Genomic DNA, 101191 nt, shown 5'->3' with positions numbered 1-101191 from the left:
CCCACCCGCCACAGGCCACCCAGCCCGCCACAGGCCACCCACACCACCAACCAGCCCGCCGCCAGGCCACCCGGCCCGCCACAGGCCCGAAGGGGCCTCCCCGCCGTCGTTGCCTCCGAAATGAATCCGGCGGGGGCGGGGTCCGGAGGAGCCCCCGCCGGCGCTCCGCGCGCCGAAGGCCGTCGCGCGGTTCCGGGAGTAACGTCCTGGGAAGTGGCAGAGGCGGTGCGCGGTACCGCCGGATCGAGCGGAGCTCGATCCGGCGGCAGTGGGTGAACCCGCCGGGTGAGGCCGACCCCGGTATCAGATTGTGCGCAGACTCGGCGTTTCTGCTGGTCAGAGCGATTCGGGGTCTCGATTTGTGTCTGGAGAGGCTTACGTTACTGGTGAGTAATGCACCTTTTCCACAGACAGATCGACTTCGGAGTGTCAGGTAGCGCGACAGTTGATCATGCGATAGTGTCGCGGTAGCTGACAAATATGTCGCGGTACCTGACACTTGGTGGGCTCGGAGGGCTTCGGAGTGACAGCCGATTCGGTGTCCTCGGGAACGCCTCCGCCACCGCGTGAGTGTCGTACTGGGCCCGACACTGAGGGCTGAAAGTGCCGGATACCGCGACACATCTGTCAGCTACCGCGACATTTAGACTCCTCGCGTTACTGTCAGCACGTCCCGCCGTCGATCAGGAGGTCCACCGAGCATGGGCAGGCAATCCGAGGCGGGTCGTGGGAACCGCAAGCTCCAGGCGGTGCCGGACCTACCGGAGGAAGCACCTGCTGCTCCGAGTCGGCGGCGAGTCTTCCGCGGCCAGCGCACCAAGGCGGTCGCCAAGCTCGAACAGAGCCCGAGCCTCGACGACGTCGCCCGCGCGCACCCGGGGCGCAGCCTCACGCTCGGCAAGGAGCGGAAGGCCCTCCAGTTCTACGGAACTCCCGAGGAGCCGAACGCCTTCGCGATGGACTCGCTCGAGTTCCTCTTCGTCGTGGCGCAGTACTACCGCGGCAACACACCCCTGCGGTTGATCATGATCCTGATCGCGAACCAGAAGGCCGGTGGTCCGATCGAGCTGACTCAGGAGCGGATGGCGGAGATCCTGGACGTGCACCGCACGGAGGTGAACGAGAAGCTCGCGGAGCTGATGGAGCTCGGCATCGTGATGATGCTGGCGCGTGGTAGGTACCGGATCAACCCGGTCTACAGCTGGCGCGGCGCTCAGCTCACCCGCAACCCGGACGGCAGTACGGAGTACACCGAGGTCGACCAGGGCGATGTGCTTCGGGAGATCTGGGACAGCGGCCTACCCGATCAGGTGAAGTACCCCTCCCTCGAGTCCCTCAAGGCCGCGATCAAGCGCGACAAGGATGCCCGAGCCGCGAGGCGCCTCAAGCGCAAGGAAGAGCGCCAGGCAGCTGAGAATCGGGCGAAGGTCGGGCAGACTGAGACCCTGTTCGACGACATCGACGCGAACCAGGAGTGATGACCATGGCGGCGCAGGCAGTGCAGGCGGCGCAGGAGCCGGAAGCGCTCTTCACCCCGGTGAACCTCAACGGGCTGATCGCCGAACTCAACCTTCCGGTCCAGGCGTATCGCGTCCTTCTGATGCTGCAGGAGCACCAGGACGCTGGTGGGCAGATCGTCATCGCCCAGGAGCAGCTCGGGAAGCTGCTCGGCGTTAGCCGGTCGAGCGTGACCTCGGCCCTGGCCGCGCTGGACACGGCCTTCCTGGTCCACATGAAGTCGTACGGCGTCTACCAGCTCAACCCGATGATCGCGGGCTACCGCACCCCCGGTGACGCCTGGGACGCCATCGAGAACATGCCTGAGCACCGGCGCCTGGACGACGACGACTTCGTGAAGCTCTACCGCGAGCGCGTTGCGCAGCAGGAGGCCGCACGCGACAACAAGCGCCGGCGATCCATCCTTCGCGCAGTCGCTCTGCCCGCCTGAGTCTCCACGGCCACCTTTCCAAGATCGCCTTCCGCTGTCATGCGATGGGGGCTGGACCTGCTCAGCCAGGGTCCAGCCCCCCATCGTCGTTTGCCTTCTCGGGCCTGACAGTGTGGTACTCCGTACTACACAACTCCGTTGGTATGTCGTGGTATCTGACAAATATGTCGCGGTACCTCGCACTTGGGCGGACGGTGGCCGCTGACGCGGGTGGAGCTGCGGTTCGCTCGATCGTGTGCTGGGGCGGAGGGGGCCCAGGTCCTAGACTGTCGGGCGGCGGCTGACGGCCGCCGTGCCGGGGTGCCGCTCCCGGCCTTGTGCGGCACCGGGAAGGCAGAACCGCGCGCACGCGCACCCTGATCATCTTCAGCAGCACCACGTCCGCGGTCTCCTCCCCGACGTGCTGGCCGGGCAGTACGCGACAGGACTCCCATGACCACACGACCCTCTTCCTCGCCTGGCCGCCGTCAGCCGATCGGCCGGCTCGCCCAGGCCCGCGCGCTCGCCACCGGTGAACCGCACCAGCTCGCCCTGGCCGAGCTCGCCGCGCACGGCCCTGCGATCCCCGGCGCGCTCCACTCGGAGCAGGAGCTCTGGGAGGCGCGGGTGCTGGCCGCCCTCCTCGCCACCTACGGATCGCACCGGCCTGCCGCCACCGGCGGCCCCTTCGGCATCGGCCGCGTCACTCCGCGCCCCGGCGAGACCCTCGTCCATGTCGACCGGACCCAGCTCGACCGCTGGGCGCGGGCCCTGCTGCCCGTCCGGCGGGCCGACGGGGCGTTGACCGGGGTGGCCGGGCTGCGGTGGAGCGCCGGGGCGAAGGACGTCGTGCTCCATCCCGTCGGTGCCCCTGAGCGGCGGATCGTCCTGGCGAAGACGTTCGTCCGGGACTGGAAGCGGGCGGTGGCGGACGCGATCGACGTCGGCGACGTCCTCCTGGCCGGGGCCGCGGACTGCGCAGCCGCCCCGAAGCCCGGGGAGGAGGCGGCCGAACAGGCGCAGCGGCAGCGGGCGGTGCCGTGCGCGGGGGACCTGTCCGCGCTGCTGCGGCGCGTGGTGCTGCTGGAGCTGCTGGCCGGACTCCCTTTCCGCGACGGGGCGGTGGAGCTGGCGGTGGACTCCGGGCGGCTGGTCGACCTGTCCGGTGGCCGGGCCCGGCTCACCCTGCCGTGGGCCGTCCTCCACCTGGACCGTGGGCTGTGGCCCGTGCGGCCGGTGCGGGAGCGGGCCGGCGCGAGCAGCGCGGTGCTCCCGTTCCTGGCGAGCTATCCCCCGGCCCCCGGCGCGGGGCGGCCCCAGGCGGCGCCGGAGGGGCTGTGCGTGCTGGCCGGGATCGAGGCGACGGAGGTGGCGGTGCGGGCGGCCGGCTGGGCGCTGGAGGTCGCGGACGCCGAGCTTGCCGACCCGCGCACCGGCTACCTGGACGACGAGGGCGGCTGGAGCGCGAACCGCCGCCGGGCCGCCGAGGGCGGCTTCGGGGATGCCGGTCCGCTGGACCCGCCCGGGTGCACCCGGGCACTGGAAGGGTGCCCCGTCGACTTCGCCGAGCTGGGCCGGCTCGCCTTCCTGCCGGTGATCGACCACCCGGCGGCGAAGGACTTCCGCCCCGATCGGGAGGAGTTGGCCGAGGAGGGGCGGCAGATCCTGATCCGCCTGCTGGAGTGGGCCCTGGCCGCCGCCACCCACCAGGTCCCCACCCGCGGGCCCTGGGAGCAGGCCGATCCCGCCGAGGGCGCCGACCTGTCCGCGGGACCGGTGCCGCGGGCCCGCTGGAGCGCCGTCAAACCGCTGCCGGACAGCCCCGTCCCGCTGCAGCTGCGCGTCGACCAGCACGAGCGCGGCGGCTTCAAGTACGCCGTCCACCCCGGACCCGCAGGGGTACCGGCGTGGGTGCACCACGCAGTGCCGCCCCTGCGGTTCGGCTCCGCCGGCTCGCTGCCCGCCGCGATGGCCCTGGCCGAGCAGGCTGGGCGCGAGGTCGCCGCCGGCGCCCGGACCGTGCGCAGCTGCGACCGGCGGCTGCTCGTCCCCCGCCCCGTGCCGGCCGACGCCGACCCGCAGGTGGCCGAACTCGTCGCCGCCGCCGACCCCGAGGGGAGGGTGCTGGACCTGTACGAGCTCACCGCCGGGCTGCGGGCGCTGGCCGACCTCGAACGGGACGGCGACCCCTGGCTCTACCACCCGCCCGCCGGCGGGCACTGGCGCCGGGGCGAGCGGTGGCCCGAGGCGGGCACGGTGAGCGCGATGCTGGGCGACGACTGCGTCCTGGCCGCCACCCGGCCCGGTGAGGAGGCCAACACCGCGCCGGTCGACTTCCCCGCCTACCGCCGCCATCTGGCCGCCCACGCGATCGCCATCGACCCCTTCGCCGAGGTCTACCTCGCCGCGGCCGACGCCGTCCCTGGCCCGGCCCCGCTGAGCGAGCGCCACCGGGCCGGGGTCGCCGCCCTCCAGGCCGCCGACCTCACCAAGCTGGCCCGCCAGGACCCCCGGCCGCCCGCGCCCGGGGACGACACCGCCGAGATCGTCGTGATCACCGCGTTCGTGCGCAGCATGCCGGCCGACATCAGTGACATCGGGGAGTTCTTCGACCGCTGGTGCCCCCGGCACCAGGAGGGCGGCCACCGGTAGAGCTTCTGGGCCCGCCGGGCCCGACCGGGTCGAAGACGCTGAGCGGCTACCTCTTGCCGGCGGACGCCCGCCGGGCTCCGGCCACGTTCGCGGGGTGCTGTCAGTACGTGATGGCACCCTGCCCCCGTGCTGATACCCCTTGCCGCCGCCCGGACGACGGCCGCGTCCGTACTCACCGCCCCCGTACTGCGCTTCGCCGCCGACGGCCTCCACTCCGACTTCCTCCGCGACACCGGCCACCTGTACCTGGGCGCCACCGCGCTGCCCGGCGTCAAGCGCAGCGGGATCTGGCACGTCGACCAGGCGCTGCTCGACCGGGCGCTGCAGGACCTCGCGGCGGTGGCCGCCGCGCCGGGCCGGCTCGTCCCGCTGGGGCTGCCGTGGACGGACGTGAACCGGGACTCCCGCTTCGACGACGACTGGCGGCGGGCCGTCCAGGGCGAACTCGTCGACCGCGCCGCCCGGGCCACCCGCCGCCCGTCGGCCGCCGACCTCCTCGATGTCGGACTCGAACCCGCGGCGCAGCGCCGGGCGGTGAAGGAGCTCGGCCGCCTGCTCGGAGGTGTCCGGGAGCCCGACGGCCGTGACCCGCTGGTCGTGGCCGGCGTGGTGGTGATGGAGGTGGTGCGCCGCCGGACCGGGGCGTGGAGCATCCCCGAGCGGTGGGCGGAGGTGCTGGACCGGTGGCGTGCCGAGCACCTGGTGCTGCTGGCGCGGGCGCAGCGGTGCGCGGGGTGCGGCGCGGTGGAGGACCGTTCCCTGGAGACGGCGGCGGCCCGGGCGCGGCAGAACCTCGACTGGCGGACCTCCGGCGCGGACGGCTGGATCACCCAGTGCCCGGCCTGCGCGGGCGGCGAGCACCGCCTGTACGGCGGTTCGATGCGGGGTGTGCGCTACACCAGCGAGCGGCGGCGGGCGACGCGCGCCGACGGCTACCTCTGCGCGGTGTGCGGGCTGCGGCAGGCCGCCGTCTGGGACCACTGCCACGAGGTGGGCCACGATTTTCTTCGCGGTCCGGCCTGCGCGAGCTGCAACCAGGACGAACGCGCACAGAAGGGCATCTGGCGGGCCTTCTGGAGCCACGGGCCGGCGGTCCGGCACCTGCTGGAGTGCAACGGCTGCCGTACCACCGGCAGCCTTCCGCCCCGGCACCTGGCCGCGCTGGCCGCCGCCCGGCTCGGCGCCACCGCGCGGCACGGCCGGTGCACCGCCGAGCCCTCGGCCGTCCTTGAGCACCTGCCCAGCGGCGACTTCCTCGCCCGGCTGCACTGCACGGCCCACCCCGGCCGAGAGGTCCGCTGGGAGGAGACCGTGGACGGGGCGACGATCCTCGGGTGGGTCGCGGACCTGGCGGCCGAGCACTCCTGACCCCGGGCCGGGCCGATGCCGGCCCGCATGCGCCGATCGCCCGGCCACCGGGCGTGCCGCAGCCTGCGGCCGTCGCCGCGTCGGCGTCGAGTCCGCCGTCCTGCCCCGGCTCTCGGCCGCCGCGGGCACGGTGCTCCGCGGCACCTCGTATCCCGCTCTGCCGTGCGTGAGGATGCTTGCGGCGTGCAGGAGCCTCCGGCCGCTCCTCCAATCGGGTGACCGCGGGTGGTCTTCTGCTGCCCGACTCGTTGCACCCGGTGATCCCGATGTTCCGACCGGCGAGGTACGGCATGCCCTTGGAGCTGGTCCAGCCCTCGTTCAGGAGCGAGCTGCACGCCCGGTGGTCCGTGGTCTTCGACCTGCTCGAGATCCCCTGGGCCTACGAGCCGGCCGCCTTCACCGCCGCCGACGGCCGCACCTTCACCCCGGCCTTCTGGCTTCCCCGCCAGCGCCTGTGGCTGGACGCCGAGAGTGAAGCCGGCCTCCCCGACGGCTGGCTCGACCGGTGGTACCGGTTCGCCGAAGCCTGCTCCGAGATCGTCTACGCCGAGGATGACGGCGACCTGCGCCCGGCGGACTGGACCCCTCCGACCGAGGTCCCCGAGGAGTGGCACGGCACCGCTCTCCTTGCGCTCGGGCCCATCCCCTCGTACTCCTACAACCGCCCGGGCGACCTGTGGCACGCCCACCGCCACGGCGGCATGCTGCACGTCCACGACGACGACCCCCACCAGTGGGTGATCTGCCCCGCCTGCGCCCAGCCGAACGCCGCCGCCTTCGGCGACCCGGCCGAACTCCCCTGCGGCTGCCTCGACAGCGACGACGACAGCCACCACGCCGTCGACCACCGGCTCGGCGACGCCTACTTCGCCGCCGCCGAGGTCGAACCGCTCTACCCCACCGCCGCCGTCGCCCGCGCCGAGGGCTGGCCCGCCGGCCACCGTCTGTACCGCACCGCTCTGGCCGGCCGGAGCGGTGCCGCCCTGGCCGACCAGCGGTGCACCCGGACCTGCCGCTCCCTCACCCAGGTGCTGCGCGACGAAGCCCCCGCCGGCGCCTGGATCGAGGCCGGCCCCGGCGACACCCTCTGCGGCGGCTGCCCCGGCTTCGTGTGCGCGGCCTGCGGCGAACGCCCGGCCCCCGCCGACGGGGCGCAGTGCCGGGTCTGCGACCCGGTGGCCCTGCTGACGGACGACGGTGCCCGGCGCCGCCTCAACGACCTGGCCGCCCAGTTGGGCAAGTTGTTTCGCCAGCCGCTGCGGGTGATCCACCCGCAGATCAACCGGGCGATGGGCATCCGCCAGCGCGGGGAGGCCGCCCTGGAGGACCTGGTGGTCGGGATCAACGAGGCCGAGCGGTGGCTGGCCGATCCGTCGACCCTGGTGATTCCGGCCCCCGTGCTGCGCGAGGAGGAGATCGCCCGCCTGGACGTGAGGGAGGCCCGGGTCGAGATCGCCCTGCGGGTCGGCGTGCTGAGCAAGGCCGTCGGCGAGCCGATCCCGTTCGTCCAGGTCCGGATCAACGACGCGGCCGGCGCCCCGACCCGCGAGGACATGGACCAGGACCAGGCCCGCAACGCCCTCCGGCAGGTCCAGCAGTGGCTGAACAGCCCGGCCACCTACCACCGGCCCGTCGGCGAGCCGGTCCAGGAACCGCCCGCGGCCTGGGCTCCCGGCATCCTGCCCGCTCCCGCCGAGACCCGCCCCGCCGCCGACGCAGCCACCTGCGACCTGTGCGCCGACCCGGTGGCCCAAGGCGCTCTCCTCGGCCGGCTCCCCAAGCAGCGCACCCCGCAAGGCTTTCGGCTGGGCTGGCTCTGCGGCCACTGCCTCACCGATCGCCGGCTCAAGCCCCGCCGCCGCGACCTGGTCCTGCGGATCTTCCACGCGACGTTCCTCGGCAGCGGAATCCGCCTCAACATGTACGAGGCCGAAGCGCTGGCCGCCTGGCTGGAGGAAACCGCTGGCCAGAGCGACGCCGACCAGCCCCCGGCCTGCGCCCCGGAGGTCACCGGCACCATCGCCCGGCTGCGCGAAGTCGTGGCCGCCGAACACGGCACCATGCTCTCCCTGGACGCCGGACAGGCCATCGTGGAGCAGCTGCGCACCGTCGCCGCGCCCACCTCGGAGCAGGAGATCCTCGACGCCGTCGCCCAGCACTTCCAGGAGTGGAGCAGCGCCGGGACGACCGCAGTCGGCACCCGGTGGTCCGGACGCCGCGACATCCTGCTCCAGACGCCCCGCCCGACCCTGCTCTCCGCCCGGGGCGGACCGTTCTCCCTCTAGCCGCACGGCCGCAACACCAGGCGGGAAGGGACACCCGGCGGTCTGCCGGGACAGCAGCGAGGCCCAGGAGGCTGCAGCCGCTCCGCCCCAGCCTGAAAAGAATCATGAAAAGGTCCGTGGGGTGCCGCGAGGAGCAGCACATACAAGCCGTCACCGAACGTCGGGGCCTACAACCCGGCTGCCGGCGGTACGTCCAGCCCGGCCGTGACCTTCTTCGGCGCCTTCCCTCCGTTCGGCGCGGCCTCCGCAGATAGTCTTGCGGCGCGGCGCATCAGCCGGACTCGACCCGAAGGGGAGACCCATGCCCGGACCGAAGAAGATCGGCGTCGCGACAGCGGACCTGTCGACCGGTGAGCAGGAGTACTTCTTCGTCTACGACGAGCCCTGCGAGGCCGGCACGATCGCGGTCCGGCGCGCCGCCGCCTGGTCGCACAACCCCAACCTCCCGCCGATGCACTTCCCCCGGGCCCTCTTCAGCGCGATCACGCTTCACCCGTAGCGGGGGGATCGAGTTGACGGGATACCAGGCGCCGCTGTTCCACGCCGGAGAGCCTGCGGCGGAGCAGCAGTACCAGATCTACACGCGGTACCTGTCATGGGCACAACCGCCGTTCGCCGGTGTTGTGGACATCCTGCGCCGGCATGGGATCGCGGAGCACCTGGCCTACTCGCACAAGGGCGTGATCATCGGCGCCGTTCTGGATGACGGGCAACTCGCGGCGGTGCGGGGGGACCGGCAGGTCGAGTACGTCGACCGGGACGGCGTCGGTGGGGTCGCCAGGTTCTTCCGGCACCTGGACCCGGAGGCCGACCTGATCGAGGACCGCTACTCCGTCGTACTGGATCGGGGCGCCAGCACAGCGGCGTTCACCGCCCGCACAGGAACCGTTCCCGCTGGGCTGCTGGTCGACTTCAGCTCGTCGTTCGGCGCGGTGCTGACCCAACAGCAGATCGCCGAACTCCGCCGCCAGCCCGAGGTCCGCTACATCGAGGCGCAGGGCTGGGCCAGACCTGCCCAAGCAGCATCCGTCCCCCGCACTCGAACCTCACCTCGCCTCGCAGGCACCGACCGTCCGACACCTCTGCGGCCCCCAACCGGGGCGGGCTCCTCCGCCACCGCGTAGACGGCCAGGCGCAGCGCGGCGTCCTCCCGGGAGAGGCCGCCGCCCGTGCCGCCCCTCGGTCGTTGGCAAGACGGCACTGTAGGGTCGCAGAATGGACCACCAGCACCCCGGCGACCAGCACGAACGCCCTCTCTCCCCCATCGGCGGAGAGCCGGCCGACAACGACCGGACGCTGTGGAACGCCACGGTCGCAGCCCTCGCGGCCGTCGGCATCGAGGTCGTCCAGGCCGGAGACGGACGCTCCGGAGCGGTGCTTCAGCTCGGCCCCCGCGGTCTGGCCGTGGCCGTGGCCTGGCAGCCCACCGAGCAGCACTCGCTGCCCGGCGGCGTCCTGGCCGTCAACGTCTGCCGCACCCGCGACGGCGCGCCCAGCGCCCGCAGAGTGAACAACCTGATCCTCCAGGGCTTCCTCGCCGACGCCGGACTGCGCACCACCTTCGCCGACGGGCACCTCCTCGTCGTCGACCCAGACCTCCAACTCCCCGAGGCCCCGGCCAGGCCGGCCGCGCCCGCTGCCCGCCCTGCGCCCGCCGTCCAGGGCCGCCCGCCCCAGCGGCGCAAGCGGCGGACCGGCTGGTTCCGCCTCACCGGATCACGGCGCACCTGACCCGACCCGGCCCGGCCCGGCGCATCGACGCCGAGCAGGCAGGCCCGCTCAACGGGGCGGAACCGGAAATTGCTGTTCACCACCCCGAGGTGCGGCCACACTGGGCCCATGGCTCCCGATCTCCTCCGGCCCCGCGCGGTGCCCGGGGCACTGCCGCCGAACCCGACGGCCATCAACCCGATGGTGCTGCGCGGGCGGATGCTGCTGGCGGTGCTGGACACCAACGTCCTCCTGGTCGAGGCGTGCAGCCAGGCCAAGCGCGGACGGCCGTACCACCCGCTGGCCGCACTGGCCGGCACCCGGCGGGCCACCCCCTACATGGCGCCGCACGTGCTGGGGGAACTGGAGGAGCACCTGCCCAAGATGGCCGACGCCTTCAAGATCCCCGCCTCGGCGGCGGCTGCCGCGCTGCACGAGCACGTGCTTCCGCAGGTGCGGGTGGTGGACCTGGAGATCCGCGACCACCTGTCCCCGGGGGCGCGGCACATCCTGCACCAGGCCCCGGGGGTGCCCACGGCCAGGCGAGGCGACCCGGACGATGCCCCGACGATGGCACTGGCCGAGCTCCTGGGCCCCGCCGTACTGTTCACCAGGGACAAGGTGTTCGAACCCTTCGCGGTCATGGATTCGATGGCCACGGCGCAGACGCTGCTGCTGACGGCCGGCCTGGAGGCGCACGGCGCCAACGCGGTGATCCTCGCCGGGTGCGTGCTGGAGGCGACGATGTCGGGCGTCGGCGCGCTCGTGGACGTCGCGGCCCGCCGGCCCGGGCTGACGGCAGCCGCAGTGGCCGGAGCGCTCTGGTACCTGTGGCGGACCGGCCGGCTGACGGAGGGGTGGCGGCCTCTGCTCTCCGGACTCTGGGAGATCACCGAGGCTGTTCTGCAGGCGGTGGCCGACGCGAAGCAGCAGCACACCGACCTGAGCCGAACCCTCACCGTGGTGGAGGCCACGCCGTTCCCCGCATTGGAGCAGACGGCCGCCCGCCTCCTTGCCCGGTACGGCGCTCCCCTGACCGCCACGGAACTGCGCGACGCGCTGGCCGACCGCGACGACCTCCCGGTCTCGGCGGCACGGCTGCGCCGGGAGATGGCGGCGCACCGTGCCTTCGTGCGGCTGCCCGGCGACCGGTGGACCATCGGCCGCCCGGCACTCGAGGCGGCAGGGCTGTAGCACCACTGGCGCTGCAGCGGCCCGCCCGGCCGCCTGCCCGGCGGATACGGCCTCCTCCCTGGTGAACGCCGTGGCTGTCCTGCTGGCGAGTTCGACGAACATCGCCCAGGACGGCAGGCCCGACGGCACCGCCGGTCACACTGTGGACCGCCGCCGGGTGTCTGCGGCATAGTGCAAGATCGTCGCCATGCGTTCGATCGTCGATGCGGTGTTGCTGGGGTGGTGGTGGCCGCTCGCGGTCTCAGTGGCGGTGGTGGCCATAGAACATCGACGCTGCGGTGCCACGCCCGACCGGGCTCGCGAGTATGCCGATATGGCCAAGGCCGTCCTCGCGCTCTCCGCTCCCGCGTTCTGGCTGCTGGTCACCGGTCGACGTGACGACATGGCCGGGCAGCTCGTCATGGCGGTCGTTGTTGCGCTGCTCGGCTATGGAGGTGCTGGGTCGGTACTCGACTTCGTCCGAGGCCGGCGGCGCCCGTAATCTGCGAAGGCCCCGGCCGTGGGGGTCTCCGGTACACCGTCGAGCACGGCACAGGCACCCTTCCCTGCCCCCTGCGGGCGTTCGGACTGCGGGTGGAGTGACCGGGCGGAAGGGCGGTCGTTGGACCGGACAAGACCGTCGGTGGAGGACGCCGCAGGCCAGGAAGAAGGAGAACTGCTTTGACCGAGTATCTGGACGCCGACGAGTGGCCGGTCGTGGAGGACCCGCACCGAAAGGGCTACGTCTTTCCGCCGGCGAACATCGCCTCGTCGTACACCACGGTCTCCACCAAGGCGCTGCAGGATCTTCCCCACTACGACATCGGTGACCTCGGCCGCGTCGTACTTCTGACCGCTCTCACCGAGCCGGCCGCCGCAGGCTCGCAAGGCGACGACCTCGACCACCACGGCCTGGTGAAGCTGGACCCCGAAGACCTGGCGGGCCGCCTCGACGCAGACACCGACGAGATCGCCGCGGCAGTGCAGGAACTGTCCGATCGCTTCCTGCTGATCTCGCCCGAGGGACAGGGCGACGATGTGTGGCAGATCAACCCCATGGTCGCCTTCCGCGGCTCCGCCGCCGCTCAGCACAAGGTCATCGACCGCCTGGTCGAGCAGCGAGGCGGCGAGTTCCCCGTGCCGCCGGAGCCGGGAGCCGTTCTTGCCAACACGGCCACCGGCAAGACCTACAGGGCCTGATGCTGGTGCGTGCAGTGGTGGAGCTGCCGGCCGGGCCCCAACGCCGGCCCGGCCGTGGAACCGCGCGTCGGGCTGAGGCCGTTGCGCGGTTCTTGCCGTGAACCGGTGAACCGGGCCGAGACGACGGGGCCGGGTTCACACCGCCCGTCGGTTCCACTCGGGCTCCGGCACCCGCGTGTAGACGAACCAGCCGAGCATCGACCCGAGGACCGCCACCGCGAACCGGGTTCCGCTGCACTGCCCGGTGAACCACTGGTAGGTGATCCAGGCGAACACCCCCAGGTGGATCACGCCGAGCACGATCACCGCGATGCTGATGGCGATGACGGTCTGCGGGGCACGGCGCCAGCCGCGTCGGGCCGCCTCTCTCTGGACTACGGCCGTGGCGGGGATCAGCACCATGATGGCGACGATGTAGGCCGTGAAGAACGGATCACTCACCAGCTTGTCTCCCCGTCAGGACGGCGGCTTCAGGAGGGGCAGTCTGCGGGCTGTGCAGAGGTGAACAGCCTAGGCCGGGTTCTGCCCGCAGTGAGCACCACCCGCGAAAGAACGGGTGGCGTCGGCGGGCATTCGGGCTCCCCCACTCACACGACCGGCGGTCGGCCCGCCCGGGTGAGGCGCAGCACGGTGTTCCAGGTCATGGGTCGGCGTTCGCCGTGGCCACCGCGCAGTCCTTCGCGAAATCCGGCGAACCAGGTGGCCAGGGCCTTGCGGTCGCGGGTACGGGCGACGGTGATCAGGACCCAGGCGGTCAGGTAGACGGGGATGAGGGGGGCGGGCAGGCGGCGGTAGGCGATCCAGACACGGTTGCGGGCGACCAGGCGCAGGTAGAGGGCGTGGCGGGCGGGGTCGGTGGCGGGATGGTGGATGACGATGTCGGGTGCGTACCAGCCGGTGTGGCCGAGATCGGCCAGACGCCAGCAGAGGTCTAGACCTTCGTGGTAGAGGAAGAAGTGCCCCGGCCAGCCGCCGGCCTGCTCGTAGGCGGCGCGGCGCACGAGGACGACGCCTTCGGCCATGACGGTGACGGTGCCGGGCCGGGTCGGGTCGCCGGCGCGCAGGCGGGGCACCCAGCGGCGCACGGTGACGCCGGTGTCGGGGTCGGCGATGCGCGGCTGGATGTAGGCCGCGTCCGGACGGTGGCGGGCTTCGGCGACGAGCCGGGCGAGCACGGCGGGGTCGCTGATATGGGCGTCGTTGTCGAAGAAGAAGATGAACTCGCCGGCTTCGGGCCCGGCGAGAGCGTCGGCGCCGACGTTGCGGCCTTCGGGGATGCCGACGTTCTCCGGCAGGACGACGGTCTGGACGCCGTCCGGAACGTGGTCGGGGGTGCAGCCGTTGCCGACGATCACCACGCGCAGGTCGACGTCCTGCTGGGCGAGCAGGGAGGCCATCGCCCTGGGGAACTCGGCCGGACGGTCGTTCATGGTCAGCACCACCGCGTCGATGGTGGGCTTGTCGGTGGTCACGGGGCCTCCGGGGCCGGTCGGGTGGACGGGGAAAGCTGGTCGGTGATGAGCAGGTGGAGCTCGGTTGCGGCCTCGGCGACGGTTCGGTGGCCGCCGTTGGTGACGGTCGGCCAGGCGCGTTCGGCGGCCACCTGGCGCAGCTGGTCGGCGATGTGCTCGGTGAAGTGGCCGAACCCGTCGGGGTCGTGGCTGTCGGGGCCGGTGCGGTCGAGGTAGGGGTCGGGACAGCCGGCCGCCCGGTACCAGGCGACGCGGTCGTGCCGGGCTGCGTCGACCAGCACGGTGAGGTGTTGGTCGACGGGCAGCGGTGAGGGCGGCAGCAGGTGGCTCTGCCAGGCGGTGAGGGCACGATGCTGCTCGGAGTCGAGGTCGAGCGCGATGGTGGCTTCCAGGGACAGCCGGGCCCGGGTCTTGTCCCACCAGCTCTCGGCGATGACGATGTCCCCGGCCCGGACGGCCGGCTCGATCTGGCTGCGCAGGATGGTGGCGTACTGGGTGGCGGCGGCCAGGCTCAGGACCTCCCAGCCGGCGGCGGTGGCGGCCTCGGAGCGGAACAGCGCGTTGACGGCGCGCACCAGCTCGGCGTGCGGTCCGTCGCCGTCGGACCAGGCGCGGTCGATCCGGTGCACGGTGCGGCCGGTGGAGGCCAGCAGCGGGACGAGGTGGTCGGTGACCGCGGTCTTGCCGGAGCCGTCGGCGGCCTCGATCACGACGAACAGGCCCGTGCCGACCGGGTGTTCAGCCACCGCTCGCCTCCCGCTGCTCGTTGTGCCGGGAGACCACGGTATCGGCCCCGGGAGGGGCCGGGGACACGCTGGTGTTCGTGAGGGCGTCGAACGCGGCCGTCAGCAGCTGCTCCAGCGCGGCCGTGGTGTCCGGGGAGTCGGTGCGCGGCGTGCGGTTGACCAGGGAGTCCGCGACCGCGAACGCGGCGGCTGTCGGCAGACCTCGGTGGCGGCCGACCGCGAACAGGGCGGCGGCTTCCATCTCCACGGTGAGGATGCCGTGGCGGGCGTACAGCTGCGCCTCGGCGGCGCTCTCCCGGTAGAGGGCGTCGGTGGTCCACGACGCCCCCCGGCGCCACCGGGTGCCGCAGGCGTCCAGGGCCGCGGCGAGGGCGGCTGTCAGGTGCGGGTCGGGGTGGGCGAAGTAGCCGGGCGCGAGGTAGTGGCGGCTGGTGCCCTCGCCGCGCAGCGCCTTCTCGCACAGCACCGCCTCGCCGGCGTGCAGCTCGGGGACGAGGGCTGCGGCGGTGCCCAGGGAGATGACGGCGGGGACGCCGAGGGCGGTCAGCTGCTCGGTGACCAGCGCGGTGGCCGGCGCCCCGGCGCCGAGGCGGGAGCACAGGACCACGTCGTGCCCGCGGTGGCTGATCAGGTGGAGGTCGGCGCTCGCCCACCCGTCCAGGGCCAGCGCCTCGGGGCGGTCGGCCAGGGCCTGGCGCAGCAGGCGGCCCTGGTGGACGAGGACGGCTCCGGCGGTTGTGGCGAGGGTGGACCCGGGGTGGCGGGTGAGGACGTAGGCGGCGTGCTCGGCGGGGTCGGTGACCGCGGGCAGGGTGTGCTTGCCGGGCAGAAGGGTGCTCAGCGCGGTGCGGCGCTGGGGGCTCATTAGAGGACCATCCCTTCTGCAGCCCTCTTCGGTAGGGTTGTGACCTCTCGGTCCCGGCGGGTGCATGGCCAAGGGCGCGAGCCGTTCGACGGCCAGCGTGAGTTATGCCAGCCCCGCCGGGCCGAGGCCGTCTGATCGGCATCAGGGACACGCCCCGTAGAGGGCCGATTAATGAGCTCCCGGCAGACGACCTCACCACCGGGCAGGTGCTCCGTCAATGTCACAGGAGTACGACCTTCGTGATCATCGGATGGGACTGGGCGACCGAGACCCACGACGTCACCGTCATGGACAACTCCGGCGCCCGCGTGGACCGCTGGGAACTCGCGCACACCGAGCAGGGCATCGATTCGACGCTCAGGAGACTTCGCCGGCACGGCGACCCGGCCGATCTGCCGGTGGCGATCGAGACGACCCGCGGCCTGGTCGTGGACCGGCTGCTGGCCGCCGGCCACCCGGTGGTGCCGGTGCACCCGAACGCCTTCCACGCGATGCGCCCGCGCTGGGGCGCCTCCAAGGCCAAGACCGACGCCGGCGACAGCCACAAGCTCGCCGACTACCCGCGCACCGACGGCCACCAGCTGCGGCGCCTGACCCCGACCGACCCGAGGACCCTGGAACTGCAGGCCCTGACCCGCCAGCGCGCCGACCACATCGAGGCGAAGGTCGCCGCCGTCAACCAGCTCGACGCCCAGCTCGACCAGCTGTGGCCCGGCGGCAAGGCCGTCTTCGCCGAGCGCGACAGCGACATCGCCCTGGAGTTCCTGGACCGCTACCCGACCCCGCAGGCAGCCGCCAAACTCACCCCGGCGAAGCTGGAGGCGTGGTGCAAGCGGCGTTCCTACTCCGGCCGCCGCTCCGGCAGGGAGCTGATCGAGCGCATGCGCTCCGCCCCGGCCGCCGCGACCCGCCTCGGCGAGGCCACCGTGGCGACCCTCATCCGTGTCCAGGTCCAGCTGGTGCGCGGCATACGCGCCACGATCCGCGAGCTGGACAAGGCCATCTCCGACGCGGTCGAGACACACCCCTACGCGCCACTGCTGGCCACCATGCCCCGCATCGGCAAGGTCAACCTCGGACAGATCATCGGCGAGATCGGCCCCATCCTCGAACGCGCCGAGTCCTGCGAGCAGTTCATCGCGGAGACCGGCGTCGTCCCGGTCACCCGGGCCTCCGGCAAATCCCGCGCGGTGACCTTCCGCGTCGCCACCAACCGCCGGGCACGCATCGCCATCACCACGTTCGCCGACAACAGCCGGCACGGCAGCGACTGGGCCGCGAAGATCTACAACGACGCCCGGGCCCGCAAGAAGCGACACCCCCACGCCGTCCGCATCCTCGCCCGCGCCTGGCTCCGCGTGATCTGGGCCTGCCGACGCGACGGAACCTGCTACGACCCCGCCACCCACCAGGCCAACAGCAAGACCAACACGGTCGCCGAGACGGCTCTGGCGGCATAGAGGTTGACTCAGGAAACTCACGCCGGGACCGCCGTCGCGGTGCGGGCCCGCAGGGCGGTGGCGAGGGCGCGTTCCTGGTCGGCGGGGACGGTGTTGACGGTGTGCCAGGGCAGCAGGTGGGTGTCCATGGGCTGCAGGTGGTGGGCGAAGATGAGGCCGTGGCGGGCGAGGGCCTGGTCGAGCCGGTCCTTGGTGAGGTGGGTGAAGTCGGTGCCGGCGTCGTGGAGGGTCTCCAGGGCGTGGCCGACTCGGCGGTCGCCGCGGTCGCAGACGGCTTCGAGCAGCAGGCGGGAGTGCTCGCCCCACAGGACTCGGAACCGGTCGTGGTCGGGGCCGGCCAGTGAGGTGAGGCGCTCGCGGATCGCGGTGATCCAGTCGTCCACGAGGTCGGGGTCGGCCATCGGCAGGCGCTGGCTGACGGTGCCGGGTTTGGGCATGAACTGCTGGATCTTGACGATGACGGCGCCGTCGGGGCGGCCCAGGCGCCGGAAGACGCGCAGGGCGTAGTCGGCGATGGCCAGGCGGTCCTGTTCGCTCTCGCCCGGGGCGCCGACCATGAAGTAGAGCATCACCGTGCCGAAGTGGCTGCGGGTGCGGCACAGGTCCAGGGCGCGGTCGACCTTGGCCTCGTCCATCGTCTTGCCGAAGAGCTGCACCAGGTCCGGGGCGGCGAACTCCGGGGCGATGGTGAGCACGCCGCGGGGGGCCTCCAGGCTGAGTTCGGTGAAAAGATGGCCGGGGTCCAGGCGGGCGACGGCGTCCAGGTAGCCGGGGGTGACCTCGTCGGCGCGCACCGAGCCGATGATGACGCTCACCGGCTCCTCGGCGCGGTCGGCGTAGGCGGCGATCCGGTCGAGGAGGGCGTCGCGGTGCCGGTACTGGGTGAAGGTCGGCGAACTGATGATGATCGTGCGGATGCGGTGCTGCTCCAGCGCGTCGACGTAGGCGGTGAGCTGCTCGATCGGGGCGTTGCGAAACGGCGGGGTACCGAGCGTGCACATGTGGCAGGAGTGCTTGCAGCCAAGGTTGGCGATGACCAGCGCGCAGGAGCCGTCGCTGATCGGGGAGGCGAAGTGCGCCGCACCCAGGTCGCCGGGGGCCAGGAACTGCGGGTGCACGGAGGCCGGCACGGTGAGGGCGCGCGGGCGGATGACCGCGGTGCCGCCGCCGGGCAGCGGGGTGTGCTCGTACAGGGAGGGTACGTACAGGCCGGGGATGCGGGCGGCCTGCTCCAGCAGCACCGCCCTGGGCTCCTCCCGCATGCGGTGGACCAGGCGCAGCAGGTCGAGGAAGGAGTGCTCGGCCTCGCCGAGGGCCACGACGTCCAGGAAGTCCGCCATCGGCTCGGGGTTGGCCAGTCCGCCGCTGCCGCCGACGACCAACGGGTGCCGGCCGGCGGTGCGCTCGGCGCTGCGCCGCGGGATCTCGGCGAGGTCGAGCAGGCGCAGCACGGAGTGCAGGTCGCCGGCGTTGGTGACGCTCAGGCCGACGACGTCGGCGGCGTGGACGGGGGCGGGGTTCTCGATCGTGCGGTAGGGCTCGCCGCCGGGGGTGCGCAGCCGGTTGCCGTCGGCGCTCAGGCAGTCGTAGGCGAGGGCGCGCTCCGCGGTGGCGGGGACGTCGGGGCGGCGGTTGACGAGGTCGTGCAGGGCCATGGGGCCGGTGGCCAGCAGGCTGTAGGCGTGGCCGTACGGGGAGAGGAAGACCACGCGCAGGTCATCGGGGCGCCCGGGGCCGGGGTAGGGGCCGTGCAGGTGGATCTCGCTGCGGCGGATGCGGTCGGTCTCGGCGGTGAGCGCAGTGGTCACGGCGTGGTCCTGTCGAGTCGGAGGGCAGACGTGCCGGTGCGCGGGGCGGGAGCGAGGACGGTCCGGACGGCGTCGGCGGCCATCAGGCCGGTGGGGCGCCGCTCGCCGGCCAGGAAGGTCTCGGCGAGGTAGTCGCTGGTGAGGACCCGGCCGCCGCCCGCCGGGAGGGTGGGGGGCCAGGTGGCAAGAGGGCCGGCCAGGTGGGGTGCGGTGACTTCGTCCAGCCACCTCGTCCAGTCGTCGGGGGCGTCGGCGACGACCAGCTGGTTGGCGAACGGCTCCAGGGCGAACAGATCGGCCCGGCTCAGGGTGGCGGCGAGCCGGGCGGGGCGCAGACCGCTGTCGGACAGGACGACCGGCAGGCCGTGCTGGTGGTGCAGGTGCCGGGCGACCTCGGTCAGCAGCAGGTGCCGGTCGGGGACCGTGTTGGCCCACGGGGCGGTGATCGCGCCGAGCGGTTCGGTGAGGCGGGCGGTGAGCCGGTCGATCCGGCCGGTGATGTCGGCCAGCTCGGCGGGCACCGCGCCGCCCTGGGGCAGCAGGTGGTGGCTGGCGCTCCAGCTGCCGTCCGGCCGCAGGTCGGCCCGGGCGTAGCCGCAGGCGCGCTCGTAGCCCTTGACGACCATGGCCCGTCCCGCCGGGGCGGGACCGTGGTGGTCGCTGTGGCAGTGCCCGGCGAAGACCAGGTCGAGGTGGGGGACGGCGTCCGCCAGGGCGAGGTCGTGGGTGAAGCCGGCGTGGCTGAGCAGCACCCACTCGTCCACGTCGGGGTGCTCGGCCGCCAGGCGGTGCAGGGCGCGGGCGGGGTCGGCCAGCTGGAGGCCGGGGCGCTGGACGGTACGCACCGCGTCGAACGCCGCCTCGCCCATGACGCCGGTGACGGCGACGCGCCGGCCGCTGATGGTGGTGCGGTGCACGGCAGCGAACACCGGGCTGCCGTCGGAGCGCGTGATGTTGGCGCTCACGGTGATGGCGTGCAGGGCCTCGTCGTGCAGGTAGTTGGCGAAGCCGTGGTTGCCGGGGGCCACGACGTCGTAGAGGCGGGTGAGGATCTGGCGTTCGACGGCGCCGCCGCCGAGCTGGTGGTAGCCGGTGCCCTCGAACCAGTCCCCGGAGTCGACGACCAGGTGCCGCTCACGGGCCTGGTGGAGGTGGGCGAGGAGCGCTGGTGCGCGCTGGAGGCTGGAGTGGACGTCGGTGGTGGCGGTGATGCCGGTCAACTGCCTGGTGGCCATCGGGCTCTCCGGGGCGGTGGGGCCGGGGCCGCACACGGGCGGCCCCGGCGGGGTGAGGGGCGGTCAGGCGTGATGGGCGGCGACGGTGCGCACGGCGTCGCCGATCGCCTCGGCGATCTCCTTGTTCTCCGCGTCGCTCATCAGCGGGTGCAGGCACGGGTGCAGCGCACGGTCGGCGGTGCGCTCGGCCAGCGGCAGGTGCTGTCCGGCGGTCGCGGCGGCGATCAGCTGGTGTCCGAGGTGGGTGGGCCGCTCCCCCGCCAGCGCGCCGACGCCGTGGCGCTGGGCGAGCAGGCGGCGGACCTCGTCGCGCCCGGCCGTGCCCCACTGCTCGGGCAGCAGCAGGTTGTAGAGGTAGTGGGTGTGGGCGCGGCCGGCGGACGGGGGAAGCACCAGGCCGGGCACGTCCAGGCAGCGCAGGTGCTCGGTGCGCTTCTCGGCCAGCTGGACGCGCCGGTCATTCATCTCCGGCAGGCGGCGCAGCTGGACCAGGCCGACCGCGGCCTGCAGCTTGCTCATCTTGTAGTTGCTGCCCAGCAGGCGGCCCTTGCCGAAAGAGCGCAGGCGGCGCAGCCGAACGGCCAGGTTCTCGTCGAAGGTGGTCACCATGCCGCCCTCGCCGAGGGTCGTCATCCCCTTCTTGCTCTGGAAGGAGAAGACGCTCGCCCAGCCGGCGCGGCCGACCGGCCCGAGCTCGGTTTCGGCGCCGATGGCGCGGGCGGCGTCCACGACGATCTTCGCCGGGCCGTGCTCGGGGTGGGGGTGGCGCTCGGTCAGGTCCAGCAGGGCCTGCATGTCGGCGACCTGGCCGTTCATGTGGGTGACCAGGACCGCCCGGGTGCGGCCGGTCATCAGGGCCTCGACGTGGGCGGGGTCGAGGTTGAAGCTGCCGGGCGACGGCTCGGCCAGCAGCAGGCGGGCGCCGGTGCGCAGCACGGACAGGTGCGGGCCGGGAAAGTTCAGCGCGCCGGAGATCACCTCGTCGCCGCTCTGCAGGTCCAGGCAGGCGAGGACCTGGTCCATCGCGGTGCCGGCGCCGTTGTAGGCGACGGCGAACGGGGCGACGGCGAACGGGGCGGCGGCGTGCAGGGCGAAGGCGTCCTCGAAGGCGATCTCGCGGGCCTTCGCGCGGAATCCGGTGCGCCAGTCCGTGGACTCGGCCAGGGCCTGCGCGACGGCGTCCGTCTCGTCCTGGGTATACCAGCCGCCGAGGGCCGGCTGGTCGGGCCACCGCAGCGCGGGGGCGGGCCCGGCGGGACCGGTGCCGGGGGCGGTCACCGCCCGCCCCCGGTGGGGGCGTGGCCGGCGCGCTCCAGGACCGCGAACGCGGCGCGGTAGGCGGTGCGGGCGGCGTCCTCGGGGGGCATGGCGTGCAGGTCGGGGTGCTTGACCTCCACGCTCACCGGCCCGGTCCAGCCCCAGGCGTCCAGCTCGGTGAGCAGGCGGGGCAGGTCGATGACGCCTTCGCCCGGCAGCACCCGGTCCTCGTCGCGCAGCTTCCCCGCCTCGATGCCGGCCGGGGCGTCGTTGAAGTGCACCCACAGCGGCATCGTCGGCGGGACCGCAGCCAGGCTCGGCGACCCGGACAGGTGCCAGTGGTAGGAGTCGACCAGCAGCCCGGCGTTGTGCCGCCCGACCCGGGCCAGCACCTCCAGCGTGCCGGGCAGCGTCCGCACCCCGTTCTCCGGCGGGTCGGCGGGGCGCAGCCCCATGTACTCCACGCACACGTTCAGGCCGCGGGCCGCGGCGAGGTCGGCGACGGCGCCGATGCGGTCCTCGGTCTCCGCCGACCCGGGGATCGGGGCGCCGGTGTCGTCGACGTGCGGCAGCACCAGGGTGCCGCTGCGCGCGCCGAGGCTCGCGGTGAGGTCCATCGCGGCGGGGGTGCCGGCCAGGGCGCGGGCGAAGCGGTCGGTGTTCCAGTTCAGTCGCAGGTTCCAGCCGGCGTGCCAGGGCCGGATGCCGCCTTCGCGGAGCAGGCCGCGCAGCGCGGGGTCCTGGTCGAGCGCGGCCTGCCACTTCTCGGCGGACAGCTCGACGTAGGGGAAGCCGGCCGCGTGAGCGGCACGGACCATCCGCGCGTACGGGATTCGCTTGTTGAGGGTGGAGCGGGTGATGGACAGCTTCATGCCCGGGTGGTCCTTCCAGGGGAGGGCGGTCCGGGGCCGGGGCGGCCCCGGGACGGGGGAGGTCAGGCGGGGTCCGGGCTGCCGGACTGCTCGTAGGCGGTGATCAGAGCGAGCTTCGCCGCGGCGCCGGCGGCGGGGTCGAACCGCAGGGCGAGCCAGAGGCCGAGGAGTTCGCGGGCGCGCTCCAGCGGAACGATCGCCTGTCCCAGGCACAGGATTTGGGCGTTCGTGTACCGGATGGCGTGCTCGACGCTGTAGGGGTCGTGGGCGGTGACGGCGCGCACGCCGCGGACCTTGTTCGCGGCGACGGCCACCCCCAGTCCGGTGTGGCACACCAGTAGGGCCCGGTCCGCCCGGCCGTCGGCGACCAGGCGGGCAGCGGCGAACGCGGCCTCGGGGTAGGCGGGCGGCGTGCCGGGCGTCAGGTCGATCACCGCCTCGACCAGCGGGTGCGCGGCGAGGTGCTCGGCCAGCGCCCGCCGGTGATCCGCGCCGGCCGCATCGGAGGCCACCGCGATCCGCAGCCGCTCCGGGGAGATGTCAGCCACCTGCGGCCGTCCTCTCCCCCGCCAGCCCGGCGCTGGTGAGCACCAGGTGGGCCATGGCGTCCGGGGTGTGGCGGCCGGAGTCCAGGACCAGGACGGCGCCGTGGCGCCGGCCGAGGTGATGCAGCAGTGCCGCGTCGAAGCGGCGGGCGAAGTCCTCGTCCTCGACGGTGTGCCGGTCGCCGTCGTCGACGTCGGCCGGGTCACGGGACTCCAGGCGGGCGCGGCGTACCGCGACGTCGGCGTGCAGGTAGACCGCGAGGTCGAAGCTCGGGAAGAACCGCGCGGCCCACAGCGCGAGCACGGCGGGAAGGTAGGGGCCCATCGCCAGGCCGGCCGCCACCGTCCGGTCGACGTAGCTCTCCTGGATCACCACGGCCGCCCCGGCGTCACCGCGGCCGTGGGAGTGCCGGGCCAGGACCGCGTCCAGCGCGAACCCACCGACCAGGTGCGCGGCGGTGACCGGGCTGGAACGGTGCCAGGGAACGGGCAGGCGGTCCAGCGCCTGCTCAAGCGGGTGGCGGGCGGCGAGCATGCCGCAGTGGCGGCGGGCGGCGACGCCCTGCTCCGCGAGGTGGGCGAGCAGGGCGTCCACCAGGGTGGTCTTGCCGGTCAGGTCCAGACCGTCAACCAGGAGCCGCAGCGGGCGGGACCCGGGCGGCAGGGCGGTCCGGGGGGCGGTGAGCACGGTGGGCATGGTGACCTCCGGGGAAGTCGCCGGCGGGGCCGCGGTTCGCGGCGGGCCGGGCGGGCCGTCCGCATCGGGCCGGACGGCGGCCCGGCGATACCGGCCGGGCGTCACCCCAGGTAAGCGGCACTCCTGTCGCTGAGGCGATGTCAGAACACCGGAAAATCCGGTGAAGAACTGCCCGCCTGAAATTTCCGACGCACCGTCACTGTCGCGGTGCGTGCCCAGTTCGCTACCGTCAGGTCAAACGACGGAGCAGGGCGCTGTCGGGGGGCGGCTGTATGGGAAGACCGAACACCACGTTCCGCCGGCTGCGCGAGGACGAGTGGGAGAAGAGCCGCACCGAGGCCGCCGAGTACCTGGTCGCCGAGGGCCTCGAACACGGGCTCACCGTCTACCTGGTCGCCCGCACGATCGCGAACTGGGAGAACGGCAAGACCGGCTGGCCCCAGGCCCGCTACCGGCGCCTCCTGCACGCGGTCACCGGCCGCACCGCCAAGGATCTGGGCTTCACACCCCCGGCGCTGCGGGTAAGACGGGCAGCAGAGCCAGCGAGCAGCGATCCGCAGGGAGGAGAGGACGACATGCACCGACGCGACCTGCTCCTGGGCGCGGGGGCCTTCGCTCTGAGCACCGTCGCCCCGGGCTCCGGCCCCGCCCGCCCCGCGATCGGACTGCCGCATCTGTACGCCATCACCACCGCGGAGCAGGAGCTGTACGCGCAGGACCGGGACCACGGCTCCGCCGACCTCGGCCGCCAGGCCGCCACCGCCCTGCACACTGCCCACACCTGGCTCGCCGAAGGCCGCTACGGCGAGGAACTCGGCCGCCAGCTCCACACGGCCACCGGCATGCTGTCGGTGGCCGCCGGCTGGCTCGCCCTCGACGCCCGCCGTACTGCCGACGCCCGCTCCCTCTACACCGAGGCCCTCGCCAGCGCCCGCCAGGCCGACGACCTCGGATTGGAGGCCCACGCCTTCGCGTGCCTGTCCCTGCTCGCCCACGCCACCGGCCGCCCCCGCGAAGCCGTGACCAACGCCCGGGTCGCCCAGCGCGCCGCCGCCCAACTCGGCTCGCCGCGCTGGCTGTCGCTGCTGGCGATGCGCGAAGCCCGCGGGTGGGCCCTGCAGCAGGACTCCGCCCGCACCGAGCAGGCCCTCGTGCGCGCCTACACCCTCTACGCCCAGGGCCCCAGCGACGCCGACCCTGCCTGGCTCGACTTCTACGTCCCCGGCGAACTCGCCGGACTGGAGTCGCTGTGCCGGGCCGACCTGGGACAGCACCAGCGCGCCGTGGCCGGTGCCGAGCACGCGGTGATGCTCTTCTCCGACGGCCACCCCCGCAACCGGGCCCTCTACACCGCCGACATCGCCCTCCACCACGCCCGCAGCCCTCGGCCCGACCTCGACGCCGTCACCGAGGCGGGCCGCCGCGCGCTCGCCCACCTGCCCGACGTCCGCTCGCAGCGGCTGGTGCGCTCCCTCAACGACATCGCTGACGCCCTGCGCGCGCACCGCACCGTGCCCTGCGTCGCCGACTACCTGGACCGCGACCACGCCGCCGTCCTCCCACCCGCTGCCTGAAGGACACCATGAACCCCGCCCTCGCCCTGCAGCGCTACGGCGCCGGTGACACCACCGACCTGCTCGACACCCTGGCCGACGTCTGGGCCGAGGCGCACACCGGCCACGACGACGTGGCCGCCGCCGGGTTCACCCCCGACACCCTGCGCGACCAGATCGCCGGCCACGCCCGCCGCGACGGCTTCGTCCTCATCGCCGCCTACGCCGAGGGCCAGCTCGTCGGCTTCGGCTACGGCTTCCGCTGCTCTCCCGCCTACTGGTACGGCGAGCAGCTACGGCCGGCCATCACCCCCGAGGCCCGCGACACCGACAGCCTGGCCGGGATCTGCGAACTCGCGGTCCGCACCGGCTGGCAGGGCCGCGGCGTCGGTACCGGCGTCCACACCGCGCTTCTGGAGGCGCTGCGCACCGAGTGGGTGTCGCTGCTCGCGATGCCGGGCGACGGGCCCGCCCGGCGGCTCTACGATCGCCTGGGGTACCGGTACGCCGGGCCCTACAGCGCCGGACCGGACGGACCGGTGCTCGACCTCCTCCTGCTCCGTACGCCTCTCTGACCGGCGCAGCGCACCGGGCCCGGCCGGGGTGGCGGCGGCCCGACCTCCCGGAGCGCCATGTCCTCCGCCACCGCCCGGTTCACGCCCGGCAGCACCGCTGTTCGCCGTGACGTCCACAACGGGCGTGTCTGGTCCGCCCAGCCCTACCGCACCCTGGCCGACGACGGCGACGTCCTCGAACTCCTCTACTGGCCGGGCCTCACCAGCCTCGGCCCGACCACGTGGGCCGACGCGATGCGCACCGGTGATCACGCCCTGCGCCAGTCCGGCCTGGAGGACCTCGCCGCCGGCAACTGGCAACTCGGCCCCTGGGCATGGGAGAAGACCACACTTCGCTCCCGCTTCGAAGCCGGCGTGTACTTCAGTGTCCACACCTTCCAGGACGCCGCCACCGGCGAGCCGCTGCGCTGGTACGTCAACTTCGAACTCCCCTACACCCGTACCCCGATCGGGTTGGACACCTTCGACCTCTTTGTCGACCTGGTTGTCGAACCCGACCTGAGCTCGTACCGGTGGAAGGACGTCGATGAATACCAGCAGGGCCGCCGCCTCGGCCTGATCGACGACGACCTGCACCTGCGGGTCGAGGCAGCCCGTGAGCAGGCCCTCGGGCTGCTCCAAGACCGCCGAGGACCCTTTGCCGACACCTGGCCGGCCTGGGCACCTGACCCCGGCTGGCCGAACCCGCAGCTCCCCCGCGAGGCGGGCGACTACGAAGCCGGCCGTGCGAGGTGAGGCCCGCCGTCGAGCTGTTCGACGCCCGGCAGCTGGAGCTGGTCGAAACCGCGGCGCCCGCTCTCTCAGTCGAGGAACGGGTCACCATGGACCGGATCTGGGCGCGAGAGACCGCCGAGAACCCGGCCCTGTTCGACGGGCCAGCCATCGCCTGCGTCTCGCTGCTGGTCGGCGCCTCCGGGCGGCCGGTCCTGTCCTGGGCACCGGTCACCTACCGGTACCGCGCGCTGCGCCGGACGGCAAGCACCTGGAAGCCGTCGTCGGTCTTCGTCACCGTCCTGCAGCCGGTGACCGGCGGCGGCCTGCTGGTGGGGCGCGAGGCCAGCTGGACAGCGCACCCGGGCCGATGGCAGCTCCCGGGAGGAAGCGCCGAACCCCCACCAACCGGCCAGCCGCTCGACCTGGACTTCCTGCGCCGACACGCCGCCCGCGAACTCGCGGAAGAGGTCGGCCTTCAGACCGACCCCGACGGCCTGCAAGCGTGGACCCTGACCCAGGGCGAGCACGGCAACATCGGAATCCACTTCGCGGCTCCGCCCGTGCCCGAAGCCCTCGTGCGCCGGCACCACCAGCAACTGCTCACCGCCCTGCCCTCCGATGCCGAACCGGAGCTGGAGCGGATCGAGGTCGTGAACTCCGTGGCGCAGCTGTCCGCCCTGAGCCCCACCGTGGACTACCTGCCACCGCTCCTCGCCCGTTGGAGCTCCGTCCGACCGCAGGCGTCGACCGACGAGCCGCCGCCGTGGCAACCGGTTCAGTGGCCGGCGGCGCTGACCACCGACCGGTTGCGGCTGCGCCCCGTTGAAACAGGCGACCACCCTCTGCTGCGGACCCTGTGGTCAGATCCGGCCGTCCGGCGCTACTTGGGCGGGCCCGTTGACCCGGACCGGATCGCCCGGCGTCTGGCGGAAGCCCCCGGGCAACCCGGTCACTTCACCGTCACCCGCAGTGGGGCGCCTATCGGCCGGGTCACCGTCGACCAGGACCACCGTGCCGTGGGTCGGATCGAAGTCTCCTACGAGTTCCTGCCGAGCGCCGGCGGCTGCGGGCTGGCGGGCGAGGCCGTCGCCGAGGCCCTGCGCTGGGTGCGGGCCGCCGAACCAGAGCGGGAGATCGTGGCGGTGACCCAGGCCGCCAACCACCGCTCCCGGCGCCTCCTGGAGAAGCTGGGGCTGAGCACGACGGGACACCTCGTCGAGTACGGAGCAGAGCAGGTGGAGTATGTCCTGGCACCCGCCCAACCGGCACAGGAACGCTGATGCCGATTCGGTGAGTCGGAATGGAGCGGAAACTCACTGGTCAGCGTGTGTGGGGCTTCGTAGGCTCAGGCGATGATCAACGACAACGACGCGCCACCGCAGGATCTCGTCGACGCCGGGAACGAGCTCTGCGCCGTACTGGAGCGCTACCTTGCCAGTCCGGACAACTCCGACGCCCGCACCGACATCCCGGAGATGATCGATGCACCTCGTAGCTGTCGGCCTCGGCCACCCCGCGCTCTCCTTCTTCTTCGATGCCGTCTGTCTCCGCCGCGCTCGACCGCAGCCAGTCTGGTAGCCGTCCGGATGCGGGGGCGCCGCTGTGGAGACGCCCCTGCACCTGGTCGACCCTTCTTACACGCCGAACCCGACCGCGCTGACGAAGGTGTAGCTGTCGTAGTCGCTGTCCAGCTCGTTGAGCACCTCGTCCCAGCAGATGTCGAGGGCGTTCTCGTCGCCCTCGACCCAGGCGTCCACGACGGCGTTCCACAGGGTGCCGCGGATGTTCTTCCGCCGGATCTGAATGTCCCGTTTGTACTTCTGCTCGACCTGGCTCTGGTCCACCGGGAAGATCTCGATCTCGGTGCCGCGGCCGTCGTCGTTCAGGCGGGCCTTGAACTCCTTGGCGAGGTTGCGGCGCCGGTAGTCCCAGTACGCTGCGTCGATCTTCTCCAGGTTGCCGCGACGCGGGACCGTCTTCTTCGCGATCCAGTTGTCGACCGTATCCGGCCTGACCGTGATCCCCGCGCGGGCCATCGCCTCCCGGCCGCCCTCGCTCTGGGTGAGGTACCTCAATCGGGCGGCGAGCCCTCGGGCAGTGGTGACCGGGGATTTGATGCCGGTGACCGCCTGCTCCAGGGTGATGGCCATGGCGATACCGCCGGGAATTCCCCGGGCCTTGTACCTGCCGAGGTCCGTCCACCTACCTGCCACTATTCACCCCCTACCGCGAAGTCGGATTCCTTCAGCTTCACTTCGGTAAGCTTCCTTCCTTCGGTGAACACCGATCGCCAGTCACCGATGACATGAATTTCATCGGTGCCCTTCATGGCCACCAGTTGCACTCCTGCCAGATGCAGCTTGTGCGCCTTGAGCCACAGGTTGGAGAACGCCTGCGCCCGGATGATGTGCATCCAGTCGGGGCGGTGGATTTTGCGCTGCTTCGCACTCTCACCCATGGTCGAAACGAATTTCGAATACATGTCCTTGACGTATTCGTAAGTCAGGTCGTCACCCGAGTCGAGCGCCTCCTGGCGGGCCCTGCCCAGGACGACCCGGAATTCTTCGAGGAGGTTCTCGCTGGCGTAGGCGGTGTACGACTCGTGGATGACCGGCTTCTCGCAGAGCCTGCCCATCCTGGGCCCCGCGAGGCGCAGCAGCAGGCGCAGCGTGGAGCTGGTGATCCAGAGGGGGCCCGGCTCGTCGCGGCGGCCGAGGGGGTTGGGCAGCTGCGGGTGGTTCCAGGCCGGCGGGGTGATGAGGTAGAGCCCGGCGTGCTTGGGGTCGTACTGGCCGTCGGGGTTGTGGTGGAGCTGGCCGATCGGCAGGTGGGCCTTGAGGGCCGACAGGTAGGCGCCGTTGATGTCGAGTCGTTCGACGAGTCGGCGCTCCCCGGAGCGGAGTTCGGCGATGAGGGCCTCGTTGCGCCAGTTCGGGCGGGCCTCCCAGATCTGGTCGGGCTTGTTCTGGGCGGGCTTGCGCAGGATCTCCAGGCTCGGGGGGTGCGCGGTGTGCTCGTAGCGCGCACCGACCCGCGAGCGCAGGAACAGCGCCGTCGCGTCGATGAGCGCGTCCTTGGTCAGCGCGGCCAGCACGGGCTTCACGTCGCCCTCGTGGCGGCGCGCTTCCTCGTCCACCCGCCGGTGGATCATGGCGAGCAGTTCGGTCTGCGACGCGGGCAGTTCGATGGTCTCGGGCTTCGCCGGCCGGTCGCCCTCGGTGGCTGCAGCGGCGGCCGTCGGGGAGCACATCCCGCCGAGATGGCGGGGCTCACCGCTGATCCGATGCCGGGTGGGCTTCCCGCAGCGCAGGCAGGGCGCCTCGTCGGCCTGCACCGGCTTCCCGTCCGGACCGAGGTCCAGCGCCAGGTAGCGCTCGTCCGGGAACACACCGACGGACACCTGGTCGGGCACCGGCGCTGCGACCGGGGCGGGATCGGGGTCCGACGCGGTCGGGGCCGGCGGAACGGGGGCGACCTCGCCCGGCGCCGGGCGGGCGGGGGCGTCCTCGTCCCGGGTCGGCTCGGCTGCGGCCGGAGCCTGCTGTGCGGCCGGTGCCGGCGGCGCCTCGGCGGGTTCGGGCTGCGCGGGCGCTTCCGCGGCGGCCCGTTCCGAGGCGGCGGCGAAGCGGGGCGGCAGGTAGGTGGCGACGAAGTCGGTGAGCGGGATGCCGTAGTGCTGGATCAGGAAGCGCTCGGAGACGGTCGGCGGTCGGCGGCGCGCTTCGGGCAGCAGCTGGTACGCGGCGAACGGACCCGCGAACAGGACGATGGCGGGCACCTCGTAGTGAACGGCGACCCGCTCGCAGTCGCTCAGGGTCCAGCCGGTTTTGCCGTCGAGGCGACGACTCGTCTTCGGACGGTCGAGGCCGATCGCCTCGGCGAGCCTCGTGATGGACTCGCCTGTCCCGTCCAGCAACGCCTTGATGGCCAGCCGCACGGATTCGTCCAGCCCGGCCGGCTCCTCCGAGTCCGGCACGCAGGCGGCGATCTCCGGCAGGCCCGCGGCGGCTGCGGCGAGCGCACTCACCGTGCCCATGGGTGAAGTCATGGCATCATTATCTCACAGACGTGCATTAAATGCAACTCCGTGTAAGTTCATAAAGTCCGTGTGATTTACGTACGGGCTTGCGATGGTCTCGGTTCACTCGAAAGGGTCAACACGGCCAGGACAGCGGGAGTCGGCGGCCGATAGCCTGCTGCCCACGCTGGCCGCGCGACGCCGGCCCGAGGATGTGGGTGCGCAGCATGCTGGAGCGGTGGGACAGGGGAAGCGAGCGGCGGCTGCTGCGGGCGGTCGACGCCGCCACCGCGCTGCTCTGCGAGGGAATGGGCCCGGTGGGTCTGACGGTCCTCCAGCGGCTCCTGGCCACCGCGTTCGAAGCCGGTGCGGGCACCGCGGACGCGGCCCGGGAGCTCCAGGTGGCCGGCGACATCGTCAACTCCCTCTGCTACGACGAGCCGTGGGAGGAATCGCAGGCCCGCGCCTGGCTGGCCGACGCGCACCTGCAGCGCGCGGCACTGCGGGCGACGGCCGCCGGCGCGGACCCGGTCCAGGCCCGTGCCGAGCTGGAGAGCCACCGCTGCTGGGAGATTCACCAGCTCGACGCGCTGGCGCGCCGACTGCGCCTGCTGCACACCGCGTCCGGCCAGAGCGCGAAGTGGCTGGCGGACAGCGCTCGGGTGGAGTACCACCACATCGCCCGATGGACCGCGGGGCGCACCCGCCCGGACGCCCGGCAGCGCACCGCCCTCGCCCGCACGCTGGGCGTCGCCTCCGGCTGGTTCGGGGTGCAGCGCGACGCGGTGCCGGACATCGACCTGTACCGCTCGCTCGGAGGGTGTCCCTGCGGGGCCGGAGCCGACCGCTTCGCGCTGGGCGCGGTGAACGGCCAGGACCTCAAGACGTCCTGGACCAGCCAGGGCTGGTACTGCGTCGGCTGCGGCACCCCGTGGATGGCCGAGCACGACGGCCGGCTCTACGCCGCCCCCGTCCTGAGCCCGGCCGGCGGAGAGCTGAAGTTCCTGGCCGTCCTCGACACGGTCAAGGGCCCAGCCGCCTGCGGGCCCGAACTCACCCTCCCCTGGCCGCCGGCCCACTGGAGCACCCCCGCAGGACTCCACCGCCGCGGAGCCGCGCAGGTCCCCGCCCTCTACCGTGCGGCTCCCCCACGCCCGTAGCGCACCGGCCGCACCGGCCGCTCCGGCCGACGCGGTGACACCCCGGGGACCACGGCAGGACCTGCTAACATCCGCATTTTCAGAGGAAGTTGAGGTCTCCGTGGCGAAGTCTCCCGGCGTCGGCATACACCCTGACCTGCCCGACACCCTCGTCCATTTCACCGGCCGGCCCAGGGGCCCGTACGGAGCGCAGCCTCCGGCCTTCGCGGAGGGGACGGCTCAGGAGCGGATGGTGAGCATCCTCCTGGAGGGGAGGCTGCGAGGGGCGCAGGTGCCGGGCTCGGACCTTCCGGTGATGATCAACGATGCAGACGACATGACGGCACCCCCGCAGGACCTCGTGGATGCCGGGACCGAGCTCTACGCCGCCCTGGAACGCTACCTCGCCAGCGCTGACGACCCCGACGCCCGCACCGACATCTTCTACGCCCAGGAGAAGCTGGGGTTGGCCGTCACCGGCTGGCCGTACTGGGGCGAGTCGGAGCAGGGACAGGCACTGCACACCGCCGTCCGCGACCTGGCCGGCTCTATCCAGTACGGCCACGGCGCCACCCTCCCCGAGCTGCGCCAGGCGCTCGACCGTCTCAACGCCCTGTAGGGCACGCGATGGTGGAGGCGGCGTCCTGGCGGCCGCCGCCTCCACCTGAGCGGCCGGGTCAGCGCTCCTCGGTGAAGAGCATGCCCTCCACACCGAGCCGCGCCGGTTCAGCGCCTGGTTGAGCAGTTCCTCCCCCTCATGCAGGTGGTTGATGACCTGCTGGGCGTGCTGCTCTTCCTCCGCCTGGTCGTCTGCGTCCGGCCTCGACCGGAACCGGATCGCCTCGTCGGCGGCTTCCAGCAGCTTGGCGGCTGCCGCGGCGAAGCCTTCCTCGACCTTGCCGCCGGTGGTAAGCGCCACTGCGCCGGGCGGGGAGAAGTCCTCGGCGAGGACGGCCAGGCCCATGGTGGCGCCGAAGGCGGCCGGCCCGGCTAGGCCGAGCAGAACCAGCCGGGCGGCGCCGGGTGGATCGGCTGCGGGCATCCGCTGGAGGTCCGAGGTTCCGGTCGGCTGCCCGGAGGCGGCCGACCGGGATCAGCAGGCGAGGAGGCCGCGGTAGTCCCAGCGCTCCGGGTCGTCGGGGCGCGGCTCGTAGTCCGCCCGCCGGCCCTCCGGGTCGCGCGGGACGATGAGGTAGGCGCCGCCGCACAGCTGTTCGTCGGTCCAGCCCTCGACGTCCAGCAGTAGACCGTCGAGAGGTCCGCCGCAGAGCTCGCGGTAGGCGTGGCCGGGCTCGGGGCTCGGGTCGTCGTCCCACTCCGCGCCGTAGACCCGGCGGCCGGTGTGGTCGGTGGTCGGGTGGCCGTCGTCCTCGGCGTCCGGCGGGATCATGCGGCTTCTCCTTCGCTGCTGGCGGGGTGCGGCGGCTGGCCCCGAGCTTGGTCAGTTCTGCTGGGCAGTACGGGCGCGCACGGCGCCGTACGCGAGGATGAGCAGGGTGGAGCACTGCTCGACGGGGTCGCTCTCGGTGTCGTCGAGGTAGGTGGTGGCGATGAGCGCCGCGGGGTGCCGGAGCGGTTCGCCGGGCATCGGCAGGAAGGTCCCCGGAGCGTTGCCGGGGTGCTGGCGGGCGAACTCGTGCAGGGCCTCGGCGGTGGCGCGGGGGTCGGGCCAGGCGCCGGGGGTAGGCGGCAGCTCCGGCAGGGTTCGGGCGGCCCAGGCAGCCCCGAGCAGCGCGTCCCGGCGGGACAGCGGGTCCGCTTCCGCCCACACGTCGTAGGTGGTCTCGCCGTCGTCGGGGCTGCGCCCGGTGCGGGCGGCCTCGGCACGGTAGAAGTCGATCTTGCTGGCGAAGGGCTGGCCCTGGACAAGGTCACGGGCGTCGCGGGCGGCGAAGCGGCTCAGGTCGGTGGTGAGGCGGGCCAGGTCGTTCAGGCGCATCATGTCGCTGGCCTGCGCGGCGGTGACGCCCATGTGCTCGGCGACCACGTGGGGCAGGAACTCGGCGGGGACGTTGCGGGCGACCGGGACGCCGCCCACCAGGAAGGTGGTGCGGGGGCTGTCGTGGTTCACGGCGGGATACCTCTCTACGGGTTCTCGTCTGCGGGTTCCCACGGGGTCGCGTTGGCCTCCCAGGCCTGCGAGTAGTCGCGGTCGGTGAACTGCTCGGCGAGGCCGGTCTGCTGGACGTACTTGAGCACCGCGTCGGGCTCCAGGCCGAGCTCCTTCTTGAACCAGTCGTAGCCCTTCCCGGACCGGCTCAGCTCCAGCACCATGTCGGACAGGCCTTCGATGGTGTCGACGCCGCGGGCGTTGTTGTGGCGCAGGGTTGCCGCCTGTCGGGCCGTGCGGCCCTTGCGGCGCAGGCGGATGGTGGTCACCGGGAGCCTGCCGCGGACGGCCTCGCGGATTCCGGGGTCGGTCTTGCCCACCAGGTGCCGGTGGAAGCCGTCCACGACCTCCCGCAGCGGGCTGCCGTCCTCCCGGGGCTGCTCGGGGGCGGTGACGATCGGCTGGGTGTACCCGTCGGTGGTGATCGAGTGGCGCAGCAGGTCGAGCTGCTGGGGCGCGACGTGGTTGGGGTTGTAGTCGTTGCCCTCGACCTGTTCGCTGCGCACCCACAGGACCAGGTCGACGGGCTGGTCCTTCATCGGCGAGTACTGGTGGAGCTCGGCGCGGAGATCGTTGATGACGTCCATCCGGTCGTCCTCGGAGAGCTCCTGGAGGCGCTGGAAGAGGACTCGGGCAGCGGCGGTGATCTCGGCTGCGGTGGTCTCGGCGAGGAGGCTGTCGAAGCCGGGCTGCTCGGTGGCGGTCACGGGGTGGCCTCCCTGGTGAACTTGTCGAACTTCTCGGTGAAGGGGATGTGGGTGAAGCCGGCGGCGAGGAAGTGGTCCCGGCGAGCCCGGGCGGCGGTCGCGTGCAGGGCCCGCCCGTCGGCGGCCCTGACGGCGGCGCGCAGCAGCAGGGTGTAGAGGGCGGCCCGTTCGCCGGGGGCGACGTAGAGGGACTCCACGTGCAGGTCCTTGGTGGTGGCGCGCGGGGTGAGGCCGACGAAGCCGAGTGTCCGGCCGGCCGGGTCGCGGGCGACGATCCAGGTTTTCCCGTCGTCGTCGAACGGCGCGTAGCCGCCGAGGGCCTTGTGGACGGTGCGGCGGGCGAGGAGGGGGCCGAGCAGCGGGTAGAAGCGCTCGTCCTCGTTGGTCAGGGTGAGCAGCTCGGGGTCAGACGGTGCCACGGTAGCCCCACTCCCTGCGCTGGATCTCCATGCGCTTCTTGTACGCCGCGTACGAGTTCTTGTTCGCCGGCGGGGCCATGCTGAGCCCGCGGCAGTGGTAGTCGTGCGAGAGCAGGACCTTGACGATGCGCTTCCAGCTCGGGTGCACACGGTCGAGAGGTCCGTCGTCGGGGATCACGCCGCCCATGTCGCCGTTCTCGGGCCTGGCGAACCAGTTGATGAAGACGGCGATCTTGGTGCGGTAGTGCTCCGCGGTGACCGGCGGCATGCTCTCCAGCAGCCGCTGCGCGTACTCGTACCAGGTGATGTCGTCCGGCTTGGTGATGCTGATCCGGCCGGAGATGTTCCCGGTCTCCCGGGCGGTGCGCGCGCCGAAGGTCGCGCCCTGCACGCGGGCGGCGACCATGCCCCAGGTGTGCGGCTCGATCAGCTGGTAGAGCCACAGGCCCCGCTTCTGGTCGTCGCCGTACGGCTGGCACAGGCGCTGCTGGTGGAGCGTCAGCCCGGCCTGGTGCATCCGGTCGTACACCCTGTTGTAGGGGACGCGCTCGCGGCCGTTGAAGGTCCAGATGTCCTCGACCTGCCAGTCGTAGATCGGGTACGCGTTGTAGAGGGAGCGGCCGATCCAGGTGGTCCATTGCAGGTTGTCGTGGCGCTTCTTCGTCCGGCTGGCGATGGTGCGCCACCGGTTGAGGCTCTCCTGGGTGCGGATGCCGACCAGGCATGCCGTCATCTTGCCGCCGTGCTGCTCGCTGAGCCAGTGGCCGAACTCGGGGGTGAAGTCCTCGAATTCCATGCCGCGGTGGAAGAAGTCGAAGTAGTCCTCGTCGCCGATCGCCTCTTCCGGGCGCTCGCGCACCCAGACGTCCTCCAGTCCCGGCTCCCAGCACATCCACTCCGGCTGGAACTGGGAGACCGCGTTCCTCAGGTTCAGCGGGAGGGCGACCCAGTAGACGTCGAGAACGTCTTCGTGGCGGCGCAGCATGGTGCGCAGGAAGTCGACGGTGTGCTGGTACTGGGCTTCGAGGTCGACGATGAGGACGCCGAGCCGGCGGCCGCGGGTGCGGGCCTCGCGGGCGGCGAGCTCGACCATCACCCCGCTGTCCTTGCCGCCGGAGAAGGCGCAGTAGACGACGGCGAAGTCGTCGAAGACCCTGCTGATGCGGCGGCGGGCGGCGGTGAGCACGTCCGTGCCGAGCGGCTTCTTGTTCGGGCTGGTCGTCATCGGCGGGCCGCGCTCGGCTCGCGCGGGGGCAGGAGGTCGCGGTTGGCGTCCTGGAGGGCCTGTGCCTGGGAGGCAACGCCGTCGAGGATCGCGCGCCCGGCGGCGACCAGGCTGCCGTACTCGGGGCTGTAGTCGAAGTCGAGGAGGGCGAAGGCTTGGACGAGCGCGGCGTAGCGGGGCCGTGTGGTGTGCGCGAGAACGTCGCCGTCCTCGTGGTCGACCACCCAGAGGTTGGTCCCGTCGCCGTAGACGTCGATACCGCACATCCCGTCGGCGTCGAGGGTCTGCGTCAGGATGCCCGCGCCCAGGTGCTCGGTGTTGAGGCCGTGGCCTCGGTCCGGGGCCGGGCAGTCGAGGCCGCGTTCGATGAGCTCGCGCAGGACGGCTGCGCGGTCGCGCTGGCCACGGCCCCGGCGACGGACGACGTGGTCGACCGTACCCAGCTGCTCGTCGGTGAGGCGGACCTCGACCTTCGTGCCGACGTCCGGGCGTCCCCGGCCCCAGGGGTCGGTTTTGGTGGTGCTCATCTGCACTCCAGCGGAAGGGGCGTCATTCTCGGAATGTAATTTAGTTGAGGTTTGACGCATGCGTCAAACTGATCAGTTTCTGATTTATCCAATCCATTCCGGTCGGTGGCTCAGCCACGCCTCCGCCTGCTGCCTGGTCAACTGGACCACGTCCCCGGCTTCGTCCACCTGGAGGAACGCACGCCGTTCCTCGGTGACGCGGCCCGCGAAGTTCAGGGCGCGCAGCCTCTTCCACTGCGCCACAGGCGGGTCGAGGGGCCAGCTCGCCTCGTACAGACGGCCGGTGCGCAGGGTCCAGCAGAACAGCACTCCGCGCCACCCGCGGTCGTCGAGGGCGCCCTCGTAGTCCCGCTCCTCGCGCAGGAAGGCGCGGCGCAGGCCGAACTTCACGTCGCGGCCCGTGATCTCGGCGACCCAGGGCCGGTCGCCGCAGATCCGCTCCCGGATCCACCGGGCCCGGAAGCGGGTGTCCAGCGGGCGGGTGTCCAGCGCCTGGGCGAGGTCGGCGGCGAGCAGCGGTTCGGCCTCGGGCCAGGTGGCGGGCCGGACCTGCACGGTGGTGCGCCGGCCGGGACGCTGCGCGTGGTCGAGGACGACGGCGATCAGCTCGGTGAAGCCCTTCTCGTCCAGCACCCGCACGCCGGGGGCGTCGGCGGGCACCGGCGGCTGCTCAGGGCGGGGCACGAACCGCACCGTGAGGAGCTGGCCGTCCGGGACAGGGCCGCGGGTGGTGTGGCGCAGCGTCCACCACGGGCCGGAAACCGGCGGGCCGTCGGGGCAGGGGCCGGTGTGGTGGGCGCCGGCGGCCCAGTGGCCGGCGCCGGGCTCGATCCGGTGCCCGCACCCCGTGCACCAGGTGGTGCCCGTGGTCGGCGGTCCGGGCGGGGCGTCCGGCGGGCAGGTGTCTCGGTGGGCGGCGGCGTAGCGGGCCGGGCGGCGGCCGCGAGCGGTAAGGGCACGGGCGTACCGGTCGGGCTCGGAGCGGTTGACGAGCAGGGCTTGGCCGGTGCCGGCCGGAACCCAGCCGGAGCAGATCGCGCAGGGCCCGGCGAACCGGTTGGCCTCCAGGACCTCGGGCCGGGGCGGGCAGATGTCCTCGCGGTGCACCAGCACCCAGGCGCCCTTGCCGCCGCTGAGCGTGCCGGCACCGGGCGGGACCTGCTGTCCGCAGCGCCGGCACGGGCCCGCCAGCGTGTTGGGCCGCTCCTTGCCCTGGGCACGGTGCCAGGCGGCGCCCGGGGCGAGACGGCGGCGGACGAACGCGATCTCGCGGGCGCCGATCGGGCTGCGGCGTATCCAGGTCTTCACCACGGCCATGCCGCCCGGAGCGGCCGGGTCGACGCGGTGCAGGGCGACCTCGTACTCCTCGCCCGCGCAGTCCACCCCGACCACCAGGGCTCCGGCGGGCAGCGAGCAGCGGTAGCCGGCGTCCAGCCATTCGCCCTCCAGGGTGCGGGCGCTGGCCGCACCCTCGGGGCAGGCGGTGACCAGCCGCCTCCAGCCGGTGCGCCCCTCGGGCACCGTGGGGACCAGCACCGGGACGAGGGTGCGCGGCGCGAACGTAGCTGTCCCTCCTGCGGTCGCGGCCGGGCGGACTCCCCCGCCGGCGGGGCTCCTGCTGCCGTCCAACTCGTCTCCCCCTCCTCAACGGGCCACGGGCCCAGTCGAATTGTCAGTGGGTCAGGTCATCCTGGAATCAGATGGTTCGCGGTGCTTTGTGCCGTCCTGCCATCACTGTGCGCCATGGGTCTGACACTGCTGGTCCCGGCGCCGCCCCCGCTTACTCCCCGGGCCCCCAACGCGGTTCCGGGCCAGCTGCTCCTGCCGACCGACGGAGGACTACCGTGCTGCTCTCCCACCACCCCTTCCAGCGCTCCGGCGCCTGGGCCGCCGCCTTGCTGGCTGGCCTCCCCCACCCGGGCCTGGTCGGTGACGACGACCTCGACCGGGTGGCCGCGCGGATCGCCGCCGACTGCGAGCGGGCCGGGCGCCTGGCCAAGGGCGCATCCGGCTGGGCCTGGCTCGTGCGGCTGGCCGGCATGTATCCGCAGTCGCCGCCCGTGCACCCCTCCCGGGCCAAGAATCCGCAGCCGATCGGCGCCCGCGTCCTGGACTTCCTCGGCCCCGACCCCGACCCCGTGCATGTGGTCGAGCAGGGCGGCCGGGTGTGGCCGTGCTGGATGTGCCAGGTCCCCGGGGCCTCGATCCGCTGGGGCAAGGACAAGCTGCCGCTGAGCGACTCGGCGCAGCACCTCAACAACTCAACCGTCTACGGCGGCGGGTACCCGCTGTGCCGCTCCTGCCGGGTCGCCGTCTGGGCGCTGCCCTACACCACCGCCACCAGCGCCACCGGGCTGAACGTCACGGTTGGCTGCTGGGACGAGCGGACCGAGCGCACGATCGCCACCACGTTCCTCGCCGTCAACCAGCAGGCCCGGGCTGAGGGCTGGACCAGCTGGCGCCAGGGCCCCAGCGCCGAGGACGTCCTGTGGCAGCTGCTGGCCGACCACCGCGAGAACCGCGTGCAGCTGGACCTCCAGCGCTGGTCCAACGACAACCGCACCCCCCGGCTCGACATCCGCCACCTCTCCCCCCAGGCCGCCCTTCGGCTCGCCGACCTCCACCACGACGCCGACCCGGCCGAGCTGCGCCGCGCCGCGCGTACCACCGGCCATCACCCGCTCGATCTCGCCCTCAGCCCGGACCTGCTCGACCAGGCGCTCACCACCGCGCCGCGATGGGCCGCCCACGTCCTGACGGCCCTCGACCCCGACCAGCCGCCGACCGCCGCACCCACCACCAACACCATCCACGCGACCACCCGCTGAACGAGGAGCACCCCGTGAACACCGACACCACCCGCACCGCCTCGTACAACCTGCTGACCGAGCCCTGGATCCCCGTCACGGACGCCGACTACGGCAACACCCACGTCGGAATCGCCACCGCCCTGCTGGAGGCCCACCGGCTGCGGCTCGGCTCCCCCGGCTTCGACCAGCAGGTCCTGCTGCGCCTGCTGCTCGCCGTCCTGGACGCGGCCGCCGGACCGACCAGCGAAGCCGAGTGGGACACCGCCTGGTCCGCCCCGACGCTGCCCGCCGACCGCATCCGCGCCTACCTCGACCGCTGGGCCCCGCGGTTCGACCTCTTCGGGGAGCAGCCGTTCGGGCAGTGCGCCGCGCTCACGGAGGCGAACAGGGACACCCACCTCCTCAAGCCCTCCCGGTGGGGCGGCCACGGCCGGGAGTTCCTCGACCACTCCCTGCTGGAGGAGCCGCGCCCGTTCGAGCCGGCCGAGGCGGCGCTGGCGCTGCTGCGCTTGCAGGCGTTCCACCCCGGCGGGATCCAGGGCGCGCACCCGCAGGACCCCCGGGGCAAGGGCGGTCGGATCTACGGCTCCAAGCCGGGGCACGCGAGCGTGGTGGCCAACCTCGTCGTCAACAGCATGGGCGCCACGCTCAAGGATCTGCTGCTGCTCAACCTCCCGCCGCGGCCACGCGCCGCGGGCGACCGGCCGGTCTGGGAGCGGGAGGCCGCCGGCGCCGCCGGAGAAGCGCGGGAGCCGCAGGGCCGGCTGGACCTGTGGACCTGGCAGACCCGGCGCACCCGGCTTTTCGTCGACGAAAGCTCCCAGGTGGTGGGCCTGGCTCTGCACGACGGCGACCGGATGGCCGACCCCAAGGCCTGCATGCACGCCCTCGACCCGCTGACCGCCCGCACCACGAAGGGCTCGCCACTGCCGGTCACCGACGCGGCCAGCTTCGAGGTCGTCTGGTCGGCCGGCCTCCTACTCGACCCCGCCGGGGCCGCCACCGCCACCAGCCCCGTCGTCGAGCACGTCCTGCTCGCCGCCGAGCGCGGCACCCTCGACCCCGGCCTGCGCCTGGCCGCCGAGCTGCTTCAGGTCCAGCACTCCAACCAGCACCGCGCCAGCATCTTCGGCATCCGAGAGGTCACCTCCTCGCTGGGCACGGCCGCTTCCCTGGCCACCGTCGGCGGCCGGGCCTCCCTGGCCGCCGCCGCCCGGCTCGCGCACGACGTGCAGCGCGCGCTGTACGGCGCGGGCGCGGACGCCTTCCGCCAGCAGATCAAGGACATCGCGCCCCGCCAGAGCGCCTCCCTCGCCCGCCTCATGTCCAACAACCACGCCTGGGAGGACATCGCCCGGGAGCCCGAGCCCGGCCTCGACCGCTGGACCGCCGCCCTGCGCCGCGCCCTGGACGGCGTCGCCCAGGAAATGGCCACCACCGACCTCATGGCCACCGCCCGCTTCCAGGTTGAGGCCGAGAACATCCTCTTCCGGTACTCCCGGCGCGCCAAGAAGACGGCCGCGCAGGCCGCAGTCCGGACCGTGGTGCCCGCCGCCCGCGCCGCCGCGTGAACCACGCCGGTGGTGCAACCCCTCGGACCGGGGTTGCACCACCGGCTTCGCCGGCCTCCTGCCGATGGGGCGCTCGCTCTAACACTCCCGAAGTGGACCGTAGGTGATCGTCCGCGCACGGCGGGTGTTGACGGCCCCCCATAAAAGGTGTCACGCTGTCCGTGACACCTTTTATGGGAGGCGCAGACATGAGCGTGCTGGCGGGCGTGACGGCGGAAGACCTGTCCTCGTGGGACAGGCCCGACTCCTCATGGGTGACCTACTGGGCCCACGAGGGACGCTGGTCGCAGTACGAGACGCAGGGGCTTCCGAACGACAGCCGGCTCATGCTGCCCACCGGCGCGGTGCCCGTTCCGGGGCTGCTGGCCGATGGACTGCTGCGGGTGTGGGTCGACACGGCGGAGGGCTGGCTGTGGGCGGCGCTCCCGAAGGACGCGGCGCGATGGGCCTCAGGCGAGGTGCCGAGCTGGGTTCGGTGGACGGGGTCGGACAGCCGCTACCCGCACAAGGCCGAGGCGACGATCCACGAGCCGGTGATGGTCCGCCGCCGCCTCGCCGACGGTGAAGCAGTCGTACTGCTGGACCAGGTCATGCCGCCGGTCGGCGACTACCAGCTGCCCCCGGAGTGGGCGCAGGTGCTGCGCCTGGGCGGCTGGTACCCGCGGGACCTGACGGCTGAATTCTCCTTCGGCCCGCCGGTGGGCGAGCGCCGGGTGTGGTGGCGCATCGAGGATCTGGAGGACGCGCAGGCCCTCGCACGAAGCCTCCCGGCCTGGTGGAAGCACCAGGGATGGCCGCTCGACCGGACCCGGCCGTACCGGGACCACGGGCCGCTGGCCCGCCACCTCGCGCTCCTGGTCGACGAGGGGATTCCCGCGCCGGTGGCGGCGGCCCACCGCGAGGTCGGCAAGTCCCTCGACCTCGACACGATCCGGGCCTCGGTCAACCCGGCGATCCCGAACGACGCGACCCGGGTCCGCCTGACCCGGTCCGGGGACCGCCCGTACTTCGCGCTGAACGCGCAGTCGGCCCGGACGCAGCTGGCGAAGCAGAATCCGGACGCGGCCTACACCCTGGTCCACGAGGTGCACGCCGACCGCGTCCCCGGCCTGGTGCCGCTGCACGTCGACCCCGCATGGCACCTCGTGGTGTGGTCGGACGGCGCCGTCCACGCGCCGGCCGAGGTGTACCAGCCCGACGCCCCGCACATCGGCGGCGAATGGGCCCCGGAGTACCAGCGGCTCGCGGCGACCGCAGAGCTGGTGAAGCAGTGCACCCGGGCCTCGAACTGGGCCGAGCTCCAGCAGGAGCGACCGTGGGAGAGCTGGCTGGACGCCGACGGCGTGGCCATCGACACCCCGACGACGGTGTCGGCCCGCGCCCACGGTGCCGAGCGCACGGTCACCCTGACCCGGTACGCCATCTCCCTCGCCGACGCACAGCCGGCCGAGCTGTGGAAGGTGGAGGTCCGCACGGTGGCGCCCAACCAGGTCGACCCGGCCGTCACCTTCGCCCTGTACACCTCGCGAGCTGAGGCCGAGGCCGCGTTCGCGGTGGCGGACGACGGCCTGCCGCCCGTGATGACCGTGCCGGAGCTGGCCAAGCACTTGGGGGTGAAGGGCGACACGTTGCGTCAGGCGCTGCACCGGGAACGCCGCAAGCGGCACGGGGCGTGGACGATCGGCCAGGTCATGTCCGCGCAGGCGGAACCGGGCTGGGTCGGCACGGCCGGACCGCCGACCGAGGCGGCGCGGCCGGACAACCCCTCACTGAACCACCTGCACGATCCGCGGGTGGTGCTCACCTGGTGGCACAACCGGCCCGGACACGGACCGGGCCGAGGCCACACCGGGGCCAGGTAGCCCTGCCCGGCGCGAGCCGGGAGATTATCGCGACGGGCTGCGGGGCTCATGCCGGATCCCGTAACGAGGCGGGGCAAAGGCCCAGTTGATCGGGCGAGACGCCGCCCAGCAAACTGGACCCGGGGAGGATGCCGGATCTCCTCGTGGTGGTCCTACCCGCTCTGCGGGTATCGCGGCCCGACCCGGCACGGGCCGCCGCCGCGCGCCGCGCTCCGCAGGCGCGCGTCCGACCACCCACGAGGTACCCCCATGCCCGCTCCCGCTCCGCACACCCCGACCGTGCACTCCCAGGCCGTCACCGTCGCCACCCGCTCGGGGCCCGAACCCCGGTGGGTGGTGTGGACCGACCGCGAGGCCCTCTTCTGCCACGGGTGCGACGCCCTGGTCGGCCTCGCCGTCGACGATCCCCCGGTACACCTGACGCCGGCGACCTTGACTGCACCGCAGCCGCGCCGCTGTCTCCAGCACACCTGCGGCACCTGGAACATCCCGCCCTGGCGCGTGGTGACCACCGAGGAGGACGTGCCGGCCGCCGCCGCCGAGCTCATGAAGGTGCGCAGCCGCAACGTGGCCGCCCTGCGCGCCGAGCTGCGCCGCCGTACCGCCATGGTCCTGCGCCGCGTGGTGGAGAGCGAGCAGCCGCCGGACCGGGCCGGATACCCGCTCGACCTGTGCGGGCTGCACGCCAGCGTCGAGGCGGACGAGAGGGGTTGGCGCGGTTCGTGCATCGACCCCGAGCAGCCTGGCCCCGAGACCATGATCGAGGTCCGGCCCGCCGAGCTGCCCGGCCTGCTCCCCGGCTACCTGCCGGCATTGCCCCCGTACGGGCCGACGCTGGCCAGGCTGCCGGGCACCACCGCCGTCCCGCCGCCGTACCAGGGGCCGCGGTGGGAGATCAGCGACTTCGCGCCCGGCGACCAGGACTCCCCGCTCCCCGACCCCTGGCGAATCGGGGACATCCTGCGGGTGGAGGTACTGGACCGGCTCCCGCCGGCGGACGATCCGCAGCCCTGCCACGGGATCGACGACAGCGACCTCGACCAGTTCCTCAGTCAGCCCCTTGACAGCTTCCTCTACCAGCCGACCGAACCTCATGTCCCCGCAGGCGCGCCGGGATACGAACGCCTGTCCCCCGGGCTGATCGCCATGACCGCCACCGTGGTCGAGATCGACCAGCCGGAATGGTGCGATGAGGACGATGAAGACGGCCACCCGGACGACGAGATGAGCGGCTGGCTGCGACGCGCCTGGGTACGCCCCGCCACCCCAGAGGAAGCTGCCGCCCTGCTCGCTACCCGCGAGCCGCACCGCTAGATGCACCACACAGCTGCACCGGCCCGAGTCCAGTATCTTGACCAGCTGTGGGCACCTCTCCGAAGGGCGGTCTCGGCCGCCCGCTCGACCTCAACCTTCCCCCAGCCCCAGCGGGCCGTCCGACTCGCCATCCCGGCCGGACGGCAGCCGAACGCAGTGCCGAAGCGCCCGTGCCTCCCGACCTCCAAGTGGCGCTGGGACGAGCTCGGCGCCGGGACCGGGCAGCGGAGCAGCGTGCACAGCAACTCGTCCCCGGCGTCCTGCTGACCGGGCAGCCCCTCACCAGCTCCGCAAGGCAGGGAACATGACCGACCCGATCCGCGAGCACACCGAGGTCTCGATCACCCGGCTGCTGCGCCCGTGGCTCAACCAGGAGAGCAACTGCGTCCCCTTCGAGGAGACTGCTCAGCTGCTGGCCGGCACGATCGAGGTGACCAGCGCGGTCCTCGGGTGCGGGAGCTGCAGAAGATCCAGGCATCCACCGAGAACCTGAAGTACATCGCCGAACACGGCGTCCCGCGACCGCGGGAGAGTGCGGAGGGTTCGCGCAGGACCGACCGCGCACGCGGTCAGGAGGCGGACGTCGATGACTCCGAGGGCACCGAGTCGTCGCCCTCAAGGCGCGAGCAAGTGCTGGGCCTGCTCGGCCAGGCGCCTCGACGAAGCTGGAAGGTGCGGGACATCGCCCGTGCCCTGCACATCGAGAACGTGAAGAGCCTGCGGACCAGCATGGACGACTTCGTCCGGAATGGCGTCGTGCACAAGAACCACGACACTTCGACGTACTTCCTCGGGGATTCGACCGCCCAGACGTTCTTCTAGCGCATTAATGCGAGTGTGGCCGCCGCCGGTTTTCGAGGACCGACGGCGGCCGTTGATGCGGAAGCCGCCGACCTACCAAAGTCTGGGTTTCGCGCGTCGCCGTCCACTTTAGCCCCTGATGGATTTGAGTGGTGCGGCTTCGCGCGGAATCCGTATTCCCTTCGCCCGAAGGAAGTACGAGCCGTGCCGTCATTCTGTTCTTCACCCACGCCCCTCGCCGGTCCGCCCGGCCATGGGAGCGGGTCACATCGCGCGTCCGGGCCACAGATCGGTTTCGAGGGCGCGTTCGAGGCTGGCGATGGTCAACAGGTCCGGCCATCCCGAGCCGGCGAGGACGTTGGCGATGGTCTGCCGGTTGATCCCGGAGTCGCGGGCGAGCCGGTTGGCGCTGATGCTGCGGTCGCTCATGACCATGGCGAGGCGGCGAGCGAGGGCCTGGGCGACGCGGGCACCGTGGTGCTCAGCCAGTGCGGCATCGGGCCAGATCCCGGTGAGGACGAAGGCGCGCGGGGAGAGCGCGCGGGGAGAGTCTCCAGGCACGCCATCCAGGACCCGCGTGCTCCCCTTTCTCCGTCCGGTTCCCGCCGAACGGGCCGCCGGACTCCTGCGGGACGGCATGTGACCGACCGCCCGGCAACCCCGCGCTTCCCACGGATCGCGGATGCCGACGTCGAGCACGCCCTCGGCTCGGTCTGCGACGCGGATACACGCACCGAACTGTCCAGCCTGGTGCACCACGACACGGGCCGGCACCGGCTGCTGACCGTGGACGGCCTGCTCGCCGGGATGCAGCTGTGTGCCGAACGGCACAACGGCCAGGTCCTGCTCGACCGCACCACCGCGATCCTCCAATGGGCGGTCAGCCCCCGCATGCGCGAACGCTTCCACATCCCCGAGCGCCCCGACAGCGCGCGCGGCTTCGAGGCGTCCTACGCGGTGGTCCGCCGACTGTTCCACCAGCTCCTCGCCGCGATGGACCCATCGGCCCTGCCCAAGAACCGCCGCACCGACAAGGCCGAGGCCGCCCGGATCTCAGCCGCCGCCGATCCCAGCGATCTGCGGCGACGCGGTCAGATCCTGCTCCGGATCACCAACGCACTGGTCGACGCCTCTCTCACGGACCTGCGTTCCCACCTCGACCGGCACTGGGACGGGTCGACCGCCGTGGATGCCACGCCCATCCGCGCCTTCGCGAAGGGCGTACGCACCGCGGGTCCGGAGCTGGCGACCGATCCCGATGCGGGCTGGTACGTCCGAGAGGGCGACCACCGAGACCCCGACACGCTGCCGGCAAAGGCCCCGCCCAAGCGCAAGGGCGCCAAGGCAACCGAGGGACAGGCCCGCCGAAGACGCAGCGCGAAAACCCTGTTCGGCTATGACGCCACTCTGGCCGTCGCCCGCAATCCCACCCATGACGGAGCACCCCGCCCTGACGGGTCCCCCGACCCGCGTGCCGTCCCGGCCGTCGTCACCGGCTTCACCCTCGACAAGCCCGGGCACGCACCCGGCCTCAACGCCACCCGCGTGCTGACCGACGTCCGCCGTCGCGGCCACCCGGCCGGGTTCCTCGCCGGTGACCGCGCCTTCAACAACTCCATCCCCGACCAGTTCCAGCTGCCCACCCGGGCCTTGGGCTACCGACTGGTCTTCGACTACCGGCAGGACCAACTGGGTATCCAGGCCGGCACGGCGGGCGCGCTTCAGGTCGAGGGCCAGTGGTACTGCCCGGCCATCCCGCAGCCGCTCATCACTACGACGGCGGATCTCCACAACTCCCTTATTGACCAGTATACTTGGGCCGCCAGGATCGCTGCCCGCGTCCCGTTCCAGCTCGTCCCCAAGCAGCACCCGGACGCTGAGGGGCATCAGCGGATGAGCTGTCCCGCCTCCGCCGGACGCCTGCAGTGCCCGCTCAAGAAGGCCAGTATGGGACGCGATCCCCGCCTGCCGGTCGCCGATCCTGCCCCCAGTCCAGTCGGCCCGGCGAAGATCTGTGCCCAGCACACCATCACCATCGCCCCCGAGGCGAACGCCCAGGTCACAGCCTCGCCCGCCGATCGAGCTCTAGATAAACAACGAGCACTTCAACGGATACGCGAAGGACCCGATCAGCGAAGCCATCGAGATCTCCGGCCGCCGCCGCATCCGAGGCATCGCCGCCCAGACCTTCCTCCTGGCATTCCAGCTCGCCCATGCCAACAGAAGGAAGATCAACCGCTGGCTCGACACGGTCCCCGCCGGCGACCAGCCACCACGCCGCCGACCAACCCGACGGCGCAAGACCAAGCCCCTCGGCACCTGGACCCCCACCGGCCACCTCGAACAAGCGGTCTGAGGCAGCACCGAAACGGCCCACCAGGCCCCAGCCTGCCCACAAGCAGCCGCAGCACCCCTGTGCAGGTGGGAAACTCCTGCCTCATCAGCACGAACGGCGAAACGGCGCCTCCCTCAGCAACTTTCGTCACTGTGGAAAGCACCGTTTCGTCGGTACTTCTGCTGCTGCTCGGGGACGGGGCCGAGGTCAACGGTCATCTGGCCGGCTCCGGCTCGCCTGGCCGGGTTGGAACTCGCTGGCAGATCATGACGATCCCCGACGATCTCGACCGGTGGAGCCCCGGCAACGTCCAGGAGTGGCTGCGGGGGCTGGAGGACGATCCGAGCGTGACGGACGACGACTTCCGCAGGGCCCAAGAGGCCGCCAACCTGGTCATCCTGGGCAGCTAAGGCTGGAGCGGGTCGGGGTGGGGAGTCGAAGGTCCTGGGCCGCCGCGGTGGTCAGGTTGCCGTCGTCATCGCGATGGCGTGCCGGCCGGCGGCGTTGGCCCGCTCGATCGCGCGGTCGTGCCGCTCGTTGGCCTCGCCGACTGGATCGCGCGTCAGGCTGATCGCGTCGGCGGCCTCGATGTTCGTAATGTAGACCTCGACGGCCGCCGCGAACGAGTCCATGGCCGCGGTGCTGCGGCTGCGGGCCATGTCTTGGGCCAGCGTCCAGAAGCCCTTGGCGAGCGCGGCGTGGTCAGGACGGTCGACGGAGGTCAAAAAGGACGTGCCGACCGCGACGCCGGCCAGAGCCCGCTGCGCCCGTGCCGCTGACGCCCAGGCTGTGCGGTCAAGGTGCGTGCCGGGCAGCAGGTAGCGGCTGCGGGCCTCGGCCAGGTCGCGCGCGACCGCCCCGCGACCTCCGTCGACCCGGGCGCGCAGCAGCTCCATGATGATGCTGGTGACCACTGCCAGGGCGATGACCGAAACGATCACGGGCTTGATGTACGGGGAGAACGGCACCCTGCCCGGTTCGAGGGCCGTCAGCATCTTGGGCATCAGCCAGAACATCCCGGGAACCAGGACGGCACCCATCACGACGGTGATGAGCACCCCACGGGCGCCCACCGCCAACTTCGAGTGGTCAAACCCTGCGGTCCGGGGGAGTGGGGCGCCCGGATCGCGGAGCACCTGGGGATGCTGTGCCGCGACCATGCGCACGGTCTCCTGGACCTTCGTCGGCAGACCGGGATCCACAATGACGACGGCGCCCCGACAGCCGGATCGAAACATCATCGGTGATCACCCTCCATCGTTCGTTACCCGCCCAGCGACGGGCCCGCCCAGTATGGGCCCGCCCGCCGACAGACCCTAGCTAGGGCGAGCAGAACCTCGCGCACACAAAGCTCCGGGGTCTCCACCGACAGTCCGAACGGCCGTTCACCTGCACCGCACCGACACCGGAAGGCGCGCTCCCGATGGAAGGCGCCTATGGTATCCCGGCCGGACTAGAGCTCACCGCTTGGCCGTTGGACCCCGGCTGCGGGCGCAGACGCGGAAGTCGGTGCACCGTCCGTACCAGTCAGCCAGGATGGTGTCCATGAACAGCGAGATGCCGCCAGAGCCGGCATGGAACTCACCGGAGTACCGCACGATCGCGTTGGAGCGGGTCGCCACCAGCATCCCGGCAGGGGACAACGGGGCGGCGGCGTTCCTGTCCGCGACGGTCGCCTTCTTCGGGGACGGCGACACGGTTCGGGAGACGGAGGTCTTCCAGAAGGCCGCCGAGTACTTCAGAGCCCACCCGGAGCTCACCGTCCACGCGGCGAACTGGACCAGGACTACGGACGGCGGGAGCGAACTGCTCCGACTGGAGGTCAGCGTCACCCCGCCGGAGTGGATCCCGCCCAACGACGTCCCGCGCCTCTACCCGTGGGCCGGCAGATAGCGTCTGCGGTGAAAGCCCGTGCAGGCCGGGCCGCCCCGGGGCCTGTTCAAGACCGCCCATCCCCCGCCTTAGCGGCCAACGTCCCCACCCACCAAAACCACCCGTCCCTGGGGAGAAGCGGGTAGTTCACGGCCCCGGGGAGCGCACCCCCGCTCTGCCCGGGGGCGGAGGAGCCTATACCAGATCACTGCTCAAGACGGCGCAGAGCCCTACGAGGTTTTGACGCAGGCCTGCGCGGTCACTGGCGACGAGGCCTGGCAGGCCGAACGGTGGACGAGGGCGGTGGCGACGATGCCCGGGGACGCCACGTGCAGGGCGTTCAGCAGGGCCTCGGCGCAGGCCTCCGATCCGGTGCCGTCCTGGTAGTGCAGGGCGATCTCGAACGCCTCGGTCGCACGGGCCGTGACCCCCGCCAGGCGAGCCCGTCGAGCGGGTCCGGGATGGCGCTGCCTAGCAGGGGGAAGGCGCGCGGCGGACGACGGGTGTGTGGAGCTGAAGGCCGTGAACATGCACTGGGGCTCCTACCTGGGCGGAGACCGGATCACCAAGACGTGCGAGACCAACGTGCGGGCGCCCGTCGACGCGTGGACCCACCAGACCCGCGTCCGGCCCGTCGAGCTGCTCGCCCTAACCGCCGTTCGCCGCGACCCCGGTAAAAACACCCGGAGCTTCCGTCGCTGCTGACCGACGTGGTGACGGCCTGGCACGCAGCGACGGCGGGGCAGGCCACGCAGGCCCAGGCGTTGCGGTCCACCACGTCGGCCTGCGCTACGGCCGGACGGCTCGGCGGCCGCCATGGGCTGTTCGCGCTGGTCTCCCTGACCGCTGTGGTGGCCGTGGCCCTGCTCACCGAGCAGGCCGAGCAGATCGGTACGACTCCGGAGGCACTGCTTGACGGCATGGCCCTCCAGTTCACCGAGGATGCACAGGCCTAACCCTTCGGCCGGCCGGGCCGTCGCCTGCTAGCCGTTGTCGACGGTCGGGAGAGCGGCCGCGGCCGCCGCCCTCGCCGCTCCGAGCGCTGCCGTGTAGGCCTCGGCAACTTCCGCGGAGGAGGCCGTCAGCGCCTTGATCTCGACGACGCCGACCGGTACGGCGGCCGCTTCGGCGAGCAGGTCGTGAACGGCTCCGCTGCGCGCCTCCACCTGCTCCGCCACCGCCCGATCGGAGGCGATCCGGTCAACCTTCAGGGCATGGAGCGCGTACTCCTCCAGAGCGACAACCTGTACTTCGACCCCGGCGAACACCTTGTCGAGGACCTCGCGCTCACCGGCCAGCAGCTCGGCCACCGCAGAGTCTTCCACGGGGGCGGCCGCGCAGTCCTTCGCGGCCTTGCTGTAGCGGCGGAGCGAGTCCGCGATCGTCCACAGCCGCTCCGGGAGCTGGACGGCGGTCGCCGTTCCCAGGCCTCCGAGGTCGTCCCGGCACAGCTGGGAGTCGAGGACCGTGGCCGCCGCCTGCTGCGCCCGGGCGAGCAGCAGCGCGGCGTCGTCGGTCAGCCAGCGCGGGTGGACGTAGTGGCCTCGGGCCTGGTCCAGGAAGCGGTCGATGCGGCGGTTCTCCGCCACGCTCAGGATGATCGCCATGGTCGCCGCCAGTGCTCCGCCGACGAACAACAGCAGCCCGATGTTCTCGAACGATTCGAGCAGGTCGCGTACGAGTCCGTCGAGCTGGTGGTCGAGGGACTCGGAGCCCGAGGCGTCGTCTTCCGGCGTGCCGAGGAGGAAGGCCGCCAGGGCCACGATCCCGCCGACGGCGGCAGCGCCCGCTGACCACCGCAGGATCCCGCTCGCGCCGGTGAAGGACGCCATCAGCCGGGCCTCGTCATTCTCCGCGAGCAGGTCGGGGCAGGAGGCGGCCAGCTCGGCCACGGCGTCGCGGGCGTCGGCCGGCAGGGCGGGGTCGAAGACCGGATGCGCCGTCGGCTGGTGCTTGCTCAGGTCGGCCATCTCTCGTTCCTCTTCCCCCAGTGGACGGCCGCGGCCTGCCAGCGCGAGGTGGCCTTGGAAGCCGCGGCGGGCCAGCCGAGGGCTGCTGCTCCGCCCTCGGCCGGCCTGCCGGGCATGGTAGCCCCGCAGGCCGTCAGAGGTCAGCGATTTCGGCTCGGACCGGGGATTCTACGCCGGTGTAAGTTCGCCCACGGTCCATCCGAGGATCCCCGTGATCGGTCCGCGCCAGGTACGGACGGCGAAGTGGTCGCGGCCCGACCGGTACGTAGCATCGTGCAGGTGCACGAACGGGCTGTCCGTGTCCGGCCTGGCGGTGCGCTGTTCCTCGGCCCGGTCGTCGAGCGCCTGCATGGCCTCTGCGGCGACGCGGGGCACGTCGCTGGAGTGCTTCTTGAGCTCCCTGAGCGTCCGGCGTTCCCACTCGTCCAGGGTGATGACCGCACCGGTGACCGTCGCGCCGGCAAAGAACAGGGTCACCACCACCTCTTCCTTCGTGTGCTGCACGCCCAGTCGGAGAAGTTCGAGGTAGGGATCGGGGTACCGGCTATCGCGGTTCTCCAGGACCTGCTGACTCACCCGTGCCGCGTCGCGCCACCCCATGCCCACTCCTCAACTGCTGTCGATACGTCAGCATTGTGGCCCACGATGCGGTCACGCCGGAGCGGATTCGGGCCTCGGCCCCGGCAACCGGGACCGGGGCGGCCGAGCCGCTCACCTGGCACCAGCCCGGTGCCCCTGGACCCCGCGCCAGTTCGCCGCAGGCGGGCTGGAGAAGAAGGTCAGGCGGTACGAGGCCCGCTGATCCACGCCCAGAACCTCGACCACCAGCGGGCCGGCCGGTCCCCCGCGATCGCGGGCCCCGGCTCGACGACCTGGTCCTCCTGACCGACAGCAGCAGGCTCCGCACGCCCGGCGGTCAGCGCACTGGCGGCAGCAAGCGCCTGGTCGTACTCGGACACCATGCCCCACGGCCAGTCCTCACGGCCGACGGGGAGCAGCTCGACGACGCGCGCCCACCCGCGGGCCTCGGTGAGTGCCCGGGGCTCGTGCTCGCACGGCATGTCCGCCCTGGAGTCGTAGCACTTCACCAGGACGCCCGGCGCCAGCCCCACCACGACGGTGTACCTCTGTCGGCGCCGGTCGATCTGCACGCTCCACCACGTCCTGCCGTGCCAGACCGCGAAGTACCGGTCGGCGCCCGCCTCGTTCTTGCGCAGCCATCGGGCGACGGTGCTCTGGCTCCAGGCGAGACCGGTCTGCAGGTTCGGGAAGGCGGTCCACTGGCTGGTGCTGCCGAAGCGCGTCTCCCGCAGCACGCCGAAGACGCTGGCGCGACCGAACACACCGAGGACGGTGGAGACGATCTGGGTGGTCTCGCCCCGCTGGGGGCAACTCGTGTTCCACGGTGCCGGAGTCGATGGCGGCGGCGAAGCCGGGGCCCAGCTGGGAGGGCCCTTCGATGATGCCCTGCCGGCCGGGGCCGGCGATGTCGTGCGCGGTCATTGCAACGTCCTCTCTGCGCGCCCTACGGCGCCGGTGGGGTTCGGGCCGCCGAACCGGGGCGACATGCCTGTCCGATGGGTCGGCCCGCCTGCCCGGTATCAGGCCGCCGGCCGGCCGGTGGTGGTCAACGGGCACCGCGGCGGGCGACCACGGCGGTGACGGCGGCTGCCAGGATCCCGAGGACCCGATACGCCGACTGGTCGAGTTCGAAGAGCGCGGTGCCAGGGCCTCCGCTGTCCGGCGCCTTGCCCGGAGCACGCACCACGGTCGCGGTCTCCAGGTAGGCGCCCTTGCCCAGGGCCTCAGCGGCGGCAACGAGGGGGCGGCGGCGGTCAATGACGGTGTGGGTGGCCAGGGTGATGGCCGTGCCCGCCAGCCAGGCCCGCGTCGGCACCCGAAAGCCGAACGCCCGGGTCACGGCGACTCCGGCGGCCAGCTGTACCGCACTGTAGGTGAGGCCGCGGCTGGCCGCGCACAACCGGCCGAAGGTCGTGGCCTTCACGGTGCGCACATGCGGGTCGGCGATGTCCGCCGCGGTGGCGGCGCCGCCGTCGAGCCGGACGCGAGAACTGCCGTGCAGCCCCTTGAACACGGCGTCGCAGTCGTTCTGGCACCACTTTGTCGCTGCTTTGTTGGCGTGTCTCACTTCCGGCTGCCCTTGCGGGTGGCGATCCAGGTGGTGACGACGGCCGCGCCGACGCCGATCGCCCGGTGGAGCGACTGGTCCAGCTCCATCAGGGCGCTCCCGGGGCCGGACAGTTCGGCACTGACAGTGCCGTCAGCGGCAACGCGGGCGGCGGTGCAGTGGTCGACGTACCCCTTCTTGCCGGCCTTCTTTGCGAGCCAGAGCAGCGGCTCGCGTCGGTCGATCACGGCATGGGTGGCCGCGTTGATCGCGGCACCGACCAGCAGGGCCCGGGCCGGGACTCGGTAGCCCAGTGCGCGGGTCGCCACGATCGTTCCGGCGAGCTGGCCGGCGGTGTACGAGGCGACGTGCCGGGCGACGCTGAGACGGCCAAGTTCGGTGGCGCTCATGGTCGGGTGACCAGCGCGGTCCTCGGTCTCCTGCCCGACCGGCGTGCCGTCGCGGTAGACCCGGTGCCGGCCGTACAGGCCCTTGCACTGGGCATCTCGCGAGTTCTGCGCCCACTGATCGAGCGCGGGATGCATCTCGCCGAAGAGGCCGATCAACGCGCCAAGGAGGGCGAGGCGTTCGATGTTGAGGTGCTTCATCGGGCCACCTCCACCGAGACGCGGGAGTTGGCGGACACGGTGAGTGCCGCGCTAACCCAGTGATCGGCGAGTCCGTGGACGGCCTCGAAGGTGGTGGAGAGCAGTGCGCAGAGCGCCGCGTACTTGAGGGCCCGGGCGGTGACACCGGATCGGGGCTGGGACATCATGGAGTTCCTCGTTCCTCGTGGACGATGAGCGGTCCCGCGGTGGCCGGCTGTCCGGCCAGGAAGTCTCGGCCGTTGCGGGGCCGTTGTTCAGATCATGGTGGTGCTCGCGATGGGGTGAGGCTGCCCATCACTGGGCAGTGGGCATGTGGCCTAGGTCACCTCGCCCAAAAACACCAAAAGGCGGTTCCAGCCGTGGGCACGGCTGGAACCGCCTTCGTCTTCTGCTGTTCGGGGCTTACGCCAGCGTGGAGTCTCCGGTGGCCGTGCCGCGGAGGCTGGTGACGGTCTGTTCGCTGGTCCGGGCCCGCCGGGCGATGGAGCTGTCGGATCGGCCCCAGGCGATGGCGCGGCCGATGAGCACCGCCTGCTCGGCCTCCAGGCGCTCGATGCCAGTGTCGGCTGCGGCTTCGGCCTTCATCTCGGCGATGTCGGCTCCGGTCACGGCCAGGCGGTTCCAGTCCTGTTCACGCAGAGCGGTCCGGTGGGCATGAGCGGCTTCCAGCGCTCCGAAGAGGTGGATGCCGGCGCTCCCGGCGCGGGTGGTCTCGCGCTCGGCCCAGGCCCCGAGTCCGGCGTCGGTGGTCATCGAGGTGCTGGCGCTGTCGGCGAGGGCCTTGTGCTCGGCGTCCCAGTCCGCGAACTCCACGACCGGGCGCGGGTCGCCCCTCAGCAGCACCGTCCGGTACCAGGACCGCACCCCCAGGACGTCCAGGTAGACGTAGGTCCCGTCGTCTCCTGGCGTCCCATCACTCCCCCTTCCGGTTGCTGTCCTCGGTGGTGGGGCCGGTGGCCTGGCCGTGGTTCAGCCACCTGGTGTCCCCCTTGGCGCCGTACATGCCGGCCAGTCCCACGAGCAGGTGGCGGTAGGCCTGGCGGCGGTGGCCGCGCGGCTCGTTGGCTCCCGACTCCCACTTGTTGATGCCCTCCCGGGAGGCGTCCAGGGCCTTGGCCACCTCTTCCTGCGCGAGGCTGGCTGGCCCGGATCTTCCGGATGAGGACCCGAAAACCCTCAGTTTCCCACGACCGGGCGATGACCACCAGGAAGAGCAAGGACCTATTCACGTCAGGTGCCTGATCGACTACGCTCTGCTCTGACAATTTTCGGAGCGCCATTGCAGTAGGAGGAATCACCGTGGGTGACGAAAACAAGGGCGGCGCGAACGACGGAAAAGGCGGCGCCCACGCCAAGCCCGGCGGCCCGGAGATCGGCCCGAAGCCCAACCCCGACGGACAGGGCCCCACTCCTGATCCGAAGCACAAGTGACGTCGGTCGCTGGCGTCCGGGTCTGGCTGGTCGACCGGCTGGAGGCCTCGGGCGCGCTGACCCCCGACTGGCGGCAGGCCTTCCTCGATGTCGGCCGCCACCTGTTCCTCCCGGACGTCTTCTGGGCGTCCACCGGCGACGGCTACGAACGCTGCGATCGCGCAGAGAGCCCCGAGCGGTGGCTGGAACTCGCGTACTCCGACGTGGCGATCGTGACGCAGTGGGACGACGGAGCGGACAGCGGACAGCGGGAGCCGACCTCGTCGGTCTCCATGCCGACGATGGTGGCCTCCATGCTTCGCGACCTGGACGTCCATGAAGGCCACAGGATCTGGGAGGGCGGGACCGGCCCCGGCTGGAACGCCGGACTGCTGGCCCGGCGCCTGGGCGCGCACAACGTGGTGACCGTGGAACTGGACCCGGCGGTCGCCGCCCAGGCCGCGGCCAACTTCCGGGCCCTCGACGCCGTCCCGACCGCGGTGGTGGGCGACGCGGCGGACGGACACCTGCCCGGGGCCCCGTACGACCGGGGGATCCTCACCTGCTCGGTACGGGAGGTTCCCCCGGCCGTGATCGGGCAGATCCGCCGACAGGGCGCGCTGGTGTTGCCCTTCGCGCCACTCTTCGGGGGCGGAGCCGTCGCCCGGCTGACCGTCGCCGACGGCACGGCCACGGGCCCGTTCACCGGATCCTCCGCGTTCATGCGCATGCGGCAGCAGCGCTACCAGGCCCCGCCCGTCGACGACTACCTGCCCGGCGACTGGCCAGGGGACTCAGAGCATGAGTACACGACCCTGAGCCCGCTCGATGTCGTCGACGACTGGCTGGCCTCCTTCGTCGTGGGCCTGGCCGTACCCGACGTGTACTACCGGCGCAGCGGCGGCGGCGATATGACCACCCTGTGGCTGTTCGACACGGGCGTCACGTCCTGGGCGACGGTGGACTTCGCGGACGGCGCGAGTCGGTTCGAGGTTCGCCAGTCGGGTCCTCGTCGGCTGTGGTCGGAGGTCGAGGAGGTCGTCCGGTGGTGGATGAAACAAGGCCGGCCGGGGTTCGAGCGGTTCGGGCTGACCGTGAGCGGGGGCGAGCACCGGGCGTGGCTGGACGACCCGGTTAACCTGCTGACGTCCGCACGGGGGTGAGGCCCGGATCGACGCTGAGCAGGGCCCGGTTCGCCCGGTCAACCACGAGAAAGTCGGCGACGACTCCGGCGAGCGCCTTGCGTCTCTGTGGCAGCAGGCCGACCAGAAGGCTGCCGGCCGCTTCAACACTGGTCGTCCTGTTGCGAGGGCAGCTGAGAGTCGCAGCGGCTGCTCTCCCTCGCCCCGGGCTACCGGGTCAGGGGGCGGTGTTGCCGTGAACGATCGTGTGGCCCGGGTAGTGGCTGTCCAGGTAGGTGCGGGCCGCGGCCAGGTCGCCGACGACGCCGACGGTGGTGCGCCCGTCCTCCGTGGCACCGGTCTCGAAGACCCGGAAGTCTGGCCGTTCGAGGCCTCGGAGCTCGACTTCGAGTGTGTAGTCGTGGCCGGGTTCCCAGATGGCTGGCACGACGGTCTGTCCGTGGACAACCCTGGTCTGGCCGGGCCACCGCTGGTCGAGGGTTCGGCGGGCGTCGTCCAGGTCGCCGATGACGCCGACCGTGAGGGCGTTCGCGCCAGGCGCGGCCGTGATGGTGGCAACTCGCCAGCTCTGAGGCCCGATATCGGCCTGGTAGACGGCTTGTTGGAGATCAGCCAGGGCCTGGCCGCGGGGCAACGGGGCGGGGGCGGTGGCCGCCGCGACGCAGGCCACGGTCAGAACACCGAGGGTGGCCGTGAGCCGGCCGACGAGGGCGACGTTCATTAGACCCTCCAGGGTCAGGCAAGGGAGATACCGAACTTGGTGATGACCGGTCCGATCGGAACGAACATCACGGTGTCGAAACAGCTGGTGGACGTGACGACGTCCGAGACCCCGCCACAGATGACCGGGTCGCCGCCCCCGGCGCTTATGATCCCCCTGGCCTGTATGTCTTCGCCTCCGTTGACACTGGCGACGACCGGCCCTCCGCAGTCGCCCTGGGCCACCGTGACGGTCGAGTCGTCCGTGCGCACCGCGTTGTCCAGATCCGTGTGCCAGACGCCGTTGATGTTGGTGCCGTAGTCGGTGGCGGTGATCTTCAGCCCGCAGTGCACGCCGGACATCGCTCCCGAGTTGCACACAAGGTCTCCGACGTTGTTACGCCCGGCCCCGAACACCCGCTTGCGGTACCCGGAACCGTTGTTCCACGCACCGTCGAAGAACTGGCCGCTGGGGGTACCGCCCAGGCTGATGACGGTGATGTCTAAACCGGCGTCCGAGTCCGAGGCCGACCCGATGACAGCCCCGGTGCCCGTCGTGTAGGTGCCGGAGGTACCGCAGTGCGCGGCCGTCAGCAACACGGCGACGTTGCCCCTCCAACCACCGAACCCCGACGTGCAGAACCGGTTCCCCGGCGTGGTGAGTTCGGCACCCGCACTCCACGGATTGGCGTCGCTGTGCCGGGTCGCCGTGGCCTGCGGGACCACTGCCGGAACAGCACTGACCGGCACACCTCCGATCTCGACCGCCCGCTCCACGACCTCACGATGCTGCGCCTGGCCGCCCGGCGCCCGGGCGGTCGCGGGTCCGTGGGTGGGGGGCCAGAAGGACTCAGTCCGCAGCGGCGTTAGCTGCGCGCTCCCACTCCCCCCACTCAAACAACCAGCGCTCTAGCCGGTTCCTCTGGGCCTGGGGAATGATGGGAGGCTCGTAGCCCCGGCGGGTGACACCGTTGGCGTCCGCCGGATGACCGGGAACAGGGGCGGAAGTGATTGTGGGACACCCGCACAGCGCGTACGCCTCGTACCGATTCACGGAGGCGGTGACCGGGTCGCCGAGAGTCGCGAGAGCTGCTTCCAAGGACCTGATTGCCAGAACCCAGTGGCCGAGCGGGTCGGGGACGTAACTGCCAGGCGGCTCGTTCAGCTTCAGGCCCTTGGCGAGATACTCGGCCCGCTCATGCGCCTGCAGATGGCGCGAGACGGCGAGGGCTTGTTCCCACTCTCGGCGGGACAGCGTGATCTCGAAGCTCTCGCCGAACGGATTGGGGCCATCCCACTGGCCACGGAAGTTCAGGCCCTGAGACATGAGGGTGCTCCATGAGTCGATCTGAACGGTGCTTCCCTCAAGGGCTGATGACTTCATCTCAGCTTAGCCGACACCGTCCCCGACCGAAGGCCGTTGAGGAACTCGCAACGCGATCCGAGCCGGTTTAGCCTTCGGCCAAGGACTCTTCCCTCTACCGCATCCTGTCCGCTGGGGCCGGCCGACATCGACGCGGCGCTGGAGCTGATGCAGCAGGCGAATCCGGACTACGACGCGCAGAGCGTGGTGGCGCACCGGCACCTGCTGGAGATGGCGACCGCCCCGGCCGAGACGGGCCCGTCGGAGGAGGCGCTGAGTGCGGACGATGCGTACCGGCTGCTGCGGAAGGGGAACGGCGCCGCCCGGGCGGCGGCGGACGCGCTGGTGTCGCTGGTCGCGGAGGAGAGGGCGACCGGTACGGTGGTGGGCTTGGTGAACGCGGGGACGTGGTCGCGTCGGTGCCGTAGGCGGTGCAGAACTCCTCGTACTCGGCGGGGTCGGCGCCGTACAGGTCCCGGCGCCAGGCCATCGCGGCGAGATCCCACAGCGCGGGACCGACCGACATGTGCTCGCCGTCGAGCAGGGCCGCCTCGCCGGCGGGGGTGACGATCGAGTTGGCGGGGCCGACATCGCCGTGGATCACGCAGGACTGGGCCTGCCACGCGGCTTCGCGCCACAGGTCGCGGATGCCGCTCAGGGTGGCGCGCAGCCGCAGCCGCTGCTGCGCCGAGATGATGTCGGGCGGGAGGATGGCGATCCGGGCGGCCAGGGCGGGGAACGGGTCGAAGGTGGGCAGGGCCAGGTCGTGCGGCACCGCCAGGTCGTGGAGCGTCCGAAGCAGTTCGGCGAGCTGGGTGGGCGAGGCGGTCGGTCCCGTGCCGAGGTCGTCGGCGAAGGTGACAACCATGCCGTTCACCTGCACGGGGTAGGTGTCGCGCCCGGTGGGCCGGGGCGCGAGGATGCCGTTGCGACGGAGCCAGAACGCGGCCCGGTTCTGACGGCGCGCGACCGCGAATGTGGTGCCCGGCTGGTGGACCTTGGCGACGGCTCCGGCTGCCGGGAGCCGGTAGACGTGGTGGTGTCCCGCCTGGAGCAGGGCGGCGCCGCTGGGGTCCAGGCCCTGTATCCGGGCGGCGGTGAACAGGGTTGCCCGGCTGTCTCCGGTCAACTTCTTTCCCTCTTTTCGTGGTTCAGGCGTTTTGGTGCGGGCCAGTCGAACGGCGGCCTCGCGGTCGGCGAGAGCGCCTTCCCGGCCGGTCACGAACGCGGCCGGGGAGGGGGGTTAGTAGCGGTTCGTTGCTGACGCGCGCTTGTTCACGGGGTCTGCACGGGGTGCCTGGCGCAGGAGAGACAGTCGGGGTTGCGGGGGTGGGTGATGGCGGCGGGTTGCTGGTCGGCGGGGGCGATGAGGCTGTGCCGCTGGATGGTGGCCGGCGGGAACCCGCCGCGGGTGCCGGTGAGGTGGGTGAGGGCGGCCTGGGCGGCGTAGTTGCCCGCGATGCCCGCGCTGGCTGCGGTGACGGGGTTGCCGAGGGGCCGGGGAAGGGCGGCGGGCAGGGCGTCGCCGTTGAGGCCTGGCAGTCCGTAGGCGGTGGCGTCGGCGTGGCGCAGGCACTCCCAGCACGGCCTGCCGGTGCCGGGCAGGTACAGGGCGGTGCTGATGACGGGGCCGTGGTATCCGGCGTCTACCCAGGGGCAGGAGGTGTCGAGGGCGGCGCGGTTGGCGGTCAGGCGCAGGCCGTCGGGTTCGTCGGCGGCGACGATCAGCAGGTTGCAGTCCTGCATCAGGCTCACGAACTGGGGCTGGGAGGCGATGCGTTCGGGGCGTGTGACGACGTCGAGCTGGGGGTTGCGCTCCAGCAGCCGTTCCCGGGCCGCGTCGACTTTGGGGCGGTCGATGTCGGACTGGGTGTAGAGGAGCTGGCGGGAGAGGTTGGCCTCTTCGACGTGGTCGGGGTCGACGAGGACCAGGCGGCCGATTCCGGCGCCGGCCAGCGTCGCGGCGGCGGCCGCGCCGACGCCGCCGACGCCGACAACGGTCACCACGGCCCCGGCCAGGAGCCGTTGGATGTCCCAGCCGGTGCGGTCGGGACTGGTGTCGACCATCTCCCAGTACTCGACAGTGCGGGGGTGCCGCTTGGCGGTGGCGGAGGCGACCCGGGCGGGCGGGCGGCCGTGGACGGCGAACTGCAGGTGCCCGGCTCGGCCCAGGTCGGAGAGCAGGCGTTCGATCCGGGCGGCCGGGACGCTCGGGTGCTCCGTCGTCACTGTCTGGACGATCTCGGCCGTCGTCAGGGTGCCGTCCAGGAGCTGGAGCAGATCCCAGCGCCAGCCGTCGGGGTCGGGCAGGATGCTCGCGAGGCCGGGGAGAGAACCGATCTGGATCCGGCCGTCCGGCCGACGGGTGGGCTGGTGTTCGGTGCGCAGGCGGGGGTGGTTCACCAGGGTTCCTCGGGTCGCAGGTGCGGGGGACGGGACGGGCCCGGCGCGTGGCCGGGCCCGTCGTGGGTGGTGCCGGTGTGTCAGCCGCCGGAGACGGTGCAGCCCAGCAGCTCGCCGTCGGCGGCCGGGCGCAGCCCGGTCTCCTCGGTCTCCTGCGGGTCGACGGCCGCGGTGTTCTGTGTGGCGCCCATGAACTCCTCCTTCTTGTGTTGTCACCGGTTTGGTGGTGGCGGATTCGCCGGGATCTATGGAAGCATTCATCTACTTCCCGGGGAAGGGTTTTCGGGGGATTTCAAGAAAGATTTTCGGCGCCTATTTTCGGGCAGCAAAATTTCCCGGGACGGGGTATTTCCGGTCCGGTTTTGAGAGGGGTGTTTTTGGTGGCTGGTGTCCTTTCCGGTCTGGATGAGCGGCTGGCGGGCTGGGCTGAGCTGGTTCCTGACGGGGAGCTGGTGCCCTCGGTGGAGGAGCTCGTGGAGCGGCTGCGCGCCCTGGCCCGGCGCGAGCCGGGGCTGTGCCGGATGCGGCAGATCGGCACGTCACGGCAGGGGCGGGCGCTGCAGGTGCTGTCGGTCGGGGCGGGGCGTCGGTCCGTGCTGGTGGTCGGCGGCCCGCATCCGAACGAGCCGGTCGGGTATGCGACCGTGGCGTTCCTGGCCGGCCTGGTGGCCGCGCGGCCCGAGCTGCGCGACGGTGTTTCGTGGCATTTCCTGCCGTGTGTGGACCCGGACGGTGCGGCCCTGAATTCGGAGTGGACGAGCATGCCGCTCGACCTCCATACCCAGCACCGCTACTTCTACCGTCCGGCTTTGTCGCACCAGCCGGAGTGGACATTTCCGATTCCGTTCCGGGGCGGCGTCCACCGTTTCGGACTGCCGGAGACCGATGCGCTGGCCGCGCTGGTGGACGAGCTGGAGCCGGCCGTCTGTGTGTCGCTGCACAACGCCGAGTTCGGCGACGCGTTCTTCGTCACCGGCCACGACGTGCCCGGTCTGGCGGAGCAGCTGGCGGCCGTCGCGGTCCGGCACGGCCTCGGGGCCGGCGCGGCCGCGCCGGCCGACGTCGTCGGGTGGCCGGTGCTCGGGCCCGGCGTCTACCAGATGCCGCCGATTGAGGACGTGGTGATCCGCGACCACGAGGCCGACGCGCCCGCGCACGGCGCGCACCTGACCCACCACGCCGCCCGGCACGGCACACTGACCCTGCTGCCGGAGGTCCCCCGCTGGCACGCCGCCACGGTCTTCCAGGACTGCCCGCCGAACGCGCTTACCGGCTTGGCCGAGGCCCTGACCGGCGAGGCCACCGAGGTACAGCGGCTGATGGAACAGGCCGGCCGCCTGGACGAAGTACACGCGAGGGCGGCCGCCGACACCATCGCGATCGCCGGCACCGTCGCCCGCTCCTGGCAACAGCGGGCCGACGACGTCACCACCGTGCCGGGCGCCGAACTCGCCGAAGCGCACTACATGCGCGCCATGCTGACGCTGCGCTGCGCCGGGATGGCGCTGCGCTCCACGGGTGAGGTGTCGTCCGGCCGGGCCGGCCTGGGTGCCCGCGCGCGCCTGGAGAGGCTGCTGTTCGAGCGGGCCCGGCAGTGCGAGAGCGAGCTGCGCATCACGCCGGTGGAGCTGCGGCGCCTGGTGGCGGTGCAGGCCTGCGCGGCGCTGGCGGCCGTCGCCCTCACCCGGTAGGCGCCGGGCCCGGGCACGGGGGGTGTGCGGTGGGCCGGGCGTCGTGTCCGGGGCGGCGGCCAGAAGCGGGTGAGCCGTGGATGTTCCCCGTCGGGAATCGGGGGCCGGGGCCGCGGGCGTTCTCCAGCTCGCACCGGCCGGCCGTGAGCAGGCGGCGGCTGGTCTCCAGCGCCTCTCGCCGCCCTCGCCCGGTGGGAGGACCTGGTGGGGCCGCCCGGACGGACCGGGTGGCCCCACCGGCCGGGGTGCGGGCCTCACGCGCCGAGCGCGGCCAGGCCGTGGCGCTCCAGCCAGGAAGCGGGGTCGCCGAGTTCGGCGGCGACGGGCAGCAGCGCCTCGTCGCCGAGGAGGTGATCGATCAGCGGGTACCCGCCGATCGCGAAGAGCGCCTCCACGAAGGCGTCACCGCGGTCGTAGGCGGCGGCCCGCGGCGACTCGGCCTTCAGGTCCAGGAAGAGCGTGGTGGGTTCCGGCTCGCCGTCCAGTTGCACGTCGGCCGTCGCGATCCCGCACAGCTCCTGGACGATGAGCCGCTGGACCCACTGGGCGTGTCCCTCCGACACCAGTTTCGGAGCCCGGAACTGCTCGGGCGTGAGACCGGCGATCTCGTCCGCGACGCCGCACCGCACCGCGGCGTGCCCCATGCCCGGCCACCGCCCCAGCTGACCGAAGTGGACGAGTTCATGCCCGAGCGCGCCGGTCAGGTACCGGTCGCTCGCCCTCGACTCGGCGTGCGCCGCCGGCATGACCGCCAGCTCCGGGCCCCCTGGCAGACAGAGCACGGCTGCCTGCACCGTCGGCCAGTAGCGCTCGGTCTGCCGCTGGGTGTCGGCCACAAGCCGTTCGATCATTCCGGCGGTCCGGGTGCGCTCCGGCGATCCGGGCGCCCACGACTCCGCGGCCTCCCGCAGGAGGTGCTCCGTGTGGGCGACCATCAGGCCGATGACCTGGTCCGGGGTACAGATACGGACCGTCACCCGGTCGGGCAGGCGCAGCCGGGAGTGCTTCTCGGCCAGGGGTGCGGCGATGTCCAGCAGCCGGGTGATGCGGGTGACGTAGGGCTGGTCGGCGTCGGCGTCGTTGTGGATGGTGAACGTGGTCATCGGTCCTCAAAAGGGTTGGCTGGTAGGCGTGTTGGGGGTGGTGGGAGGGGAGGCGGCTTCGCGTTCGAGCGCCCTGTTGGCGTGGGAGCGTTCGCCGTCGTCGATCCAGGAGGTCCAGCGCAGGCGGTAGCCGTGGCCGAGGGCGCTGCGGCACCCGTAGGTGCCGTTGGTCCCGATGGGCGGGAGACGGGCCCTGATGGTGCACCCGCAGGAGAGGGTGATGCGGACAGGAGCGTCCGGGCGGCCGAACCTGAGGCTCACCGGCACTCCTGGCCGATGACCGGATCCGCGGGGTCCAGGCGTTCGAGGACGGCTTCGACGCGGGCCCGGTCGGCGGGACTGCCGGCGTACAGGGCCAGGGCCTGGCGCTGCAGGGCGATCGCCTCGGGCACTCGGCGTTCGTCTTCGGCGAGCAGGCCCAGCCAGTGCAGGACACGGGCCTGCCACAGCCGCGCGCCCTGGTGCCGGAATGCGGTCAGCGCGTCCGTCAGGGCGGTGCGGGCGCCGTCGTGGCGGCCGGCCTGTGTGAGCAGGCGCCCGGTCCAGGCGAGGGCCCGGGCCGAGTTCAGTCCGTCCTGCTCCGCGCTCAGATCGGCGTGGGCGGTGCGCAGGCCGGCCAGGGCCGACTCCCGGTCACCGAGGTCGGCCACGACGATCGCGAGCTGCAGCTGGGTGACTCCGGCGTCGCGGCGTCGCCCGAACTCGCGGCGCAGCCGGAGGGACTGGCGCAGGGGTGGGAGGGCGAGGTCGGGTTCGCCGGCGTCGTGGTGGGCTGCGCCCAGGCCGTGGAGGTGCTGTGCGTGGCCGATGTCGTCGTGGTCTTCGATCGCGGAGGCGATGGCCTCGCGGCAGTCGGCGATGGCGTCGGGGTGGCGGCCGACGGCGCGTAGCGCGTTGGCGCGGGCGCCGAGGAGTTCGCGCAGCAGCTGGCGGCCGCAGCCGGGCCGGGGCGCGGTGGCGGCGAGGCGGCGGGCCGCGTCGATGGCGATGTCGTGGGCCCACAGCCAGAGCTGGTAGTTGCGTTCGCGCAGGAGCCAGGGCCAGGCGGCGTGGACGAGGTGGGCGGCGGTGGCGTCGAGCTGGTGGTCGCGGGCGGTCTCCAGTGCGGTGCGCAGGCCCGGGCCGCGGGCGGCCAGCCAGGCCAGGGCCTGGCCGGGGGTGGTGAGGGCGGCGCGGTGCGACGGCAGGTAGTCGGTCTGGGGGGCCAGGTGGCGCCGGTAGGGGTCCAGCAGGCGGGCGGCGGTGGCGGTTTCGGCGGTCAGCCAGTCCAGGGCGCGGCGGCGGACCTCCGTGCTGGTGGTGTCGTCGTCCGTGGTGTGGGCGAGGCGGGCGGCGTGGCGGCGGCCGTCGGCGGTCGTGAAGTGAAACTTCGCGTCGACGCTGAGCGGGTCGCCGTCGGGCGCGGTGATGAGGCGGGCTTCGGTGAGGGCGTCCAGGAGCCGGCCGGTGGTGACGGGGTCGAGGGCGGCCGCGGCGGCGGCCATCGCCGGGTCGATCTGGGTGCCGGGCAGCGGCAGCAGGCCCAGTACCCGGTAGAGGCGGGCGGCCTGCGGGTCGAGGTCCCGGTAGGTCTGGTCGAGGGCGTTGTCCACGGTGGCCTCCAGGGCGGTAGTACCGGGCAGGGGCGGGGCGGGCAGGGTGTCGTGGCCGGCGGCCAGCCGGGCGCCGGCCAGGACGAGGACGACCGGCACGCCCCGGCAGCGCTCCACCAGGTCGTCGAGGCGCGGGCCGGCCGGCCGGCCGGCGATCGCGGCGAGCAGTGCGAGGGCGTCGTCGTCGGGCAGCGGGCCGAGATGGTGCGGGTGGGCGCCGTCGGCCAGCAGGCCAAGGAGCGGACCGCGGGCGGTGACGATCACCTTGGAGCGGTTGGCCGGCAGCAGCGGCAGGACCTGCTCGGCCGAGGCGGCGTCGTCCAGCAGCACTCCCACCGGCCGCTGCGCGGTGAGGGTGAGCAGCAGGGCCCGGGCCTCGTGGGGGTCGGGCGGGACGGTGTCGATGCCCAGGGCGCGCAGCCAGCGGGCGGTGACATCGGCGGGGTGGGTGGGGCCGGTGGGGGTGTGGGCGCCGAGGTCGGCGTAGAGGTGGCCGCCGGGGAGGTCGATGGTGTGCAGGACGTTGAGGGCGAGGGCTGTTTTGCCGATCCCGCCGGTGCCGGTGATCAGGACGGGCGGCGGGTCGTACTGGTCCAGCAGGGCCAGGAGGCGGTCGGTGTCCTCGACGCGGTCGGCCAGGATGCGTCCGCGCGGGAGCTGGCGCGGTACTGGTGGTGGCGGGAGGGTGGTGTGGACGGTGATGCCGCCGCAGACGGTGTGGGCCTGCACGATGGTGCCGGACGCGTGTCCTCCGCTGACGTTGTTGCTGGTGGTCACGCTCGCTCCGTCGGTCGGCGGCGCCAGGGGCGCCGGCCGATCGGCACCGGTGGCCGCAGCTCGGCCGCTACCGGTGCCAGTGCGGAGACGCGCTCCAGTCGGACGGCGGTGTCGCGGCCCATCTGCTGGACCTCCTGCCAGGCCCGGTTGGCGGCGGCGGCACGTTTCCGGGTCTTGGCCGAGAGACTGCGAGCGGCTCCGACCTCTTGCCAGGCTGCCTCCAGTTCGCGTCCGGCCTCGGCAAGCTGGCGGGTCCGCTCGGCCAGCCGCTGGCGCCCGGCCGCGAGTTCCACACGCCAGCGAGCGAATGCAATGAGGTCCTCGGACCACGCCCGGGCCGTCGGCACCGGGTCCGGCACGCCGCCCCGGCCCTCGCGCGCGGCCACGCACGCCGCTCGGCGGCACGGGTGGTGGTTCGGCAGCACCCGAGCGGCGTGCAGGACGGCGACGACACCGGGAAGCGTGGTCAGAGCGAGCGCGCGGTAGGCGCTCTTGCGCAGCTGCCGGATCTCCCTGCCCGTCCAGCCGGTGACCTCCTCGATGTCTTCGCCGGTCAGGCCCTCGCCCGCGTACGCGAATATCGCGATCTGCCGCTCGTCCAGCTTCGGCAGGTCCCGGTCAGGGGTGATGGCGGGCGGTATGAGAGCGGCCCGGCAGCCGATGCTCACGGCCTGGGGCAGGGTGCGAGCGCCGAGCGCCTGGCAGATAGCCGCGTAGGTCCCCTGCTCCAGCGGCCCGGTCCGGTTCGTGTACTCGACGATCTGGCGGCTGCTCAGTCCGGCCGCGGTGAACAGCAGCGCCAGGTGCAGGTCCTCGTCCAGCACGATCTGGTCCCCGCACGTCGGGCACGGCCGACCCGCGATCCGTTCCCCCCACGACAGTGTCGGCACGCTCACAACGCCCTCCCCGGGGCGGGCAGGGCCGGGTGGTCGGGGTCCTGCTGGGAGGCGATCAGGTCGTACAGGTGCTGCATGGCGTAGACGTGGGTCGGGGTGTCCGGCCGGGCGCGGGAGGCCGCCTTGACCGCCTCGGTCAGGTCGATGAGGTCACACAGGACGCTGTAGCCGTCCCAGTCGCCGATGCCCCGTAGCCCGGTGGTCTCCTCGTAGGTGTCGACGAACGCGCGGTGCTCGTCCGGGTGGACCTTGCCGGCGCCGACAGCGCACCGCACCAGCGCCAGGTCCCACTCCCGCTGGCCGATCCTCAGGATCTTGTCGACGACCAGGCGGGCCGGGCCGGCGAGAGCCCGGCGAACGTTTGGCGTGTGGCTGCCTCCGATGATGAGGACCGGCGCCGTCGGCCAGGCGAGTGAGCCGAACCGGGCCGCGAGATCGGCTATGTGCTCCTCCACCGCCCGGCGGCCCGTTTCCGGGATCGCCTGCTCCAGCCCGGTCCCGAGTCCTCGCAGCGGATCGTGCGGGCGCAGCCACGGCGCGAGTGCCGAGGCGGCGTGCACGGCGGCCAGCACCGGGGCCACCTCGACGGGCCTGGCGGGCCAGCGCCCGTGGTCCTCCCAGAAACTGACGCAGAGCCGGTCGGTGAGGCTGGGTTCGGGGCGGGCGGGCCGCACGACCGGTACCCCGTGCTGGTCCAGCCACAGTGCGCTGCGCAGGACGGCGGCTGTGTACCCGCTCAGGTTGACGGTGTCCGCGCGCGCGAGGACACCGTCACCCGGCAGCCGCCAGAAGTTCTTGGGGCCGTGCAGGCACTGTGCCCCGGTCGGGTCGAAGCCGGCGGCCGCGCACGCGTCGGCGAACGCCGCGATCAGGCTTTGCGGGGCCGTCGAGCTCTGCGGGCCCAGGTCCGCGGTGATGTGGCCGGCGGTCAGCCGCTGGCGCCCGGTGCCCTTGACCAGCACGGCGCTGCATGCCCCGAACGGGCCGCCGAGCAGCATGCCACGGCCCCAGGAGAGGGCAAGTTCGGCGCTCCCGCACAGGCGGTCCTGCGGGCTCATGCGGATGGCGGGGAGCGTTCCGACCGCGGCGACCTCCACGCCGAGCCGCTCGGCGACGCGGCGAACGCGCTCGTGCCCGGTCGTGGCGCGCCCTCCGGTGATCTCGCCGAGGACCGCCATCCGCGGCCGGCCAGCGGTTGCCGCGCGGCGGTCCAGAACGTGCAGGGCGGCGGTGACGGCGTCCGGCCCGGTGGCGCAGGCGTCCGCGACGACGACCTCGTGGGCGGAGCCGGGGCGGGTGAGGATCTGCAGGCAGCCGCTGGGCAGGGTGGCGTGCCCGAGGGCCGAGGCGATGCGGTCGAGCCGGTGGCCGGTGGCGAGCGCGGCCGCGGCGGCCGCGAGCGCGGGCAGCACATGGTCGGGGCCGTGCAGGGCCAGCCGCACCGGCGCCATGTCGTCGCTCTCACCGTGGGTGAGGGTGAACCGCGCCCGGCCCTGCGCATCGGCCTCCAGGTCCTCCGCCCGCACGTCCGCCGGAACGTCGTCGCCGATCCCGTAAGTGAGGACCCGGCAGGACCCCGTGGCGAGCAGGTCGCGGACCCGGTCGTCACCGGCGGCCACGACCACCGTGTCCCGGCTCCCGAGCCGGGCCAGCATCGGCATGTAGGCACGGGCGGCGGCCTGTTCGGTGGCCACCCGCGCCGTGAGGACGGTGCCGGTGGACGGGGGCAGCAGGGTGACGACCTGCGGGTCGGTCACCTCCAGCAGCCGCCCGAACTCCTCGGGCCGGTCGGCGTCCAGGTCCACCACGGCGTACCCGGTTTCGGGACCGGCCTCCAACAGCGCGGCCGGGACCGCGAGGAGGCTGCCGGCCAGGCTCGCGCCCGTCACCGTGCCATTGGTGCCGAGGAGTTCGGCGAGCAGGTGCGCGGCGGGCAGGCTGTCCGGCCCCCCGGTGACCACGACCCGGTGGCGGATCGCGCCGACGGTGTACTGGGCCAGCCGGTGCACCGCGCTGTCGACGTCGTCGACCACCACGGTCGGTATCCCCGGCCGGGCGGCCGTGGCGACAACCGCCACAGCCCCGGCGCGGCGCGCCTGCCACCCCGCGTCGGCTCTGTCGTCCGGGCCGGCGAGCTGCGCGTACAGGGCACCCGGGATAACGTCCGCCGGATCGAGCACCAGGTCGGTACAGACGGCCGTGGTGTCGGCCACGTACTCCAGGCGGCCGCCCACCAGGGCGGAGAGCTGGGCCAGCGTCAACGCGCGCAAATCAGCAGATCCTCATCATCATCATGTGGTTGTCAGGTCGTACGTCTGCTCCCGGGGTGGCCCCGTGCGGGGCCGCCCCGGGCACCGCCCGCCGCGCGCCATCACGCACACTGCGTGGGACCACGACGCCGAAACGGCGGGCGGGACAAGCACCGGCGCGGACCGGATGGCCCGGCAGCCGGCCGGAACAGCCGCGAACTCTTCCTGGTTCACGCTGTCCGCTGGTCGCCGGGCATGTCGGCGGCGGCGGGTGGTGCCGCCGGCGCGCCCGGCCCGCCGTCCCGGGGATGACCCGGACGGCGACATCTCATTCACCCCAGCGCCCGGCCCGCCGCACCGCCTCGGCCCTCGGCGAGCAGCGCGCTCGCCGCGAGCGCCCCGCACACCTGGCGCAGCAGCACCAGCACCTGGACCGGGTCCTGCCGGGTGAAATCGAGCCCGTCCGCCTCGTCCAGTGCGATGGCGCACTCGCGCAGGAGCGCCGCCTCCTGGTTCGCGCCCCGGTGGGACCGGGCACGCGCCAGGGCCTCGCACACCTCGGACAGCCGGTCCGCGGACGGGTAGCGCAGGTCGGGCCCACCGAGGTGACGCAGTCGCTCCGCGACGAATGCGAGGGCGTCGTCCTGGTCAAGTTCGGGCAGTCCGTCCACCGACGGCACCGGCCCCACCCCCCGTGCGGCCGCCGCCCGCGCCAGCAGCACCCGATCCTCAGCGTCCACCGGTCCGTGCTCTCCTCATCAGCAAGCTGTTGTGGTGGGGGCCCGCCACCCCACGTGACGGGCCCCCCTTTGATGCACCGTCCGCCCCGGCGGACGGCCGCCGCCGGCACCGCTCAGCGCGCTGCCGGCGGCAGGGCGCGAATCTTCCCCAGGGGCACATTCCGGGGTCGTCCGCTCGCGGTGGCACGGCGTGCCCACCGGAGTGGGGCACGCCGCTCTCCCGCGACCCGCCCTGCCGGGCGGGTGCTTGGTACCCGGCGGCGGCCCGGATCCACCGGGCGGCCGCCGGGAGTCTTCAGGGCCTCAGCACGGCCCCCGGGCGTCACACGCCCGCGCCGGCTCTTCGCACCCCGGCCAGGAAGGCGGCCGCCGGCAACTGCGTCCGGGGGCCCGGTCCGGTATCGCCGCCGTTGGCCGGCCGCTCGTCCTCGCGCACGAAGTGCTGGTACTGGTTGTGCAGCGCCTCGATGACGCGCGTGATGTCCATGAGCCGTCCGACGCCGTCCGGGTCCACCAGCCAGTAGGGAGCGCCCCTCACCGGCAGGGCCCGGCCGGGCGGCGGGCACGACAGGACGCCCCCGCCGACCAGTTCCCCGACCCCGGAGAGCGACCACGTCATCGACGTCGGAGCAACCACGAACTCCACCACCCCGCAGCGGACGCTGTGCAGCACGGGCCCGATCGGATCCAGCTGCCGGCACGCGCGGATCCCGAGGGTGGCGCTGACCCGCACCACCGAGAGGTGCTGCAGCGGGATGTCGGCGAGCCCCCCGGCGGCCCATGCGTCCAGACACCCGGGCGGGTCGGGGTGAAACCCGGCGAGCCAGCGCAGGCCCAAGGTGTTGGCGGGTGGGATGGCGGGCTGCGCGGGTGCGACGTGCACGGTCGTCCTCTCACTCTCGTTCGGTGCGGGTCGGTCCATCAGGTCAGGCCCGGACGCGTGCGGGCATCCCGTGCCGCGCGCGGAGCCATCGGCGTCCGAGGGCGGCGCGCACACGGCCGGGGCGCGGTGGGCCGACGTCGACGGTGGCCCAGAACCGGCGTCCCCGCGCCCGGTCCTCCACCCCTGCCGACGTCGTGAACACGGTCAGAACCGGCGGCAGCGCCGGCGGCACGGTGGGAGACCGCCGCAGGGGATAGGCCGTGACACCAGTCCGCACCTCCACGGCGAGCTCCCCCCGCAGCACGCTCACCCGCACCGTCACCGTCTGCCCCCGGTATCCGTGCAACAGAGCCGCCGCGAAGACGTTGCTGACCACGACCTCAACTCGGGTCCGGGCCGCCTCGTCCAGCGCGACGCCCCACATCTCCAGCCGCTGAAGGACACTGGCCCGCAGGCCGCGCACGCAAGACTCGTGCGCGACAACGACAAAGGCGATCTCCGGCACCGTCACTCCTCTCCTACTGGTCCAGTGGGGCGGGGACGGGGGTCTGCTCGATCAGCGCGGCGAGTGCGGCGACGAGCGCCGCGGACGCGTACCCCAGGCTCACCATCTCGACGCCGGCGGGCCCCACCGGAAGCGCCGGAACCACGGTCGGCAGCCGCAGCCCTCGCGCTGCGAGGGCGGCGTTGAGCCGGTCGGCGGCCCCCTGCGCCGTCACCGGCAGCGGCACGTCGCTCATCAGGCCACTGCCCCCGAGGCCGAGACCGCCGGCCGACACCCGATCAGGTGCTGTCCGAACTCCCGGTCGCGGAGGAAAAGGACAAAGGCGCGGCTGTCCGCCGCCCAGTTGACCAGCCTCCGGTAGAGGCTGTCGTCCGGCGCCACACTCACCCGGTCGTGCACCACGAGCCCGCGGAACCGGCCGATCTCGGCCTGCTGCACCGCCGTTGCCCACTGAGTGCCGAGGTCCAGCCGCAGGGTGCCGACGGGACCGCAGTCCCAGAACTCCCTGCCCAGAGTCCAACCCCGCTGCTGGACGGCGGACTTGCAGTCCTCCAGCTCCTGCTGTGGCCGGCCGAGGCCGGACGACAGCGCATAGGTGGCGACCACGACCCGGGCGTCACCAGACGGGATGGATCTCTGCGGCTCACGGGCCACAGACCCGTAGTCAGTCGCGTACATGACATACCTCCGGGGGGATTCCACTGCCGGGGAAGGAATGGGCCTGCCACGGAACAGGCGGGGATCCTGTGACGATGCCGGCCTGCTCCGCAGCAGAGCTCCATTTCACCGGCTACCCAGCCTGGGGGAAATACCATCGGGAGGCCATCGAGCGGCCACTCAGCGGCCACTTCGCGACCGCCAGGAGTAATTCCGGCCAGATGGCTCCCAACCGGCCAAGCAACGCAATAGCGTGGGCATGTGACGATGCGTGAGGGGGAAGTATGAGTGGTGGAAGCGAACCGAAAGAGCGCAACGAGGCGCTGGCCGCCGCCCGGTGGAGTAAGGGTTGGTTCACTCAGGCCCAGGCCGCGCGGGAAGTCACCGCAATCGGGCAACGGCTGCACGGAAATCCCGACTTCGAGATCTCCCCACGCAGTTGGCGCCGCTGGGAGTCAGTCAACCCCGTCCTCCCGCGGCACGACGCTCTCGCAGCCCTCTGCACAGCATTCGAAACCACGTACGACGAGTTAGGGTTTGTCGCGCCGGGCGACATGAGAGCGGTCGGCGCAGAACCGGGAAGGAGCGGCCCCGTGAATCGACGTGACGTCCTGGCCGCCAGCACGGTGGCCGCCATAGGCGGACTGCCCTGGCTGTCCGCCGCTGCCGGTGCTCAGAGGGTCGACCAGACCCGTGTGGGCATCGACCAGGTCGAGGAACTGAGGGCGACACTCAGCGATCTCGACGCCATCGACCAGCGCTTCGGCGGAGACCGGCTGTGGCGTTCCGCCCAGCACACGCTCCAGTGGGTTCACAACCTCCTGGACCGGGCCCTCTTCACCGCCGACATCGGCGCCGAGCTCCACTCCATCGCCGGACAGCTGACCACGAGTCTGGGCTGGTACTGCTACGACGCCGCGCAACAAGAGCGTGCGAACGTCTTCTTCTCCCAGGCCCTGAACACCGCCCTCCTCTCCCGCGACGCACCGCTCGCTGTCCGTACCCTGTCGAACATGGCCCGCCAGGCCGTCGACCTCGGCAAACCCAGGGATGCGATCCGATTCGCCCAGATCGCAACGACTCACACCGGAACATGGGCACCCGCCCGGGTCCACTCGCTGCTCGCCGTCCGCGAAGCGCAGGGCTACGCCCGGCTCGGGGATACGGTCGGTGCCAACGACGCGATCCTCCGAGCATGGCGAGCATTCGAGCAAGGCCCGAGCGATCGCGACCCGCAGTGGTCTGCCTTCCTCAACGAAGCAGAGATGACGTGCCTGGAGGGCATGTGTCGCAGTGACCTCGGCCAGCACCAGCAGGCCGTCGACCTCCTCGGCCGATCCGCCGACATGCAGGACACCGCACACGACCGCAACCGCGGAATGTGTCTGGTCCGGCTGTCCGGCGCCGCTCTTTCCGCCGGCGACCTCGACCAGTCGATCGCTGCCGCCGAGGCCTCCGTACGAATGATCGACAGCGGCATGACCTCCCAGCGGAACAAGCATGTCCTCCTGAACGTGGCCGTCGATCTGAGGCCGTTCGGCAGCGACTCCCGCGCCCGAAACATGATCGAACAAATCACTGCACACGCTGCCTAAAAGGACAAGGAACGCTCCCACATGCTGCTCGCCGAGCCTCTCCTCGAACGGCACACATCAGCCGCCACCGCAGGCCTTGTCGACCACCTGGTCGCGGTCTACGCCAAGGTCTACGACAGCCCCCCGTACCAGGGCGACCCCTTCTTCTCCGTCGGCTCATTCCGCGCGCGGCTGGTCGCGGCACTGGAAACACCTGGGTTCGAGTGCGTCACGGCCTCGGTCGGCGGCACCCTGGTAGGCCTCGTCCACGGTGCGACCCTGCCCGCGGACCGGCCATGGTGGGAGTCCCTCGGCGACCGGCGCCCCGAGGACGTGCACGCGGCCGCACAGGCCGGAGGCGTCGGCTGGCTGCGCGAACTCATGGTCCTGCCCGAACACGCCGGTCGCGGTGTCGGCCGGCGCCTGCACGACGAGTGGATCAACGGCAGGGCGCAGCGCTGGACGACGCTGACCTGCATCCCCAGCAACGAACCCGCTCACGGCGCCTACCTGCGGTGGGGGTACGAGATCATCGGTCAGATCAAGCACGCCCCTGAGTCTCCGGTGTACAACGCGATGATTTTGTCCAGCAGCACCGTCCGACAGGCCGGTTGAGCAGGACAATGCGGCAGTGGCCGAACAGGTACTCGGGTTCGTAAGGCACCATCTGTGCGCCGTTGCCCGGTCCTGGCTGGGGATGTGCGGCTCTTCGCCACAGGCGACGACTTTGCGCGTGGTGACGATGGCAGCTTTCCGGGGGGGCGCAACCCATCCAGGCGATCAGACGGCCGGCCGATCTGCTCGTGGCGGACCTCGCAGACGACGGACGCCCTCTCGTGTGTGTCGGCAGCAGAGCGATGGCTCTCGGTCACTTTTGCGGTTGGGGAGTTGTGGCCGTCCCCTCGGCTGGCGTCCCGGGCTGTTGGCGGTCGGCGAAACGACTGCTGGTCCGCAGCCTTCCGGGGGCGGACCAGCAGTGCGCCGATGTCGACGTCGGTGGGGCTCGGTATGTCAGTTGGTGGCGGGGTAGGCCAGGATGGCGTGCCTCGTCTCATCCTTTGCGAGGCCCGCGTAGCTGTTGACGGCGGCGGGGGCGATCTGGGGATCTGCGGTTCGCTGCGTTCCGGTGGTCGCGTCGAGGGTCGCCGGGCCGTTGACGGCCTTGGCGTAGACAGTGCCGTGCCAGACGGCTGTGACGGTGGGTGCGGTGCGGGTCCCGGCAGCGTCGGGAAGTCTCCACAGGACGGAAAGCGTCCAGCTCGATCGCTTCCATCGGCAGGATCAGCGGAACGTCCGAACCGGCTCCGCCCAGCACCGCCGTCTGAATCCGCCGCTTGTCACCCGGCAACGCCAACCCCTAACTGGCCTTCGGTCGTGGACACTTCATCGTCCCACCGAGACCCGCTCCCGGGAGGGCCAACGGACAGATCAGCCCCCGCCAGGGCAGCGGGGGCCGCGGTGGCTGTTGACCTGGCCGGACGTCACCTCAGACCAACTACGGCCCCGGCCCGCGCGGTGCCTGACCGTGCTGTCCGGTGACCAGGGATAGGGAAGACGTCCCACTTCGCCCACGTGCCCGACCCCACCGGCCTGCACGTGTGCCAGCGCCGCGCCCGGGACGTCTCCAGCGCCGACCACCTCTACGTGAAGTCCGCCGCCCTGGCCTGGCTCCGCGACCAGGACCACCAGGGCGATGTCCACCTGCGCGAGCCGCTCGGCTCCGTCGTCGACATCGCCTGGGAGCACGGAACCCGCGGCCTGCGCCTGCACCTGGACGGCGAGGTGGTACCGGCGTGGGACAACGAGCTCGTCGAGCCGGTCCTCGGCACCACCGTGCCGGTGGACGTCGACACCCTGGTGCGGCGCCGGTACGTGCACCGGGTCCGCCTGGACAGCGTCGGGACCTCACGCCGGGTGCGCATCGGCACCCAGGCCCCGGCCCGGGAGACCGAGTGGTTCACCCTCGGCGAGTGCCACATGTCCCCCGACGGCTTCCGCACGCCGGCCGTCGAGGAGCTACTCGCCACCGCGAAGCGCACCGCCTGGTCGCCCTTCGCCGGCGTCCCCGCGAAGGGCCCCACCGCCGTCCAGCGCCTGGAGGCAGCGCTGAAGTCCAAGTCGATGGCGATCCTGCGCTCCGACTGCCGGACGGTCGAAGCCGGGGGCCGTACGATGGCGCCGAGGCCCAGGAGGTCGCCCGCCTGCTGGAGCGGGCCCAGCTGTGGCTGGAGGAGCAGGAGAAGTTGCGCGCGGACCTGTTCGGACGGCTGGCACAGGCAGTGCGGGACGGTGCGAGCGAGGAGGTGATCTCGCTGCTCACCCAGGCGGACCGCAAGGCCGCCCGCGAGCGGACCCTTGAGCAGCACGACATCGCCCGGCAGGCCGCAGCCTTCCTGAAGGACGAGAAGCGCCGCGCCGCGCAGGCCGCCCGTGAGAGCGGGGTCCCCGGACCGGTGGCGCGTACCCGGGCCAGGGCTCGCGTGGAGACCGTGGTGAAGCGCGCCCAGTCCCTGCGCGAGTCCCAAGCGCATGGGCGGATGCTGGATCTTCTGGACCGTCTCGGCCGTGAAGCTGATCAGCTGCCGGTCCGCGAGTTCCGCTACCGGGTGTTCACCTTGTCCAAGGAGGCGGAGAGGGCCGGCGCTCTGGTCACCGCGGAGGAAGCCCGAGCGGTAGAGGGCTGGCTGGCCCGGGCCGAGCAGTCCGATGGCGGGGCCGAAGCGGCGGTGCCGCCCGGTACCGGGGCGCCGACGGTTCCGGCTGCGCGCCGGCCAGCACCGGTGCTGGCCGAGACCGCCGCCTCGATGCGGAGCATGTTGAAGCTGATCGCCCGCTCCGGCTCCGCTGTCTCGACCTTGAAGCACGGCCGCGCCCTCGCCGACGACCTCCACCGACTCCACCCCGAAGACCAGGTCCAGGTGCTCATGGCGATCGAGGACAGCACCCGCTCGAAGGAGCCGCTGCTCTGCTCCGTGCTGGCCCTCGCCGACACCGCCTCCCCCGCCCTCTACCGGGATCTCGCCGCCAGCCTTGGCCGGCAGGTGCCCGCAGGCGCCAGCGAGGCCGACGAGCACTGGCAGGCCGAGGTCCTTCGACTCCAGCAGTACTTCCACCGCTGACACCAGCACCCTGGGCGACTGCACGGTCCCCGTCCCAGTCCGCCCGGCCGCCCCAACGCCCGCCAGGCCCCCGCCCACGGAAGAAGCCCGCATGCCCACCGACATCTCCACCGCCCCGCTGCACGACCTGGTCACCGACCTCGCCGTCGTCAACCGCCCCACCGACCCGGCCACCTGGGGAGGCATCCACAACGCCCAGCAGCAGGCCCACGAGGAACTTGCCCGCTAGGGCCCAAGCCCGCGACGCGGTGGCGCTCGCCGAACTCGCCCGGGACTTCGCCGAAACGACCACCCTGCGCGCCCGGGTCACTGCTACCGGACTTCCTGTGCTGTCGCCAGCACGTTCCCGACCGCGGTACGGGGGAGCCACTTCGGCCGTCTACCCCAGGCCGACTCGAAGAGATCCGCCTCCCCACCCCCCTGGCGGTGGGCCGCAGCCTCGGCGCTGCCTCACAGCCCCGGACCGCATGCACATCCGGTCCCACCCAGCACCAGCTGCATTCGGGCACGAAGTCTCGGCCGGGTCCCGCACCAACTCGGTGACGCCGCCGTAGCCCCGCCTACGGCCACCCACGGCCAGCGAAGCACGGGACCACCGGCACGGGCCAGCCCGCAGCGCCGTTGCCGGCGGTACGACCTCGGCGGCCGCCTGCCTACGACGCCGGCCGCCGTGACCGCCGCCGGCCGGTCGCAGGCCACCGAAAGACCTCAACTCCGAAGCCGACCAAGACCGTCAGGGGCTGCCGCTACGCTCCGGACGGCACCCCTGTCCCCGCACCGCCACAGCCTGTCGGAGTTCCCCGTGTTCCGAAGCACCATGCTGTACAGAACCACCCTGACCATCGACTGCACCGACCCCGAGCGGCAGCCGGACATCTTCAAGACCCTCCGCGGGAACGCCGCCGCCTGGCTGGACAGCAAGGGCTACGGTGCCGAGGCCCTCGGCTCCTCCGGCCAGCACCAGCTCGACGCCAGCACGACCCTCGACGTCGTCGGCTCCTACAGCCCCGACGGTGACGAAGTGGGCCTTCGCCTGCAGTTCATCGAACAACGGGCGCAGCGGTGGACGACGACGCTCACCGCCGTCGGTCCCGACGCCGGAGGGACCGGCCTGGTGGCGATCGACCTCGAATGCCACAGCGCCGGCGTCCTGCCGCCCAGCGGGCCGCCCCGGATCATCCGCGAACTCGTCGCCGTGCTCCCCGTCATCGACGGCCTGGCCCCCGAGGCCGACGGCGGCTGGGCGCCGGTGACCCGGCTGACGGCCTCCCCCCAGCACATAGGAGCAGGCGACGTCGACCACCTCCTGGACGTCCTCACCCACCAGGACCGCCGCCGGCCGGTCATCGTGGCCGCCCGCCCCCACCAGCCGTCGGGAGACTGGACCTGGCGCACCGACAAGGCCTGGGACGGCGCGGCCGGTTTCGCCTCGCTCTTCCTACTCACGGACCAGGCCGCCGTTCAGGCGTTCCGGCGCGAGATCGGACCGGACCACTGGGTGGCCCCCGGTGCGGTGCGCACCTACCTGCCCGGCGTCGATCCGGCCTGGGCCGCCGACGGCTACCGCCACCGGTTCCTGACCCACCAGCGCCTGAACGACCGGCGGGACGAAGCGTGGAGGCACATCGCCAGCGGGGTCCAGGAACACACCCTCGACTCGCCCGTCCCCGAACGCCTCGCCGGCCTGATCCTGCTGAACACCAGCCCGGCGCCGCAGTCCCCCCAGCGACAGCCGATGCCGTCACCGACCCACCTCAACCCGGCCGAGGCGCGCAGCGAGGTCAGCCGCCTCACCACGATGGTCTCCGCCCGCGACGAGGAGATCGTCCGGCAGCAGCGTATGCAGCTCAGCCTCCAGCACCAGCTCAACGACGCCAACGCGAAGCTCACCGCTTCCGAGGCCGGCAACGACAGCGAACTCGCCGAGCACCTCGACTCCCTGGACCTCCTGGACCGCGCCAACCGCGAGATCAGCCGGCTCCGGGTACTCCTGATGTCGCTCGGCGCCGGCAACGAGGCCTACTCCCAGCAGGACACCGAGGACGCACCCCGCACCTTCGAGGCCGTCCTTGACCGCATCGCCTCCCTACCCGGCGTCCAGTTCACCGGCGACCGCTCCCGAACTCTGCGCCTGGACGACACCGACACCCGCAAGGTCCCGGGCTGGGCCCGCAAGGCCTGGCTGGCCCTGCAGGCACTCAGCAGCTACGCCCAGATCTCCACCGGCGAAGGGTTCCGGGGCAACTTCCGCGAGTTCTGCCTGCGCAGCCCCCGCGGCGCCGTCGTCATCTCGGGCAACACCGTCGCCATGGTCGAGTCGGAGGACACCCTCAACCAGTGGGCCAACGAGCGCGTCCTCCCGGTGCCCCTGCAGGTCCGCCCCGAAGGCGAGCTCCTGATGGAGGCCCACATCAAGCTCGACGTCCGGGGATCCATCTCCCCCCGCATCCACTTCTACGACGACACCGCCGGGCCGACCGGCAAGGTCCTGGTCGGCCTCATCGCCCGTCACCTCACCAACGGCAAGACCTGACGCGCGGATCTGCTGGGACTGTAGAGTCCGGCGATATTTGGCATCTTCCGGATCAGAGTGGCACTCGGATGGCATATGTGCCAGCTTCGCCGGACTCCCAGGTCAAGAGCGTTCACCCGAGACGGCTCAGCAGCTGTCGCACGGAGATGCCAGCTTCGCCGGACGAACCTGGTGCTCAGCGCGATGTGCCCGATTCGGGACTCCGCTGCTCAGCGCTGTCCGGCATGCCAATTTCCGCCGGACCCTACAGGGACGGCGAGCTGCCGCAGCGCCCACCCGTTGCCGTCTCCCTCCGGGCTACGGCTGCGCCGGGCGGCGGCCTGACCTCCATCGGTGCTTCCCGCGAGGCGGGTTCCGGAAGTCAGGTCCTGATGGTGCCACCGGCGAAGGCCGCATCGCCGCAGAAAGCGGCACGCCGCCCGCACCCTGCTCCCCAACCCCGAGCAGTCGATCACCTCGATCGCCAAGCTCCTCGGGGTGAGCCCCGGCACCCTCTACAACCACATCCCCGACCTCCAGGAGCTGCGCGAGGCCGGCCGCGCCGCTATCCCCGCCCAGACCGAGGCGGGCACCCGGTGATCCCCTCAAACTGGCGCTGCAAGGGCGGCGCGCTGCTGATCGGCGCCGCCGTCCACGGCCAGCCCGGCCCGTTCGGCACCTGGGCCGACGATGACGACCAGGAGCCGGACGAGTCCGCGACCACCGAGGCGGACGAAGCCGGGCTGTGCTGCTGACGCCGACAGCGGCATACCCAAGATCATCCCGAGTGTCACGTACAGCCGTGGTACCGGCCGGTAGAGGCCCCCAGCGCCACGGCTCTACGTGACACTCGCGTACGCCCGGTGCCGCTGGCGGTACGCCCGCGAACGGCACTTGCCACTGCAGCACAGCCGCCGCCGCGAGCATCCCCGGGGCAGCGGCTTGCGGCAGCACCAGCACATCCGGCCAGCCCGGGGCACACCTCCAGCATGCTCCCGACTCGGCCGCGGTCAGCCCTGGGCAGCGGCGAGGGCCTCGCGCAGCCGCTCGGCGGCCACCGCGCCCGGCGGAGGGTCGATACTGGCTCCAGCGCGCTTGGCCGCGGTGAACAACCCGGCCCGCTCGATGGCGGCCCGCTTCTTGACGCCCATGTGCTGCTCGACCGCGTCCGTGTACTCGGCCGGGACCTCGCGCCGATCGACAACGCCCGCGATCGTCTCGACTCCGGCGACGCCGTAGGTCTCGACCTTCCAGCCCAGGGAACGGCCGGCCGACCGCAGCGCGGAGCGGAACAGATCCAGTCCGCCCAGCTCCTCAACCTCGGCGAAGGGCAGCCGCACCTCGAACGCGCCGCCGTGGCCTCCCGCGTCCGACGGGCAGGTGTCGGCCAGCAGCGGCACGAGGACGGGCACCAGACGCCGGTGGCGCGGATCCGAGGTGAAGGACGGCACACCGGTGCCGGTGTTCACTCGGTCACCCCCGGGCGGACGGCACGGCCGGCGGTCAGGATGACCGCCAGGGTGGCCAGCGGGAAGGCGGCCATGGCCGTCCACATGGCCGTCGTGTCGCCGTCGTAGCCGTCGGCGCCCACCACCGCGGCGAACCCGAGTACGAGCACGGCCAGCGGCCGGACCCCAACCTTGGAGCCGAGCACGACCAGCATCATGACTGTGAGCAGACCGACGACGGCCGCGCCGACGGGGATCGCGACCCACCCCCAGGCCATGGCCCCGGAGTAGCCGCCGAGCACGGCGACGTGGTGGAGGGAGCGCAGGGACGGGGCAAGCGTCAGGGTGCCGAGGGTTGCGGCCCCGTAGGCGCAGGCCATCCAGCCGCCCTGCGGCCTGTCGGGCTGAGCGTGGGGATTCACGGGCGTCGCTCCGATCGTGAGCTTCGGGTGTGGGAGGTGGGCTGTCGGCTGCCGCTCGCAGGAGTTGCCGCCTTCCCCGTCAACGATCCGGGCCGGTGCGAGTCGCTCGCCGCCACCCCTCGCTCACGTTTTCGCCGGTGCCGTGGTCAACCACCAGTGCAAGGACCCACCGCTGGTCATCGACCTCCGTGTTCTCCAGGCTCCAGTTCATCGCCAGGATCTGCGCGTAGGGCTGGTCAGCCATCCACCAGCCAGCCGCGTGGAGGATGTCGCTCTCCTCTGCCCCCGTGAACCGCACCACCTCGAAGGGCTGCGTCGCGCTTTCCCGATCGACCGGACCGTGATGGAACGTCACTGGCCCTGTGATCCCAGGGACCATACGGCTCACCACGACCGGCTCTTCGCTGTCGTCACTCGTCATGAGCCAGATTCTGGCGGTCCCGGCCGGTCGGGAGGGGGCGTTCTGAGATCAGGGTGCCCAAGATCTTTCTCAGCGTTAACCGCTGCCCTCTACTACTCGTCCCCGGAGGACATCAACCCGTGGAGCGGGCAACTCACCACGTACGACCTGGTGTCCATGCTGACGTTCCCCGAAGGCGAGCCCCCCGCCGGGCAGGCGCTGGCCCGCGTGGTCGCAGCGATCGACACAGGAGACCCGGAGCTCGCCCGGGCCCGCCGAGGCTGGGTGGTCTGGGAGATCGAGCGGAGCCTGTACAACCCAGCGCAGTTCTTCGCCCCAGTAGAGGGATACGGGCAGTCAGCAGGTTGACGACCTGTTCGCCCAGGCTGGCCGCGCTGTGCAAGGGTGAGCGCATGACCGACGTGGACGTGGTCGACACGTACGCCGAGCTCGGCGCCCGACTGGGCACCTGGCTGACCGCCCCCTCGCCGCTCACCGCGGACGCGCTGCTCGACTGTCTGCGCGCGGCCGAGGCCGGCACCAGCGGCGAAGTCCGCTCCCTCTGGGGGTTCGCCGCCCTGAACTGGCAGGCCGGCATCAGCGCCACCCCTGACACCCGGCCGAGCGTCGGCGAGCTGCAGGCGGTCGCCATCGAGTACGCCGAACTGGCCCGCGGTCGGGCTCGCCCCGGTCCCGTTCGTAGTCGCGCGCTGCCGGTCTGCTGAGCAACTCCCCGAGCGTCTGGAGGGACCCCTGCTGCGACAGGGGCCCCTCCGCATCGCCCACATGATCTTCGCGGGTGGTGCGGAGCGCCGGGAGGCCCGCCGCGATTGAACGGTCTGGGAGCTGGAGCGGCTCGGTCTGTCCGAGGACGCTCAGCGGCTTGCCGGGCTGGTGGCAACCGAGGGCGGCACACGGGCACTCTGGCCAGGGCAGCACGTAGCCCGCCCAGGCAGTGTTCGCGAGGCCTGGTGAAGTCGAAGGGCAAGGTCTACAGCGTCCGCGGGCGCATCGTCGGCGGGGAGAACGGCGTAGCGACCACGGTGCGCCCGGGCAGCAGCCCAGCCGGCGCCGTACCGCAGCCATCGGTAGGAGTCGCCGTCCTTGCGACGCTTCGGAGCCGGACCGGCCCAGGCAGCACGCTCGGTCAGGTCGTTGGCGAGGGGGTGGGGAAGGAGCTCCGGCGGCACGGCCGCGATCAACTGCGCGACATCGTGGGGAAGCTCCGGGTCCAGGAAGGCGAACTTCTCGTTCATCGGTGACGGTGTCTCCTTGCGTCTCGGCGAGCAGCACGCCTTCAGGGCTGGTCGGGAGTCGGCACCGGATCGGTGTCGGCCAGGCGCTTCACCAGGTCGCGCAGGTTCGCGACCAGCTCGGTGTGGTCGCGCACGGGGCGGTCCTCGTTCAAGGCGCTGGCCTGCTCCAGGGCGCGGCGCACGACATCGGGCAAGGCAGTGGCGTCGGACCCGGAGTCGCGGTAGAGCGCGGCGTGCTGCTCGGCGAGCGCCTCCAGGTCGGAGAGCCGGGAGTCGAACTGCTCCAGGATCTGGGCCTGCGCCCGCTTGGTGTCGTAGTCCTCGCGCTTGAGGATCCAGCACTGGGCGAGGATCGAGCTGGAGGTCCAGAGTTCGGCGGCGAGCTGGCGGTCGAGTTCGCCAAGGTCGATGGCCCCGGCGACGGGCCGGGCGGACTCCCAGGCCTTGACGCAGGCCTGCCACAGGCGCGAGAACTCCCGGTGAGACCCTCGGCCGTACTCAATGTCGGGCCGGGTGAAGTCGAAGTCGGGTACCACGAGCACACGGTCGCCGAGCTCGGCGATGGTGCGACGCCACCTACGGCTGTTGCGCTCCCGATGGCGGCGCCAGCGGTCGTGGTCCCAACTGTGCTCGGGAAAGCGTTCTGCGGCCGGAACCGCGGGGGCGTAGACGCACAGCGGCTGGTACGAGCTACCCCAGCCGTAGGTGGTCTGCGTCGGGTCGGTGCTCACGGGTCAAGGCTCCAGGGTCGTAGCGCGGTCAGCGGTCTGCTGGGGTGGTGCCGGCCAGACGGCGGGCGAGACGCAGACAGGCCCGGCAGGTCGGGAGTCGGCCGTCGTCAAGGTGGTCGAATACTTCCGGGTCGGCGGCTCGACTCGGCACCCAGCACAGGGGCCGGTCGGCACCGCGGCGAATCCGGCCGACATGCAGGGTATCCAGGAGGTAGATGTGGTCGCCGCCCTGGGTGTAGCCGTCCAGGTGTCGGTGGCTGGTGTAGTTGTGCCGGACCTCGAACCGGGTGCCGGTGGCCTCACGCAACGCGGTGGCCAGGGCCTGCCACTCCTCCTCCTCACGCTGCTGCGCTGCCGCGGCGGCGCGCTGGCGCTCGTCCTCTTCGGCCTGGTAGCGGGCGCGGGCGGCGGTCTGCTGCGGCGGAGGGGGCGGGCTCGGCTCGGCCTGGCTGGCCAGGTGCAGCAGGTACAGCTCGGGCCAGGTCACGGTGCGGATGCCGTGGTAGGAGCGGCCGTCCGCGCTCCGCTCCGACCCCGCCCGGGTCGGCCTGCTTTGGGGAAGAGCAGCTCCGCCACGCCGACTGCCGCCGCCTCGCGCCGGTTCAGTGCTTCGCTGACGCGACCTCCGACACGGCCTGCGCCCCGGTGGTCAGGGCGTGGTCGGGGCGGCACTCGAACCAGACGATCTTGGTCCCGGCCTCGTGGTCCACGGCGACACCCCAGGCGTTGGACAAGGCCTTGACCAGGTTCATGCCCTGACCGTTGGTCAGCGCCTCGCCAAACTGGTCGTTGGCCACGGGCTCCTCGGTGCTGGAGTCCGTGACTTCCACGCGCACTGCGGTGCCGGTCCAGTTGGCGGTGACCTGCACCGGCATCCCGGTGTGGACGACCGCGTTGGTGATGAGCTCGGCGGCCAGGAGCTCGATGTCGCCGAGCCGCAGGCCCTCGAACATCGTAAGGCCCCAGCGCCGGATGCCGTCCAGGAGGCTGCGCCGCGTGTTGGAGGCGTCCTCCTTGGTGGGGGCTGCGTGCAGAACCAGCCGGAGAGGCCGGCGCACGGCCAACGGGACGCCCGCTTGGGCAGGGTGCAGGAATTCAGGCATGGGTGTGCCCCCGAAGAACGGAGATGATCACCAGGAGTGCGGGAAAGGCCACCTTTGGTGAGCGCGTATTCCACAGTCCCGCAACCTGGACAGGAATGCAACAACTCCAGAATCGTGAATTCACGGAAGCGGGGAACTGGCGTTCGCGCCTGGCGAGCACCAGACTTGGCTGACGGTCAGCAACAGATAGGGGTGGCGTCATGGCACCAGCAAAGAGGTCGCGCACCGGGGCTACCGCAGCGGTCGACGGCTCCGGCCCGACCTTCCTCGGTTCGCTCCTCGGCCAGAAGTTCCGGCAGGTCCGCGAGCAGAACGGCGCAAGCCGGGAGGACGTCGCGCGGGTCCTGGACGTCTCCGTGCACGCCGTCGCACGGCTGGAGACCGCCGAGAACAAGGGAAGCGTGGCGCAAGTCCACCTGCTGTGCTCGCACTTCGGCGTGCCCAAGGAGGCCGCCGGCCACATGGAGCGACTCGCCCGCAAGGCGCTCCAAAGGGGCTGGTGGTCGGACTACGACCAGCTGCTGGGCGGGGCGTACGCGAGCATCGTCGCCGTGGAGAACCTGATCGCGGTCTCGGGGACCGGGGAGATCCGCATCTGGGAGCCGAGCATCTTCCCCGGCCTCTTCCAGGCGCCCGACTACATCCGAGCCCTGTTCGAGCAGCACGAAGCGATGGCGAGGATTACCGGCGAGAGTCCGTGGCCGGCCCGCCTCTCGCTCGACGAACAGGTCCAGAGCAGGCAGAAGCGGGCATTGATCCTGGACGGCGACACCCCACCCCGGATCCGGGCGATCATCGGCGAGGGCGCCTTCCGCAGGAAGATCGGCGGGACCGAGGTGATGCGCCGACAGATTGAGCACCTGCACGACCTCTCGCAGCGCCCCGACATCAGCATCCAAATCGTGATGGACGACGCCGGCATTCCCGACCCCGCACCCTTCACCCACTACGTCTTCAGCCAGGCCGCCGACCACTCGGTCGTCTACCACGAGGGCCCGAGCAGCTTCGGCGACAACCTCCAGCTGATCGCCAAGCACAACGCCGTCTTCCGGCAGCTCCAGGCCAGCGCGGTGAGCCTTCGTGACGCCCGGTCATACTTGCTGGATGCCATCTCGTAAACGGCGAGTTGGGCATCCGCAGGAAGGGTGACCATGCACGACCGCACCACCAGCACCACCCCGGCCCAGGAGGCCAGCGGCTGGCACAAGTCCAGCTACAGCAACGCGCCGAACGACAACTGCGTCGAGCAGGGCTACTCGGACGACGGCAAGACCGTTGCGGTCCGGGACTCCAAGGCGAAGGGCCTCGGCACCGTGCTGCGCGTCTCCCCCGCGGCGTGGGCGGCCTTCGTCGACGCCGTCAACGCCGGAGAGTTCCCGATCGCACCGTAACGGGTGATCGATGGAGGCGGGTGGACCTTGACGAATCAGGCGCCGAGGTCCACCCGCTTCTTGCATACCACCCGGCTGCGATCGCAACACAAACGCGGATGAGGTGAATCCGCGACCGCGCACACATCGTGAAGTCGCACCCGGGCAAGCCGGACGGGACCCTGCCCTCGGTACACCGAAGGGCCCGCCGCAGGTCCAGCAACGAGCTGACGCCACCCCGGCCGGACCGTCCCCCGTCAACACCCTGCCCGCAGGGAGAGACCTCGGCGACGGCCCGGCCTCGCTGCTCGGTTAGCGCCGCTCGACGCTGAAGCCGCTGTCCCGAAGCGCGGCATTCCACTGGTCCGGGTCGAACCACCTGGTGATGCCGGGCGACAGCGAAGCGAACTGCGCCATCCGATGGTCCCAGTTGTGGCCGGAGGGCCCGCGACTGCCGTCGCACCCGTTGCAGCCGTCCTCGCCGTGGATGTGGCCGGCCATCCACGCGTTGACCGCCACGTTGACGATCACCGCGTACAGGTCGCCGCCGGTCTGCGCGAGGGAATCCGGTACGCCACCCAGGATGAGGGCAAGCTCGGGGTTGTTCACCGGCGGCATCGGAGCCACGCCGACGCCGCTGTTCGCGCTGGCCTCCTCGAACTCTTTGTTCTGCTGCGCGATGGACTCGGCCAGTGCGGCTGCGTCGAAGTAGCGCCAGGCGGAGCGCGGCTGGATGCCCAGCCGGGCGGCGACCGTGGTCACGTTGGTCTCGATGACGTCCGCGACGGCCCCGGGCCGCACGGTCACGCCACGGCGAGCGAGCTCTGCCAGTGTCCCGGCAACGGCTTCCTTGAAGTCCTTGGTGTTCCTCACCGGCACAGCGTACGGCGCACCGGACACGAACCAGGGGCAGTCGGGGCGCGCGAGGCGCTTAGCGGCCAGGATCGGGCCGCCGGGCCTTCGGGTGAACGCCCGTGAAGTACGACGGCCGTTACCGGTGAAGCGCGCGAGCCTGTTACCGGTCGGCCGGCGTGAGGGGGACGATGAAGCGGCGCAGCGCGCGGGCGGCGCCCATCATCACGGCGAACACGGTCACGGGCGAGAGCCCGAGGACGACGGTGCGCGCGGTTCCGGACAGCGCGGAGTCGGCGAAGGCCATCAGCCCGAGGAGCAGGGCGACGCCGCCGAGGAGCATGGCAGCCAGGCGGGCGCCGACGGGGAACCAGGCTGGGCCCGGGACGTGCTCGACGGCGCGGGCGTGGGCGAGGTGGCCGGCGATGTCGCCGGTGACGACGCCGCACTCGCAGGCGATCTCGGTGCGCTTTTCGCCCGCGATGACGGACGCGCCGACGTCTTCCCGGTGCCGGATGCCGTGACGTCCGTCGTCCATCCTGCGGCGGCTCACTGCGCCTCCCCGAGTCCCCTGGTGTGCTGCTGAGTCCACCTTAGGGGCCGTCGTCACCCATGTGGCGTCGTTCCGTGGCGGCCCGTACTGTCGGTGGACCCAATTAGCCTGTCTTCGCAGGCATTTGATGCTAATAGGTCAAATGTTCTGAATGTGTGCAGTGTGTCACGCCGCCGAACGGGAGGACCACCGAACATGACCGCCCCCGCCGAGACCGTCCCCGCGCGCGAGCGTGCCGACCACGGCCCCTACCAGGCCGCAGACGCCGCTGGCATCAGCCGCTACTTCTGGGACCTCGGACGCGACGCCGGACTCATTCCGGCCGCCGACACCGACCGCGGCCGCTGGTCGACGGCCGTCGTCCACCAGCTGCGTACCGACCTGCCCGAGCTGCTGCCCCGGCTCGACGCCCTGCGCCCACTTGGAGCTCGCAGGATCGCCGACACCCTGCGGACGGTGACCGGGATTGCGGCCGTCACCGCCGACGACGTGCCGGTCCTGGCCGACCTGGGCCTGCTGCGGCGCCTCGGCGAGTTCGAGGGCCACCCCACCTACGGTGCGCTGGAGGCCGAGCAGTGGACGGACACCGCCGCCCTGGCCGTCGTCGTCGGCGAGCGCACCGCCTGGATCGAGTCCTCGCTGTCCACCGCCGGCGCGGCGCGGGCCTGCCCCTGGGCAGAGACCGAGGACGAGTTCACGTGGGCCGCCGAGCAGCGCGGCACGGTATCCGGACGCCTCGGCCGCTGGGCCGCCGCCGACGTCGAAGTCTTGGCGGCCGACTCCGAGCTTGCTGAGATGGTGGAAGGACGGCGCCTGATCCCCGGGGAACGGGCGGCGGACCTCCTCGACATCAGCTACACCCGGGACTTCCCGTACGTCCTCGCCGCGGGGTGGCTGGAGCCGGCGGGATCGTGGGCCAAGCGGACAGGCACGGTGCGCACCGTGGAGGTCAGGCTCTACCGGACCGCCGACGTCCTCGCGCTGCACGAGCGCGACGGGGTGGACTGGGAGGCCGTGCGAGCCGTCCCGCCCGGTAGGACCTCCGCGCTGCGCGCCCACACCGCCAGGAAGCCCAGCCGGGCCGAGCTCGCCCGCCGCCTCGCTTCCGTGGTGGCCGAGCAGCACCAGGTGCCGGTGCACCTGCTCCACGACAACGTGCAGGACACCTGGAGCATCGCTTGCTCGCCGCAGGACGAGCTGCCGCTGACCCGGCAGCTGCTCCTCGCCGCCGCCGACGGCAGCGCCGAGCTGGAGACGCTCGCCCGCGGGCTGCGCCTGAAGGACGCCCGGCTGAAGACGCTGCTAACGGCCCGGGAGGTGTCGGCTCCGGGCGCCGCGCTGGTGATCGACACCGAGACCACCGACCTCTACGACGCACGGGTGTGCGAGATCGCGGTGATCGACGCCCACACCGGCAAGACCCGGCTGAACCAGCTGATCAACCCGCAGGTGCCGAACCGTGCCACCCACATCCACGGCATCACCGACGCGATGGTCGCCGACTGCCCCACCTGGGAGGAGATCCTGCCGAAGCTGTTCCGGATCACCCGCGGCAGGCGGCTGCTGGCCTACAACAGCTCCTTCGACATGGGCGTGATCGCCGGGCACACCGGCGCGGTCGGCCGCCGTCCGGGCCGCCTTGCGAAGAAGGAGTCCTGGTGGTGCCTGATGAACGCCCGGTCGGTGTGGGAGGTTCACCGGGACTACAAGCTCTACGGCCCCCACCGCGCCCTGGGCGACGCACGGGCGGCACGCGACGTCCTTCTCTCGATCGCCAAGGGCAAGGGCCTGGTCACCATCACACCGGCCGGCCCGGCCGATGGTCGGTGATCCGGGCGGTCCGGCCGGGCCCTGAAGCGACGGTAGGGTGTGCAGGCTCCGAGAAAGCAGCGGCGGGGCCTCCCGGATTCGGGAGACCCCGCCGTCTCGGCTTCAGCAGCCGCAGCCACAGTTCGCGCACCAGCCACAGTCCTCGCAACGCTCGGCGGACCTGGACGGCGAGCCGGGCGGATCGGGCGTCGGCCGCCAGGAGGTCGGCCTGCAGAGAGGCACGGCTGACCACAGGTCCACGGCCGCCCGGGACGGTCGGCGGCTCGGCGGACTGGGCGTGGACCTGGCCCAGCAGGTCGCGGTGGCGGTAGAGGAAGGTGTGGTCGACGCCGGCCCGGCGGGCGATCGCGGTGACGCTGATCTCGGTGCCCTCCTTGGCGGCGGCGGCCAGGGCGGTCTGGACGCGCTGGCGGCGCCGGCCGGTGTCGGCGCGGCGGCCTTCGGCCATGGCCTGGATGCTCGGCTCGGGCGGTCATGCGCGCCCCGGTACACGCCTTCGTCCCGCAGCGGATCGCGCCCTCGCGCTGCCGCACCTGCGGGTACCACCGGCGGCACAGTCGGCACGTGCCGTGGAGGCGGGACCAGTACCCGGTTCCCGCCCGGCCGGGCGCCGAGAGCAGCTCTGCCAGCGGCCGGCACCCGGCTGCCCGGGAGCCGTTCAACACCGTGGCGGCCACGTCCGGTGCGGGCCCTCGGGATAAAGGGCGTGTTCAGGGGGGTAGTGCGGTCTAGAGTGCGGGCCTGTCAGCAGGCGGGAAGCAAGGGGAGTTCGGTGGAGCACGGAGCAGCGCGGGGTCTGTACGTCGACAGGCAGGACGACAACGGCATGCTGGCCTTGTCGCTAGCGGGGACGGCCGCGATGCTCGCGGGCGTGGCCGCCTTCGCCTTCGTCTGGGAGTCGCGGCTCTGGGACGACCACCGCGGCGTTGCGATCGCGGCAGAGGTTGTGGCGGGCGGCCTGGCCGCCGCGGTGACGACCAGTGCGCGATCGTCCAGCCGGTGCGCGGGTCCAGCTCCAGCACCCGGTGGTGCGAGTCGGCGCCGCAGATCCTGCGCTCGTTGCGGAAGTCGACCGGCGGCACGTAGCCCGCAGGGACGTGCAGGACCGGTGCGGGCGGGCGCCGCAGCGGCACGACCGCCTCGTCGGCCGCCGGGGCGGCGGGTCGGGGCCGGTACTCGTACGGGCGGATGCGCGGGGCCTCGCAGCCCGGGGCCTGGCTCGGGCCCCAGTCGCCGGCCTCGCGGGGCGGCTCGTAGCGGGGCGCGTCGTCGGCGACCAGGCGGTCGTAGCGGGGGTGTCCGGACCGCGTCACGGCCAAGCACCTGGGCGGCCCGGTTGAGCACCCGGCCCTCCTCGACGCCGGGGGCGACGAACAGGGCGTAGGCGACGGCGAGCAGCAGCTCCTTCGCCGACGGGGTGGCCCGCCGGTCGCGGTAGATACGGTGGGCGACCTCGGCGTACTTCTGCGCCCCGTCCAGGCGCGGCGGTCCGTCCGCCGCGCTCACACCCGGGCTTCCACTTGGCGGGCCGTCACCGGGCTCTCGTGCGGGTGCGGGGACTTCGGGCGTGCTCCGGCCCGTCGGTGCGGAGGGCCCGGTCACAGCCCCCTCCCGTCGCGGCCGACGTAGCCGTCGGCCGTGCGGTGCGGGTCGTCGTCCTCGTCGCCGTCCTCGTCCGTGCGGTCCTGCATGGCCCATTCGGCGGTCGCCTCGATGTCGACCTCACCGGTCCCGTGGTAGACGAACACGGTGCCGTCGGGGCCAGTCTCGGTGTACGGCGGCAGGTCGGCGTCGTCGTCCTCGTCGCCGGTGCCGTACGTACGGCGGCCGCACGACGGGCACCCCCACAGCTGCTCCCCCTGGACGGACATCGGGAGGGTGGGGGCCGAGCAGTCCGGGCACGCGGGCGGGGGCAGGACGCCGGCCGCGGCCTCGTCGGGGTCCGGTGTGCTGGGCGTCGTCATCCCTGCTGCTCCTCGATCAGCCGCGCGACGGCAGCGGCCAGCACGCCGTTCTCGGCGGCTTCGTCCGCCTCCTCCAGGCGCTGCAGGACATCCATGAGGGTCACCGCCGGGTCGGCCGCGGAGATCTCCCTCAGCGGGCGGTGCAGCGCCTCGTAGCCGGTGGCGAGGCCGGTGTGGTAGCGGCACAGCCCCTCGGCCTCGTCGCAGGCCGGGCACTCCTCCCAGTCCTGGGAGTGCGGCGCGACCTCGATCGGCACGCGGCTGACGGGCTGCAGGTCCAGCGCGGCGTGCGGGCGGGCGACGCCCAGCTCGCGCTGGGCCCAGGTGTCGGGCAGGTCGCGCAGCTGCATGGCGAGGGCGGCGGCGACGGCGGGCCGGTGTTCGACCAGGTTCCGCCACAGCGCGTTCGCGCTGGTCAGCGGGTCGGGTGAAGACGTCATCACGGTCCTTCCGGACGGGTTGGGACGTAGGGATCGGAGTCCGCGCCCGGCAGCAGGGTGTGCTCGGGCCCGGGACAGCCGGACTGGCCGGGCCGTCAGGCGGCCGGGGCCGGGCTGATCTGAGCGACGTAGGCCAGGCAGCGCCGGCACGTCGCCGGTTCACCGGCCGGTTCGTCGGCCAGCTGGAGCGGCCTGGCGCGGCCGGGGGTCTCGCACAGGGCGCGGCCGGCGAGGTGGCGCCGGCTCCGCCCCGAGACGGCCTCGCTGACCGGAACGACGTGCCGAAGACGTTCACGGGCGCCGCCGCGCACCCGGTCGTGCCGGGTCGGCCGCACGACGACCTTCACCAGGCAGGCGCGCACTGCCGCGGCCCAGGCGTCGGCTTCGGCGCGGTGTCGCTCGGCGGTGCGCTGCTCCCGCAGGACGCGCATCGCTTCCACGGTCCGGTCCCGCTCCTCGACGGCGGCGCGTTCGGCGCGCTGGGCGCGGGTGACCGGCGGCTCGGGTTCGGCCTGCATCGCGGTGTGCAGCAGGTGCAGGGTCGGCCAGTGCCCGATGGAGAAGTTCCTGGTGCCGGTGATGGCCGCCGCCCAGTCGCGGTTGTGGAAGTGTCTAGTGGCGTAGACGAACGCCGGGTTCACGAACGGCCCGGCCTCGCGGCGGGAGCGTTCGCGCAGGACGGCGATCTCCGCGTCCGTTAGCCGGGTCGGCCGGTCGGGGTCCACGGGGTCGGGCCGGCCCGGCCCGTCGGGGGCCTCGTGTACGGGGTGAAGGGCGGCTTCCATGGTTCATGCCTCCGGGAAGTCGGGCTTGGCGCTGCGGTCGACGAGGGTCTCCAGCGGCGTCGTGCCGTTCGCGAGCTCCAGCAGCCAGTCCCCGTGGCACACCGCACCGACGCGGCACCAGCACATCAGGGTCCGGCCGGCGAGCTGCTCACGGATGAGCAGGAGGCGCCCGATGTCGTGGGTTTGGGCGTTGCGGTAGCTGGCGACGGCCTGTTCGGCGGTAAGGGGCCCGTGCGGGCGGCGGTCGGTCCAGCCTCCGGGAAGGGTGGTCCAGCCGCTGGTGTCGCCAACGCGCCACGGGTTGCCCCAGGCGCTGCCGCGGCCGACGCAGACGGTGCCCTTGGGGGCGCGCCAGCCCTTGGTCCGCAGGCGCTGGATGCGGGCCGGAACGGCCGCGGGCGCGGCCGGGAGGGCGTGGTAGTGGTCGGTGTCGGGGGCGGCCGGGCGGGTCGCGAGGATGCTCAACAGGTCTCCCGGGTGGTCGGGTCGGGCATGGGCCCGGTGCGGCCCGCACCGGGGCGGGCCGCACCGGCGAGGAGGCTTCAGAAGCAGCCGTTCGGGCAGTGGGCCGCGTAGGGCAGGGGTCCGTGCACGGCGTCGTGGAGGTCCTTCGCCGAGAAGGCGGACATCCACGCCGGTGCCCCGCAGACCGGGCAGGTGATCCGCGTCTGGTGGCGGACCTCGTCGGGGTCATCCTGGTCGATCCACCGGACCGTCAGCTCCCGGCTGCCGACGGCGAAGGCGCCGGTGCGGTAGCCGCCCTCGTCCTCACCGTCGTGACAGGTGAACAGCTGGGCCAAGTCGCTGCCGAAGACCCGCTCGATGTGGCGCTCGGGGTTCGCGTCCTCCCGTGCGGCGCTGCGCTCCAGGACGATGTCCAGGATCGGCAGATCGCGGGCGTGGTGCACGGCGGCGAAGCCCTCGGCCAAGAGCCCGGGCAGGGACTTGGTGAGCTCCTCGTGCTGGGCGGTGATGATGTCCGGCCGCACGCGGCGCTCGCGCGCGGCGTTGCGGGCGAGGGCGGTTTCGAGGTCGGCGTCGACGACCAGGGCGATGACGGGCATGCCGTGGCTGCGGCCGGCGGCGATGAGGTCCCGCCTCACCCAGTCCTCGGCGTTGACGGCGTCGACCACGGTGGGCGCGCCGTCGCGTCGCTGGGTCCCGAGCCGGTGGTCGAGCTGGCTGTGGAGCATGGCCCACGCCGCGCGAGAGGCGCCCTGGTCGCCGGGGTCGCCGACGAGGACGTCCCGGAGGTGGTCGGCGTTGAGCACCGCGGCCGCCGGGAAGAGCGTCCGCGCGAGGGTGGTCTTCCCGGCGCCGGAGATGCCGAGCAGAACCAGGAGGCAGTCCTGCGGCAGCCCGAGGGCGGCGAGGGTGCGGCGGGTCTTCTCGGCGCTCACCGGCCGGCCTCCGTCGTCCCCCGCAGCGGGAAGGCGGTGCCTTCGAGCGGGGCGGCGGCCGCCGCGGTGGCGAGGCCCTGGAGGAACAGGGTGCGGGAGATGCCCGGCTCGATGCCGCGGATCAGCCCGGCCTGGAAGTCGCCCAGAATGGCCGTCAGGGCCATGGCCTCGCGGGCCGTCCGGTTGTAGGCGTCCAGCCGGTCGGCGGGCTCCGTGGACGGCTCCGGGGTCTCCTGCGGCTGGTGGCGCAGGGAGCGCACGGCCTGGAGGACCTGGTCGAGGTCGACGGCGGTGCCGGGCTCGGCCAGCAGGCGCAGCGCCTGCTCGACGGTGTCGAGCACGGCGTCCTCGACGTCGTCGGCGAGCTCCTCCAGGACGTCGTCGTCCAGGTGGGCGCTCGCGCCGTAGTTGACGAGGGTGGTGCGGGGGTCGATGCGGTGCTGGTGGTGCATTGGCGGGGCCTTCCGGTGGGAGGGGCGAGGCGGACCGGCAGCGGCTGCAGCCGGTCGTTTGCGGGCCCGGTCGGGGTCGGCGGGGTGATTTGCCGGGCGCGGGCGGCTAGCGCAGGGCGTCGGGGTGGCGGCCGGTCAGGAGGTGGCGCAGGTCCGGCCCTTTCCGCCGGAGACGGTCTCGGCGTCGCATCGGCAGGGGTGGCGCAGACTCCGGGGGCCTGGGTTCGCTCAGGCCCCCGGGAGCGCCGTGCCGTACAGCCCGGTGAGCAGCGTGCCGATCGTCTCGTAGAGGTCGGTGTGCTCGGTGATGGTCGGGTCGGCCAGGTCGTAGTGGCCCAGCGGCCGGAGGCGGTGGGTGAGCCGGGCGGAGTCGAATCGGAAGCCGTAGGCGTGCTTCTCCCAGCCCTCGGGGTTCGGGTCATAGGTGAAGGTGGCGAGGATGTCGAAGCTGCGGCGCTGGTGTTCGGTGTGGGCCTGCACCGTGAAGTGGATCCGGTCGCGGCTCTCGCCGTGGGTCTGGCCGGTGGTGCGGGTGAAGCCGGGCAGGCTGGTGACGTTCTCCACGAACAGGCCGGCTTCCCCGGTGACGTAGTCGCGCACCTCTCCGTCCTGGTACCGGATGGTGATCGCGCTCTCCCCCTTGGGCGTCTCCTCGGGGAGCAGGCCGGGGAAGATGAACTCGCTGCGGCTGTAGGCGTGCCATTCGGGCCGGGCGTTCTCGACGGTGCTGTTCTCGCGGGCGCACTTGTTGCACACGGGGTCGGTGCCGTCGATGATCACGGAGCTGAACGGGCCTCCGCAGTAGCAGCAGATGAAGCCGTGGAGATCCCGCGTCCAGTAGCTCAGCGGCTTCGTGTTGAGGACCAGGTTGTTCCAGGAGCCGATCGGCTCGGTGACGGCGTCCTGTCGGTCGCCGGCGTATTCGGCGTAGACGGAGGCGGCCCTGTCGCGGCCGTGCACGGCGACCAGGGCGCGGGACCAGGCCGACTGCATGGTCTTGGCCTGCTCGGTGAGGTCGGGGCGGCCGTTGTACTTCGCCAGGGCGCCCAGTCCGGCATCGTCGGCGAACAGGCGTCCCATCTCGGCCAGCAGGCGCTTGCGGGTGCTCGGGACGGTGGTGGTGGACATGCGGTTCTCCTTGTCCTGCGGTGCGGTGCTTGCTGGGTGGTTCGGGGCTGTGCGCCGTCCGCTCGGGGCCAGTCGCTGTGGCCGGCCCCGGGCGGGCGGTGTCCCGCTACTGGGCGAGGTGGTCCAGGGCGGCCTGGAGCAGCGGCCGGTGCGCGGCGTAGAGGGTGCGTCCGGCGGCGGTGAGGACGGCTTCGAGCTGGTCGAGGGAGGCGAACGGCCACCAGCCGGCGTCGCGCGCGTCGTCGGCTCCGACGGCGGGCACCGTGGCGGGCAGCTGGATGAGCCCGTAGACGGAAGCGACCCAGGACTGGTCGGTGTTGCGCCAGTCGTCCACGACCTGACGGTCCAGGATGACCGGCTGGTGGCCCCTCAGGTCCACGCCGGTCTCCTCCAGCAGCTCGCGGAGCAGGGCGTCCTCGACGGTCTTGTCCGTGATCTCGATCATGCCGCCGGGCGTCGCGGCGACGCCGATGTCGTCCCGGGTGATCAGCAGGACCTGCCGGTTGGCGCCGGTACCGGCGATCACGATCGCGTCGGCCGCCGCGTTCTCGCCCCACTTGCCGAGGTGGCGGCCGATCTTGTCGGTGCGGCCGGCGGGGTTGAGCGGCCGGCCGCGGGTGTCCAGCTCGAACCGCACCATCGCGGCGGCCTGGCGCGCGGGCCAGTCGGTCACGGCGTCCGGGGTCGGCGCGGCTTCGGCCCAGTCGGGGACCTTCGTCTCCAGGGCCTGCGGCAGCAGCTCCGCCGGCGTGACGTCGGTGGGCGTGTAGGGGCCCATGAAGGATTCCTCCTGGTCGTGTGGTTTCTCGGGGGAGAGCCCCGGGGCATGGTGCCCCGGGGCCGGGGCGGGGCCGGTTGGGGGTCAGGACTCCTGGGGGCAGTCCTGGAGGCGTTGTACTGGGCGATCCACGCGCTCGGGTCGAGGTTCAAGGCCGCGGCGGTCTCGAAGGCGGCCTCGGTGAACTCGCCGCTGTCGAGCTCGTCGCTGATGGCGGCGGCGAGTTCGTGCGCGCGGCGGGGGTCGATCTGCTCCAGCGCCCGCAGGGCCTGTACGGCCACGTGGGAGGAGCCGGCCACCGCGAGGACCGCGTCCGCCAGCGCACCGTCACCGGCGTAGCGGGCGTCCTTGATCGCCTCGTCGGCGACCACCATGCGCCGGAGCATCTCCCAGCGGATCGTGGAGAACTCGTCGTCGCCGTCGGGCAGCGGCAGCACCTCCACCGGGCGGCCGTCGGCCGCCGCGGAGGCGTGGGCGAGGGGCGCCTGCCAGCCCTTGGCCACCGGCGCCTGCACGCCGACGAAGTCCTCCCCCAGCACGAGGAGGCTGCCGTCGTGCTCGGACACGCCGAGCCACACGTAGTCGCCGACGCCCTTCCAGCGGCGCAGGGTCGCGGTGTCGAGGGCGATCGGCTTCGGCGCGGTGCCGGTGGAGGGCTCCGTGCGGGCGGCGATGAACGCCCGCCAGCCGCCGCGCAGGGGGAACTTGGCCGCGCTGACGGGCACGCGCAGGCTGCTGGTGAGCGTGGAGGCGTCCAGGCGGCCGGGGGCGACGATCAGGCGCACGTCCTCGTCGTAGCCGCGGGTGCGGGCCCAGGCGGCGAGGCTGTCCGCGTCGTCGCCCTGGAGGGTGGTGCTCCAGGGCTCGCCCCCCTCGCTCTTCTCCTCGTTGTCCGGGGCGCGGAGCGCGGCGCTGGCGACAGCCAGGGTGTAGCGGGAGGTGGTGACGGCGTGCAGGCGAGTCGGGTCGGCGTCGAGCAGCGTGACCGAGCCCGGCCTCCAATCGGTGGGCGTGCGGCGGTGGGCGGCGGTCTGGTCGAGGATCCGGGCCAGCTCGGCGGCCCGCACGGTGGTAGTGGTGATGGTCATGGCGTCCTTCGGCGGGGTGTGGGCAGGGGCGGCCTGCCGGTCGGCGCGGCCGTGGGAGGTGCGAGGGGTGTCGGGTGGTGCAGGGTCCGCTCGCTCGCCGCGTCGCCGGCCGGCTGGTCGGCGCGGCCGGGGCGGGAAGGGCGGTGGCTGGACCGGCGGTGCGGTCGACAGCCGTTGCGCGGGGCGCCGTGCGGGGGTTCGCTGCCGGAGGCCTGGTCGGGGTGGTGGTGTGGTGCCCGCCGGGGCGGGCACCACACGGGGTTCGGCGGCGGGTCAGCCGGCGGTGTCGCCGTCGGCCGGGCCGCCCCAGCGCTTCAGGTTCCGGCGCAGGTGTTCGCGGCTCACGTCCATGGTGGCCGCGACCTCGCCCTGGGTGCTGGCGTCGATCTCGGCCTTCACCGCCAGCCAGAACTTCCGCTGGGCTGCGCCGATGTCCAGGTCCAGCTGCTCGGCCGCAGCGTCCAGGCGTCCCTTCTGGGTGTCGGGGTGCTTGCGGCGGGCGGGGGTCTCGTCGGGGGTGGTCATTGTTTCTCCGGATCAGTCGGGGACCATGGTGGTGTGTCCCGGCCGTCTGGATCGGGTCCGGTGCCTCGGGGCGGCCGCGTGGCCGGCCAGCTCAGTCGGCCGCCCCGAGGCGGCTCAGATGCGGTGCTGGACCTCGCCGGTGCGGGAGTTCGCGGTGAGCCGCACGTGGGGGGCCCGGGCGATCCCTCGGGTGTGGACGTCGCCCGAGACGGTGTTCAGGGTGACGGTCGCGGGCCGGGTCACCCCGCCCGGGGTGCGGACCTCGATGTCGCCGCTGGTGCTGGTCGCGGTGAGCTCGCCGCCCCCGAAGGGGCGGACCGTGATGTCGCCGGTGTCGGAGTTCAGGACCGCGCAGTCGCGGGTGTTCCCGAGGGTGATGTCGCCGGTGATGGTGCTGATCTTCGCGACGCCGATGTCCGCCCGGTCGGCGGACAGCGCCCCGTCCGCGAGGACGGCCTCGACCCGGCGGAGGTCGCCGCAGAGGGCGAGGGAGGCTCCGCCGCTGCTGCTGAAGATGACGTCGCTGCCGGGCGGCAGCTGGATGTCGACGCGGACGGTGCCGGGCGGGCTGTCGACCCGGGTGCCCTTCGGGACGACGACCACGCCGTCCCGGACGATGACCACGCCGTTGATGGAGAGGGTGCCGTCGTCCATCTGCACGTTCCCGAGGCCGCTGTGCGAGAAGACCGCGCCCTGGTTGCCGCCGAGCATCTGGATGCTGTCCGTGCCGTTCTGGGTGAAGACGACGTCCCGCGCTCCGGTGGCCCTCCGCATGGTGATCCTGCCGGCCTGCACGAAGGTGGCGCCCTGGAAGAGGTCGCCTCCGAGGCGGCCCCGGAAGCTGTTGTGGACGGTCTTGCCGGTGCGCGGGACCCCGAAGAACGCCCCGTTGGCGCTGGCGTTCGGGATCCGCACCTTCAGGGTCTTGCCGTGCTCCAGGAAGCTCGTGCCGGTCACGGCGTCGGCGAGTGCGCCCTCGTCGTCCGCGGTGTGCACGGTGACGGTGGCGCGGTCGACGTCGGGGCTGGTGGCGACGGTGACCGTGCCCGTCAGGACCTCGATCTCGACGCGGAGCGGACCGGGGGTCTGGGCGGTGTGCTGGTTCTCGGTGGTCATGGGTACCTCTCGGTTCTGCCCCGGCAGGACTGGGGCTCGGCGCCTGCGGGCAAGCGGCGGCGTTGCGGCGCGGTGGGCGCCGGTAGCGAGGGGCGGGCCGCGGACTTGGTGGTCCGCGGCCTGACACCCTCAATCATGCCACCGAAATAGTGGCCACGCAAGCATTGGCCACCATTTCGGTGGCCTCCGTTGGTGTTGTCATCGGCGGGCCGGCTACTGCCCCGGCCCGCGGGCGATCCGGCGGGGCATCAGGACCGGACGGCCCCGGCCACGCGGCTGGCGTAGGTGTAACGGAGCCAGGACAGGGCCTCTCCCCCGTCGGCGGGGACCAGCCCGGCCAGGGCGCGCAGTTGGTTGGCCGCCTCCACCGCGCCGGCCGACGCGGGGTCCGCGCCGTCCCGCAGCGACGCGACGTCCAGCGCCACCGCGTGGGCCAGCAGGTAGGCGTGCTCCATCCGCGCCGCGGCCCGGTCGTCGCAGGTACCCCCGGGCGCCGTGCCGCTCCCGGCCACGGTGGCCTGCCACAGGTGGTAGGCCTCCTGCGAGCGCCGCAGCAGCGGCGGGAGCCGGAGGGGTTCGCCGTAGGCGGCGAGCACGGCGGCGTCGCCGGCGGCGAGCGGGCGGACTCGGGCGTCGGTGACGGCGGGGTGGTAGCTGGCCGCCGTGCCGTCGGGCAGGACCAGGTCCAGGCGGAACCCGGCCTGGACCAGGAGGAAGAGCGTCTCCCGGACCTGGTCCGGCGGGGTCTCGACGGTGACGGGCAGGGCGATGACGGCGGGGACGGGATTGGTGTGGGTGGTCACTGGGCCTCCGGTGAAGGTGGGACGCGGGACGTTCCGCGGCGGGGTGCCGGCCGGGACGGTTCCTACCGGGCGCGCAGCCAGTCGGCGTGGTCCTGGTAGATCCGGGCCAGGTGGGGGTGGGTGGTGCCGGCGGCGGCCTCCTGGTAGGCGCGCAAGCGGGCGCGCCGGTCCGTGATCAGGGCGTGGTCGGGCGCCGGATGCACGGTGTAGGCCTCGGCCTCGCTGAACGGGTCGAGCGGTTCGGGGGCGCCCGGGGCGGGCTCGACGGGCGGCCGCGGGTAGCGGGGGGCGACGCGGCGGGCCGCGAGGGAGCGCAGCATCGCCGCGGCCAGGACGCGGCCCGGCTCGGCCTCGCGTTCCCAGGCGGTGATGGTCATTCCGGCCTCGGGCAGGTGCTGGGTGATGACGGTCAGGACGTCGTAGCGCAGGCGCAGGTCCGGGGTGTGGTACTCGACGGCGGCGAGGATGCCGTGGCCGGGCCGGCCGGTGTCCGGGCCGTACGGGTGGGTGTCGAGCCGGTCGGCGGCGCGCTCCAGGGCGTCGGCGAGGGCGTCGGGGTCGGCGGCGGGTGCGGGGGCGATCCGGCGGTGGGCGGCGGCCACGTCCCGCAGCTCGGCCGCGGTGGGGCGGTGCGGGCTGCGGGCGCCGTGGTCGTTCAGCGCTTCGACGCTCTGGCGGGTCAGTTCCCGCAGCAGCTGCACGCTGCCGCAGGCGGCGAGGGCGAGCTCGGCGACGAGCGAGGTGTTCCGGGAGCGCTCCAGGATCCCGGCGACGATGTGCGGGTGCATCAGGTTCTCCTCATGACAGGGCGACCAGGCAGGCCGTGCGTCCGTGGGGCGGGCGGGAATCGGGCCCGGGCCTGGCCGGCGAGGCGCACAGGCCCCGCCGGGCGGACGACGGCGGGCTGCGGGCGGTTAGGCCAGGCGGTTCACCGGGCGGGAGCCGGAGAACGGCTGGACGGCGGGCTCCAACTCGGCGGCGGCCTGGTGACGGGCCGCATCCGGCAGCTCGGGCCGCCCGTCGGCCAGGCGCTCCAGGACGGCGAGCACATCGGCACCGGTCTGGACGACAGCGTCCTGGCCGTCGGAGCTGACCGCGAAGCGCGCGTCCCACGGCACGGGAGTGCGTACTCCGTCCACCAACCGGGCGGGCCGGTAGTACAGGACGGCGCCGAAGGGCAGGTCGAGGGTGGCCGACCCGTCCGGGGCGCCGGTCCAGGGGGCGGAATCGCGCAGCGGGCCGTCGGCGCCCAGGATGCCGCTGGCGTTGATCCGCGCGTCGTAGGCGGCGGCGGAGCAGGCGGCGGTCTCGATGTCCCGCACCGTCAGCCGCGCCGGGGCCTCGGGCTCCTCGATGGCGGCCGCCGGCGTCGCGCCCGGTGCGGCGGGGAAGGGGTGGTGGTCGAGGACGACCCGGCGCAGGGGTGCCAGGGCAGTGTCCAGGACCTCCTGGGCGATCACGGCGGCGCCGATGACGGCGAGTGCCGTCGCCGCGATCCGCTCGTCGGAGGGGCGCCGGCCTTGCAGGGTGCGGTGGACGGCGAGACCGGCGGCCGTTGCGCCGGCGGCGGTGGCCAGGTTCTGGGCGGCGCCGAGGACGGCGAGCAGGGCGCGTTCGGTGGTGGTCGGCACGTGGTTCACGATCATGGTCAAGGGCTCCCGGGCCTCACGGGCCGCCACGGCGGCGACCGGTGCCCGCAGTGGAACCCGTGGACCTTGGTGGAAACCTTGGTAGGGCGGGCACCGAAGGTACCGGTTCGGCAACGGCGCCTACCAAGGTGTCCCACCAATGCTTTAACCTGCGGGTTTGGTGAAGTCGGCCCGGGGCGCGGTTCCGGTCTTTCGACCGGCCCGTTTCCCCGGAGCCGCTTCCCGAACCGGGCATGCGACTTGGCACCGCACC

113 protein-coding genes are annotated in these 101191 nt (G+C 72.5%); 44 read left to right on the top strand and 69 right to left on the bottom strand.

Annotated elements, in window-relative coordinates:
- Positions 1–701 precede the first annotated feature (701 nt).
- The 11 genes from ACIP82_RS32145 (at position 702) to ACIP82_RS32095 (ending at position 12315) form a co-directional block, all read left to right on the top strand.
- A complete protein-coding gene (locus ACIP82_RS32145; RefSeq protein ID WP_400658635.1) occupies positions 702–1478 on the top strand; it encodes a hypothetical protein in 777 nt (258 codons plus the stop codon).
- Positions 1479–1483: 5 nt separating this feature from the next.
- Positions 1484–1948, top strand: coding sequence for a MarR family transcriptional regulator (locus tag ACIP82_RS32140; protein WP_400658633.1), 465 nt, complete (start codon positions 1484–1486; stop codon positions 1946–1948).
- 432 nt (positions 1949–2380) lie between these two features.
- The gene (locus ACIP82_RS32135; RefSeq protein WP_400658631.1) at positions 2381–4579 is read left to right on the top strand and encodes a hypothetical protein; all 2199 of its coding nucleotides are present in this window, start codon (positions 2381–2383) and stop codon (positions 4577–4579) included.
- Positions 4580–4705: 126 nt separating this feature from the next.
- The gene (locus tag ACIP82_RS32130; RefSeq protein WP_400658629.1) at positions 4706–5947 is read left to right on the top strand and encodes an endonuclease domain-containing protein; all 1242 of its coding nucleotides are present in this window, start codon (positions 4706–4708) and stop codon (positions 5945–5947) included.
- 290 nt (positions 5948–6237) lie between these two features.
- Entirely contained in the window at positions 6238–8232 is a 1995-nt protein-coding gene (locus tag ACIP82_RS32125; protein ID WP_400658627.1) for a hypothetical protein, read from the top strand.
- 301 nt (positions 8233–8533) lie between these two features.
- Positions 8534–8731, top strand: coding sequence for a hypothetical protein (locus tag ACIP82_RS32120; protein ID WP_400658625.1), 198 nt, complete (start codon positions 8534–8536; stop codon positions 8729–8731).
- 13 nt (positions 8732–8744) lie between these two features.
- Complete coding sequence (locus ACIP82_RS32115) at positions 8745–9356, top strand: hypothetical protein (RefSeq protein WP_400658623.1); 612 nt, start codon at positions 8745–8747, stop codon at positions 9354–9356.
- Positions 9357–9447: 91 nt separating this feature from the next.
- Positions 9448–9963: a hypothetical protein gene (locus ACIP82_RS32110; protein ID WP_400658621.1), complete on the top strand. Its 516-nt coding sequence runs from the start codon at positions 9448–9450 to the stop codon at positions 9961–9963.
- A 108-nt stretch (positions 9964–10071) separates the two neighbouring features.
- The gene (locus ACIP82_RS32105) at positions 10072–11136 is read left to right on the top strand and encodes a PIN domain-containing protein (RefSeq protein ID WP_400658619.1); all 1065 of its coding nucleotides are present in this window, start codon (positions 10072–10074) and stop codon (positions 11134–11136) included.
- A gap of 187 nt (positions 11137–11323) precedes the next feature.
- Positions 11324–11617 carry a hypothetical protein gene (locus ACIP82_RS32100; RefSeq protein WP_400658617.1) on the top strand — a complete coding sequence of 98 codons (294 nt, stop codon included), beginning with the start codon at positions 11324–11326 and terminating at the stop codon, positions 11615–11617.
- 179 nt (positions 11618–11796) lie between these two features.
- Positions 11797–12315 (top strand): hypothetical protein, encoded by a 519-nt coding sequence (locus ACIP82_RS32095; RefSeq protein WP_400658615.1) that lies wholly within the window; start codon positions 11797–11799, stop codon positions 12313–12315.
- Between the two features lie 135 nt (positions 12316–12450).
- Here the strand turns inward: ACIP82_RS32095 and ACIP82_RS32090 are convergent, their stop codons facing one another.
- The 4 genes from ACIP82_RS32090 to ACIP82_RS32075 all read right to left on the bottom strand — a co-directional run bounded on the left by ACIP82_RS32090 (position 12451) and on the right by ACIP82_RS32075 (position 15398).
- A complete protein-coding gene (locus tag ACIP82_RS32090; RefSeq protein WP_400658613.1) occupies positions 12451–12756 on the bottom strand; it encodes a hypothetical protein in 306 nt (101 codons plus the stop codon).
- A gap of 146 nt (positions 12757–12902) precedes the next feature.
- Positions 12903–13745, bottom strand: a complete 843-nt coding sequence (locus ACIP82_RS32085) for a glycosyltransferase family 2 protein (RefSeq protein ID WP_400658637.1) — start codon at positions 13743–13745, stop codon at positions 12903–12905.
- A gap of 38 nt (positions 13746–13783) precedes the next feature.
- Positions 13784–14533 (bottom strand): hypothetical protein, encoded by a 750-nt coding sequence (locus ACIP82_RS32080; RefSeq protein ID WP_400658611.1) that lies wholly within the window; start codon positions 14531–14533, stop codon positions 13784–13786.
- Positions 14526–15398: a nucleoside phosphorylase gene (locus tag ACIP82_RS32075; protein WP_400658609.1), complete on the bottom strand. Its 873-nt coding sequence runs from the start codon at positions 15396–15398 to the stop codon at positions 14526–14528. Before ACIP82_RS32075 ends, ACIP82_RS32080 begins: the two co-directional genes overlap by 8 nt.
- Before the next feature lie 239 nt (positions 15399–15637).
- On the opposite strand from ACIP82_RS32075, the gene ACIP82_RS32070 reads away from it, so the two are divergent.
- Positions 15638–16858 carry an IS110 family transposase gene (locus ACIP82_RS32070; protein ID WP_400658607.1) on the top strand — a complete coding sequence of 407 codons (1221 nt, stop codon included), beginning with the start codon at positions 15638–15640 and terminating at the stop codon, positions 16856–16858.
- A 17-nt stretch (positions 16859–16875) separates the two neighbouring features.
- Here ACIP82_RS32070 and ACIP82_RS32065 read toward each other — a convergent pair whose 3' ends face one another.
- The 6 genes from ACIP82_RS32065 to ACIP82_RS32040 all read right to left on the bottom strand — a co-directional run bounded on the left by ACIP82_RS32065 (position 16876) and on the right by ACIP82_RS32040 (position 23272).
- Positions 16876–18666 carry a radical SAM protein gene (locus ACIP82_RS32065; protein WP_400658605.1) on the bottom strand — a complete coding sequence of 597 codons (1791 nt, stop codon included), beginning with the start codon at positions 18664–18666 and terminating at the stop codon, positions 16876–16878.
- On the bottom strand, positions 18663–19901 hold the full coding sequence (locus ACIP82_RS32060; protein ID WP_400658603.1) for a metallophosphoesterase: 1239 nt from the start codon (positions 19899–19901) through the stop codon (positions 18663–18665). Before ACIP82_RS32060 ends, ACIP82_RS32065 begins: the two co-directional genes overlap by 4 nt.
- A 63-nt stretch (positions 19902–19964) precedes the next feature.
- Positions 19965–21179 (bottom strand): DegT/DnrJ/EryC1/StrS family aminotransferase, encoded by a 1215-nt coding sequence (locus ACIP82_RS32055; protein ID WP_400658601.1) that lies wholly within the window; start codon positions 21177–21179, stop codon positions 19965–19967.
- A complete protein-coding gene (locus ACIP82_RS32050) occupies positions 21176–22030 on the bottom strand; it encodes a sugar phosphate isomerase/epimerase family protein (protein WP_400658599.1) in 855 nt (284 codons plus the stop codon). The genes ACIP82_RS32055 and ACIP82_RS32050 overlap by 4 nt, the downstream gene beginning before the upstream one ends.
- A gap of 62 nt (positions 22031–22092) precedes the next feature.
- On the bottom strand, positions 22093–22578 hold the full coding sequence (locus ACIP82_RS32045; protein WP_400658597.1) for an RpiB/LacA/LacB family sugar-phosphate isomerase: 486 nt from the start codon (positions 22576–22578) through the stop codon (positions 22093–22095).
- Positions 22571–23272: a hypothetical protein gene (locus ACIP82_RS32040; RefSeq protein ID WP_400658595.1), complete on the bottom strand. Its 702-nt coding sequence runs from the start codon at positions 23270–23272 to the stop codon at positions 22571–22573. The genes ACIP82_RS32045 and ACIP82_RS32040 overlap by 8 nt, the downstream gene beginning before the upstream one ends.
- A gap of 272 nt (positions 23273–23544) precedes the next feature.
- Between ACIP82_RS32040 and ACIP82_RS32035 the strand changes: the two genes are divergently transcribed.
- Genes ACIP82_RS32035 through ACIP82_RS32020 form a run of 4 tightly spaced genes read left to right on the top strand, consistent with a single transcriptional unit; the run spans position 23545 to position 27394 of the window.
- The gene (locus tag ACIP82_RS32035) at positions 23545–24846 is read left to right on the top strand and encodes a hypothetical protein (RefSeq protein ID WP_400658593.1); all 1302 of its coding nucleotides are present in this window, start codon (positions 23545–23547) and stop codon (positions 24844–24846) included.
- 8 nt (positions 24847–24854) lie between these two features.
- Entirely contained in the window at positions 24855–25400 is a 546-nt protein-coding gene (locus tag ACIP82_RS32030; protein WP_400658591.1) for a GNAT family N-acetyltransferase, read from the top strand.
- 57 nt (positions 25401–25457) lie between these two features.
- Positions 25458–26135, top strand: coding sequence for a DUF402 domain-containing protein (locus ACIP82_RS32025; protein ID WP_400658589.1), 678 nt, complete (start codon positions 25458–25460; stop codon positions 26133–26135).
- Positions 26132–27394 carry a GNAT family N-acetyltransferase gene (locus tag ACIP82_RS32020; RefSeq protein WP_400658587.1) on the top strand — a complete coding sequence of 421 codons (1263 nt, stop codon included), beginning with the start codon at positions 26132–26134 and terminating at the stop codon, positions 27392–27394. Before ACIP82_RS32025 ends, ACIP82_RS32020 begins: the two co-directional genes overlap by 4 nt.
- Positions 27395–27748: 354 nt before the next feature.
- Here the strand turns inward: ACIP82_RS32020 and ACIP82_RS32015 are convergent, their stop codons facing one another.
- The gene (locus tag ACIP82_RS32015; RefSeq protein WP_400658585.1) at positions 27749–28264 is read right to left on the bottom strand and encodes a transcriptional regulator; all 516 of its coding nucleotides are present in this window, start codon (positions 28262–28264) and stop codon (positions 27749–27751) included.
- A gap of 62 nt (positions 28265–28326) precedes the next feature.
- Positions 28327–30162 (bottom strand): helix-turn-helix domain-containing protein, encoded by a 1836-nt coding sequence (locus ACIP82_RS32010; RefSeq protein WP_400658583.1) that lies wholly within the window; start codon positions 30160–30162, stop codon positions 28327–28329.
- 188 nt (positions 30163–30350) lie between these two features.
- Here ACIP82_RS32010 and ACIP82_RS32005 point away from each other — a divergent pair, with 188 nt between their 5' ends.
- The 3 genes from ACIP82_RS32005 (at position 30351) to ACIP82_RS31995 (ending at position 32265) form a co-directional block, all read left to right on the top strand.
- Positions 30351–31292 carry a multiprotein-bridging factor 1 family protein gene (locus tag ACIP82_RS32005; protein WP_400658581.1) on the top strand — a complete coding sequence of 314 codons (942 nt, stop codon included), beginning with the start codon at positions 30351–30353 and terminating at the stop codon, positions 31290–31292.
- A 100-nt stretch (positions 31293–31392) separates the two neighbouring features.
- Complete coding sequence (locus ACIP82_RS32000; RefSeq protein ID WP_400658579.1) at positions 31393–31890, top strand: hypothetical protein; 498 nt, start codon at positions 31393–31395, stop codon at positions 31888–31890.
- A 138-nt stretch (positions 31891–32028) separates the two neighbouring features.
- Positions 32029–32265 (top strand): hypothetical protein, encoded by a 237-nt coding sequence (locus ACIP82_RS31995; protein ID WP_400658577.1) that lies wholly within the window; start codon positions 32029–32031, stop codon positions 32263–32265.
- A gap of 99 nt (positions 32266–32364) precedes the next feature.
- On the opposite strand, the gene ACIP82_RS31990 is transcribed toward ACIP82_RS31995, so the two are convergent.
- From ACIP82_RS31990 to ACIP82_RS31960, 7 genes are all read right to left on the bottom strand, one after another.
- The gene (locus tag ACIP82_RS31990; protein WP_400658575.1) at positions 32365–32661 is read right to left on the bottom strand and encodes a hypothetical protein; all 297 of its coding nucleotides are present in this window, start codon (positions 32659–32661) and stop codon (positions 32365–32367) included.
- 51 nt (positions 32662–32712) lie between these two features.
- Positions 32713–33342, bottom strand: coding sequence for a hypothetical protein (locus ACIP82_RS31985; protein ID WP_400658573.1), 630 nt, complete (start codon positions 33340–33342; stop codon positions 32713–32715).
- Between the two features lie 14 nt (positions 33343–33356).
- On the bottom strand, positions 33357–34088 hold the full coding sequence (locus ACIP82_RS31980; RefSeq protein ID WP_400658571.1) for a ParB N-terminal domain-containing protein: 732 nt from the start codon (positions 34086–34088) through the stop codon (positions 33357–33359).
- Positions 34085–34507, bottom strand: a complete 423-nt coding sequence (locus ACIP82_RS31975; protein WP_400658569.1) for a hypothetical protein — start codon at positions 34505–34507, stop codon at positions 34085–34087. Before ACIP82_RS31975 ends, ACIP82_RS31980 begins: the two co-directional genes overlap by 4 nt.
- Positions 34494–35732, bottom strand: a complete 1239-nt coding sequence (locus ACIP82_RS31970; protein ID WP_400658567.1) for a DUF3440 domain-containing protein — start codon at positions 35730–35732, stop codon at positions 34494–34496. The genes ACIP82_RS31975 and ACIP82_RS31970 overlap by 14 nt, the downstream gene beginning before the upstream one ends.
- A complete protein-coding gene (locus tag ACIP82_RS31965) occupies positions 35729–36259 on the bottom strand; it encodes a hypothetical protein (RefSeq protein ID WP_400658565.1) in 531 nt (176 codons plus the stop codon). Before ACIP82_RS31965 ends, ACIP82_RS31970 begins: the two co-directional genes overlap by 4 nt.
- Before the next feature lie 84 nt (positions 36260–36343).
- Positions 36344–37795: a hypothetical protein gene (locus tag ACIP82_RS31960; RefSeq protein ID WP_400658563.1), complete on the bottom strand. Its 1452-nt coding sequence runs from the start codon at positions 37793–37795 to the stop codon at positions 36344–36346.
- Positions 37796–38103: 308 nt separating this feature from the next.
- On the opposite strand from ACIP82_RS31960, the gene ACIP82_RS31955 reads away from it, so the two are divergent.
- From ACIP82_RS31955 to ACIP82_RS31930, 6 genes are all read left to right on the top strand, one after another.
- Positions 38104–39087, top strand: a complete 984-nt coding sequence (locus tag ACIP82_RS31955) for a hypothetical protein (RefSeq protein WP_400658561.1) — start codon at positions 38104–38106, stop codon at positions 39085–39087.
- 14 nt (positions 39088–39101) lie between these two features.
- Positions 39102–40640, top strand: a complete 1539-nt coding sequence (gene casA, locus ACIP82_RS31950) for a type I-E CRISPR-associated protein Cse1/CasA (RefSeq protein WP_400658559.1) — start codon at positions 39102–39104, stop codon at positions 40638–40640.
- A 188-nt stretch (positions 40641–40828) separates the two neighbouring features.
- Positions 40829–42502 carry a hypothetical protein gene (locus tag ACIP82_RS31945; RefSeq protein WP_400658557.1) on the top strand — a complete coding sequence of 558 codons (1674 nt, stop codon included), beginning with the start codon at positions 40829–40831 and terminating at the stop codon, positions 42500–42502.
- Positions 42503–42751: 249 nt separating this feature from the next.
- The gene (locus ACIP82_RS31940) at positions 42752–43816 is read left to right on the top strand and encodes a hypothetical protein (RefSeq protein ID WP_400658555.1); all 1065 of its coding nucleotides are present in this window, start codon (positions 42752–42754) and stop codon (positions 43814–43816) included.
- 304 nt (positions 43817–44120) lie between these two features.
- A complete protein-coding gene (locus tag ACIP82_RS31935; RefSeq protein WP_400658553.1) occupies positions 44121–44309 on the top strand; it encodes a hypothetical protein in 189 nt (62 codons plus the stop codon).
- Positions 44267–44638, top strand: a complete 372-nt coding sequence (locus tag ACIP82_RS31930; protein ID WP_400658551.1) for a hypothetical protein — start codon at positions 44267–44269, stop codon at positions 44636–44638. Before ACIP82_RS31935 ends, ACIP82_RS31930 begins: the two co-directional genes overlap by 43 nt.
- Positions 44639–44881: 243 nt before the next feature.
- Here the strand turns inward: ACIP82_RS31930 and ACIP82_RS31925 are convergent, their stop codons facing one another.
- A complete protein-coding gene (locus tag ACIP82_RS31925; RefSeq protein ID WP_400658549.1) occupies positions 44882–45178 on the bottom strand; it encodes a helix-turn-helix domain-containing protein in 297 nt (98 codons plus the stop codon).
- A gap of 78 nt (positions 45179–45256) precedes the next feature.
- Between ACIP82_RS31925 and ACIP82_RS31920 the strand changes: the two genes are divergently transcribed.
- Positions 45257–47362, top strand: a complete 2106-nt coding sequence (locus tag ACIP82_RS31920) for a hypothetical protein (protein WP_400658547.1) — start codon at positions 45257–45259, stop codon at positions 47360–47362.
- 51 nt (positions 47363–47413) lie between these two features.
- Here ACIP82_RS31920 and ACIP82_RS31915 read toward each other — a convergent pair whose 3' ends face one another.
- Positions 47414–48193: a hypothetical protein gene (locus ACIP82_RS31915; protein ID WP_400658545.1), complete on the bottom strand. Its 780-nt coding sequence runs from the start codon at positions 48191–48193 to the stop codon at positions 47414–47416.
- A 304-nt stretch (positions 48194–48497) separates the two neighbouring features.
- On the opposite strand from ACIP82_RS31915, the gene ACIP82_RS31910 reads away from it, so the two are divergent.
- Positions 48498–48845 (top strand): hypothetical protein, encoded by a 348-nt coding sequence (locus ACIP82_RS31910; RefSeq protein WP_400658543.1) that lies wholly within the window; start codon positions 48498–48500, stop codon positions 48843–48845.
- 209 nt (positions 48846–49054) lie between these two features.
- Here the strand turns inward: ACIP82_RS31910 and ACIP82_RS31905 are convergent, their stop codons facing one another.
- Complete coding sequence (locus ACIP82_RS31905; RefSeq protein WP_400658541.1) at positions 49055–49354, bottom strand: hypothetical protein; 300 nt, start codon at positions 49352–49354, stop codon at positions 49055–49057.
- On the opposite strand from ACIP82_RS31905, the gene ACIP82_RS31900 reads away from it, so the two are divergent.
- Together ACIP82_RS31900 and ACIP82_RS31895 are read left to right on the top strand one after the other, a co-directional pair.
- A complete protein-coding gene (locus tag ACIP82_RS31900) occupies positions 49347–49529 on the top strand; it encodes a hypothetical protein (RefSeq protein ID WP_400658539.1) in 183 nt (60 codons plus the stop codon). The genes ACIP82_RS31905 and ACIP82_RS31900 overlap by 8 nt on opposite strands.
- Before the next feature lie 59 nt (positions 49530–49588).
- Positions 49589–49780 (top strand): hypothetical protein, encoded by a 192-nt coding sequence (locus ACIP82_RS31895; protein ID WP_400658537.1) that lies wholly within the window; start codon positions 49589–49591, stop codon positions 49778–49780.
- Between the two features lie 27 nt (positions 49781–49807).
- On the opposite strand, the gene ACIP82_RS31890 is transcribed toward ACIP82_RS31895, so the two are convergent.
- The 8 genes from ACIP82_RS31890 to ACIP82_RS31855 all read right to left on the bottom strand — a co-directional run bounded on the left by ACIP82_RS31890 (position 49808) and on the right by ACIP82_RS31855 (position 54650).
- Entirely contained in the window at positions 49808–50794 is a 987-nt protein-coding gene (locus ACIP82_RS31890; RefSeq protein ID WP_400658535.1) for a hypothetical protein, read from the bottom strand.
- 168 nt (positions 50795–50962) lie between these two features.
- On the bottom strand, positions 50963–51394 hold the full coding sequence (locus ACIP82_RS31885) for a hypothetical protein (protein WP_400658533.1): 432 nt from the start codon (positions 51392–51394) through the stop codon (positions 50963–50965).
- 179 nt (positions 51395–51573) lie between these two features.
- The gene (locus tag ACIP82_RS31880; protein ID WP_400658531.1) at positions 51574–52137 is read right to left on the bottom strand and encodes a hypothetical protein; all 564 of its coding nucleotides are present in this window, start codon (positions 52135–52137) and stop codon (positions 51574–51576) included.
- 284 nt (positions 52138–52421) lie between these two features.
- The gene (locus ACIP82_RS31875) at positions 52422–52943 is read right to left on the bottom strand and encodes a hypothetical protein (protein ID WP_400658529.1); all 522 of its coding nucleotides are present in this window, start codon (positions 52941–52943) and stop codon (positions 52422–52424) included.
- Complete coding sequence (locus ACIP82_RS31870) at positions 52940–53530, bottom strand: hypothetical protein (protein ID WP_400658527.1); 591 nt, start codon at positions 53528–53530, stop codon at positions 52940–52942. The genes ACIP82_RS31875 and ACIP82_RS31870 overlap by 4 nt, the downstream gene beginning before the upstream one ends.
- Positions 53527–53694: a hypothetical protein gene (locus ACIP82_RS31865; RefSeq protein ID WP_400658525.1), complete on the bottom strand. Its 168-nt coding sequence runs from the start codon at positions 53692–53694 to the stop codon at positions 53527–53529. The genes ACIP82_RS31870 and ACIP82_RS31865 overlap by 4 nt, the downstream gene beginning before the upstream one ends.
- Before the next feature lie 238 nt (positions 53695–53932).
- Positions 53933–54394: a hypothetical protein gene (locus tag ACIP82_RS31860; protein ID WP_400658523.1), complete on the bottom strand. Its 462-nt coding sequence runs from the start codon at positions 54392–54394 to the stop codon at positions 53933–53935.
- Between the two features lie 49 nt (positions 54395–54443).
- Positions 54444–54650 (bottom strand): hypothetical protein, encoded by a 207-nt coding sequence (locus ACIP82_RS31855; protein ID WP_400658521.1) that lies wholly within the window; start codon positions 54648–54650, stop codon positions 54444–54446.
- A gap of 179 nt (positions 54651–54829) precedes the next feature.
- On the opposite strand from ACIP82_RS31855, the gene ACIP82_RS31850 reads away from it, so the two are divergent.
- Together ACIP82_RS31850 and ACIP82_RS31845 are read left to right on the top strand one after the other, a co-directional pair.
- Positions 54830–54961 (top strand): hypothetical protein, encoded by a 132-nt coding sequence (locus ACIP82_RS31850; protein ID WP_400658519.1) that lies wholly within the window; start codon positions 54830–54832, stop codon positions 54959–54961.
- Positions 54958–56103: a protein-L-isoaspartate(D-aspartate) O-methyltransferase gene (locus ACIP82_RS31845; protein ID WP_400658517.1), complete on the top strand. Its 1146-nt coding sequence runs from the start codon at positions 54958–54960 to the stop codon at positions 56101–56103. Before ACIP82_RS31850 ends, ACIP82_RS31845 begins: the two co-directional genes overlap by 4 nt.
- Positions 56104–56299: 196 nt before the next feature.
- Here ACIP82_RS31845 and ACIP82_RS31840 read toward each other — a convergent pair whose 3' ends face one another.
- From ACIP82_RS31840 to ACIP82_RS31820, 5 genes are all read right to left on the bottom strand, one after another.
- On the bottom strand, positions 56300–56803 hold the full coding sequence (locus ACIP82_RS31840; RefSeq protein WP_400658515.1) for a hypothetical protein: 504 nt from the start codon (positions 56801–56803) through the stop codon (positions 56300–56302).
- Positions 56804–56817: 14 nt separating this feature from the next.
- A complete protein-coding gene (locus tag ACIP82_RS31835) occupies positions 56818–57558 on the bottom strand; it encodes a hypothetical protein (RefSeq protein WP_400658513.1) in 741 nt (246 codons plus the stop codon).
- Between the two features lie 73 nt (positions 57559–57631).
- Positions 57632–58108 (bottom strand): hypothetical protein, encoded by a 477-nt coding sequence (locus ACIP82_RS31830; protein ID WP_400658511.1) that lies wholly within the window; start codon positions 58106–58108, stop codon positions 57632–57634.
- Between the two features lie 151 nt (positions 58109–58259).
- Positions 58260–59273, bottom strand: coding sequence for a phosphotransferase (locus ACIP82_RS31825; protein ID WP_400658509.1), 1014 nt, complete (start codon positions 59271–59273; stop codon positions 58260–58262).
- A gap of 146 nt (positions 59274–59419) precedes the next feature.
- Positions 59420–60547 carry a HesA/MoeB/ThiF family protein gene (locus ACIP82_RS31820; RefSeq protein ID WP_400658507.1) on the bottom strand — a complete coding sequence of 376 codons (1128 nt, stop codon included), beginning with the start codon at positions 60545–60547 and terminating at the stop codon, positions 59420–59422.
- A gap of 380 nt (positions 60548–60927) precedes the next feature.
- Here ACIP82_RS31820 and ACIP82_RS31815 point away from each other — a divergent pair, with 380 nt between their 5' ends.
- Positions 60928–62238: a M14 family zinc carboxypeptidase gene (locus ACIP82_RS31815; RefSeq protein ID WP_400658505.1), complete on the top strand. Its 1311-nt coding sequence runs from the start codon at positions 60928–60930 to the stop codon at positions 62236–62238.
- 254 nt (positions 62239–62492) lie between these two features.
- Here the strand turns inward: ACIP82_RS31815 and ACIP82_RS31810 are convergent, their stop codons facing one another.
- The 10 genes from ACIP82_RS31810 to ACIP82_RS31765 all read right to left on the bottom strand — a co-directional run bounded on the left by ACIP82_RS31810 (position 62493) and on the right by ACIP82_RS31765 (position 71661).
- Complete coding sequence (locus ACIP82_RS31810) at positions 62493–63341, bottom strand: hypothetical protein (protein ID WP_400658503.1); 849 nt, start codon at positions 63339–63341, stop codon at positions 62493–62495.
- A gap of 6 nt (positions 63342–63347) precedes the next feature.
- Positions 63348–63602, bottom strand: a complete 255-nt coding sequence (locus ACIP82_RS31805) for a hypothetical protein (RefSeq protein ID WP_400658501.1) — start codon at positions 63600–63602, stop codon at positions 63348–63350.
- Positions 63599–65710: a tetratricopeptide repeat protein gene (locus ACIP82_RS31800; RefSeq protein WP_400658499.1), complete on the bottom strand. Its 2112-nt coding sequence runs from the start codon at positions 65708–65710 to the stop codon at positions 63599–63601. The genes ACIP82_RS31805 and ACIP82_RS31800 overlap by 4 nt, the downstream gene beginning before the upstream one ends.
- The gene (locus ACIP82_RS31795) at positions 65707–66534 is read right to left on the bottom strand and encodes a hypothetical protein (RefSeq protein ID WP_400658497.1); all 828 of its coding nucleotides are present in this window, start codon (positions 66532–66534) and stop codon (positions 65707–65709) included. The genes ACIP82_RS31800 and ACIP82_RS31795 overlap by 4 nt, the downstream gene beginning before the upstream one ends.
- Positions 66535–66602: 68 nt before the next feature.
- Positions 66603–68876 (bottom strand): hypothetical protein, encoded by a 2274-nt coding sequence (locus ACIP82_RS31790; protein ID WP_400658495.1) that lies wholly within the window; start codon positions 68874–68876, stop codon positions 66603–66605.
- 311 nt (positions 68877–69187) lie between these two features.
- A complete protein-coding gene (locus tag ACIP82_RS31785) occupies positions 69188–69595 on the bottom strand; it encodes a hypothetical protein (protein WP_400658493.1) in 408 nt (135 codons plus the stop codon).
- 322 nt (positions 69596–69917) lie between these two features.
- On the bottom strand, positions 69918–70478 hold the full coding sequence (locus ACIP82_RS31780; protein WP_400658491.1) for a hypothetical protein: 561 nt from the start codon (positions 70476–70478) through the stop codon (positions 69918–69920).
- A gap of 43 nt (positions 70479–70521) precedes the next feature.
- Positions 70522–70983, bottom strand: coding sequence for a hypothetical protein (locus ACIP82_RS31775; RefSeq protein ID WP_400658489.1), 462 nt, complete (start codon positions 70981–70983; stop codon positions 70522–70524).
- Positions 70984–70996: 13 nt separating this feature from the next.
- Positions 70997–71218: a hypothetical protein gene (locus ACIP82_RS31770; protein ID WP_400658487.1), complete on the bottom strand. Its 222-nt coding sequence runs from the start codon at positions 71216–71218 to the stop codon at positions 70997–70999.
- A complete protein-coding gene (locus ACIP82_RS31765) occupies positions 71218–71661 on the bottom strand; it encodes a hypothetical protein (RefSeq protein ID WP_400658485.1) in 444 nt (147 codons plus the stop codon). Before ACIP82_RS31765 ends, ACIP82_RS31770 begins: the two co-directional genes overlap by 1 nt.
- 572 nt (positions 71662–72233) lie before the next feature.
- Here ACIP82_RS31765 and ACIP82_RS31760 point away from each other — a divergent pair.
- The 7 genes from ACIP82_RS31760 to ACIP82_RS31730 all read left to right on the top strand — a co-directional run bounded on the left by ACIP82_RS31760 (position 72234) and on the right by ACIP82_RS31730 (position 79600).
- Complete coding sequence (locus ACIP82_RS31760; protein ID WP_400658483.1) at positions 72234–73235, top strand: hypothetical protein; 1002 nt, start codon at positions 72234–72236, stop codon at positions 73233–73235.
- Positions 73236–73256: 21 nt separating this feature from the next.
- Positions 73257–73829, top strand: coding sequence for a GNAT family N-acetyltransferase (locus ACIP82_RS31755; protein WP_400658481.1), 573 nt, complete (start codon positions 73257–73259; stop codon positions 73827–73829).
- Between the two features lie 957 nt (positions 73830–74786).
- Positions 74787–75521 (top strand): hypothetical protein, encoded by a 735-nt coding sequence (locus ACIP82_RS31750; protein ID WP_400658479.1) that lies wholly within the window; start codon positions 74787–74789, stop codon positions 75519–75521.
- Complete coding sequence (locus ACIP82_RS31745; RefSeq protein ID WP_400658477.1) at positions 75458–76333, top strand: hypothetical protein; 876 nt, start codon at positions 75458–75460, stop codon at positions 76331–76333. Before ACIP82_RS31750 ends, ACIP82_RS31745 begins: the two co-directional genes overlap by 64 nt.
- A gap of 91 nt (positions 76334–76424) precedes the next feature.
- Positions 76425–76562, top strand: a complete 138-nt coding sequence (locus ACIP82_RS31740) for a hypothetical protein (protein WP_400658475.1) — start codon at positions 76425–76427, stop codon at positions 76560–76562.
- Between the two features lie 588 nt (positions 76563–77150).
- Positions 77151–78866: a hypothetical protein gene (locus ACIP82_RS31735; RefSeq protein ID WP_400658473.1), complete on the top strand. Its 1716-nt coding sequence runs from the start codon at positions 77151–77153 to the stop codon at positions 78864–78866.
- Positions 78867–79441: 575 nt separating this feature from the next.
- Complete coding sequence (locus ACIP82_RS31730) at positions 79442–79600, top strand: hypothetical protein (RefSeq protein WP_400658471.1); 159 nt, start codon at positions 79442–79444, stop codon at positions 79598–79600.
- Positions 79601–79855: 255 nt separating this feature from the next.
- On the opposite strand, the gene ACIP82_RS31725 is transcribed toward ACIP82_RS31730, so the two are convergent.
- The 3 genes from ACIP82_RS31725 to ACIP82_RS31715 form a co-directional block, all read right to left on the bottom strand.
- Complete coding sequence (locus ACIP82_RS31725; RefSeq protein WP_400658469.1) at positions 79856–80314, bottom strand: hypothetical protein; 459 nt, start codon at positions 80312–80314, stop codon at positions 79856–79858.
- Positions 80311–80715 carry a hypothetical protein gene (locus ACIP82_RS31720; RefSeq protein ID WP_400658467.1) on the bottom strand — a complete coding sequence of 135 codons (405 nt, stop codon included), beginning with the start codon at positions 80713–80715 and terminating at the stop codon, positions 80311–80313. Before ACIP82_RS31720 ends, ACIP82_RS31725 begins: the two co-directional genes overlap by 4 nt.
- A 79-nt stretch (positions 80716–80794) precedes the next feature.
- Positions 80795–81136, bottom strand: coding sequence for a hypothetical protein (locus ACIP82_RS31715; protein WP_400658465.1), 342 nt, complete (start codon positions 81134–81136; stop codon positions 80795–80797).
- Between the two features lie 150 nt (positions 81137–81286).
- Here ACIP82_RS31715 and ACIP82_RS31710 point away from each other — a divergent pair, with 150 nt between their 5' ends.
- Together ACIP82_RS31710 and ACIP82_RS31705 are read left to right on the top strand one after the other, a co-directional pair.
- The gene (locus tag ACIP82_RS31710; protein ID WP_400658463.1) at positions 81287–81484 is read left to right on the top strand and encodes a hypothetical protein; all 198 of its coding nucleotides are present in this window, start codon (positions 81287–81289) and stop codon (positions 81482–81484) included.
- 44 nt (positions 81485–81528) lie between these two features.
- Positions 81529–81840, top strand: coding sequence for a hypothetical protein (locus tag ACIP82_RS31705; protein ID WP_400658461.1), 312 nt, complete (start codon positions 81529–81531; stop codon positions 81838–81840).
- Positions 81841–81990: 150 nt separating this feature from the next.
- On the opposite strand, the gene ACIP82_RS31700 is transcribed toward ACIP82_RS31705, so the two are convergent.
- From ACIP82_RS31700 to ACIP82_RS31685, 4 genes are all read right to left on the bottom strand, one after another.
- Positions 81991–82371, bottom strand: a complete 381-nt coding sequence (locus ACIP82_RS31700) for a hypothetical protein (RefSeq protein WP_400658459.1) — start codon at positions 82369–82371, stop codon at positions 81991–81993.
- A gap of 41 nt (positions 82372–82412) precedes the next feature.
- On the bottom strand, positions 82413–83102 hold the full coding sequence (locus tag ACIP82_RS31695) for a hypothetical protein (RefSeq protein WP_400658457.1): 690 nt from the start codon (positions 83100–83102) through the stop codon (positions 82413–82415).
- A gap of 28 nt (positions 83103–83130) precedes the next feature.
- Complete coding sequence (locus tag ACIP82_RS31690) at positions 83131–83589, bottom strand: hypothetical protein (RefSeq protein ID WP_400658455.1); 459 nt, start codon at positions 83587–83589, stop codon at positions 83131–83133.
- Between the two features lie 115 nt (positions 83590–83704).
- Positions 83705–84160: an ATP-binding protein gene (locus ACIP82_RS31685; RefSeq protein WP_400658453.1), complete on the bottom strand. Its 456-nt coding sequence runs from the start codon at positions 84158–84160 to the stop codon at positions 83705–83707.
- A gap of 245 nt (positions 84161–84405) precedes the next feature.
- Between ACIP82_RS31685 and ACIP82_RS31680 the strand changes: the two genes are divergently transcribed.
- Together ACIP82_RS31680 and ACIP82_RS31675 are read left to right on the top strand one after the other, a co-directional pair.
- Complete coding sequence (locus ACIP82_RS31680) at positions 84406–85323, top strand: Scr1 family TA system antitoxin-like transcriptional regulator (protein ID WP_400658451.1); 918 nt, start codon at positions 84406–84408, stop codon at positions 85321–85323.
- Between the two features lie 33 nt (positions 85324–85356).
- Positions 85357–85596: a DUF397 domain-containing protein gene (locus ACIP82_RS31675; RefSeq protein ID WP_400658449.1), complete on the top strand. Its 240-nt coding sequence runs from the start codon at positions 85357–85359 to the stop codon at positions 85594–85596.
- Positions 85597–85887: 291 nt separating this feature from the next.
- Here ACIP82_RS31675 and ACIP82_RS31670 read toward each other — a convergent pair whose 3' ends face one another.
- Both ACIP82_RS31670 and ACIP82_RS31665 read right to left on the bottom strand, forming a co-directional pair.
- On the bottom strand, positions 85888–86448 hold the full coding sequence (locus ACIP82_RS31670; protein ID WP_400658447.1) for a hypothetical protein: 561 nt from the start codon (positions 86446–86448) through the stop codon (positions 85888–85890).
- A gap of 142 nt (positions 86449–86590) precedes the next feature.
- Positions 86591–86965, bottom strand: a complete 375-nt coding sequence (locus tag ACIP82_RS31665; protein WP_400658445.1) for a hypothetical protein — start codon at positions 86963–86965, stop codon at positions 86591–86593.
- Positions 86966–87175: 210 nt separating this feature from the next.
- Between ACIP82_RS31665 and ACIP82_RS31660 the strand changes: the two genes are divergently transcribed.
- Positions 87176–88810: a 3'-5' exonuclease gene (locus ACIP82_RS31660; protein ID WP_400658443.1), complete on the top strand. Its 1635-nt coding sequence runs from the start codon at positions 87176–87178 to the stop codon at positions 88808–88810.
- On the opposite strand, the gene ACIP82_RS31655 is transcribed toward ACIP82_RS31660, so the two are convergent.
- From ACIP82_RS31655 to ACIP82_RS31585, 15 genes are all read right to left on the bottom strand, one after another.
- Positions 88779–89258, bottom strand: a complete 480-nt coding sequence (locus tag ACIP82_RS31655; RefSeq protein WP_400658441.1) for a hypothetical protein — start codon at positions 89256–89258, stop codon at positions 88779–88781. The two genes, ACIP82_RS31660 and ACIP82_RS31655, sit on opposite strands and share 32 nt — an antisense overlap.
- Positions 89259–90408: 1150 nt before the next feature.
- Positions 90409–90774 carry a hypothetical protein gene (locus ACIP82_RS31650; protein WP_400658439.1) on the bottom strand — a complete coding sequence of 122 codons (366 nt, stop codon included), beginning with the start codon at positions 90772–90774 and terminating at the stop codon, positions 90409–90411.
- A complete protein-coding gene (locus ACIP82_RS31645; RefSeq protein ID WP_400658437.1) occupies positions 90771–91214 on the bottom strand; it encodes a hypothetical protein in 444 nt (147 codons plus the stop codon). The genes ACIP82_RS31650 and ACIP82_RS31645 overlap by 4 nt, the downstream gene beginning before the upstream one ends.
- 95 nt (positions 91215–91309) lie before the next feature.
- Complete coding sequence (locus ACIP82_RS31640) at positions 91310–91999, bottom strand: hypothetical protein (RefSeq protein ID WP_400658435.1); 690 nt, start codon at positions 91997–91999, stop codon at positions 91310–91312.
- Positions 92000–92002: 3 nt separating this feature from the next.
- Positions 92003–92464, bottom strand: coding sequence for a DUF4326 domain-containing protein (locus ACIP82_RS31635; RefSeq protein ID WP_400658433.1), 462 nt, complete (start codon positions 92462–92464; stop codon positions 92003–92005).
- A 77-nt stretch (positions 92465–92541) separates the two neighbouring features.
- Positions 92542–93399 carry an AAA family ATPase gene (locus tag ACIP82_RS31630; RefSeq protein WP_400658431.1) on the bottom strand — a complete coding sequence of 286 codons (858 nt, stop codon included), beginning with the start codon at positions 93397–93399 and terminating at the stop codon, positions 92542–92544.
- The gene (locus ACIP82_RS31625; RefSeq protein ID WP_400658429.1) at positions 93396–93851 is read right to left on the bottom strand and encodes a hypothetical protein; all 456 of its coding nucleotides are present in this window, start codon (positions 93849–93851) and stop codon (positions 93396–93398) included. The genes ACIP82_RS31630 and ACIP82_RS31625 overlap by 4 nt, the downstream gene beginning before the upstream one ends.
- 228 nt (positions 93852–94079) lie before the next feature.
- A complete protein-coding gene (locus ACIP82_RS31620; protein ID WP_400658427.1) occupies positions 94080–94979 on the bottom strand; it encodes a hypothetical protein in 900 nt (299 codons plus the stop codon).
- A gap of 106 nt (positions 94980–95085) precedes the next feature.
- A complete protein-coding gene (locus ACIP82_RS31615; RefSeq protein WP_400658425.1) occupies positions 95086–95757 on the bottom strand; it encodes an NUDIX domain-containing protein in 672 nt (223 codons plus the stop codon).
- The gene (locus ACIP82_RS31610) at positions 95649–96845 is read right to left on the bottom strand and encodes a hypothetical protein (RefSeq protein ID WP_400658423.1); all 1197 of its coding nucleotides are present in this window, start codon (positions 96843–96845) and stop codon (positions 95649–95651) included. Before ACIP82_RS31610 ends, ACIP82_RS31615 begins: the two co-directional genes overlap by 109 nt.
- 273 nt (positions 96846–97118) lie before the next feature.
- Positions 97119–97370 carry a hypothetical protein gene (locus ACIP82_RS31605; RefSeq protein ID WP_400658421.1) on the bottom strand — a complete coding sequence of 84 codons (252 nt, stop codon included), beginning with the start codon at positions 97368–97370 and terminating at the stop codon, positions 97119–97121.
- A 114-nt stretch (positions 97371–97484) separates the two neighbouring features.
- On the bottom strand, positions 97485–98486 hold the full coding sequence (locus tag ACIP82_RS31600; protein WP_400658419.1) for a DUF4097 family beta strand repeat-containing protein: 1002 nt from the start codon (positions 98484–98486) through the stop codon (positions 97485–97487).
- A 248-nt stretch (positions 98487–98734) separates the two neighbouring features.
- A complete protein-coding gene (locus ACIP82_RS31595) occupies positions 98735–99289 on the bottom strand; it encodes a hypothetical protein (protein WP_400658417.1) in 555 nt (184 codons plus the stop codon).
- 62 nt (positions 99290–99351) lie between these two features.
- Positions 99352–100077 carry a hypothetical protein gene (locus tag ACIP82_RS31590; protein ID WP_400658415.1) on the bottom strand — a complete coding sequence of 242 codons (726 nt, stop codon included), beginning with the start codon at positions 100075–100077 and terminating at the stop codon, positions 99352–99354.
- Positions 100078–100203: 126 nt separating this feature from the next.
- On the bottom strand, positions 100204–100935 hold the full coding sequence (locus ACIP82_RS31585) for a hypothetical protein (RefSeq protein WP_400658413.1): 732 nt from the start codon (positions 100933–100935) through the stop codon (positions 100204–100206).
- Positions 100936–101191 lie beyond the last annotated feature (256 nt).

Source organism: Kitasatospora sp. NPDC088548 (assembly GCF_044753005.1).
Taxonomy (GTDB): Bacteria; Actinomycetota; Actinomycetes; order Streptomycetales; family Streptomycetaceae; genus Kitasatospora.
The sequence above is the reverse complement of the archived record's forward strand: the minus strand, read 5'-3'. Positions and strand labels throughout refer to the sequence as shown.

Bases quoted from the DNA above. Each gene is read 5' to 3' on its own strand.
- ACIP82_RS32145 (WP_400658635.1), top strand. From the start codon at position 702: ATGGGCAGGCAATCCGAGGCGGGTCGTGGGAACCGCAAGCTCCAGGCG.
- ACIP82_RS32140 (WP_400658633.1), top strand. From the start codon at position 1,484: ATGGCGGCGCAGGCAGTGCAGGCGGCGCAGGAGCCGGAAGCGCTCTTC.
- ACIP82_RS32135 (WP_400658631.1), top strand. From the start codon at position 2,381: ATGACCACACGACCCTCTTCCTCGCCTGGCCGCCGTCAGCCGATCGGC.
- ACIP82_RS32125 (WP_400658627.1), top strand. From the start codon at position 6,238: ATGCCCTTGGAGCTGGTCCAGCCCTCGTTCAGGAGCGAGCTGCACGCC.
- ACIP82_RS32120 (WP_400658625.1), top strand. From the start codon at position 8,534: ATGCCCGGACCGAAGAAGATCGGCGTCGCGACAGCGGACCTGTCGACC.
- ACIP82_RS32110 (WP_400658621.1), top strand. From the start codon at position 9,448: ATGGACCACCAGCACCCCGGCGACCAGCACGAACGCCCTCTCTCCCCC.
- ACIP82_RS32105 (WP_400658619.1), top strand. From the start codon at position 10,072: ATGGCTCCCGATCTCCTCCGGCCCCGCGCGGTGCCCGGGGCACTGCCG.
- ACIP82_RS32100 (WP_400658617.1), top strand. From the start codon at position 11,324: ATGCGTTCGATCGTCGATGCGGTGTTGCTGGGGTGGTGGTGGCCGCTC.
- ACIP82_RS32085 (WP_400658637.1), bottom strand. From the start codon at position 13,745: ATGAACGACCGTCCGGCCGAGTTCCCCAGGGCGATGGCCTCCCTGCTC.
- ACIP82_RS32075 (WP_400658609.1), bottom strand. From the start codon at position 15,398: ATGAGCCCCCAGCGCCGCACCGCGCTGAGCACCCTTCTGCCCGGCAAG.
- ACIP82_RS32060 (WP_400658603.1), bottom strand. From the start codon at position 19,901: ATGGCCACCAGGCAGTTGACCGGCATCACCGCCACCACCGACGTCCAC.
- ACIP82_RS32050 (WP_400658599.1), bottom strand. From the start codon at position 22,030: ATGAAGCTGTCCATCACCCGCTCCACCCTCAACAAGCGAATCCCGTAC.
- ACIP82_RS32040 (WP_400658595.1), bottom strand. From the start codon at position 23,272: ATGCCCACCGTGCTCACCGCCCCCCGGACCGCCCTGCCGCCCGGGTCC.
- ACIP82_RS32035 (WP_400658593.1), top strand. From the start codon at position 23,545: ATGGGAAGACCGAACACCACGTTCCGCCGGCTGCGCGAGGACGAGTGG.
- ACIP82_RS32030 (WP_400658591.1), top strand. From the start codon at position 24,855: ATGAACCCCGCCCTCGCCCTGCAGCGCTACGGCGCCGGTGACACCACC.
- ACIP82_RS32025 (WP_400658589.1), top strand. From the start codon at position 25,458: ATGTCCTCCGCCACCGCCCGGTTCACGCCCGGCAGCACCGCTGTTCGC.
- ACIP82_RS32015 (WP_400658585.1), bottom strand. From the start codon at position 28,264: ATGGCCATCACCCTGGAGCAGGCGGTCACCGGCATCAAATCCCCGGTC.
- ACIP82_RS32010 (WP_400658583.1), bottom strand. From the start codon at position 30,162: ATGACTTCACCCATGGGCACGGTGAGTGCGCTCGCCGCAGCCGCCGCG.
- ACIP82_RS31995 (WP_400658577.1), top strand. From the start codon at position 32,029: ATGCAGGTGGTTGATGACCTGCTGGGCGTGCTGCTCTTCCTCCGCCTG.
- ACIP82_RS31990 (WP_400658575.1), bottom strand. From the start codon at position 32,661: ATGATCCCGCCGGACGCCGAGGACGACGGCCACCCGACCACCGACCAC.
- ACIP82_RS31970 (WP_400658567.1), bottom strand. From the start codon at position 35,732: ATGACGACCAGCCCGAACAAGAAGCCGCTCGGCACGGACGTGCTCACC.
- ACIP82_RS31965 (WP_400658565.1), bottom strand. From the start codon at position 36,259: ATGAGCACCACCAAAACCGACCCCTGGGGCCGGGGACGCCCGGACGTC.
- ACIP82_RS31945 (WP_400658557.1), top strand. From the start codon at position 40,829: ATGAGCGTGCTGGCGGGCGTGACGGCGGAAGACCTGTCCTCGTGGGAC.
- ACIP82_RS31940 (WP_400658555.1), top strand. From the start codon at position 42,752: ATGCCCGCTCCCGCTCCGCACACCCCGACCGTGCACTCCCAGGCCGTC.
- ACIP82_RS31935 (WP_400658553.1), top strand. From the start codon at position 44,121: ATGACCGACCCGATCCGCGAGCACACCGAGGTCTCGATCACCCGGCTG.
- ACIP82_RS31915 (WP_400658545.1), bottom strand. From the start codon at position 48,193: ATGATGTTTCGATCCGGCTGTCGGGGCGCCGTCGTCATTGTGGATCCC.
- ACIP82_RS31910 (WP_400658543.1), top strand. From the start codon at position 48,498: ATGAACAGCGAGATGCCGCCAGAGCCGGCATGGAACTCACCGGAGTAC.
- ACIP82_RS31905 (WP_400658541.1), bottom strand. From the start codon at position 49,354: ATGTTCACGGCCTTCAGCTCCACACACCCGTCGTCCGCCGCGCGCCTT.
- ACIP82_RS31890 (WP_400658535.1), bottom strand. From the start codon at position 50,794: ATGGCCGACCTGAGCAAGCACCAGCCGACGGCGCATCCGGTCTTCGAC.
- ACIP82_RS31885 (WP_400658533.1), bottom strand. From the start codon at position 51,394: ATGGGGTGGCGCGACGCGGCACGGGTGAGTCAGCAGGTCCTGGAGAAC.
- ACIP82_RS31870 (WP_400658527.1), bottom strand. From the start codon at position 53,530: ATGAAGCACCTCAACATCGAACGCCTCGCCCTCCTTGGCGCGTTGATC.
- ACIP82_RS31865 (WP_400658525.1), bottom strand. From the start codon at position 53,694: ATGTCCCAGCCCCGATCCGGTGTCACCGCCCGGGCCCTCAAGTACGCG.
- ACIP82_RS31840 (WP_400658515.1), bottom strand. From the start codon at position 56,803: ATGAACGTCGCCCTCGTCGGCCGGCTCACGGCCACCCTCGGTGTTCTG.
- ACIP82_RS31830 (WP_400658511.1), bottom strand. From the start codon at position 58,108: ATGTCTCAGGGCCTGAACTTCCGTGGCCAGTGGGATGGCCCCAATCCG.
- ACIP82_RS31810 (WP_400658503.1), bottom strand. From the start codon at position 63,341: ATGACCACGTTCACCATCCACAACGACGCCGACGCCGACCAGCCCTAC.
- ACIP82_RS31770 (WP_400658487.1), bottom strand. From the start codon at position 71,218: ATGAGCGACGTGCCGCTGCCGGTGACGGCGCAGGGGGCCGCCGACCGG.
- ACIP82_RS31765 (WP_400658485.1), bottom strand. From the start codon at position 71,661: ATGTACGCGACTGACTACGGGTCTGTGGCCCGTGAGCCGCAGAGATCC.
- ACIP82_RS31755 (WP_400658481.1), top strand. From the start codon at position 73,257: ATGCTGCTCGCCGAGCCTCTCCTCGAACGGCACACATCAGCCGCCACC.
- ACIP82_RS31740 (WP_400658475.1), top strand. From the start codon at position 76,425: ATGCCCACCGACATCTCCACCGCCCCGCTGCACGACCTGGTCACCGAC.
- ACIP82_RS31735 (WP_400658473.1), top strand. From the start codon at position 77,151: ATGCTGTACAGAACCACCCTGACCATCGACTGCACCGACCCCGAGCGG.
- ACIP82_RS31715 (WP_400658465.1), bottom strand. From the start codon at position 81,136: ATGACGAGTGACGACAGCGAAGAGCCGGTCGTGGTGAGCCGTATGGTC.
- ACIP82_RS31705 (WP_400658461.1), top strand. From the start codon at position 81,529: ATGACCGACGTGGACGTGGTCGACACGTACGCCGAGCTCGGCGCCCGA.
- ACIP82_RS31700 (WP_400658459.1), bottom strand. From the start codon at position 82,371: ATGAACGAGAAGTTCGCCTTCCTGGACCCGGAGCTTCCCCACGATGTC.
- ACIP82_RS31680 (WP_400658451.1), top strand. From the start codon at position 84,406: ATGGCACCAGCAAAGAGGTCGCGCACCGGGGCTACCGCAGCGGTCGAC.
- ACIP82_RS31675 (WP_400658449.1), top strand. From the start codon at position 85,357: ATGCACGACCGCACCACCAGCACCACCCCGGCCCAGGAGGCCAGCGGC.
- ACIP82_RS31665 (WP_400658445.1), bottom strand. From the start codon at position 86,965: ATGGACGACGGACGTCACGGCATCCGGCACCGGGAAGACGTCGGCGCG.
- ACIP82_RS31660 (WP_400658443.1), top strand. From the start codon at position 87,176: ATGACCGCCCCCGCCGAGACCGTCCCCGCGCGCGAGCGTGCCGACCAC.
- ACIP82_RS31655 (WP_400658441.1), bottom strand. From the start codon at position 89,258: ATGGCCGAAGGCCGCCGCGCCGACACCGGCCGGCGCCGCCAGCGCGTC.
- ACIP82_RS31650 (WP_400658439.1), bottom strand. From the start codon at position 90,774: ATGACGACGCCCAGCACACCGGACCCCGACGAGGCCGCGGCCGGCGTC.
- ACIP82_RS31645 (WP_400658437.1), bottom strand. From the start codon at position 91,214: ATGACGTCTTCACCCGACCCGCTGACCAGCGCGAACGCGCTGTGGCGG.
- ACIP82_RS31640 (WP_400658435.1), bottom strand. From the start codon at position 91,999: ATGGAAGCCGCCCTTCACCCCGTACACGAGGCCCCCGACGGGCCGGGC.
- ACIP82_RS31625 (WP_400658429.1), bottom strand. From the start codon at position 93,851: ATGCACCACCAGCACCGCATCGACCCCCGCACCACCCTCGTCAACTAC.
- ACIP82_RS31620 (WP_400658427.1), bottom strand. From the start codon at position 94,979: ATGTCCACCACCACCGTCCCGAGCACCCGCAAGCGCCTGCTGGCCGAG.
- ACIP82_RS31615 (WP_400658425.1), bottom strand. From the start codon at position 95,757: ATGGGCCCCTACACGCCCACCGACGTCACGCCGGCGGAGCTGCTGCCG.
- ACIP82_RS31610 (WP_400658423.1), bottom strand. From the start codon at position 96,845: ATGACCATCACCACTACCACCGTGCGGGCCGCCGAGCTGGCCCGGATC.
- ACIP82_RS31605 (WP_400658421.1), bottom strand. From the start codon at position 97,370: ATGACCACCCCCGACGAGACCCCCGCCCGCCGCAAGCACCCCGACACC.
- ACIP82_RS31600 (WP_400658419.1), bottom strand. From the start codon at position 98,486: ATGACCACCGAGAACCAGCACACCGCCCAGACCCCCGGTCCGCTCCGC.
- ACIP82_RS31590 (WP_400658415.1), bottom strand. From the start codon at position 100,077: ATGCACCCGCACATCGTCGCCGGGATCCTGGAGCGCTCCCGGAACACC.
- ACIP82_RS31585 (WP_400658413.1), bottom strand. From the start codon at position 100,935: ATGATCGTGAACCACGTGCCGACCACCACCGAACGCGCCCTGCTCGCC.